Origin of the sequence: Burkholderia sp. Bp9090, from assembly GCF_003857985.1 — a bacterium.
GTDB lineage: Bacteria > Pseudomonadota > Gammaproteobacteria > Burkholderiales > Burkholderiaceae > Burkholderia.
Window position 1 is genome coordinate 1 of record NZ_QTPV01000010.1, and the last position, 113,749, is coordinate 113,749.

Genomic DNA, 113,749 nt, shown 5'->3' on the forward strand with positions numbered 1-113,749 from the left:
CGGGGGTCGCGGGTTCGAGTCCCGTCCGCTCCGCCAGAAAATGAAAAAGCCCGCCTCGTGCGGGCTTTTTCATTTGCATCGCCGATCCGGCGCCACTACGAGAAATTCGCGATTGCATCCACCCGCGACTGCGCTATCGTGGCGGAATGCGTTTTTGACCCCTGCGCGATGCTCGATCCGACCGACCTGCGATTGTTGTATCAGCTCCGGCCCGCGGAGCCTGGCGATTTTCCGTTTGCCGAGGCGCTGACGCACGGCAACATGGGCGGCTATTACAAGCGCCATGGGCTCGTCTGGCGCAGCGACCTGTTCTATGCGAGCTGGCGCGAATCCGAAAACTTCATCCTGGAAGCCGACGGCGAACGTATCGGCGTGCTGCGCGTGACCGAGGAGGGCGATTCGCTGCACATCCGCGACGTGCAGATCGCGGCCGGCCATCGCGGACAGGGCGCCGGCACCTACATGCTCGACATGTCGCATCGCTGGGCGCGCGCCCGCGGGCTGCACGAACTGCAGTTGCGTGTGTTCGTCGACAATCCGGCCGCGCGCCTCTACCTGCGTATGGGCTACCGCGTCACCGGGCCGAGGCTGGCCCAGCTCGGCTCGATTCGCCACATGGTGCGTCCGGTTTGAGCGCGTAACGGTTACCCACGCGGGGGGCCACGCGGCGACGGTCAGCGGGCGGCGTCGATCGCGTCGTCGTCGATTGCGATGCCGTCTTCCGCGCCGCGATGCTCGTAGCCGCGCAGCATGAACGCGCGCGGGCTTTCGCCGAACGCGCGCCGGAACATCGCCGAAAACGCGCTCTGGCTCTGGTAGCCGAGTTCGCGGGCGATATGCGACAGCGGGCGCCCCTGGTTCAACAGCGGAATCGCGCGCGCGAGCAGCGCCTGCTGCCGCCACTGCGAAAAACTCACGCCCAGTTCCTGCCTGAACAGCCGCGAGATCGTGCGCGTGCTCGCACCCACCTCGCTCGCCCAGTGTTCGAGCGATTCCGCATGCGCCGGTTGCGCGAGCACCGCCTCGCACAGCATGCGCAGCCGCTTCTCGTCGGGCATCGGCACCGCGAGCGGCAGCGGTTCGGCGCGGCTCAGCTCGTCGAGCACGAGCCCGCACAGCAGCCGTTCGCGGGTGCCGCTCAGGTCGCGCGCGTCGAGCGCGACGATCAGTTCGCGCAGCAAGCCCGTCACCTCGACCACCCGGCATGCGTCGAGCCCGTCCGGCACGACCGACTCGTCGATGTACAGCGTGCGCAAGTACGCTTCCTCGACGATCACGACCTCGTGCGTGACGTGCGGCGGCACCCAGATCGCGCGGGAAGGCGGCACCATCCATGTCGTCCCGGTCGTCGCGACGCGCAGCACGCCGCGCGATGCATACGCGAGTTGCGCCCACGCGTGCGTGTGCAGCGGGATCCGGCGTCCGGCGTCGACCTGCCGTGCCCGGACACGCATCGGGTGGACGCGGGTCGGCGCGAACTCGGGCGGGATGTCGATGACGTCGTACGGGTTCGATGCGTCGGCTTGGGCTGGCGGGTTCATGGACGATTCGGTCGGCGCGGCGGCGATGCCGTCATTTTAGAAGGCGCCGCGCAGGCGCATGCGGCGGTTTTTCGGCCGATAATGCACGGTTCAAATGAACTTTGTATGGGGCAGCACGTGTGCCGGCCGGCGCAAGCCCTGGCCAGCGTGATGCGTCGCGCCGAAAAGAACCATCGTGCCGCCGGCGCGGTCTATCGATGCGGGCGCGTGTTCGCACAAGCAGCGCCCCAACGACGCCGGCGCCCGCGGCACGGCCGCGACGGCCCGGCACGGCAACACCTGAATCGAAGAGGAGGACCACGATGCGCCATGTATTCGTCTACGGCACGTTGAGAGCGGGAGAAGCCAACGACATCGGCCAGGCGGCCGCGCGGAACGGGATCGCCGCGCCGACGCTGCTCGGGGCGGCCGCACTGCCGGGCGAACTGTACGATTTCGGCACGTATCCGGGCATGGTGCCCGGGCCGGCCGGCCGGTCGCTCGTGTGGGGCGACGTCTACGAGATCGACGAGCGACTGGTGCCCGTGCTCGACGAGATCGAGCGCGTCTATCCGGGCGTCGACACGCTGTTCCGGCAGGAGCCGGTGACCGTCGAACTCGGCGGTCGTGCCTATGCGTGCGTCTACTATCCGGTCGCCGCGCATGCGGCAGCCGACCGTCCGCGCATCGTGTCGGGCGACTGGGTCCAGCACCGGCGCGAGCGGGAAGCCGCCGCCGCATCCGCATAGAGAACCCGCTGCCCAGCAAAGGAAAAGCGCCCCGCGGGGCGCTTTTTTCATGCCGCCGTGTTGCGCGACCGGCGGCGGGCAGGACCGGGCGACCCGGCCCGCGTCGTCAGATTTCCTCGTACAGCGGCAGCGTCAGGAATTCGGTGAAGCCTTCCGACGTCGACATCTGTTCGAAGATCGCCGCGGCACGCTCGTACGGTTGCGTGTTGCCGCCGACCGACCGCTTCACGTTGTCGAGCTCGGCCTTCGCGAATTCGCGCACGAGCTCGGCGGTGACCTTGCGGCCGTCGTCGAGCACGCCCTTCGGCGAGCGGATCCACTGCCACACCTGCGAGCGGGAGATCTCGGCGGTCGCCGCGTCTTCCATCAGATTGTGGATCGGCACGCAGCCGTTGCCGTCGAGCCAGGCGCCGAGATAGTGGATGCCGACGTTGATGTTGTTGCGCAGGCCGGCTTCGGTGATCGGCGCTTCAGGCTGGAAGTCGAGCAGGTTCTTGCCTTCGATCTGCACGTCGTCGCGTTGCTTCGCGATCTGGTTCGGCTTGTCGCCGAGCACCTTGACGAATTCCTCCATCGCGATCGGCACGAGGCCCGGGTGCGCGACCCAGCCGCCGTCGTAGCCGTCGGTCGCGTCGCGCTGCTTGTCCGAGCGCACGCCGCCCATCGCCTTGTCGTTCGCTTCCGGATCGTTCTTGATCGGGATCAGCGCGCTCATTCCGCCGATCGCCGGCGCATTGCGCTTGTGACAGGTCTTCAGCAGCAGCAGCGCGTACGCGCGCATGAACGGCACCGTCATCGTGATCTTCGAGCGATCGGCCAGGCAGAAGTCGCGGTCGTTCTTGAACTTCTTGATCGCCGAGAAGATGTAGTCCCAGCGGCCGGCGTTCAGGCCCGAGCTGTGTTCGCGCAGTTCGTACAGGATCTCGTCCATCTCGAACGCGGCGAGGATCGTCTCGATCAGCACCGTCGCGCGGATCGTGCCGCGCGGCACGCCGACTGCCTCCTGTGCCGCGACGAAGATGTCGTTCCACAGGCGCGCTTCGAGATGGCTTTCCATCTTCGGGAGGTAGAAGTACGGGCCCGAGCCGCGCGCGATCAGTTCCTTCGCGTTGTGGAACAGGAACAGCGCGAAATCGAAGATGCCGCCGGACACGCGCTGGCCGTCGACCGTCACGTGCTTCTCGTCGAGATGCCAGCCGCGCGGACGCACGATCAGCGTCGCGACCTTGTCGTTCAGCTGGTACGACTTGCCGTTCTGCTCGAGCGAGATCGTGCGGCGCACCGCGTCCTTCAGGTTGATCTGGCCGTCGATCTGGTTCGTCCAGCTCGGCGCGTTCGAATCCTCGAAGTCCGTCATGTACGAATCGGCGCCCGAGTTCAGCGCGTTGATGATCATCTTGCGCTCGACGGGGCCGGTGATCTCGACGCGGCGGCATTGCAGGTCGGCCGGCAGCGGCGCGACCTTCCAGTCGCCCTCGCGGATCGCCTTCGTGTCGGCCAGGAAATCGGGGCGCTCGCCGGCGTCGAGGCGCTTGGTGCGTTCGACGCGGGCCTGCAGCAGCGCCTGGCGGCGCGGCTCGAACGCGCGGTGCAGCGCCGCGACGAGTGCGAGTGCTTCAGGCGTCAGGATCGCTTCGTAACCCGGCTTGATTTCGCCGGTGATCGCCATGCCTTGCGGCAGCGTGATCGGGGTGCTCATGAGTCTCATCTCCTTGGTCGGTCAGTTGCGGTTTCGGTGAAGGGGGAAGGCGGCAGCGCAGCGAACGTCATGCGCCCGGGCCGGGGCGCGCGCGGTTCGCGGGTCTGCCGGACGGGGCCGGGGTGGCGAGGAATGCGAGCAGGTCGGCCATGCCGCTGCCGGTGCCGTCGGGCGGCGCGCCGAGTTCCTCGGCAGGCGCACCCGTGCGGTTGAGCCAGAACGTCGTGTAGCCGAACCAGGCGGCCCCCGCGACGTCCCAGGCGTTCGACGACACGAACACGATGTCGCGCGGGTTCGCGCCGAACGCGGCGGTGCCGAGCGCGTACGCGGCCGGGCTCGGCTTGTACGCGCGTACCGCGTCGGCCGACAGCACGCGATCGAACAGGCCGGTCATGCCGGCGCTCTTGATCGCGATGTCGAGCATCTCCGGGTTGCCGTTCGACAGGATCGCGAGCGGCGGGCGCGGGTCGAGCGCGCGCAGCTTGCGCAGCGCGGGCACCGTGTCGGGATAGGTGGACAGGCACGCGTATTCGTCCATCAGCCGCTTCTCGGCCGCGCTGTTCAGCGCGAGCCCGAGCCTGCGCGCGGCGAACCGCAACGCGTCGAGCGTGATGTCGCGGAACGGGCGATAGCGGGCGCCGGAGGGATCGGCGAGCGTGCGCAACTGCGAGTATTCGATTTGCTTGCGTCGCCACAGCCGCGACAACCGGTCCCCGTGACCGGGAAACATCTGCTCTGCCGCGGCCACGACCGCATGCACGTCGAACAACGTGCCGAATGCATCGAAGAGGATTGCGTCGGGAGAGGAGAGTGTCGTTGTGGCCGACATAGCCTTGCGCTCCAGTTTCAGAGGTCGGAAACGATTTTATTCGTGCTCGTCAGTGCTAAAAAAGACGCTAAACATCACTTGATCTTTTACTTTCATATACCTAATCTTGACGGCTCAAGCTATTTGAAGGGCGGGAGCGCCGCCCTGCGAGTCATGGACCGGTTCAAACAGATCGAAACGTTCGCCGCGGTCGCGGCGAAGGGCAGCCTGTCGGCGGCCGCGCATGCGGAAGGCGTCGCGCCGGCGATCATCGGCCGCCGCCTCGACGCGCTCGAGGAGCGGCTCGGCGTGAAGCTGCTGGTGCGGACTACGCGCAAGCTCACGCTGACCTTCGAGGGGTCGGCCTTCCTCGAGGATTGCCAGCGGATCATCAACGACATGCAGAACGCGGAGGCGAGCGTGTCCGCCGGCGGCGTGAAGGCGAGCGGCCACCTGCGCATTTCCGCGCCGGCCGGCTTCGGGCGGCGCCACGTCGCGCCGCTCGTGCCCGAATTCAGCGGCGCGCATCCGGACGTGTCGGTCACGCTCGACCTGTCCGACCGGATGGTCGACCTCGTCAACGAAGGGTTCGATTGCGCGGTGCGGCTCGGCGAGCTGCCCGATTCGTCGCTGGTGTCGCTGAAGCTCGGCGAGAACCGGCGGGTGTGCGTCGCGTCCCCCGCGTATCTCGCGCGGCGCGGCACGCCGGCCACGCTTGCGGAACTCGCGCGCCACAACTGCCTCGCGCTTGCCGCGAATGCGAACCAGCAGCGCGGCTGGGCGTTCCAGGAGGGCGACAAGGTGGTGTCGATCCGCGTGAACGGCACGATGGAATGCTCGGACGGCGCGGTGCTGCACGAATGGTGCCTCGCCGGCTACGGCCTGGCATGGCGATCGTGGTGGGAGGTCGGCGACGACATCGCGGCCGGCCGCCTCGTCACCGTGCTCGACGCGTTCGCGGCACCACCGATCGGCATCCACGCGGTGTTTCCGCAGCGCCGTCACCTGCCGCTGCGCGTGCGGCTGTTTCTCGATTACCTGAAACATACGTACGAACGGCCGGGGTATTGGGGCGAGTAGGGCGGGGCGAGCAGGGCGCACCGGCCCGCGCGTTTCCGATATGAGGGCGAACCCGCTGCCGGCGCCGGTCGCCCGGTTTCGCGCACTACAATCGAAACTGGCATGCGCGACGCGCCGGAGCCGGCCCGCATGGGTTCGCGGTGCGCGCGGTGCGTCTGACGCAGGAGGGCGCGATGTTCCGGCACATCCTCGTTCCAACCGACGGTTCCGAACTGTCGCAGAAGGCGATCGACGGCGCGATCGACCTGGCGCGCGCGGTCGGCGCGCGGGTCACGGCCTATGCGTGCCTGCCGCAGTATCCGTACTCGCCGTTTTCCGAAGTGATCATCGAGCCGCCCGCCGATTTCCGGGCGCGCAGCGAGCGCGAGGCGCGCGCGCACCTGGACGACGTGCAGGCAGCCGCGAAGGCGGCCGGCGTCGATTGCGACAGCTGGACGAGCGTGCATCCGTCGCCGTACCTCGGCATCATCGAGGCGGCCGAACGTGGCGGCTGCGACGTGATCTTCATGGCGTCCCACGGACGCCGCGGGCTCGGCAGCCTGCTGATCGGCAGCGAAACGCAGCGCGTGCTGACCCATACGAAAATTCCGGTGATCGTCTATCGGTAGACGCGGCGCCCGTCGTTCGTAGCCGCCCGGGCGACAGCACGGCGGCGCCGCTGAAAAAAGGGCGCGCCGGACGAAGCCGGCGCGCGTCGTTGCTGGCGGCCACTGGCCGCGCGCGACCGGTCGCGCGACGTCGATCGCGCGCCAGCCGTCTCCTCCCTGATTGTTGTCCGGTGCCGCCGATGCCGCGCCGTCGCGTGACGGGCCGGCATCGGCGTGACGCTTGCGCGCGTTACGCGACCTTCTTGCCGTCGAAGAACTGTTCGTCTTCGGTCGAGCCGTGCAGCGCGGTCGTCGAGGCTTCCCGCTCGACCGTCTGCGTGACCGCGTCGAAGTAGCCGGTGCCGACTTCGCGCTGGTGCTTGACGGCCGTGAAGCCCTTGTCGGCCGCCGCGAACTCCGCCTGCTGCAGTTCGACGAACGCGCTCATCTGCGTGCGGGCATAGCCGTGCGCGAGGTTGAACATCGAGTAGTTCAGCGCATGGAAGCCGGCCAGCGTGATGAACTGGAACTTGTAGCCCATCGCGCCGAGTTCCTTCTGGAACTTCGCGATCGTCGCGTCGTCGAGGTTCTTCTTCCAGTTGAACGACGGCGAGCAGTTGTACGACAGCATCTTGCCGGGGAACTGCTTTTGGATCGCTTCCGCGAATTTCTTCGCGTACTCGAGATCCGGCTTGCCCGTCTCACACCAGACGAGGTCGGCGTACGGCGCATACGCGAGGCCGCGCGAGATCGCCTGCCCGATGCCCGGCTTCGTGCGGAAGAAGCCTTCGACCGTGCGCTCGCCCGTCAGGAACGGCTTGTCGTTGTCGTCGATGTCGGACGTGATCAGGTCCGCCGCTTCCGCGTCGGTCCGCGCGACCAGCACGGTCGGCGTGCCCATTACGTCGGCCGCGAGACGCGCCGCCGACAGCTTCGCGACCGCTTCGCGGGTCGGCACCAGCACCTTGCCGCCCATGTGGCCGCACTTCTTTACCGACGCGAGCTGATCCTCGAAGTGCACGCCCGAGGCGCCGGCCTCGATCATCGCTTTCATCAGTTCGAACGCGTTCAGCACGCCGCCGAAGCCGGCTTCCGCGTCCGCGACGATCGGCGCGAAGAAATCGACGTAGCCTTCGTCGCCCGGATTCTTGCCTTCCGACCACTGGATCTGGTCGGCGCGCGTCAGCGTGTTGTTGATGCGCTTGACGACGAGCGGCACCGAGTTCGCCGGGTACAGCGACTGGTCCGGGTACATTTCGCCCGCGACGTTCGCGTCGCCGGCCACTTGCCAGCCCGACAGGTAGATCGCCTTCAGGCCGGCCTTCACCTGCTGCATCGCCTGGTTGCCGGTCAGCGCACCGAGTGCGTTGACGAACGGCTCTTCGTTGATGAGGTGCCACAGCTTTTCCGCGCCGCGCTTGGCCAGCGTGTGCTCGACGGCGATCGAGCCGCGCAGGCGCACCACGTCCTCAGCCGTGTAGCTGCGCTTGATGCCCTTCCAGCGCGGATCGGTTTCCCATTGCTTTTGCAGTTCCTGTGCCTGTTGCTGTCGCGACATGATGAGCTCCTTGATGCGGTGTGTTGCCAGATCGGTCGAATCGGACGGTGCTGATGCTGTTCTCGAAGCGGGGCGCGGTGCGTGCCGCTTTGAGAAGTCTTGTATAAGAGTCTAGGCAAACCGATCCGAGTGAAACAGGGGCTATACCAGGAAGTTTGAAACTTTTTAATCGTTTTTAATCAACAACTTGTGTTTTGTGTTTCGCAATGAGAAACGATTTTTCCCATCTCGCAATTGTAAGGTTGTGCCGCGCAGCATGATTTTTTACGACGCAAAAAAATTTTCCGCATCGTGAAATTTGGCGCGGGACGAAAAAAAACCGGCGCGGGTGCGCCGGTTTGCCGGATGGGCGGGCGGCCACGGGGGCCGCCGGGGCGTGCTTACGACGCCGAATTGCTGCGACGCGGGCCGCCGCTGCGCTGGCCGTCGCGACGCGGGCCGCCGTCACGGCTGCCGCCCGGCTTGCCGCTCCAGCCGCCGCCATTGCCGCCGCCGTAGCTGCGGCCGTTGCCGCCATGACCGCCGCCCGGCTTGCCGCCGAAACGACGACCGCCGTTACCGCCGCCCGGACGGCCGCGGCCGCCGGTGCCGCGATCGTTGCGCGGGGGTGCCTTGCGGGGCTCGAAGCCTTCGATCACGTTGACCGGCAGCGGCGAGCGCACGAAGCGCTCGATGCGCTTGAGCGCGCCTTGCTCGGCGTGGTGCACGAGGCTCACCGCGGTGCCCGAACGGCCGGCACGGCCCGTACGGCCGATACGGTGCACGTAGTCTTCCGCGAACTTCGGCAGGTCGTAGTTGAACACGTGCGTGATGCCCGGGATGTCGATGCCGCGGGCTGCGACGTCGGTCGCGACCAGCACGCGCACGCGGCGCTCGCGCAGCGCACGGATCGTGCGGTTGCGCGCGCCCTGCGGCAGGTCACCGTGCAGCGCGGCCGATTCGAAGCCGGCGTCGGCGAGACGGCCGGCGAGCTGGTCGGCATCGATCTTGGTCGCCGTGAAGATGATCGCCTGGTCGAGCGCGTCGTCGCGCAGCAGGTGATCGAGCAGGCGGTCCTTGTGGTCGCGATCGTCGACGTAATGGACGGTCTGTGCGATGTTCGCGCGCGATTCGAGGCGCTGCTGGATCTCGATGCGTTCCGGATCCTTCAGCAGGCGGCTCGTCAGCGAACCGATCTTGCCGTCGAGCGTGGCCGAGAACAGCATCGTCTGGCGCGACTCGGGCGTCGCGGCGACGATCGTCTCGATGTCTTCGATGAAGCCCATGTCGAGCATGCGGTCGGCTTCGTCGAGCACGAGCATCTTCAGTTCGGACAGGTCGATGCGGCCGCGCTCGAGGTGATCGAGCAGACGGCCCGGCGTGGCGACCAGGATCTCGGGGTTCTTCGCGAGCAGCATCAGCTGCTGGCCGTAGGCGACGCCGCCGAGGATGCTGACCGTGCGCAGGCGCTTCAGGTGCTTGCCGTAGGTCGACGCGGCCGTGGTGACCTGCATCGCGAGCTCACGGGTCGGCGTCAGCACGAGCAGGCCCGGGCGGGCGACGGGCTGCGGGCGGCGCGCACGGCGGTCGCCCTGATTCGGTTCGCGCGGCGCACGCGGTTGCTGCGCCTGCGCCTTCTGGAGCTGCGCGAAACGTTCGATCGCGGGCAGCATGAATGCGGCCGTCTTGCCCGAACCGGTCGGGCTCGACACCAGCAGGTCCCGACCGGCGATGCCGGCCGGAATCGCGCGCTGCTGGACCGGCGTCGGCTTGGCGTAGCCGGCGGCCTGCAGCGCGGAGACGATCTCCGGCGACAACCCGAGCGACGCGAAAGTCGGCTCGTCCGACGCCGGTTCGACCGCGGCCGGTGCGGCGGCGTTCTCGAGACCGAGCGCCTGGTCGGCGATCGCGTTGAGCGGGCTGGAGTTGATGCTCGAAGTCATAACAATCCTTGAAACACAGTGGGTGAAACGTCGGCGCCAATCGCGCATACCCAAGTCGTCGGATTCAGCGAGCAAATCGGGAAACGGGTGCAATCCGCCGAACCGTCGGCGGATGAGGCATTAGAAGCTGTTTTGGGTGCGGCGCGCTTCTGGAGCGGGGGCCGCCAGCCTAGTTGACGACCGCGAGGGTCGAAGCAGGAGGGGACAGGTTCTAAACCGGATTGGAGCTTAACGCTACGAGGCGTCGGGCCGGAACGGCTTGCGAGCCGAGCGCGGGAGGTGACGCAGCCAGCATTATAGAGATATTTGCTGCGCTGCGCCACTGATTTGATTGCCTATTGATTGACTGTCGCGGCAGGCGGGACAGATCAGGACGCCGTGCCGTTCTTCAGCGATTCGACGAGTTCGATGTATTGCTGCTTCGCCGCATCCTGGGTCGTGCCTTTCAGCGCTTCCCACGCGTCGTACTTGTACTTGCCGACGATGTCGGTGAAGCCCGGCTTGTCGCCGTGCGCGTCGCCGTCGGTCGCCTGCTTGAAGAGCGCATACAGGCGCAGCAGCGTCAGGTTGCCCGGTCGCTCTGTCAGTTGCTTGACGTCGACCTGGGCCTGGTCGAATTGGGCGGTGAGTTCGCTCATCGTGTGTCTCCGTAAGGGTTTCAGGTCGGGCGATCTTAACAAGCGCCGCGCCGCGCGGGGTCGAGCGATCCTTCCAAACCGCCAGCCGCGCGGCGCGCGCATCGCGATCGGGTCCGACCGCCCGTGGGAGCGGGGCGCCGCATTACAATGTCGGCCATGACGCAAACAGTGCTCCTCGCCATCGATACGTCGACCGAATACTGCTCGGTCGCGCTGCTGCGCTCGGCTTTCGCCGATGACGCCGTTTCCACCACGCAAACCTGGGTCCGCCACGAGCTGACGGGCGCCGTGTCGAGCACGCGCGTGCTGCCGGCCATCCAGGAACTCTTCGCCGAATCGGGCCTCACGTTCGCCGATTGCGACGCGATCGCGTTCGGCGCGGGCCCCGGCTCGTTCACCGGGCTGCGCACCGCGACCGGCATTACCCAGGGGCTCGCGTTCGGGCGCGGGCTGCCGGTCGTGCCGGTCAGCACGCTGCTCGCGTGCGCCGAACACGCGCGGCTGCGCGCACCCGGCACGACGCGCGTGCTGGCCGCGCTCGACGCGCGGATGGACGAAGCGTACTGGGCCGACTTCGCATGGGACGAGCAGGCGGGCGACTGGCGCACGCTGCATCCGGCGTCGCTCGATGCACCGGGCGCCGTCGGCGTGCCCGACGCGCCGTTCACGCTCGCGGGCAACGCGGCCGCCGCGTTCGGCGCGCAACTGCCGGCCGCGGCGGCCGCGGCCGTGATCGACGGCGACGCGCTGCCGCATGCGCTGGCGGTCGCGCATGCCGCGCTGCGGGCATTCCGCGCCGGCCGGACGGTGCCGGCCGACCAGGCCGCACCCGAATACGTGCGCGACAAGGTCGCGCAGACCACCGCCGAGCGCATGGCCGCGCGTGCCGCGCAGACGGACGGAGCAAAACGATGACGGGCGTCCTGTTGAGCGACCGCTATCTGTCGCCGATGACCGACACCGATCTTGACGAGGTCGTCGCGATCGAGCAGGTCGCGTACGAATTCCCGTGGAGCCGCGGCAATTTCCAGGATTCGTTGCGCAACGGCTATTTCGGCGTGTGCCTGCGGCACGTGACGGGCGCGCTCGTCGGCTATTGCGTGCTGATGCCGGTGATCGACGAAATGCACCTGCTGAACCTGTGCGTCGCGCCGGCCGCCCAGCAGTCGGGCGCGGGCCTCGCGCTGCTGCGCGAAGCCGTGCGCATCTCGCGCGCGGAGGGGCTCGACGGCGTGCTGCTCGAGGTGCGGCCGTCCAATCCGCGGGCGATCCATCTGTACGAGCGCTTCGGCTTCGTGACGATCGGCCGGCGCAAGAACTACTATCCGGCGCGGCATCGCAGCCGGGAGGACGCGATCGTGATGCGTCTGACGCTGAACAAGGACGAAGGGGACGCGCATGGCGTGGGCTGAAGCAGCGCTCGAGGAAATGGGGCTCGCGCAGATCTGGGTGCGGCGCGGGTCGCGCGCGGAAGGCGCCGAAGCGGGTGGGGCGGGGGCCGGGCCGGTTGGCGTGCCGGGCGCGGCCGACGATGCGTCCGCCGTTGCGGCCGCAACCGTCGCGCCCGCGTCGCGGCCGACGTCGGAGCAGCCGCGTGACACGCAGGCGGCTGCACGCGTGTTCCCGCGCGGCGATATGCCGCTGGCGGATACGCCGCCCGCTGGGGGCGCCGCGCGCTCCGCGGCACCGGCTGCGGAAACGGGCAGCGGCGCGCGTGCCGCGATCGACGAAGAGCGCGCATCCGCCGGGCCGGCATCGTCCCCGGCCGCCGCCGCCGCCGCGGACGACCTGCCGCCGCTCACCGAAGACGATTTCGCGTGGTTCGACGCGGCGCCGCCTGGCGATCCGCTGCCGCCGGCCGAAGCGCGTCCTGCTGCAACGCCGGTCGCGATGCTCGACTGGGATGCGCTCGCCGCACGCGTCGCCGGCTGCACGAGCTGCCGCCTCTGCGAGAAGCGCACCAATACCGTGTTCGGTGTCGGCGATCGGGAAGCGGACTGGATGCTGATCGGCGAAGCGCCGGGCGAGAACGAGGACAGGCAGGGCGAGCCGTTCGTCGGCCAGGCCGGCAAGCTGCTCGACAACATGCTGCAGTCGCTCGCGCTCAAGCGCGGCGACAACGTCTACATCGCGAACGTGATCAAGTGCCGCCCGCCCGGCAACCGCAACCCGGAACCGGACGAGGTCGCGCGCTGCGAGCCGTACCTGCAGCGCCAGGTCGCGCTCGTGAAACCGAAGCTGATCGTCGCGCTCGGCCGCTTCGCCGCGCAGACGCTGCTGAAGACGGACGCGAGCATCGCATCGCTGCGCGGCCGCGTGCACACGTACGAAGGCGTGCCGGTGATCGTCACCTACCACCCGGCGTACCTGCTGCGCAGCCTGCAGGACAAGTCGAAGGCGTGGGCCGACCTGTGCCTGGCGCGCGATACGTTCCAGCGGGCGGAGGGCGCCGCCGCGCACGGGCCGGCCGGACAATGACGCGCGGCGCGGCGGTCGCGTTCGTCGATACGCTGCACGATGCCGCGGTCCGCGATCTGGGCTGGCTCCTCGCGAGCCCGAGCCTGCTCACTGCCGCGCCCGGGGCGCCGCTCGCGCATCCGTGGGCGGATGCGGTCGAGCGGGTGGCCGTCGAAGCGTGGCTCGTCGCGCTCGATGCCGCGCCCGAGCCGCTGCACCGCGCGCTCGACGGGCTGCGGCCCGTGCGACTCGGCCGCTATGCCGAATGCCTGCTCGAGTATTTCCTCACGCACGGGCCGTCGCTGCGGCTCGTCGCCGCCAACCTGCCGCTGCGCAGCAACGGCAAGACGCTCGGCGAGGTCGATTTCCTCGTCGATGCGCCGGGCGGGCTGCGCCTGCACTGGGAACTCGCGGTCAAGTGCTATCTATGCGCGCCGGTCGACGGCGACGCGTCGCTCGCGGATTTCGTCGGGCCGAATCTCGTCGACCGCCTCGACCGCAAGCGCAGCCGGCTGCTCGAGCATCAGCTGCGGCTGAGCGATCGCCACGGGTTCGCGCTGCTGGGCTACGGCGCGCCGTCCGATGCGCAGATGTTCATCAAGGGCTGGCTGTTCTATCCGCACGGCGTGCCGCTGCCGCCGGTGGCCGCGGAAATCGCGGCCGATCATCCGCGCGGGTTCTGGCTCACGCACGCGCAGTGGCCGGCGTGGGCATCCGCACAGCCCGACGGTGCGGCATGGAACGTGCTGCCGCGGCTCGCATGGCTCGCGCCGCGGCGGGTGGCGGCCGACGCCGCGCCCGAACCGCTGGCGTATTCGCTCGAATTGCCGTCCGCCTTGACGGCGCGCCAGGCGCCCGCGCTGATCGGCGTCCATCGACTGGACGGCAACGGCGTATGGCGGGAGACGGCGCGCGGTTTCATCGTGCCGGACGACTGGCCCGCGCGTGCGCAGGCGTTCGCTGCCCAGGACCACTGACGCCGCATCAGCCGGCGCTTACCACCAGCGATGGAAGTGATGGACGGGGCCGACGCCGTGGCCGACGTCGAGCTGGCCGCTCGCGGCGATCGCGCCGGTCAGGTAGGCCTTCGCTTCGCGCACCGCGCTGTCGAGATCGGGCCGCTGCGGCAGCAGCGCGGCGATCGCCGACGACAGCGTGCAGCCCGTGCCGTGCGTGTTGCTGACCGGCACGCGCGTGCCGTCGAACCGCACCGCATGCGCCGCATCGACGAGCCAGTCGGGGCTCGCGGCCGCGTCGGGCAGGTGGCCGCCCTTCATCAGCACGGCGCGCGCGCCGGTCTTCAGCAGCGCCTGGCCTTGCCGGACCATGTCGTCTTCGGTCATCGCGGGCGTGTCGCCGAGCAGGGCGGCCGCTTCGGGCAGGTTCGGCGTGACGACGGTCGCGAGCGGCAGCAGCGCGTCGCGCAATGCGTCGACCGCATCGGGCGCGAGCAGCGCGTGCGAACTCTTCGAAATCATCACCGTATCGAGCACGACGAAACGCGGCGCATGGCGCCGCAGCGCGTCGGCGACCGCGTGCACGATCGCCGCGTTCGCGAGCATGCCGATCTTGACCGCGTCGATGCGGATGTCGTCGAACACCGCGTCGAGCTGCGCGGTCACGAACGCGGCGTCCGGAGCGTGCACGCCGGTCACGCCGCGCGTGTTCTGCGCGGTCAGCGCGGTGATCACGCTCGCGCCGTACGCGCCGAGCGCGGAGAAGGTCTTGAGGTCGGCCTGGATGCCCGCGCCGCCGCCCGAGTCGGAGCCGGCGATCGTCAGGACGTTGGGTATCGGGTGCGTCATGATGGCAAGGCGCCGGTTCGAAGACCGGCACCGACGGACGGAAACAGGAAGTGTAGCGTCAGTGCCGCGATTCACCGATCAGCGCGACCGAGTCGAACTGACGCTGGTTCGCCTGGTGGCGGCGCATCACGAGCCACATCGTCAGGCACACGAACGTGCCGAACAGCACGATCACGACGCCGACCGGCACGTCGAGCCAGACCAGCACCGCATACAGGCACAGCATCACGAGCACCGACAGGTTCTCGTTGAAGTTCTGCACCGCGATCGAATGGCCGGCCGACAGCAGCACGTGGCCGCGATGCTGCAGCAGCGCGTTCATCGGAACCACGAAGTAGCCGGACAGCGCGCCGACGCAGATCAGGAAGATGTACGCGACGATCAGGTACACCGGCAGGCGCAGGTGGCCGAAATGCACGGCCCAGTGCGCCGGGAACAGGTCGCGCGTGTAGAACGCCATCAGCATGACCGCGATGCCCATGATGATGCCGACCGGCAGCACGCTGAGCGACTTCTTCAGCGGGATCCGCGCGGCGGCGGCGATCGCACCGCCCGCGACGCCGACCGCGACCACCGCCTGCAGGATCGCGCCTTCGGACAGCGACATGTTGAGCGACACTTCGGCCCACTTCAGCACGATGAACTGCAGCGTCGCGCCCGCGCCCCAGAACAGCGTCGTGACCGCGAGCGAGATCTGGCCGAGCTTGTCGCGCCAGAGCACCATGAAGCAGTCGGCGAAGTCGGTGAGGAGCTTGACCGGGCCGCGCTCCTGCTTCGGGTAGCGCGCGCCGGTATCGGGGATCCGCAGATTGAAGATGGCGGCGATCACGTAGATCGCCATGATGATCACCATCGCCGCTTCGGCGGGCGTGGCGATCCAGGCTGGCGTGTGCGCGATCACGTGCGACGCGATGTGCGGGCTGATCAGCGCGCCGCCGAGCACGGTGCCGAGGATGATCGAGCTGACGGTCGTGCCTTCGATCCAGCCGTTCGCGGCGACGAGCCGGTCGGCCGGCAGCAGCTCGGTCAGAATGCCGTACTTCGCGGGCGAGTAGGCCGCGGCGCCGAACCCGACGATGCCGTATGCGATCAGCGGATGGGCGCCGAGCAGCATGATCAGGCAGCCGACCACCTTGATCGAATTGGTGATGAACATCACGCGCCCCTTCGGACGCGAATCGGCGAACGCACCGACATAGGCCGCCAGCACCACATACGACAACACGAAGAACAGCTTGAGCAGCGGTGTCATCCAGTTGGGGGCGTGGAGGTCTTTCAGCAGGGCGATGGCGGCGATGAGAAGCGCATTGTCGGCCAGCGACGAGAAAAACTGCGCGGCCATGATGGTGTAAAAACCTTTTTTCATCTGATGCGATGCTTTCGTCGCTGCGGCAGGGCCGCGTAGGCCGCCTGGTATGCGATCGGCTTATTCCGTTCGAAATGGGTTGTGCGCACGGCTTTATAACACGAAAATACGGCAATTCGGACTAGCAAGATTCCCCGATCGTTCCGCAAATTGTCGGCTTCGGTGCTCAAAAGGCGCGGTAAGCTGATGATTCGCAAGCGTCTTTACGTAAATTTCCCATGCCGCGCCCGATCTCCGCCACCATCCACACCGCCGCCCTCGCGAACAATCTCTCCGTCGTCCGCCGCTTTGCCGGCCCGTCCAAGGTCTGGGCGGTCGTCAAGGCCAACGCGTACGGCCACGGTCTCGCGCGCGTGTTTCCCGGCCTGCGCGGCACCGACGGCTTCGGCCTGCTCGACCTCGACGAGGCCGTGAAGCTGCGCGAGCTCGGCTGGGCCGGCCCCATCCTGCTGCTCGAAGGGTTCTTCCGGTCGACCGACATCGACGTGATCGACCGCTACAGCCTCACGACCACCGTCCACAACGACGAGCAGATGCGGATGCTGGAGACGGCGCGGCTGTCGAAGCCCGTCAACGTGCAGCTCAAGATGAACAGCGGGATGAACCGGCTCGGCTACGTGCCGGAGAAGTACCGCGCCGCGTGGGAGCGCGCCCGTGCGTGCCCCGGCATCGGCCAGATCACGTTGATGACCCATTTTTCGGACGCCGACAACGAGCGCGGCGTCGCCGAGCAGCTCGCGACGTTCGAGCGCGGCGCGGCAAGCATCGCGGGCGCGCGCAGCCTCGCGAATTCGGCGGCCGTGCTGTGGCATCCGGATACGCACTTCGACTGGGTGCGGCCGGGGATCGTGCTGTACGGCGCATCGCCGTCGGGGCTGTCGTCCGACATCGCCGATACGGGCCTGAAGCCTGCGATGACGCTCGCCTCCGAGCTGATCGCCGTGCAGACGATCGCGAAGGGGCAGGCGATCGGCTATGGCTCGACGTTCTCCGCGCAAGCGCAGATGCGCATCGGCGTCGTCGCGTGCGGCTATGCGGACGGCTATCCGCGCGTCGCACCCGAAGGCACGCCCGTGATCGTCGACGGCATCCGCACGCGGATCGTCGGCCGCGTGTCGATGGACATGATTACCGTCGACCTGACGCCGTGCCCGCAGGCCGGCGTCGGCGCGCGGGTCGAGCTGTGGGGCAACGCGCTGCCGATCGACGACGTCGCGCGCCATTGCGGGACCATCGGCTATGAACTGATGTGCGCGGTCGCCGCCCGCGTACCGGTGCGCGCGGAATAAGGGCAGCACGCGTGGCCAAACAGAAAACCGTCTACGTCTGCAGCGAGTGCGGCGGACAAACCCCGAAGTGGCAGGGGCAATGCCCGTCGTGCCAGGCCTGGAACACGCTCGTCGAATCGGTCGCCGAGTCGCCGGCCGCCCATCGCTTCCAGTCGCTCGCGAAACGCGCGCCCGTGCAGCGCCTCGTCGACATCGAGGCGGCCGACGTGCCGCGGTTCTCCACCGGCATCGGCGAATTCGATCGCGTGCTGGGCGGCGGGCTGGTCCCTGGCGGCGTCGTGCTGATCGGCGGCGATCCCGGCATCGGCAAGTCGACGCTGTTGCTGCAGTCGCTCGCGGACATCGCGAGCGAGCGGCGCGCACTCTATATCAGCGGCGAGGAATCGGCCGCGCAGATCGCGTTGCGCGCGCAACGGCTCGCACTGCTCGACGGCGGCGCGCCGGCGGCCGAGCTGAAGCTGCTCGCCGAGATCCAGCTCGAGAAGATCCAGGCCGCGATCGACGCGGAACGGCCGGACGTCGCCGTCATCGACTCGATCCAGACCGTCTATTCCGAAGCGCTGACATCGGCGCCCGGCTCGGTCGCGCAGGTGCGCGAGTGCGCGGCGCAGCTCACGCGCATCGCGAAGCAGTCCGGCACCGCGATCATCATGGTCGGGCACGTGACGAAGGAGGGCAACCTCGCGGGCCCGCGCGTGCTCGAGCATATCGTCGACACGGTGCTGTACTTCGAGGGCGACACCCATTCGTCGTTCCGGCTCGTGCGCGCGTTCAAGAACCGCTTCGGCGCGGTCAACGAGCTCGGCGTGTTCGCGATGACCGAGCGCGGGCTGCGTGGCGTCGCGAACCCGTCCGCGCTATTCCTGTCGCAGCACGAGCAGGTCGTGCCGGGTTCCTGCGTGCTCGTCACGCAGGAGGGAACGCGCCCGCTGCTCGTCGAGATCCAGGCGCTCGTCGATACGGCCCACGTGCCGAACCCGCGCCGGCTCGCGGTCGGCCTCGAGCAGAACCGGCTCGCGATGCTGCTCGCGGTGCTGCACCGGCACGCGGGCATCGCGTGTTTCGACCAGGACGTGTTCCTGAACGCGGTGGGCGGCGTGAAGATCACCGAGCCGGCCGCCGACCTCGCGGTGCTGCTCGCGATCCATTCGTCGATGCGCAACAAGGCGCTGCCGAAGGGCCTGATCGTGTTCGGCGAAGTGGGGCTGGCGGGCGAGATCCGGCCATCCCCACGCGGCCAGGAACGCCTGCGCGAGGCGGCGAAGCTCGGTTTCACCGCCGCGCTGATCCCGAAGGCGAATGCACCGAAACAGCCGATCGAAGGACTGAACGTGATGGCCGTCGAGCGGATCGAGCAGGCGATCGACCGTGTGCGCGATCTCGAATAGCCGTGGCTGGCCAGCGCCGCCGTGCATTGGCCACGGTGATCTGTCGCGTAATTGAATGTAATGAATATGTAGGCTGATGTAACCCGCCGGACATCGCTTTTCCCTATCCTTTGCCGGATTGTCGAACCGCGCAATGCGAAGGGAACCTATGTTTAAACAGTATGGGGAAGCGCCGAGCGGACGCAGTTACAACCTGCGCGGCTGCCGTGTGTCGGAGCCGATCGTTCAGCCGTGGGGCGGCGGATGCCGGATCGTCGAATGGATCGACGACGAAGGGCGCCTGGCGCGCCGGGTCGTGTCCGAGGACGTGACGGAAGCGGAGGTCGCCGCGGCGATCCGCCGGCCGACCGAAGGGCGGCGTCACCTGATGGGCGATGACGAGCAGATGCCGCGCGATACGTTGCCGCGGCGTTGAGCGGATGGCGCGGCCGGCGGACGGCGGACGCGATCACGTCGAACGCAACAATGACAAAGAGGCCGGGCCCGGGCGCCCGGCCTTGTCGTTTCCGCGCCCGGTGCGGCCGGGCGGGTTCGCCGGTCGTGGATCGTGCCTAGGCGTGCGGCCGCCGCTGAAACGACCGGCTGACGGCGCGCCGGGCGCGTTCAGCCGATCTGCTCGAGTTCTTCCTGCACGGCGAGCCAGTCCGCCTCGACCGTTTCGAGCCGGGCATTGACCTCGCCCAGCTTGCGGATCGCTTCGGTCAGTTCCGTCTTGCGCGCGGCTTCGTAGCTCGCCGGATCGGCGACGAACGCGTCGAGGCGCGCCTTCTCCGCGTGCAGCGTTTCCATTTCCCTTTCGAGCTTCGTGATGCGGTTCTGCAGCGGTTTCTTCAGCTGCGACAGCCGCTGGCGCTCCTCGGCCGCCTGACGCTTCTGATCCTTGCGGTTGACGCCCGGATCCGCGCCCGCTGCCGCCGCGCTGTCGGCCTTCGCGGCCGCGCGTTGTTCGGCCGCATGCTGCAGCAGCCAGTCGCGGTAATCGTCGAGGTCGCCGTCGAACGGCTGCAGCCGGTGCTTCGCGACGAGCATGAACTGGTCGGTGGTCGCGCGCAGCAGGTGGCGGTCGTGCGAGACGAGGATCAGCGTGCCTTCGAACTGCGCGAGCGCCATCGTCAGCGCGTGACGCGTCTCGAGGTCGAGGTGGTTGGTCGGCTCGTCGAGCAGCAGCAGGTTCGGTTTCTGCCAGATGATCAGCGCAAGCGCGAGCCGCGCCTTCTCGCCGCCCGAGAACGGGCCGACCGGGCTCGTCGCCATGTCGCCGGAGAAATTGAAGCCGCCGAGGAAGTCGCGCAGTTCCTGCTCGCGCGTATCGGGGGCGAGCCGTGCGAGATGCGCGAGCGGCGAATCGTCCTCGCGCAAGGTTTCGAGCTGGTGCTGCGCGAAATAGCCGATCGTCAGCCCCTTGCCGTCGCGCACGTGGCCCGACAGCGGCGCGAGCGTGCCGGCCAGCGTCTTTATCAGCGTCGACTTGCCCTGGCCGTTCGCGCCGAGCAGGCCGATGCGCTGGCCGTTCTGGATCGACAGCGCCACGCGTTCGACGATCGGGATGTCCGTGCCGTCCTCGGCGTGGTAGCCGCAGCGGACGTCTTCCATCACCATCATCGGGTTCGGCGCGGCGTCGGGCGTGCGGAATTCGAACGTGAACGGCGACGCGATGTGCGCGGGCGCGATCAGCTCCATCTTCTCGAGCGCCTTCATCCGGCTTTGCGCCTGCTTGGCCTTGGTCGCCTTGGCCTTGAAGCGGTCGACGAAGCTCTGCAGGTGCTCGATCGTCTTCTGCTGCTTTTCGTACGCGCTTTGCTGCAGCGCCAGCTGCTGCGCCCGCAGCACTTCGAACTGCGAGTAATTGCCGCCGTAGCGCTTCACCTGGCGATTTTCCAGATGCAGCGTGACGTTGCAGATCGAGTCGAGGAATTCGCGGTCGTGCGAGATCACGACGAGCGTGCCGGCGTAGCGGTGCAGCCAGTCTTCGAGCCAGACGATCGCGTCGAGGTCGAGGTGGTTGGTCGGTTCGTCGAGCAGCAGCAGGTCGGAGCGGCACATCAGCGCCTGCGCGAGGTTCAGCCGCATGCGCCAGCCGCCGGAGAAGCTGGCGACCGATTCGCGCGTCTGCGCGAGCGTGAAGCCGAGGCCGAGCAGCAGCGCTTCGGCGCGCGCGGGGGCCGTATAGCCGTCGGCGTCGGCGAACGCCGCGTGCGCGTCGGCTTCGGCCGCGCCGTCGTGCGCGGCCGAGGCGGCGGCGATACGCGCCTCGATCTCGCGCAGCGCGGTGTCGCCGTCGAGCGTGTAGTCGAGCGCGGAGCGGTCGACGGCGGGCGTTTCCTGCGACACGTGGGCGATCCGCCACGACGGCGGCATCGCGAAATCGCCGCCGTCGGAATGCAGCTCGCCGCGCAGGACCGAGAAGAGCGTCGATTTGCCGGCGCCGTTCGCGCCGATCAGGCCGGCTTTCTCGCCGGGATTGAGCACGAACGAGGCCGACTCGAACAGCGGCTTGGTGCCGCGCGCAAGGCTGAACTGATTGAAACGGATCACGGCGGGAATGACTGACCAAAACCGCTATTCTAGACTGCGCGCGCGTCGCCCCGGATATCGGCCGTTCGGCAGGTGCCGCAACGGCGCGATTTCGCCTAGACTCCACGTCGATACGGTTTCGTAAAAGGAGTGCCCGATGTCCACCCTGTATTCGTTCAGCGCAGAGACGCTCGCCGGTGCGCCGGCGTCGCTCGACGCGTATCGCGGCAAGGTGCTGCTGATCGTCAATACCGCGAGCGAGTGCGGTTTCACGCCGCAGTATGCGGGCCTGCAGAAGCTGTATGACCAGTACGCGGCCCGCGGTTTCTTCGTGCTCGGTTTCCCGTGCAACCAGTTCGGCAAGCAGGAGCCGGGCGACGCCACGCAGATCGGCGCGTTCTGCGAGCGCAACTACGGCGTCACGTTCCCGATGTTCGCGAAGATCGACGTGAAGGGCGACCACGCGCATCCGCTGTACCGCTACCTGACCGACGAGGCGCCCGGCATCCTCGGCCTCAAGGCGATCAAGTGGAATTTCACGAAATTCCTGATCGACCGCGACGGGCGGATCGTCAAGCGCTACGCGCCGTCGACGAAGCCCGAGGAAATCGCCGCGGATATCGACAAGCTGCTTTGACGGTTCGATGCGGCGAGCGGGCGGTTCGGATCGAGCCTGCCTGGGTCGCGGCGCCGGGGCATGCCGTGCGAAAGCATGCGCCGCCGGGCGGCGGCGCGGGGCCGGCGCTCGCGCAACCGCTACAGGATCGGCGCGAACAGGCGCGCGACGTGCATTGCGATACGCCGCCACGCGGGCGAGTGCCGATACTCGTTCGCATCGACTTCGTAGGCCAGCGCGAAATCGGCGTCGAGCATCGCTTCGACTTCGGCGGCGAACGCGCGGTCGACGGTCAGCACCATGATTTCGAAGTTCAGCCGGAACGAGCGGTTGTCGAGATTCGCGCTGCCGATGGCGGCCGCGACGCGGTCGATCAGCAGCACTTTCTGATGCAGGAAGCCGGGCCGGTAGCGAAACACCTTGACGCCAGCGTCGACGAGATCGCGCGCATAGAGCTTCGACGCTTCGAACACCACGTAGTGATCGCGCCGGCTCGGAATCAGGATGCGCACGTCGACGCCGCGCATCACCGCAAGCTTCAGCGCGGCGATCACCGCTTCGTCGGGCACGAGATACGGCGTCGTGATCCAGATCCGCTCGCGCGCGGCGTTGATCGCCTCGACGAAGAACAGCGAGCCGGTTTCCTGCTTGTCGGCCGGTCCCATCGGCACGGCGAGGCAATGCATCGCGTCGTCGGGTAGCGCCTCCGGCGGCGCGGCGAGCGGCGGCAGCGTCTGCGTGGCCCAGTGCCAGTCTTCGGCGAACACGTACTGGATGCTGGCCACCACCGGGCCGCGAATCTCGATATGGGTGTCGCGCCACGGCGACAGGCGCCGGTTCGCACCGAGATATTCGATACCGACGTTGAGGCCGCCGACGAACGCGCGATTGCCGTCGACGACGACGATCTTGCGATGGTTGCGGAAGTTGAGCTGGAAGCGGTTGACGAACTTGCGGTGGGTCGCGAACGGATGGACCTCGACGCCGCCGCGGCGCAGCGTGTCGACGTAGCCGCGCGGCAGGTCGAAGCTGCCGATGCTGTCGTACAGCAGGTAGCAGCGCACGCCGGCCGCCGTGCGGGCGAGCAGCGCGTCGCGCAGCATCTGGCCGAGCGCGTCGTCGCGCACGATGAAGAACTGGACGATCACGTAGTCGCGCGCGGCGTCGATCGCCGACAGGATCGCCGAGAAGGTTGCGTCGCCGTTCACGAGCGTGCGCACCGCATTGCCGCCGACGAACGGCATTCCGCCCAGCCGCGTGAGCGCGAGCACGGCGGCCCGGCCGATCGCGTCGGCGGCCTGCCCGTCGGTTGCGTCCGCAGCGAGCCATGGCGCGCGCGGTGCGTGCGTGCGCAGCGCTTCCATCTCGTGGCGTCGTGCATCGACGTAGCCGGAGAACTTGCTGCGGCCGAGGAACAGGTACGGGATGAGCGTCAGGTACGGCATCGCGGCGAGCGACACGGCCCATGCGATCGCGCCTTGCGACGTGCGGGTATTCATGAGCGCATGACACGCCGCGATGATCCCGAGCACATGGATGGCCAGGACCAGGGTGCCGAGATGTAGCCAGTCGAGGGTCATGGGCGCGTGACGGACTCCTGAAGTCGTGCGGCGCGACGGCCGCGTACGCGCATCTTACCCAACCGTGCGGGACAGCGGTGTGCCGTACCGCACGGTTGGGTCGCGGCGCGCCGTCAGGCCTTGCGCGGCAGGTCCGACGCCTGGATCAGGAACACGGCGTCGTCGCCCGCGCTGGTGGGCAGCCACGTGAGCTCGAGGCCGCCGAACGCGGCTTCGACGTGCTCGCGCTCGTTGCCGATCTCGACGACGAGCACGCCGTCGTCGTGCAGCCAGTTGTGCGCTTGCCCGATGATGCGCCGCACGATGTCCATCCCGTCGTCGCCGCCCGCGAGCGCCATTTCCGGCTCGTGCCGGTACTCGGGCGGGAGGGCCGCCATCGACGTCGCGTTCACGTACGGCGGGTTCGTCAGGATCACGTCGTAGCGCGTGTCGGGTTCGGCGCGGAACGCGGGCAGCGGCGTATAGAGGTCGCCGCGATGCAGCGTGATGCGATCGTCGAGGCCGTAGTCGCGCACGTTGATCTCGGCGACTTCGAGCGCCTTCTCGGACAGGTCGACCGCGTCGATCTCGGCATTCGGGAACGCGCTGGCCGCGAGGATCGCGAGGCAGCCGGAGCCGGTGCACAGCTCGAGCACCGCGCCGACCTGCTCGGGATCGGCGACATACGGCTGCAGCCCGTCGTCGAGCAGTTCGCCGATGAACGAGCGCGGCACGATCACGCGCTCGTCGACGTAGAAGCGGTGGCCGTGCATCCACGCTTCATGCGTGAGATACGCGGCCGGCACGCGGTCGGTCGCGCGTCGCTCGATCACCGCGAGCACGGCCGCGATTTCGTCGGGCAGCAGGCGGGCATCGAGGAACGGCTCGAGCGTGTCGAGCGGCAGGTCGAGCGTGTGAAGTACGAGGTAGGCGGCTTCGTCGTATGCGTTGTCCGAGCCGTGGCCGAACGCGAGCTTCGCCTTCGAGAAGCGCGTGACCGCATAGCGCAGCAGGTCGCGAACAGTTGCAAAAGGTGTCGTCATGCGAGGCTCCGTCAGGCGATCAGTTGTTCGAGCACGCGGCGGTACACGTTCTTCAGCGGGTCGACGAAGCGCACGTCGATGTGCTCGTCGATCTTGTGGATGCTGCCGTTCGGCGGACCGAACTCGATCACCTGCGGGCAGATGCGCGCGATGAAGCGCCCGTCGGACGTGCCGCCCGTCGTCGACAGCTCGGTCGTGAGGCCGGTCTCGGCGCGGATCGCGTTCTCCAGCGCGTTCGACAGGTCGCCGCGCGGCGTGAGGAACGGCAGGCCGCTCACCGACCACTTCAGCGAATATTCGAGGCCGTGCTTGTCGAGGATCGCATGCACGCGCGCCTGCAGGCCCTCGACGGTGCTCGCCGTCGAAAAGCGGAAATTGAACATCAGGTCCGCGTGGCCGGGGATCACGTTGGTCGCACCGGTGCCGGCGTGCAGGTTCGACACCTGCCAGGTGGTCGGCGGGAAGTATTCGTTGCCTTCGTCCCACTGTTCGGCGGCGAGCTCGGCGAGCGCCGGCGCGAGCAGGTGGATCGGGTTCTTCGCGAGGTGAGGGTAGGCGATGTGGCCCTGCACGCCCTTGACGATCAGTTCGCCCGACATCGAGCCGCGGCGGCCGTTCTTCACGACGTCGCCGAGTTCGGTGGTCGACGTCGGCTCGCCGACGATGCAGTAGTCGAGACGTTCGCCGCGCGCTTTGAGCAGCTCGACGACTTTCACGGTGCCGTCGGTGGCCGGGCCTTCCTCGTCGCTCGTGATCAGGAACGCGATCGCGCCGCGGTGGCCGGGGTGGGCCGCGACGAATTCCTCGGACGCGACGACGAACGCCGCGAGCGACGTCTTCATGTCGGCCGCGCCGCGGCCGTACAGCTTGCCGTCACGATGCGCGGGAATGAACGGCGGCGAGGTCCACTGCTCGAGCGGGCCGGTCGGCACGACGTCGGTGTGGCCCGCGAACGCGAGCAGCTTGCCGTCGCGGCCGTCGGCGCCGCGCTTGACGGCCCACAGGTTGGTCACGCCGTGCGACGCGATGGTTTCGCATTCGAAGCCGAGCGCGGCGAGGCGCTCGGTCATGATCTGCTGGCAATGCTGGTCGTCGGGCGTGACGGACGCGCGGGCGATCAGCTGTTCGGTAAGGGCTAGGGTGGCGGACATGGTTCGGACCACTTTCGATAAAAAATGCCGGCGCGGTGGCCGGCAGCGATGAGGCGTCGTGTGCAGCGCGGGCGCCGCGCGGGCCGCCCTAGGCGGCAAACAGCGCCGCGTACTGATCGGCCACGAAGCCGAGCGATTTCACGCGGCCGTTGACGACGAGCACGGGGCGCTTGATGACCGACGGCTTGTGGATCATCAGCGCAACCGCGCCGGACTTCGTTTCCGCGGCCGCCTTCATGGCGTCGTCCAGGCCGCGCCACGTCGTGCCGCGCTTGTTCACGAGCGCGTCGAGCGATACGTCCTTCAGCCAGTCTTCGACCAGCGGTGCGCTGACGCCGAGCTTCTTGAAGTCGTGGAACTCGAACGCGACGCCGTGATCGTCGAGCCACACGCGGGCCTTCTTCACGGTGTCGCAGTTCGGAATGCCGTAGACGACCACGGTGCGCGGCTTCGCCATCAGTCGCCTCGCAGCAGCTCGTTCAGACCGACCTTCGCGCGGGTCTTCGCGTCGACCTTCTTCACGATCACCGCGCAGTACAGGCTGTGCGAGCCGTCCTTCGACGGCAGGTTGCCGGCGACGACGACCGAGCCGGCCGGGATGCGGCCGTAGCTGACTTCGCCCGTTTCGCGATCGTAGATCTTGGTGCTCTGGCCGAGGTACACGCCCATCGAGATCACCGAGTTCTCCTCGACGATCACGCCTTCGACGACTTCCGAGCGCGCGCCGATGAAGCAGTTGTCTTCGATGATGACCGGGTTGGCCTGCAGCGGCTCGAGCACGCCGCCGATGCCGACGCCGCCCGACAGGTGCACGTTCTTGCCGATCTGCGCGCACGAGCCGACCGTCGCCCACGTGTCGACCATCGTGCCTTCGTCGACGTACGCGCCGATGTTGGTGTACGACGGCATCAGCACGACGTTCTTCGCGATGAACGAGCCGCGGCGCGCGATGGCCGGCGGCACGACGCGGAAGCCGCCCGCGGCGAAGTCTTCGGCCGTGTAGTTCGCGAACTTCGACGGCACCTTGTCGTAGAACTGCGAGTAGCCGCCCGCCGGCATCGGTGCGTTGTCCTCCAGGCGGAACGACAGCAGCACGGCCTTCTTCAGCCACTGATGGACGGTCCAGTTGCCGTCGATCTTCTCGGCGACGCGCAGTGCACCCTTGTCGAGCTGCTCGATCGCGTGCGCGACGGCTTCGCGGACGTCGGCGGGCGCGGCCTTCGGCGACAGCTCGGCGCGGTTTTCCCAGGCGGTATCGATGATTTGCTGAAGTTGTTGCGACATGTTCGTTTTCGCAGGAGATGAATGGAATTGATCGGGATGGACGTCTTACCGCGCGAGAGCCCGGCAGAAATCGACGATGCGTTGCGCGCCCTCGACGCATTCGGGGGTGCCCGCGACGAGCGCGATCCGGATGAAATCGCGGCCCGGATTCGTGCCGTGCGCATCGCGCGCGAGGTACGAGCCGGGCAGAACCGTCACATTATAGTCGGCGTACAGGCGGCGGGCGAACTCGGTGTCCGACAGGCCGGTGCGCGCGACGTTGGCCCACAGGTAGAACGCGGCGTCGGGCAGCTTCACGTCGATCACGTCGGCCAGCATCGGCGTGACCGTGCTGAACTTCTGCAGGTACAGCGCGCGGTTCTCGTGCACGTGCGCTTCGTCGTTCCACGCGGCGATGCTCGCGTGCTGCCAGACCGGCGACAGCGCGGCGCCGTGGTACGTGCGGTACAGCAGGAATTTTTTCAGCAGCGCGGCGTCGCCGGCGACGAAGCCCGAGCGCATGCCCGGCACGTTCGAGCGCTTCGACAGGCTCGACAGCATCACGAGCCGCTCGAAGCCGCGGCCGAGGCGGTGCGCGGCCTCGAGGCCGCCGAGCGGCGGCGCCGCTTCGTCGAAATAGATCTCCGAATAGCACTCGTCGGACGCGATCACGAAACCGTGGCGGTCGGACAGCGCGAACAGCTCGCGCCAGTCGTCGAGCGTCAGCACGGCGCCCGTCGGGTTGCCCGGCGAGCACACGTACAGCAGCTGGGTGCGCGCCCACACTTCATCGGGCACGGCCGCGTAGTCGCACGCGAAGTTGCGGGCCGGGTCGCTGTTCGCGAAATAGGGTTCGGCACCGGCCAGCAGCGCCGCGCCTTCGTAAATTTGATAGAACGGATTCGGACAGAGTACGATCGCCTTCTTGCCATCCGCGCGCGGGCGCGCGTCGATCACCGTCTGCGCGAGCGAGAACAGCGCCTCGCGCGACCCCGACACCGGCAGCACCTGCGTGGCCGGGTCGATTGCCGGCAGCCCGTAGCGGCGTTCGAGCCAGTGTGCGATCGACGTGCGCAGCGCATCCGAGCCGGCCGTGGCCGGGTACGACGCGAGACCGTCGAGCGCGGCCACCACGGCGTCGCGGATCAGCGCCGGCGTCGGGTGCTTGGGCTCGCCGATGCCGAAGCTGATCGGTTTCAGGTCGCTGGAAGGCGTCACGTCCTTGAACAGGGCGCGCAGCTTTTCGAAGGGATAGGGCTGGAGCGAGTCGAGTCGAGGGTTCACGGGCGAAGCGGCCATCGCGGCCGGTTGGAGCGAAAGGGGCGGCGCGGGTGCCGCACGGCTGCGAGCGGGCGCCGACGGCGCGCGGCTCGCAGCGGACGATTATAACGTGACGCAATGCGGTCGCGGCCCGCCGGAACGGCGGCCGGGCCGCTCGAATAAAGGGTAGCGAATCAAATGAATAACGCGGTACGTGGCAGCCTGCCGACGCTGGCCATCCTGATCGGCGCGTCGGTATGGGGCCTGATCTGGTATCCGCTGCGGATTCTCGCGTCGCTCGGGCTCACCGGCACGCTGGCGAGCGCGCTGACGAGCGTGGTCGCGTTCCTGTTCGTGGTCGTCGTGCGGCACCGCACGATCGCCACGCTGCGCTGGCACTGGGTGCTGCCGGGCATCGCGATCACGGCGGGCGTGACCAACCTCGGTTTCGTGTGGGGCACGATCCACGGCGAAGTGCTGCGCGTGATGCTGTTGTTCTACCTGACCCCGGCATGGACCGCGATCTACGCGCATTTCCTGCTGCGCGAGCGGCTGACCTGGGCCGGCGCGGCGCTCGCGGCGCTGTCGATCGGCGGCGCGATGCTGATGCTGTGGTCGCCGCAGCTCGGCGTGCCGCTGCCGGCCAACCCGGCCGAATGGGCGGGGCTCGCGGCCGGCCTGAGTTTCGCGATGAGCAACGTGCTCGTGATCAAGGCGAGCCGCGAGCTGCCGGAGATGCGCGCCGAGATGCGCACGGCGACGCTGTTCGGCGGCGCGGCGGTGTTCGGCGCGGTCGCGTCGCTGTTCGAGGGGCTGCCGGCCGCGCCGGCGGGAAGTCAGCTCGGCGTCGCGGCAGCGATCATCGCCGCGATCGGCGTGACGATGGCCGCCAACAACCTGCTCGTGCAATACGGGCTCGCGCGCGTGCCGGCGAACCGCGCGTCGATCATCATGCTGTTCGAGATCGTGATCACCGCGCTGTCGGCGTGGGTGTTCGCGAGCGAACTGCCGAGCGCGCGAGAGTGGGCGGGCGGCGCGTGCATCGTGCTGGCGACGCTGCTGTCGAGCCGGGTCCATCGTGCCGCGCCGGCATCGGGCAAACCCGGCGACGGGCGGGACGGCGCACGCGCGATGGTATGATGGAAGCCGTTTGCGGGGCCCAACGCTTGAGATGCGCGCGGCCCCGCTTTTGAATTCCGGGGCGCATCGCGCGCACGGGCCGTCCGGCCCCGCGCGTCGCGGCCCCGTCCGTTTCACCTCTTCTTCACATCCGATACCGCCGTGCGTCTGAGCTCGATCAAACTCGCTGGCTTCAAATCCTTTGTCGATCCCACGCATTTCCAGGTTCCGGGCCAGCTTGTCGGCGTGGTGGGCCCGAACGGGTGCGGCAAGTCCAACATCATCGATGCCGTGCGCTGGGTGCTCGGCGAGTCGCGCGCGTCCGAGCTGCGCGGCGAGTCGATGCAGGACGTGATCTTCAACGGCTCGACCGCCCGCAAGCCCGGCAGCCGGGCCAGCGTCGAACTGATCTTCGACAACTCCGACGGCCGCGCGGCCGGGCAGTGGGGCCAGTACGGCGAGATTGCCGTGAAGCGCGTGCTGACGCGCGACGGCACGTCGAGCTACTACATCAACAACCTGCCGGCGCGCCGCCGCGACATCCAGGACATCTTCCTCGGCACGGGCCTCGGGCCCCGCGCGTACGCGATCATCGGGCAGGGCATGATCGCGCGGATCATCGAGGCGAAGCCGGAAGAGCTGCGCGTGTTCCTCGAGGAAGCCGCGGGCGTGTCGAAGTACAAGGAGCGCCGCCGCGAGACCGAGAACCGCCTGCACGACACGCGCGAGAACCTGACGCGCGTCGAGGACATCGTCCGCGAGCTCGGCGCGAACCTCGAGAAGCTCGAGGCGCAGGCCGTCGTCGCGACCAAGTACAAGGAACTCGTCGCCGACGGCGAGGAGAAGCAGCGCCTGTTGTGGCTGCTGCGCAAGAACGAGGCCGCCGGCGAGCAGCAGAAGCAGCAGCGCGCGATCGAACAGGCGCAGATCGACCTCGAGGCGCAGACGGCGAAACTGCGCGAGGTCGAATCGCAGCTCGAGACGCTGCGGGTCGCGCATTACTCGGCGAGCGACGCGATGCAGGGCGCGCAGGGCGCGCTCTACGAGGCCAACGCCGAAGTGAGCCGCCTCGAGGCCGAGATCAAGTTCATCGTCGAATCGCGCAACCGCGTGCAGGCGCAGATCGCCGCGCTGAACGCGCAGCGCGAGCAATGGCGCGCGCAGGCCGAGAAGGCGCAGGACGAACTCGAGGAAGCCGAAGAGGCGCGCGCGATGGCCGACGAAAAGGCCGCGCTCGCCGAAGACAACGCGGCCGCGAAACACGACGCGCTGCCGGCGCTCGAGGCGAAATGGCGCGATGCGCAGGCGCAGCTCAACGACGAGCGCGCGCGGATCGCGCAGACCGAACAGTCGCTGAAGCTCGAGGCCGCGCACCAGCGCAATGCCGACCAGCAGCTCCAGCAGCTTCAACAGCGCCACGAGCGCCTGAAGTCCGAGGCGGGCGGGCTCGACGCGCCCGACGAAGCGCAGCTCGAGGAACTGCGCATGCAGCTCGCCGAGCAGGAAGAAATCCTCGCCGAAGCCCAGGCGCGCCTCGCCGATGCGCAGGAAACGGTACCGCGCCTCGACGGCGAGCGCCGCGCGGCCCAGGAGCGCGTGCAGGCCGAAAGCGCGCAGATCCACCAGCTCGAGGCGCGGCTCGCCGCGCTCAAGCAGCTGCAGGAGAACGTGCAGACCGAAGGCAAGATCCAGCCGTGGCTCGACAAGCACGAGCTCGGCGCGCTGCCGCGTCTCTGGAAGAAGCTGCACGTCGAGGCCGGCTGGGAAGCAGCGCTCGAGGCCGTGCTGCGCGAGCGGCTGGCCGCGCTCGAAGTGTCGAATCTCGACTGGGTGAAGGCGTTCGCGACCGATGCGCCGCCCGCGAAGCTCGCGTTCTACGCGCCGCCCGTGGCCGGCGAGCCGCCGGCCGCCGCGGCCGGGCTGCGCCCGGTGCTGTCGCTCGTGCGCATCGACGATGCAGGCATCCGCGCGGTGCTGAACGACTGGCTCGGCAACGTGTACGTCGCCGACGACGTCGCGCAGGCACTCGCGACGCGCGCGCAACTGCCGGCCGGCGGCGCGTTCGTCGTGAAGGCCGGCCACATCGTCACGCGTGTCGGCGTGCAGCTGTACGCGGCCGATTCGGAGCAGGCCGGGATGCTGGCCCGCCAGCAGGAGATCGAAAACCTGACGCGCCAGGTGCGCGCGCAGGCGCTGCTGGCCGACGAGGCCCGCACGGCGGCGGTGCGCGCGGAAGCCGCACACACGCAAGCCACGCAGGCGCTCGGCGACGTGCGCGCGCAGGCCGAACGCGCGACCCAGCGCGTGCATGCATTGCAGATGGACGTGCTGAAGCTCGCCCAGGCGCATGAACGCTACACGCAGCGCAGCACGCAGATCCGCGAGGAACTCGAGGAGATCGGCGCGCAGATCGACGAGCAGCGCGCATTGCGCGCGGAATCGGAAGCGAACTTCGAGCGCTTCGACGGCGAACTCGCGGAACTGCAGGCGCGCTTCGAGGACAACCAGCTCGCGTTCGAGGCGCTCGACGAATCGCTGACGCAGGCGCGCCAGGAAGCGCGCGACCTCGAGCGCGGCGCGAACGACGCGCGCTTCGCCGCGCGCAACGCGGTCACGCGCATCGACGAACTGAAGCGCAGCATCCAGGTCGCGCACGAGCAGAGCGAGCGCGTCGCCGCGTCGCTGGAAGACGCGCGCGCCGAACTCGAAACGATCAACGAGCAGACCGCGCACACGGGCCTGCAGGACGCGCTCGAAATTCGCGCGGTGAAGGAAGAGGCGCTGCAGGCGGCACGGATCGAACTCGACGACCTGACCGCGAAGCTGCGCGCGTCGGACGAGCAGCGTCTCGTCGCCGAGCGCTCGCTGCAGCCGCTGCGCGACCGCATCACCGAGCTGCAGCTGAAGGAGCAGGCCGCGCGCCTGTCCGTCGAGCAGTTTGCCGAGCAGCTCGCGGCGGCCGAGGTCGACGAGGAAGCGCTGCGCGAGAAGCTGACGCCGGACCTGAAACCGTCGTACCTGCAGGGCGAGGTCACGCGCCTGAACAACGCGATCAACGCGCTGGGTCCGGTCAACATGGCCGCGCTCGACGAGCTGAAGGCCGCGAGCGAGCGCAAGGTGTTCCTCGATGCGCAGTCGGCCGACCTGACCGACGCGATCACGACGCTCGAGGATGCGATCCACAAGATCGACCAGGAAACCCGCACGCTGCTGCAGGGTACGTTCGACGAGGTCAACCGTCACTTCAGCGACCTGTTCCCGCGCCTGTTCGGCGGCGGCCAGGCGAAGCTGATCATGACGGGCGACGAAATCCTCGATGCGGGCGTGCAGGTGATGGCGCAGCCGCCGGGCAAGAAGAACGCGACCATCCACCTGCTGTCGGGCGGCGAAAAGGCGCTGACCGCCACCGCACTGGTGTTCGCGATGTTCCAGTTGAACCCGGCGCCGTTCTGTCTGCTAGACGAGGTCGACGCGCCGCTCGACGACGCGAACACCGAGCGTTTCGCGAATCTCGTGCGCGCGATGTCCGACAAGACGCAGTTCCTCTTCATCTCGCACAACAAGATCGCGATGGAGATGGCGCAGCAACTGATCGGCGTGACGATGCAGGAGCAGGGCGTGTCGCGGATCGTCGCGGTGGACATGGAAACCGCCGCGGGTTTTGCCCAGAATTGACGTTTGAAGAAACCGGACCGCGTTCGCGCGGCGCATGGGCGCCCGTTCGCGGTTCCGACGAACAAGAATTGCTGATGGAGCGTGCATGGACGAGTTGACACTCGGTTTGATCGGCGCGGGCGCCGTCGTGGTGGGCGGCGTCGTGGTCTACAACGCGTGGCAGGGCGCGAAGGTGCGGCGCAGGATGCCGCGCCCGATGCCGGAAGAGGCGGTCGAGGCGATGAATCGCCCCGAGCGCGACGAAGAGCTGCCGTTCATCGAGCCGGTGCGCCAGCCCGCACGCCGCGAGCCCGCGGCGCCGGCACCGGCCGCCGCCGCCGCGAGCGCGCCGGTCGAAGCCGCGCGCGTCGAGCCGACCTTCGGCGGCGTGGCGCCTGCCGACACGCCGGCCGACCTGCAGGCCGAAGCCACCGGAGGCGACGCGCCGTCGGGGTCGACCGAGTCGGCCGAGCAGGCCGTCGACGATGCAGCCGCCGCGCAGGAAGCGCCGGCCGCCGCCGCATCGCACGAACCGGCCGAACCCGTGCTGCCGGCCGCCACGACGATTTCGTCGGCGCCGCCCGCGATCGTCGACCGCCGGATCGACTGCATCGTGCCGATTCGCCTCGGCGCGCCGCTGCCGGGCGACAAGATCCTGCCGGCCGCGCAGCGGCTGCGCCGCGCGGGCAGCAAGCCCGTGCATATCGAAGGCAAGCCGGAGGGCGGCCAATGGGAGCTGCTGCAGAACGGCGTGCGCTATGAAGAGCTGCGCGCGGCCGCGCAGCTCGCGAACCGCAGCGGCGCGCTGAACGAGCTCGAATTCTCCGAGTTCGTGACGGGCGTCCAGCAGTTCGCCGACACGATCGACGGCGCACCGGAATTCCCCGACATGATGGAGACGGTCGCGATGGCGCGCGAACTCGACGGCTTTGCCGCGCAGTGCGACGCGCAGTTGTCGATCAACGTGATGTCGGACGGCGCGCCGTGGTCGGCGAACTACGTGCAGGCCGTCGCGTCCCAGGACGGGTTGCTGCTGTCGCGCGACGGCACGCGGTTCGTGAAGCTCGACGCGAAGCAGAACCCCGTGTTCATGCTGCAGTTCGGTGACACGAACTTCCTGCGCGACGACCTGACCTACAAGGGCGGCAACATGATCACGCTGGTGCTCGACGTGCCGGTCGCCGAAGAGGACATCCTGCCGTTCCGGCTGATGTGCGATTACGCGAAGTCGCTGTCCGAGCGGATCGGCGCGCGGGTCGTCGACGATTCGCGCCGGCCGCTGCCGGAATCGACGCTCGTCGCGATCGACCAGCAACTGATGAAGCTGTACGCGAAGCTCGAGGAAGCGGGCATCCCGGCCGGTTCGCCGGTCACGCGCCGTCTCTTCAGCCAGTAACGCGTTGCACGGGTGGCGGCCTGACGTGCCGTCGCCCGTCGGTCGTTGCTGCTGCAGTGCACACACACACCGCCTGGGTGCACTGCAGCGGGCTTGCGCGGCACGCATCGCGCGCCCCCGTCGCGGCGTCAAACTGAGATAATCGAACATCCGATTTTTCAGAACGAATCTGCCGCCAGCATGGCCCGAACCCAAGCCGAACCGCCAGCCAGCCAGCCCGACGCGCGTGCCGCGTGGCTGCGCGACCAACTCGAGCGGGCGAATTACGCCTATTACGTGCTCGACCAGCCGGACCTGCCCGACGCCGAATACGATCGGCTGTTCGGCGAGCTGCAGCAACTCGAAACCGATCATCCCGAACTCGTGACGCCCGATTCGCCGACGCAGCGCGTCGGCGGCGAAGTGGCGGGCGGTTTCACGCCGGTCGTCCACGACGCGCCGATGCTGTCGCTGAACAACGGTTTCGCCGACGAGGACATCGTCGCATTCGACAAGCGCGTCGCCGATGCGCTCGACAAGACGACCGATCTCGCCGGCTCGGTGACGGACCCGGTCGAATACGCGTGCGAGCTGAAGTTCGACGGGCTCGCGATCTCGCTGCGCTACGAGCAGGGCGTGTTCGTGCAGGCGTCGACGCGCGGCGACGGCACGACCGGCGAGGACGTGACCGAGAACGTCCGCACGATCCGCTCGATCCCGCTGAAGCTGAAGGGCAAGCACGTGCCGGCCGTGCTCGACGTGCGCGGCGAGGTGCTGATGTTCAAGCGTGATTTCGCACGCCTGAACGAACGCCAGCGCGCGGCCGAGCAGCGCGAATTCGCGAACCCGCGCAATGCGGCGGCCGGCAGCCTGCGCCAGCTCGACCCGAAGATCACCGCGCAGCGCCCGCTGTCGTTCTTCGCGTACGGGGTCGGCAGGCTCGACGGGATGCCGATGCCGGACACGCACAGCGCGCTGCTCGACTGGTACGAGACGCTCGGCCTGCCGGTGAACCGCGAACGCGCGGTCGTGCAGGGCGCCGACGGCCTGCTCGGCTTCTTCCGCAAGGTCGGCGAGAAGCGCGAGTCGCTGCCGTACGACATCGACGGCGTCGTCTACAAGGTGAACCGGCGCGACGAGCAGGACCGCCTCGGCTTCGTGTCGCGCGCGCCGCGCTTCGCGCTCGCGCACAAGTTCCCGGCGCAGGAAGCGCTGACGAAGCTCGTCGCGATCGACGTGCAGGTCGGCCGCACGGGTGCGATCACGCCGGTCGCGCGGCTCGAACCCGTGTTCGTCGGCGGCGCGACGGTGACCAACGCGACGCTGCACAACGAGGACGAAGTGCGCCGCAAGGACATCCGGATCGGCGATACCGTGATCGTGCGGCGTGCGGGCGACGTGATCCCCGAGGTCGTCGGTGCGTTGCTCGAGCGCCGGCCGGATGACGCGGCCGAGTTCGTGATGCCGACCGAGTGCCCGGTGTGCGGCTCGAAGATCGAGCGCCTGCCGGACGAGGCGATCGCGCGCTGCACGGGCGGGCTGTTCTGTCCGGCGCAGCGCAAGCAGGCGCTGTGGCACTTCGCGCAGCGCCGCGCGCTCGACATCGACGGGCTCGGCGAGAAGATCATCGATCAGCTCGTCGAACTGAATCTCGTGCGCACGCCGGCCGACCTGTTCAATCTCGGTTTCGCGACGCTCGCTGAACTCGACCGGTTCGCCGAGAAGTCCGCGCAGAATCTGCTCGACTCGCTCGAGAAGGCGAAGCACACGACGCTCGCGCGCTTCATCTACGGGCTCGGGATCCGCCATGTCGGCGAATCGACCGCGAAGGATCTCGCGAAGCATTTCGGGTCGCTGACCCCGATCATGGACGCGTCGATCGAGGAACTGCTCGAAGTGAACGACGTCGGGCCGATCGTGGCCGAGTCGATTCACCAGTTCTTCGCGGAAGAGCACAACCGCACGGTGATCGAGCAATTGCGCGCGCCCGGCAAGGTCACGTGGCCCGAAGGCCCGCCCGCGCCGAAGGCGCCGCAGGGCGTGCTGGCCGGCAAGACGGTCGTGCTGACGGGCACGCTGCCGAACCTCACGCGCGACGCGGCGAAGGAGATGCTCGAAGCGGCCGGCGCGAAAGTCGCTGGCTCGGTATCGAAGAAGACGGATTATGTGGTCGCGGGCGCCGACGCCGGCAGCAAGCTCGCGAAGGCCGAGGAACTCGGCATCCCCGTGCTGGACGAAGACGGACTGCACCAACTCCTGGAGGGCAACACGCCATGATTCGCGAGATCCTGAAGATGGGCGATCCGCGCCTGCTCGAAGTCGCCAAGCCGGTCGAGCGGTTCGACACCCCCGAGCTGCACGAGATCGTCGCGGACATGTTCGAGACGATGCATCACGCGAACGGCGCGGGGCTTGCCGCGCCGCAGATCGGCGTCGGGCTGCAGATCATCATCTTCGGCTTCGGCAGCAACAACCGTTATCCGGACGCACCGCCGGTGCCCGAGACCGTGCTGATCAACCCGAAGCTCGAGTACATGCCGCCGGACATGGAAGAGGGCTGGGAAGGCTGCCTGTCGGTGCCGGGCATGCGCGGCGTCGTCAGCCGCTACGCGAAGGTGCGTTACAGCGGCTTCGACCAGTTCGGCGCGAAGCTCGACCGTGTCGCGGAAGGCTTCCATGCGCGGGTCGTCCAGCACGAATACGATCACCTGATCGGCAAGCTGTATCCGATGCGGATCACCGACTTCACGCGCTTCGGCTTCACCGAGGTGCTGTTCCCGGGGCTCGATCCGGCAGCAGACGACTGACCTTGATGCGGCTGCGCGCGCCGTGTTGCGCGTGGTTTCGTACCGGACACGAAAAAGCCCGCTTGCGCGGGCTTGTTTCATGGTGCGGCACGCAGCGCGTGCCCGCTGTCAGAACGACTCGTCGGCCGACAGGTAGCGCCATTGCCCCTGCGGCAGCGCGCCGAGCATCACGCGGCCCATCCGCACGCGCTTCAGGCCGATCACTTCGAGACCGACCAGTTCGCACATGCGGCGGATCTGGCGCTTCTTGCCTTCACGCAGCACGAAACGCAGCTGTTCGCCATTCTGCCAACTCACCATCGCCGGCTTCAGCGGGACGCCGTCGAGTTCGAGGCCGTGGCGCAGCTTCGCGAGCGATTCCGCGGGGAAGTGCTGGTCGATGTCGATCAGCCGTTCGCCGAAGCGCACGCGCACCAGATACTCCTTGTCGATGTCCGACTGCTCGCCGATCAGCTGCTTCGCGATCACGCCATTCTGCGTCAGTACGAGCAGGCCGGTGGAGTCGATGTCGAGCCGGCCGGCCGGCGCGAGCGCGTGCAGGTGCTGCGGCGAGAAGCGCAGCGGCGAGCGGTCGCCGCTCCACTGGTTGGCGCGCGTGATCAGCACCGATGCCGGCTCATAGCCGTCTTCCGCCTGACCCGACACATAGCCGACCGGCTTGTGCAGCAGGATCGTCACCTGCGCGGCCTGCGCGGCGCTCGCGCGCTCGTCGATCTCGATCTTCTGGTCCGGGCGGACCTTGGTGCCGAGCGTGTCGATGCGTTCGCCGTCGACGAGCACCCAGCCCTTTTCGATCCATTCGTCGGCTTCGCGGCGCGAGCACAGGCCGAGTTCGGACATGCGCTTCGACAGGCGCATCAGGCCGGTTTCGTCGCCGTGGTCGACGTCGGCCGCCGCGCGCTTGACCGGTTGCGCGGTCTTGACCGCACCGAACGAGCGGCGTTCGCCGTCGCGTGCGGGGCGCGTCGGGCGTTCGCCGAAGCTGCGCTTCGCGCCTTCGCCGGATGCCTTGTCGCGATAGGACGGGCGTTTGCCTTCATCGGCGCCTGCGCGGCGCGGGCGGGCGTCGTCATCACGACGCGGCGGGCGATCGGACGACGTGCGACGGTCGCCGAAGCTGCGTTTTGCGCCTTCGCTGGATGCGTTGTCGCGATAGGGCGCACGTGCGCCGCCTTCGCCACCCGCGCGACGCGGACGTGCATCGTCGTCGCGACGCGGCGGGCGATCCGACGACGTGCGACGGTCGCCGAAACTGCGTTTTGCGCCTTCGCCGGATGCGTTGTCGCGATACGGCGCACGTGCGCCGCCTTCGCCACCCGCGCGACGCGGACGTGCATCGTCGTCACGACGGGGCGGGCGATCCGACGACGTGCGACGGTCGCCGAAACTGCGCTTCGCCCCTTCGCCGGATGCGTTGTCGCGATACGGCGCACGCGGGCCACCTTCGCCACCCGCGCGACGCGGACGTGCATCGTCATCACGGCGCGGCGGACGATCCGACGACGTGCGACGGTCGCCGAAACTGCGCTTTGCGCCTTCGCCGGATGCGTTGTCGCGATAGGGCGCACGCGGGCCGCCTTCGCCACCCGCGCGACGCGGACGTGCATCGTCGTCACGACGGGGCGGACGATCGGACGACGTGCGACGGTCGCCGAAACTGCGCTTTGCGCCTTCGCCGGATGCGTTGTCGCGATACGGCGCGCGCGTGCCGCGTTCGGCACCGCCCTCACGCGGCGCACGCTTGGCCGGTGCGCGATCCGCGCCCGGGCGCTCGGCGCCTGCCGCGCCGCGCGGCTTGAACGAGCGTTCGCCGGCGGCGGCCGGCGCGGCCTTCTTCGGGCGCGCCGGCTTGTCGCCTGCGGGTAGCGCGGCGGGGCGCACCGCCTTGCGGGCGACGAGGCTGCCGGAGCGGACAGGGGCGCGGGTCGGCGACGCCGGCTTCGGATTCTTGACGGTTAATTTGGTGCGCATAAACGCTGGGATTCATTCAGACTGCGATCGCGCGCAGCAATTCGGTTTCGAGCTGGATCTGCAGGCGGTTGTCGGACAGGCCGGCACCGTCGAGCAGGAAGATGTCCTCGACGCGTTCGCCGAGCGTATTGATCCGCGCCGCGTGGACGCCGACCTGATGCTCGGCCAGGACGCGCGCGATCGAATAGAGAAGGCCCGGCCGGTCGTTGGCGGACACGGACAGGATGTAGTACTGGCCGCGCTCGTCGGCCCGGAGGTCGACGCGCGGCGTGATCGGAAACGTCCGCGACAACCGCGACAGGCGGCCCTTGGACGGCTCCGGCAGCGACGCGGTTTCGGCCAGGCGCGCCGCGAGTTGCTGTTCGACGAGATTCGCGATGTCGCGGTAGCGCACGTCGCGTTCGGTCTGCGTGACGATGAAGTTGTCGAGCGCATAGCCGTGCCGCGTCGTGCTGACACGTGCATCGAGCACCGACAGCCCGTTGCGGTCGAAGTACGCGCAGATGCCCGCGAACAGGTCGGGGCGATCCTTCACGTACACGAGCACCTGCAGCGCGTCGCCGATCGGCGACGGCCGCGCGCGCACGATCGCGGTTTCGGCGTTCACGTGCCGGTACAGCACGCGCGTCTGCCATGCGATGTCGGCCGCGTCGTGACGCAGGAAGAAGCCGACGTCGAGCTGGTCCCACAGCGCGCGGTGCGCGTCGTCGGGCACGGTCTCTAGGCGCAGCAGCGCGAGCGCCTGCTCCTGCCGCGACTTCAGTTCCGAATGCGCGTCGGGGTTCGCTCCGCCGAGCACCGCGAGCGTGATGCGGTACAGGTCCTCGAGCAGCTTGCCCTTCCAAGTGTTCCACACCTTCGGGCTCGTGCCGCGGATATCGGCGACGGTCAGCAGGTAGAGTGCGGTGAGGTAGCGCTCGTTGCCGACGACTTCGGCGAAGCGCTTGATGACTTCTGGGTCGCTCGTGTCCTGCTTCTGCGCGACCTGGCTCATCGTCAGGTGATGCTGGACGAGCCACACGATCAGCGACGCGTCGTCGCCGGTGATCCCGTGCTCGCGGCAGAAGCGCCGCGCGTCGGCCATCCCGAGCGTCGAGTGGTCGCCGCCGCGGCCTTTCGCGATGTCGTGGAACAGCGCCGCGACGTACAGCACCCACGGGCGCTCGAAGTTGCCGATCAGCTGGCTGCAGAACGGGTACTCGTGCGCATGCTCGGCCACCGCGAAGCGGCGGATGTTGCGCAACACCATCAGGATGTGCTGGTCGACCGTGTACACGTGGTACAGGTCGTGCTGCATCTGGCCGACGATGCGGCGGAAATTCAGCAGGTAGCGGCCGAGCACGCTCGTCTGGTTCATCAGCCGGAACGCATGCGTGATGCCTTCGGGCTGCTGCAGGATCTGCATGAACGTGCGGCGGTTCTGCGGATCGCGCCGCCACGTGTGGTTCATGATCTCGCGCGAGTTGTAGAGCGCGCGCAGCGTGCGGGCGGACAGGCCCTTCACGCCGCGGGTCGCCTCGTACAGCAGGAACGCCTCGAGGATCGCGTCGGGATGGCGTTCGAACACGCCGTCGTCGACGATCTCGAGCATGCCCTGCTTCTCGACGAAGCGATCGGGCGACAGCACGCGCGTGATGCCGCTCGTCGCGGGGAACAGCTGCGCCTCGATGTTCTGGATCAGGATCGTCGCCAGCTGCGTGACTGCTTTCGCGGCCCAGTAGTAGCGGCGCATCAGCTGCTCGCTCGCGCGTTTGGCCTGCGTCGGCCGGTAGCCGAAGCTCTCGGCGGCCTGCGTCTGCAGGTCGAACACGAGCATGTCCTGGCGGCGTCCGGCGATCACGTGCAGCCGCGCGCGCAGCGTCTTCAGGAATCCTTCGTTACGGCGCAGCTCGCGCGCTTCGCGATCGGTGATGAGGCCGCGCGTGTCGAGCTCGCGCCAGCTGCTGCCGAAGCCGGCCGCGCGCGCGATCCAGAGGATCGTCTGCAGGTCGCGCAGCCCGCCGGGGCTCTCCTTCACGTTCGGCTCGAGGCTGTACGGCGTGTCCTGGAACTTCGCGTGGCGCTGACGCATCTCGAGCACCTTCGCGGTGAAGAAGGCGCGCGCGTCGAGCGCCTCGTGATACCGCACGGTGAAGCGCTCGAACAGCGCGGTGCTGCCGACGATGCGGCGCGCTTCGAGCAGCGAGGTCTGCACGGTGACGTCCTGCGACGCCTCCTCGATGCATTGCTCGACCGTGCGCACGCTGCTGCCGATCTCGAGGCCGAGATCCCACGCCATCCCGATGAAGCGCTCGATCCGCGCGTCGAGCGCCGGGTCGTGCGCATCGGGCAGCAGCACCAGGATGTCGACGTCGGAGTGGGGCGCGAGCTCGCCGCGCCCGTAGCCGCCGACGGCGACGAGCGCGAGCGTCGCGGGCAGCCCGCAGTCGTCCCACACGCGCTTGAGCGCATCGTCGGTGAGTCTCGACAGCGCGTGCATCAGCGACGTGACGTTCGTCGCGCTGCGAAAGCGCTCGAGCAGGTCGGCCTTGGCGGCCTTGAATTCGGCGCGCTGCGACAGCGCTGCGGGCGAGGGGGCGGCGTGAGCGCTCATGGGCGGCCGTTCAGGTCAGCAGGTGAGGGGTGGGCGGGGCGGGCGCGACGGCGCTCAGACCGCGGCGGCCGGTTGCGCGAACACCGGGCGTGCCGGCGTGCCGGCGGACACGGTCAGCACCTCGTAGCCGGTTTCGGTGACGAGCACCGTGTGCTCCCATTGCGCGGACAGGCTGCGATCGCGCGTCTTGACCGTCCACTGGTCGGGCATCGTGCGGATGTCGCGCTTGCCGGCGTTGATCATCGGCTCGATCGTGAAGATCATCCCGGCCTTCAGTTCGATGCCGGTGCCCGGGCGCCCGTAGTGGACGACCTGCGGATCCTCGTGGAACACCGTGCCGATGCCGTGGCCGCAGTATTCGCGCACGACGCTGTAGCCCTGCGCTTCGGCGTGCTTCTGGATCGCGTAGCCGATGTCGCCAAGGTGCGCGCCGGGCTTGACCTGGTCGATGCCGAGCCACATGCACTCGTAGGTGGTCTGCACGAGGCGCTTCGCGAGGATCGAGCCTTCGCCGACGATGAACATCCGGCTGGTGTCGCCGAAGTAGCCGTTCTTGATCACGGTGATGTCGATGTTCAGCGCGTCGCCGTTCTTGATCACCTTCTCGCCGGGAATGCCGTGGCAGATCACGTCGTTGACCGAGATGCAGGTGGCCTTCGGGTACGGCGGATAGCCGGGCGGCTGGTAGTTCAGCGGCGCGGGGATCGTGCCCTGCTCGTTGAGCATGAATTCGTGACAGAGCCGGTCGAGTTCGGCGGTCGTGATGCCCGCGACGACGTGCGGCGTGATGAAGTCGAGCACTTCGCTCGCGAGACGGCAGGCGACGCGCATCTCGGCGATGTCGTGTTCGTTTTTGAGCGTAATAGCCATCGAGGTATGCCTGGAATGCGGTGAATTGACGGATTATCGCACCTTATGGCGGGCCTCGCAGCCCCTGCCGGCGGTGCCGGTGCGGGTTTTCGCGGATTGTCCGGCCGGCTGCCCCGCGGCAGGCGAAAGTGGCGGGCGACTTGAGAGCCGACAAATCGGCGTGCTATACTCTTTGGCTAAGTCGACATCCAAATGCCGAACATGCCCCGATGTGGGGTGGTATCGCGACGGCATCAGGATGAAAGGCTTGCGGCACGGGCAGTTTCGCACGTGCCGAATCGCAAGCCGGCGCAACCAGGGTGCCGGCCGCGCGGAACGCGCGGCGGTACGGCAGCCGGCTTAAGACCCAACCCTCGTGGAGAATTTACATGGCAGTCACGATGCGCCAAATGCTGGAAGCGGGTGTCCACTTCGGTCACCAGACGCGCTTCTGGAACCCGAAGATGGCCCCGTTCATTTTCGGTCACCGCAACAAGATTCACATCATCAACCTCGAAAAGACGCTGCCGATGTTCACGGACGCACAGAAGTACGTGCGCCAGCTGGCAGCGAACCGCGGCACGATCCTGTTCGTCGGCACGAAGCGCCAGTCGCGTGACACGATCGCCCAGGAAGCGCAACGTGCGGGCATGCCGTACGTCAACGCGCGCTGGCTCGGCGGCATGATGACCAACTTCAAGACGCTGAAGGTATCGATCAAGCGCCTGAAGGACATGGAAGCGGCAGTCGAGGCAGGCGAGCTCGAGAAGATGAGCAAGAAGGAAGCGCTGCTGTTCGAACGCGAAATCGCCAAGCTGCAGAAGTCGATCGGCGGCGTGAAGGACATGGGCGGCATTCCGGACGCAATCTTCGTCGTCGACGTCGGCTACCACAAGATCGCCGTCACGGAAGCGAACAAGCTGGGCGTGCCGGTCATCGCCGTGGTCGACACGAACCACTCGCCGGAAGGTGTGGACTACGTGATCCCGGGCAACGACGACTCGAGCAAGGCAGTCGCGCTGTACGCTGAAGGCGTGGCCGACGCGATCCTGGAAGGCCGTGCGAACGCGGTCAACGAAGTGGTCCAGGCAGCGCGTGGCGACGACGAGTACGTCGAGGAAAACGCGTAACTGGCCCCGAGCCGGCGCAAAAAGGGGGCTCTCAACAGGCCCCCTTTTTTTAAGCTTGTGCGCCGGACCTGATCGCGCCGAATCGGCGCGGGTCCGGAAACGATTTTCGGCCGTTCGCGTCCAAGCGGGCGGCGTTGTGAATACAGACTCAAGGAGCGAATGATGGCGGCAATTACCGCAAGCATGGTGGCAGAACTGCGCGCAAAGACCGACGCACCGATGATGGAGTGCAAGAAGGCGCTGACGGAAGCCGACGGCGACCTGGCCAAGGCTGAAGAGCTGCTGCGCGTCAAGCTCGGCAACAAGGCGAGCAAGGCGGCATCGCGCGTGACGGCAGAAGGCGTCGTCGCATCGTTCGTCGGCGGCAACGCAGGCGCGCTGGTCGAGCTGAACTGCGAAACCGACTTCGTCGCGAAGAACGACGACTTCCTCGCATTCTCGAAGACGGTTGCAGAACTCGTCGCGACGCAAAACCCGGCCGACGTGGCAGCGCTGTCGGCACTGCCGCTCGACGGTTCGACGGTCGACGCAGTCCGCCTGGCCCTGATCGGCAAGATCGGCGAGAACGTCTCGATCCGCCGTTTCGTCCGTTTCGAAACCGCGAACAAGATCGCAACGTACCTGCACGGCGCGCGCATCGGCGTGATCGTCGAGTACACGGGTGCGGAAGAGCAGGTCGGCAAGGACGTCGCGATGCACATCGCCGCGATGAAGCCGGTCGCCCTGTCGTCGGCCGACGTGCCGGCGGAACTGATCGAGACGGAACGCCGCGTCGCCGAGCAGAAGGCTGCCGAATCGGGCAAGCCGGCTGAAATCGTCGCGAAGATGGTCGACGGCAGCGTCCAGAAGTACCTGAAGGAAGTGTCGCTGCTGAACCAGACGTTCGTGAAGAACGACAAGCAGACGATCGAGCAGATGCTGAAGGCAGCGAATGCGGCCGTGCAGAAGTTCGCGCTGTTCGTCGTCGGCGAAGGCATCGAGAAGCGCCAGGACGACTTCGCCGCCGAAGTGGCCGCGCAAGTCGCAGCAGCAAAGCAGCAGTAAGCAGTCAGGCAGTATCCGCGGCGGGCGTCCGCTCCGCCGCGGCCGGCGGCGCCGCCGGCCGGCCGGGAAACCCGGTCCGGTCGCCGGCGCTTGCCCGAATCAGTATTTCGCCCCTACAGTTCGTGGTTGTCATCCTCTCGTCGCTCGGAAGCCCCTATGTCCAATGCCTATAAACGCGTCCTCCTCAAACTCTCCGGCGAAGCGCTGATGGGCGACGATGCCTTCGGCATCAATCGCGCGACGATCGAACGGATGGTGGCGGATATCGCCGAAGTCGTGGGTCTCGGTACGCAACTCGCGGTCGTGATCGGCGGCGGTAACATTTTCCGCGGTGTCGCGGGCGGTGCGGCCGGCATGGACCGCGCGACGGCCGACTACATGGGGATGCTGGCGACGATGATGAACGCGCTGGCGCTGCAGGACGCGATGCGCCACGCCGGCATCGTCGCGCGCGTGCAGTCCGCGCTGCGCATGGATCAGGTCGTCGAGCCGTACATCCGGCCGCGCGCGATCCGCCAGCTCGAGGAGGGCAAGGTCGTGATCTTCGCGGCCGGCACGGGCAACCCGTTCTTCACGACGGACACGGCCGCCGCGCTGCGCGGTTCGGAAGTGGGCGCCGAGGTCGTTTTGAAGGCGACCAAGGTCGATGGCGTATATTCTGCCGATCCGAAGAAGGATCCGTCGGCCACGCGCTACACGACGATCAGCTTCGACGAGGCGATCAGCCGCAATCTGCAGGTGATGGACGCGACGGCCTTCGCGCTGTGCCGCGACCAGAAGCTGCCGATCCGCGTGTTTTCGATCAACAAGCCGGGCGCGCTCAAGCGCATCGTGCTGGGCGAGGACGAAGGTACGCTCGTCCACGTGTAAACTCCCGCGGATGCGGGCAAGCGGCGCGGGTCGCCGGCCGTGGTGCGTGGCGCACCGGGCGCGGCCCGCGTTCATTGAAGGTTGGAAGGTTCGGAGGTTGAAATGAGTGTCGCTGATGTCAAGAAGGGCGTAGAGCAGAAGATGCAGCGCTCGATCGAAGCGTTCAAGAACGATCTGGCGAAGATCCGTACGGGCCGTGCGCATACCGGTCTGCTCGATCACGTGCAGGTCGACTACTACGGTTCGATGGTGCCGATCTCGCAGGTTGCGAACCTGACGCTCGTCGACGCACGCACGATCGGCGTGCAGCCGTGGGAAAAGAACATGGTCGCGAAGGTCGAGAAGGCCATCCGCGAAGCCGATCTGGGCCTGAACCCGGCCACGGCCGGCGACCTGATCCGCGTGCCGATGCCCGCGCTGACGGAAGAGCGCCGCCGCGAGCTGACCAAGGTGGTCAAGAGCGAAGGCGAAACGGCCAAGGTCGCGATCCGCAACCTGCGCCGCGACGCGAACGAAGCGCTCAAGAAGCTCGTGAAGGACAAGGAAATCTCGGAAGACGACGAGCGCCGTGCGAGCGACGACGTGCAGAAGCTGACCGACAAGCACGTCGCCGAAGTCGACAAGCTCGTGCAGAGCAAGGAAGCCGAGATCATGACGGTCTGACGACCGTCCTCGCGCGCCGCCTTCTTCCCGCAACTGTCTCAACGGCCATGACCTATACCAGCTCTACCGTTCGCGTGCCTGACGTCGGCGCCGTGCCGCGTCATATCGCGATCATCATGGACGGCAACGGCCGTTGGGCGACCGAACGCCGCTTGCCGCGCGTCGCGGGGCACACCCGCGGCGTCGACGCCGTGCGGTCGGTGGTCGAAGGCTGCGCGCGCGCCGGCGTCGAATACCTGACGCTGTTCGCGTTCAGTTCGGAGAACTGGCGCCGGCCGAACGACGAAGTGTCGTTCCTGATGCGGCTGTTCATCACCGCGCTCGAGCGCGAGATCGGCAAGCTGCATGCGAACGGGATCCGCCTGCGCGTCGTGGGCGATCTCGAGCGTTTCGAGCCGCGCATCCGCGAACTGATCCGCCGCGCCGAAACCAAGACGGCGCGCAACACCCGCCTGACCCTGACGATCGCCGCGAACTACGGCGGCCGCTGGGACATCCTGCAGGCGACGAAGAAACTCGTCGAGCAGGCCGTGCGCGAGGGCCGCGAGGTCGAGGTGACCGAAGACGCGTTCGCGCCGCACCTGGCGATGGCCTATGCGCCGGAGCCCGATCTCTTCATCCGCACCGGCGGCGAGCAGCGCGTCAGCAATTTCCTGCTGTGGCAGCTCGCGTACGCCGAATTCTATTTCACCGACAAATACTGGCCGGATTTCGACGGCGCGGCGCTGGCCGACGCGATCGCGTCGTATACCGAGCGCGAGCGCCGTTTCGGGCGCACCAGCGCGCAGCTCGAACCGCAATCGCAGAACGCCGATTCCCTTTCATGCTGAAGACCCGTGTGATCACGGCGGTCGTGATGCTGGCCGTGTTGCTGCCGGTGACGCTGTTCGCGCCGCTCGCGGCCTTCGGCGCGCTGATCGGCGTCGTGCTCGTGTTCGCCGCGTGGGAATGGGCGCGCCTGCTGAAGCTCGGCGCGGTCGGTTCGGTCGTTTATGCGATCGTCGCCGCGCTGGCGCTCGCGGCGACCGCGCCGCTCGGCGTCGAGGCCGCTTCGTCCCGTCCCCTTTTCATGGCGGCCGGCGTGTTCTGGCTGCTGGTCGGCCCGTTCTCGCTGCGGCGCAAGCCGGAACTCGCGGGCGGCGTGTGGCGGCCGTTCCTGCTCGCGGCCGGGCTCGTGGTGTTCGCGGCCTGCTGGCACGCGGTCGTCGCGGCGCGTGCGCAGGGCGTTCCGTTCGTGCTCTCGCTGCTGCTGGTCGTGTGGCTGGCCGATATTGGTGCATATTTCGCGGGCAAGGCCTTCGGAAAGCGTAAACTGGCCGTTACGATCAGTCCCGGGAAGAGCTGGGAAGGCGCGATCGGCGGCTGGCTCGCCGTGATGGTCGTCGCGGGAGCCGCGATGGCCGCGCACTGGTTCGAGCCGACCCTGTTTTCCGCATTCGCGACGCGCTACGGGATGCCCGGCGCGTGGGCCGCGCTGACGCTGCTGGTTGCGTACAGCGTGATCGGCGACCTGTTCGAGTCGCTGCTCAAGCGTCAGGCGGGCGTGAAGGATTCGAGCGGTCTGCTGCCCGGTCACGGCGGCGTGCTCGACCGCGTCGACGCGCTGCTGCCGGTGCTGCCGCTCGCAATGCTGCTGCTTGGTTAAACCACTATTTCTGTTATGCAAAAACGTCTGACACTGCTCGGTTCCACGGGCTCGATCGGAGACAGCACGCTCGACGTGGTCGCCCGCCATCCCGAGCGTTTCTCGGTCTATGCGTTGACCGCGCACCGCAATGGCGACAAGCTCGTCGAGCAGTGCCTGCGCTTCGCACCCGAAGTCGCGGTGGTCGGCGATGCGAACACGGCAGCGCACGTCGAGGCGAAGCTGCGCGCGGCGGGCAACAAGACCACGGTGCTGTACGGGCCGCAGGCGCTCGTCGACGTGTCGAACAGCGACGGCTGCGACACGGTCGTCGCGGCGATCGTCGGCGCGGCCGGCCTCGCGCCGAGCCTGGCGGCTGCGCGCGCCGGCAAGCGCATCCTGCTCGCGAACAAGGAATCGCTCGTGATGTCGGGCGCGATCTTCATGGACGCCGTGCGCGACCATGGCGCGATCCTGCTGCCGGTCGACAGCGAACACAACGCGATCTTCCAGTGCATGCCGCGCGACGCGAACGAGCACGGCGGGATCTCGAAGATCATCCTGACCGCGTCGGGCGGCCCGTTCCGCACGCGCGAGCCGGCCACGCTCGTCGACGTGACGCCGGACGAGGCCTGCAAGCATCCGAACTGGGTGATGGGCCGCAAGATTTCCGTCGATTCCGCGACGATGATGAACAAGGGCCTCGAAGTGATCGAGGCGCACTGGATCTTCGGCCTGCCGGGCGACCGGATCGACGTGCTGATCCACCCGCAGAGCGTGATCCATTCGCTCGTGTCGTACCGCGACGGCTCGGTGCTCGCGCAGCTCGGCAACCCCGACATGCGTACGCCGATCGCGCACGCGCTGGCGTTCCCGGAGCGCGTCGACGCCGGTGTCGAGCAGCTCGACCTCGCGCAGATCGCCCAGCTGTCGTTCGAGAAGCCCGACTACACGCGCTTCCCGTGCCTCGCGCTCGCGCTGAAGGCGCTCGAGGAGGGCGGCATCGCGAGCGCCGCGTTGAACGCGGCGAACGAAATCGCGGTCGAAGCGTTTCTCGAGCGCCGGATCGGCTTCATGGCGATCGCGGCGACGGTCGACGCGGTGCTCAACGCACTGCCGAACCGCAACCCGAACGGGCTCGACGACGTCCTTGCGGCGGATGCCGAGGCACGCCGCCTCGCTGCCGAGATCATTGCGAAAGCGCCTGCGCCACGCGTGGAGCGCACTGTCTGAATGAGGTGCTCATGAACGTGCTGGTCGAACTGATCGCGTTTGCGGTGGCGATCGGGGTGCTGGTCGTCGTGCATGAGTACGGACATTATCGCGTCGCGCGCTGGTGCGGCGTGAAGGTGCTGCGTTTCTCGATCGGCTTCGGCCAGCCCGTCGCGCGCTGGGTCAGCCGCAAGACGGGCACCGAATGGACGCTCTCCGCGCTGCCGCTCGGCGGCTACGTGAAGATGCTCGACGAGCGCGAGCCGGGGGCGGGCGTCAAACCCGAGGAGCTCGGCCAGGCGTTCAACCGGCAATCGGTGTTCAAGCGCATCGCGATCGTCGCCGCCGGCCCGATCGCGAACTTCCTGTTGGCAATCGTCCTGTTTTCCGCCGTATTCGCAACCGGCGTGACCGAGCCGGCCGCGGTGCTCGCGCCGCCGGCCGCCGGCACGGCGGCCGCCCGCGCGGGCTTCGACGGCAGCGAGACGATCGTATCGATCCGCGACGTGCGCGTAGGCGACGCGCAGGGCGGCGACGCCGTGCCGGTGCGCTCGTGGTCGGACCTGCGCTGGAAGCTGCTGGCGGCCGCGTTCGATCATCGCGAGGTCGTGCTCGGCGCGCGCGACGGCGGCGCGGCGACGTTCGACTTCCGCGTCGACCTGCGCAATGTTCCCGAAAGCGCGCTCGACGACGATTTCATGCTGCACCTGGGCTTCGAGACCGGCGGCGGCGCGCTGTCGGTGGCGTCGGTGCAGCCCGGCAGCGCGGCCGAGCAGGCGGGCCTGAAGGCCGGCGACAAGCTGCTCGCGCTCGACGGCAAGCCCATCGGCGGCGCCACGCGCTTCATCGACGCGGTGAAGCACCATGCGGGCCAGGCGGTCGAACTGCAGATCGAGCGCGGCGGTGCCTCCCGGACGGTGTCGATCGTGCCGCAGGCGCAGCGCGACGACGAAACGGGGCAGCAGGTCGGCCGCATCGGCGCGGCGCTGTCGATGCACACGCCGTCGGTCGACGTCCGCTACGGGCCGATCGAGAGTCTGCGCCTCGGCGCGCACCGCACGTGGGACATCGCCGTTTACTCGCTGAGGATGTTCGGGCGGATGATCACGGGCGATGCTTCGCTGAAGAACCTGTCCGGCCCGGTGACGATTGCGGACTACGCGGGCAAGAGCGCGCGGCTCGGTCCGTCGGCCTTCCTGTCGTTCCTCGCCCTTGTCAGCATTAGCCTCGGGGTGCTGAACTTGCTGCCGATTCCCGTTTTGGACGGGGGGCATCTGTTATATTATCTGGTTGAAGCCGCGACCGGGAAAGCCGTATCGGAGCGCTGGCAGCTGATTCTGCAAAGAGCCGGGTTGATCTGCATCGTCGCGTTGTCGGCGATCGCGCTGTTCAACGACCTGGCTCGGTTAATCCATTTCTGAAGCGTCAGGCGGCGGCCAGTCGGCCGCCGCCTGATTTGATGCAGCTAAATATTGGGGATGCACGTTGTTCAAACCTCATCGCTTTGTACCTAAGACAGTTGCAGCGGCCGCGCTCGCCGCGCACGGCCTCGCGGCGCATGCAGCGGCACCGTTCGTGGTGCAAGACATCAAGATCGAGGGGTTGCAGCGCGTCGAAGCCGGTTCGGTGTTCGCCTACCTGCCGATCAAGCAGGGCGATACCTTCACCGACGACAAGGCATCCGAAGCAATCCGCGCGCTGTACGCGACGGGCTTCTTCAACGACGTGCGCATCGCCACCCAGGGCAACGTCGTGATCGTGCAGGTGCAGGAGCGTCCGGCCATCGCGTCGATCGACTTCACCGGCACGAAGGAATTCGACAAGGACAACCTGACGAAGGCGCTGCGCGCGGTGGGTCTGGCCGATGGCCGCTACTACGACAAGGCGCTCGTCGACAAGGCGGAGCAGGAGCTCAAGCGTCAGTACCTGACGCGCGGCTTCTATGCGGCCGAGGTCAAGACGACGATCACGCCGGTCGACGCGAACCGCGTGTCGATCCTGTTCGCGGTCGCCGAAGGCCCGAGCGCGAAGATCCGCCAGATCAACTTCATCGGCAACAAGGCGTTCAGCACCAGCACGCTGCGCGACGAAATGCAGCTGTCGACGCCGAACTGGTTCTCCTGGTACACGAAGAACGACCTGTACTCGAAGGAAAAGCTCACGGGCGACCTCGAGGCCGTGCGCTCGTACTACCTGAACCGCGGCTACCTCGAGTTCAACATCGAATCGACGCAGGTGTCGATCTCGCCCGACAAGAAGGACATGTACCTGACGGTCACGCTGCACGAAGGCGAGCCGTACACGGTGTCGGGCATCAAGCTGTCGGGCAACCTGCTCGATCGCGAAGCCGAACTGAACAAGCTGATCAAGATCAAGCCGGGCGATCGCTTCTCGGCCGAAAAGCTGCAGCAAACGACGAAGTCGATCGTCGACAAGCTCGGTGAATACGGCTACGCATTCGCGACCGTCAACGCGCAGCCGGACATCGACCAGGCGAACCACAAGGTGAACCTGAACCTCGTCGTCGATCCGAGCCGCCGCGTGTACGTGCGCCGCATCAACGTGGTCGGCAACACGCGCACGCGCGACGAAGTCGTGCGCCGCGAAATGCGCCAGCTCGAAAGCTCGTGGTTCGATTCGAACCGCCTCGCGCTGTCGAAGGACCGCGTGAACCGTCTCGGCTATTTCACCAACGTCGACGTGACGACGGTGCCGGTCGAAGGCACGAACGACCAGGTCGACGTGAACGTGAAGGTCGACGAAAAGCCGACCGGCGCGATTACGCTGGGCGCGGGCTTCTCGTCGACGGACAAGGTGGTGCTGTCGGCCGGCGTGTCGCAGGACAACGTGTTCGGCTCGGGCACGAGCCTGTCGGTGAACGTCAACACCGCGAAGAGCTACCGCACGCTGACCGTCACGCAGGTCGACCCGTACTTCACGGTCGACGGCATCAAGCGGATCACCGACGTCTACTACCGCACGTACCAGCCGCTTTACTACTCGACGAGCTCGAGCTTCCGGATCATCAGCGCGGGCGGCAACCTGAAGTTCGGCATTCCGTTCTCGGAAGTCGACACCGTCTACTTCGGCGCGGGCTTCGAGCAGAACCGTCTCGACGTCGACTCGAACACGCCGCAGAGCTACCAGGATTACGTGAACGAGTTCGGCCGCGTGTCGAACACGGTGCCGCTGACGGTGGCATGGTCGCGCGACGCGCGTGACAGCGCGCTGATCCCGAGCCGCGGCTACTTCACGCAGGCGAACGTCGAATACGGCGTGCCGGTCGGCAAGATCCAGTACTACAAGGCCGACCTGCAGGCGCAGTACTACTATTCGTTCTCGCGCGGCTTCATCCTGGGCCTGAACCTGCAAGGCGGCTACGGTAACGGCATCGGCAACCCGTACCCGATCTTCAAGAACTACTACGCGGGCGGTATCGGCTCCGTGCGTGGCTACGAGCCGAGCTCGCTGGGCCCGCGCGACACGAAGACGAACGACCCGATCGGCGGTTCGAAGATGGTGGTCGGCAACATCGAGCTGACGTTCCCGCTGCCGGGCACCGGCTACGACCGCACGCTGCGCGTGTTCACGTTCCTCGACGGCGGTAACGTGTGGGGCAACGCGCCGGGCGGCACGAGTACCGGCGCGAACGGCCTGCGTTACGGCTACGGTGTGGGTCTCGCGTGGATCTCGCCGATCGGCCCGCTGAAGCTGAGCCTCGGCTTCCCGCTGCAGAAGCACGAAGGCGACCAGTACCAGAAATTCCAGTTCCAGATCGGGACGGCGTTCTGATCGAACGCATGACAACAGTAACGAGAGGGTAATTTTGCTAACCGGTAAGTTTTCGAAACGAGTGATGTGTGCGCTGACCGTTGCGCTGGCCTTGGGCACGGCGACGGCGCATGCTCAGGACGTCGCCCGCATCGCGGCGGTCAATTCGGATCGGATCCTGCGCGAGTCGGCGCCCGCCAAGGCGGCGCAGACGAAGCTCGAAGCCGAGTTCGCGAAGCGCGACAAGGATCTGCAGGACCTCGCGGCGCGCCTGAAGTCGATGTCCGATTCGCTGGACAAGAACGGTGCGTCGCTGTCGGCGGCCGATCGCGCGCAGAAGCAGCGCGATCTCGCGCAGCTCGACACCGACTTCCAGCGCAAGCAGCGCGAGTTTCGCGAAGACCTGAACCAGCGCCGCAACGAGGAGCTCGCGGCCGTGCTGGAGCGTGCGAACAAGGTCATCAAGCAGATCGCCGAGCAGCAGAATTACGACCTGATCGTGCAGGAAGCCGTGTACGTCAGCCCGCGCATCGACATCACCGACAAGGTGCTCAAGGCGCTCGCGTCCGGCTCGACGAACTGAACGGAGCAGACGACGAATGGCATTGACGCTTGAGGCACTCGTAACGCGGTTCGGCGGCGAGATCGCCGGCGACGCCCAGTGCAAGGTGGGCGGCCTCGCGCCGCTCGACCAGGCAGGCCCTCAGCAACTCGCGTTTCTCGCGAACCCGAAGTACCTGTCGCAGGTCGAGACGACCCGCGCCGGCGCGGTGCTGATCGCGCCGAAGGATCTCGAAAAGCTGGGCGCGGCCGCGAGCGGCCGCAACTTCATCGTGACGCCGAATCCGTACGCGTACTTCGCGCGCGTCGCGCAGATGTTCATCGATCTCGCCACGCCGCCGCGCGCGGCCGGCGTGCATCCGAGCGCGACGATCGATCCGGCCGCGCAGGTCGCCGCGACCGCGGTGATCGGCCCGCACGTGACGGTCGAGGCCGGCGCGGTGATCGAAGACGACGTGCAACTCGACGCGAACGTGTTCGTCGGCCGCGGCACGACGATCGGCGCCGGCTCGCACCTGTATCCGAACGCGTCGGTGTACCACGGCTGCCAGATCGGCCCGCGCGCGATCATCCACGCGGGTGCCGTGATCGGTTCCGACGGCTTCGGCTTCGCGCCGGATTTCGTCGGCGACGGCGACGCGCGCACCGGCAGCTGGGTCAAGATCCCGCAGGTCGGCGGCGTGTCGATCGGCCCGGACGTCGAGATCGGCGCGAACACGACGATCGACCGCGGCGCGATGGCGGACACCGTCATCGAAGAATGCGTGAAGATCGACAACCAGGTGCAGATCGCCCACAACTGCCGGATCGGCGCCTACACGGTGATCGCCGGCAAGGCGGGCATCGCGGGCAGCACGACGATCGGCCGCCACTGCATGATCGGCGGCGCGGCGGGGATCGCCGGCCACGTGACGCTCGGCGACTATGTCATCGTCACGGCGAATTCGGGCGTGTCGAAGTCGCTGCCGAAGGCCGGCATCTACACGAGTGCGTTCCCGGCCGTCGACCACGGCGAATGGAACCGGAGCGCCGCGCTCGTGCGTAACCTCGACAAGCTGCGCGACCGCATCAAGGCGCTCGAAACCGCGCTGGCCGCCCAGGGCGGCACGCACGCCTGACCGACACCATGCGAGACCACGAACCGGGCACGGCCAGCGCATCCGGCCCGGTTTGCCAGACTGGGCCGCACGGCGGCCCGCTTCAGCCTTTGCATCACCACCGCGCAGCCTCTGCGTGAGACGAACCATCATGAGCACTGAAAAAATCAATCTCGACATCCACAAGATCCTCACGCTGCTGCCGCATCGCTATCCGATTCTGCTCGTCGATCGCGTGCTCGAACTCGAGCCGCACAAGGGGATCAAAGCGCTGAAGAACGTGTCGATCAACGAGCCGTTCTTCCAGGGGCACTTCCCGAAGCGGCCGGTGATGCCGGGAGTGCTGATCCTCGAGGCGCTCGCTCAGGCGGCCGCGCTGCTGACGTTCTCGGAAGAGCAGCCGAAGGATCCGGAAAACACGCTGTACTACTTCGTCGGGATCGACGGCGCGCGCTTCAAGCGCGTGGTCGAACCGGGCGACCAGCTGATTCTGAACGTGACGTTCGAACGTTACATCCGCGGCATCTGGAAGTTCAAGGCAGTGGCGGAAGTGGACGGCAAGGTGGCGGCGGAAGCCGAACTGATGTGCACGGTCAAGACGGCCGACGCGGCGCCCTGAGCGACGCGGCACGCATGGGTAACGTAACGCGGGCAACGCGACACATCACATCGAGAGGCAACGGCGCATGACCAGGATTCATCCTACCGCGATCGTCGAACCGGGCGCACAGATCGACGAGTCCGTCGAGATCGGGCCGTACGCGATCGTCGGGCCGCACGTCACGATCGGCGCGCGCACGACGATCGGCTCGCACAGCGTGATCGAAGGTCACACGACGCTCGGCGAGGACAACCGCATCGGCCATTACGCGTCGGTGGGCGGCCGTCCGCAGGACATGAAGTACAAGGACGAGCCGACGAAGCTCGTGATCGGCAACCGCAACACGATCCGCGAATTCACGACGATCCACACCGGCACCGTGCAGGACGTCGGCGTGACGACGCTCGGCGACGACAACTGGATCATGGCCTATGTGCACATCGGCCATGACTGCCGCGTCGGCAACAACGTGATCCTGTCGAGCAACGCGCAGATGGCCGGTCACGTCGAGATCGGCGACTTTGCGATCGTCGGCGGGATGTCCGGTGTGCACCAGTTCGTGCGCATCGGCGCGCACTCGATGCTGGGCGGCGCCTCGGCGCTCGTGCAGGACGTGCCGCCGTTCGTGATCGCGGCCGGCAACAAGGCCGAGCCGCACGGCATCAACGTCGAAGGCCTGCGCCGGCGCGGTTTCTCGCCCGACGCGATCTCGGCGCTGCGCAGCGCGTACCGCCTGCTGTACAAGAACGGCCTGTCGCTCGAGGAAGCGAAGGTGCAGTTGCGCGAGCTGGCGGCCGCGGGCGGCGAAGGCGACGCAGCGGTCACCGCGCTCGTCGAGTTCATCGACGCGTCCCAACGCGGCATCATCCGCTAAGCGATGTCGCTCCCGACCAATCAGCTCCGGCTCGCGATGGTGGCCGGCGAGCCGTCGGGCGACCTGCTCGCGGCGTCGCTGCTCGGCGGGCTTCAGGCGCGGCTGCCCGCATCGACCCGCTACTACGGGATCGGCGGGCAGCGGATGCTCGCGCACGGCTTCGACTCGCACTGGCAGATGGACAAGCTGACGGTGCGCGGCTACGTCGAGGCGCTGGGCCAGATTCCCGAGATCCTGCGGATTCGCGGCGAGCTGAAGCGCCAGCTGCTCGCGGAGCGGCCCGACGCCTTCATCGGCGTCGACGCGCCCGATTTCAACTTCAGCGTGGAGCAGGCCGCGCGCGACGCGGGCATCCCGTCGATCCACTTCGTGTGCCCGTCGATCTGGGCGTGGCGCGGCGGCCGGATCAAGAAGATCGCGAAGTCCGTCGACCACATGCTGTGCCTGTTCCCGTTCGAACCGGCGATCCTCGACAAGGCAGGCGTCGCGTCGACGTATGTCGGCCACCCGCTGGCCGACGAGATTCCGCTCGAGCCCGACACGCACGGCGCGCGCATCGCGCTCGGCCTGCCGGCCGAGGGCCCCGTGATCGCGGTGCTGCCGGGCAGCCGGCGCTCGGAGATCGGGCTGATCGGCCCGACGTTCTTCGCCGCGATGGCGCTGATGCAGCAGCGCGAGCCCGGCGTGCGGTTCGTGATGCCGGCGGCGACGCCCGCGCTGCGCGAACTGCTGCAGCCGCTCGTCGACGCCCATCCGCAACTCGCGCTGACGATCACCGACGGCCGCTCGCAGGTCGCGATGACGGCCGCCGACGCGATCCTCGTGAAGAGCGGCACCGTCACGCTGGAAGCCGCGCTGCTGAAAAAGCCGATGGTGATCTCGTACAAGGTGCCCTGGCTGACCGGACAGATCATGCGCCGGCAGGGCTATCTGCCGTACGTCGGCTTGCCGAACATCCTGGCGGGGCGCTTCGTCGTGCCCGAGCTGCTGCAGCATTTCGCGACGCCCGAGGCGCTCGCCGATGCGACGCTCACGCAGCTGCGCGACGACGCGAACCGCCGCACGCTGACCGAAGTGTTTACCGAAATGCATCTCTCGCTGCGGCAGAACACGGCCGCGAAGGCGGCCGAAGCGGTCGTGCGCGTACTCGAGCAACGCAAGGGGCGCGCATGACGGCAGCTCGTGCACCACGCCGCCGCGCGTCGACCGACGTGCAGGGCGGCTTCGACTTCAGCCGGCCCGACGAGATCGTCTGCGGCGTCGACGAAGCGGGCCGCGGCCCGCTCGCGGGGCCGGTGGTCGCCGCCGCGGTGATCCTCGATCCCGCGCAGCCGATCGACGGGCTCGACGATTCGAAGGCGCTGTCCGCGAAAAAGCGCGACGCGCTGTACGACCTGATCGTCGCGCGCTCGCGTGCGTATTGCGTCGCGTCGGCCAGCGTCGACGAGATCGACACGCTCAACATCCTGCACGCGACGATGCTCGCGATGAAGCGGGCCGTCGAAGGCCTGTCGGTGCTGCCGACGCTCGCGCAGATCGACGGCAACCGCTGCCCGACGCTGATGGTGCGTGCCGAGGCGATCGTCAGCGGCGACGCGCTCGTGCCGAGCATCTCGGCCGCGTCGATCCTCGCGAAGGTCGCGCGTGACCGCATGCTCGTCGAGCTGCACGAACGCTTCCCGGTGTACGGGTTCAACGTGCATGCGGGCTACGGCACCGAGAAACATCTCGCCGCGCTGCGCGAGCACGGCCCGTGCGAAGCGCATCGGCGCTCGTTCGCACCCGTGCGCGCGGCACTCGACCTGATTCGATGAAAAGCATTACTTCCCGCGACAACCCGCTGTACAAGCGCCTGAAGGCGCTTGCGGGTTCGACGTCCCAGCAGCGCCGCGGCGGCCAGGCGCTGCTCGAAGGTTTTCACCTCGCCAGCGCGTATCTCGATACGGGCGCGATACCCGAGCTGTGCGTCGCCACCGAAGGCGCGCTCGCGCACGACGAAGCGCAGGCGATCATCGCGCGCGTCGACGTGCAGCGGGTCGTCACGCTGCCCGATGCGCTGTTCGGACAACTGTCGAACGTGGTGAGCGGCGTCGGTTTCCTGCTGCTCGTCGATCGTCCCGCGCAGCCGCTGCCGGAGCGTGTCACGCACACGTCGGTCGTGCTCGACGGCGTGCAGGACGCCGGCAACGTCGGCTCGATCCTGCGCAGCGCGGCCGCGGCCGGTGTGCGGCACGTGTTCTGCGCGCCGGGCACCGCCTATGCGTGGTCGTCGAAGGTGCTGCGCTCGGGAATGGGCGCGCACTTCCTGCTGTCGATCCACGAGGATGTCGAGGCCGGCGCGCTCGCCGAACGCCTCGACGTGCCGGTCGCGCTGACCGATTCGCACGGCGCGCAGGCGATCTACGACTGCGACCTGGCCGGTCCCGTCGCATGGGTGTTCGGCAACGAGGGCGCCGGCGTGTCGGCGTTCTGGCGCGACGTGGCCACGCATCGCGTGACGATCCCGCAGCCGGGCGGCATGGAGTCGCTGAATGTGGCGGCTGCGGCGGCGGTGTGCCTGTTCGAGCAGGTGCGGCAGCAGCGGCACGCATGACGTCACGACGTGACGCACGGCGTTGCCCGCGCGTCGTATCCCGCACATGAAAAAAGGCCGCGTTCGCGGCCTTTCTGCTTCTGGCGGCGGCCTGACGGCCGCGCCGGCGGGCAAATCGTCAGTACGACTGCCGGTCGAGGCGGATTTCCTGCAGGATCGTCGTCGCGATCTCCTCGATCGACTTGTGCGTCGACGACAGCCACTTGATCCCTTCGCGGCGCATCATCGCCTCGGCCTCGTTGATCTCGTAGCGGCAATTCTCGGGCGCCGCGTACTTGCTGCCGGGGCGGCGCTCGTTGCGGATCTCCGACAGGCGCTGCGGATCGATCGACAGCCCGAACAGCTTGTCGCGATGCGGCGACAGCGCCGACGGCAGCTTGCCGCGCTCGAAGTCTTCCGGAATCAGCGGATAGTTGGCGGCCTTCACGCCGTACTGCATCGCGAGATACAGGCTCGTCGGCGTCTTGCCGCTGCGCGACACGCCGACCAGGATCACGTCGGCTTCCGACAGGTTGCGGTTCGACTGGCCGTCGTCGTGCGCGAGCGAGAAGTTGATCGCCTCGATCCGCGTCTTGTATTCCTCGGTGTCGGCGTTCTGGTGGCCGCGGCCCATCGCGTGGCTCGACTTCAGCTCCAGTTCCTGCTCGAGCGGCTCGACGAAGCGCTGGAACATGTCCAGCACGAGCGCGTTCGAGCGCTTGACGATGTCGTTCGACTCGCTGTCGACGAGCGTCGTGAACACGATCGCGCGGCGGCCGTCGTGCACCGCGGCTTCGTTGATCTTCTCGACGGTCGAAAAGGCCTTGTCGAGCGAGTCGACGAACGGCACGCGCACGAGCCGGAATTTCTGGTCGAACTGGGAGAGGATCGAGTGCGCGAAGGTTTCGGCAGTGATCCCGGTGCCGTCGGAGACGATGAAAACGGTAGGCAGCATGAATCTGGGCGTCGAGCGTGAAGGGCGGTTGCGCGGGCGGCTGGAGGTCCGCCTCCAGGCACAGTGACAAGGTCGCGCCACATCCGGCAGCCGGCACGGTAGAATAGCGGCAACCTGTTGGATAAGCAATTGCGGGGGCGGGGTGCGAACGGCACGCCAGACTTGCCGCGAACGTTCCAGAACTCCCGGCAAGTTCGGCGATTCGTCTGAATATATCGCCCTTCTGCCGGGATTTTTGCAAATCGGGTCGGAAGATTTCCCGCCTGCGATTGTTTCTCCAACAGGTTGCGCAAGACGCGCCGCGCCTTTTTGCAAGCGCCCGCGTCCGAGCCCACTTGCGCAATCGAGCATTTTTTTCACACTTAGGGGCTTGTATGACTAACGCAGCAAACGTCGCAAAGGACCAGGCGTATGTAATCCCGTTCGAGCAGTTGCGGATGACCGATGTGGAGATCGTGGGCGGCAAGAATGCGTCGCTCGGCGAGATGATCAGCCAGCTTTCCGAAGCAGGCGTTCGCGTACCCACCGGTTTCGCCACGACCGCGCTCGCATTCCGCGATTTCCTCAAGCACAACGATCTGACCGATCGCATCGCCAAGCGTCTCGAGTCGCTCGACATCGACGACGTGAAGGCGCTCGCCGAAGCCGGTGCCGAAATCCGCAAGTGGATCGTCGACGCGCCGCTGCAGGCACGTCTCGAGGAGGAAATCCGCGCACAGTTCGAAATCCTGAAGAACGGCTCGCCGGGCGAGCTGTCGTTCGCCGTGCGTTCGTCCGCGACCGCGGAAGACCTGCCCGACGCGTCGTTCGCCGGCCAGCAGGAGTCGTACCTGAACGTCGTCGGCATCGACGACGTGCTCGACCGCATGAAGCACGTGTTCGCGTCGCTGTACAACGACCGCGCGATCTCGTATCGCGTGCACAAGGGTTTCACGCACGCTGAAGTCGCGCTGTCGGCCGGTGTGCAGCGCATGGTCCGCTCGGACGTCGGCGCGGCCGGCGTGATGTTCACGATCGACACCGAATCGGGCTTCAAGGACGCCGTGTTCATCACGTCGAGCTACGGCCTGGGCGAAACCGTCGTGCAGGGCGCCGTGAACCCGGACGAGTTCTACGTGTTCAAGACGACGCTCGCACAGGACAAGTACCCGATCATCCGCCGCTCGATCGGCTCGAAGCTGATCAAGATGGAATTCACGCAGCCGGGCGAGCCGGGCCGCGTGAAGACGGTCGACGTGCCGCACGAGCAGCGCAACCGCTACTCGATCACCGACGAAGACGTGATCGAACTCGCGAAGTACGCGGTCATCATCGAGAAGCACTACCAGCGTCCGATGGACATCGAGTGGGGCAAGGACGGCCGCGACGGCAAGATCTTCATCCTGCAGGCGCGTCCGGAAACGGTGAAGAGCCAGGCGAGCGGCAAGGCCGAGCAGCGCTTCAAGCTGAAGGGCCAGTCGCAGGTGCTGGCAACGGGCCGCGCGATCGGCCAGAAGATCGGCGCGGGCCCCGTGCGCGTGATCCAGGACCCGTCGGAAATGGAACGCGTGCAGCCGGGCGACGTGCTGGTGGCGGACATGACCGACCCGAACTGGGAGCCGGTGATGAAGCGTGCGGCGGCGATCGTCACGAACCGTGGCGGCCGCACCTGCCACGCGGCGATCATCGCGCGTGAGCTCGGCGTGCCGGCAGTCGTCGGCTGCGGCGACGCGACCGACGTGCTGAAGGACGGCGCGCTCGTCACGGTGTCGTGCGCGGAAGGCGACGAAGGCAAGATCTACGACGGGCTGCTCGAGACGGAAGTCACGGAAGTGCAGCGCGGCGAACTGCCGGAAATCCCGGTCAAGATCATGATGAACGTCGGCAACCCGCAGCTCGCGTTCGACTTCTCGCAACTGCCGAACGGTGGTGTTGGCCTCGCGCGTCTCGAGTTCATCATCAACAACAACATCGGCGTGCACCCGAAGGCGATCCTCGAGTACCCGAACATCGACCAGGACCTGAAGAAGGCGGTCGAGAGCGTCGCGCGCGGTCACGCGTCGCCGCGCCAGTTCTACGTCGACAAGCTGACGGAAGGCGTCGCGACGATCGCCGCGGCGTTCTATCCGAAGCCCGTGATCGTGCGTCTGTCCGACTTCAAGTCGAACGAGTACAAGAAGCTGATCGGCGGTTCGCGCTACGAGCCGGACGAGGAAAACCCGATGCTGGGCTTCCGCGGCGCGTCGCGTTACATCGCCGAAGACTTCGCGCAGGCGTTCGAGATGGAATGCCGTGCACTGAAGCGCGTGCGCGACGAGATGGGCCTGACCAACGTCGAGATCATGGTGCCGTTCGTGCGTACCGTGAAGCAGGCGGAGCGTGTCGTCGGCCTGCTCGAGAAGTTCGGCCTGAAGCGCGGCGAGAACGGCCTGCGCCTCGTGATGATGTGCGAAGTCCCGACTAACGCGATCCTCGCCGAAGAGTTCCTCGAGCACTTCGACGGTTTCTCGATCGGTTCGAACGACCTCACGCAGCTCACGCTCGGCCTCGACCGTGACTCGGGCATGGAACTGCTGGCCGTCGACTTCGACGAACGCGACCCGGCCGTCAAGTTCCTGCTCAAGCGCGCGATCGATACCTGCCGCAAGATGGGCAAGTACGTCGGTATCTGCGGCCAGGGCCCGTCCGATCACCCGGACTTCGCGCAATGGCTGACCGACGAAGGCATCGTGTCGATCTCGCTGAACCCGGACACGATCATCGATACGTGGCAGGCGCTCGCCAACCGGAAGTAACGGTCGGTAACGCTTATTCGGCGCAAGCGCGGTACGCCGCGCTTGCGTTGAAGGCAAAATGCAAGGTTCGTGTTATAAACACCCCGGTAAGCGCCGGGGTGTTTTTTTTCGTCGGTACGCGCCGCGTTGCGTCATGCGTGTCGACCGCGACCCACGGGCGGGCGCGCAGCGAATATAGTGAGCAGCGGGGACGTTTTTCGGGAGACCACAATGATGTCGGGACATCTGTTCTGGTGGGTCGGAGTCGGCGTGCTGGTCGTCGCCGAATTGCTGACCGGCACGTTCTATCTGCTGATGATCGCGCTCGGCTTTCTCGCGGGCGCGCTGCTGCAGCTCGCCGGTTTCGCGCCGCACGTGCAGTTCGGTGCGGCCGCCGTGGTCGCGATCGTCGCGATGATCGTGCTGCGCCGCTCGGGGCTCGGGCGCAAGCAGAAGCGCGACACGTCGACGAATCCGGACGTCAATCTCGATATCGGCGCGACCGTCACGGTCGACGCGTGGCACGACCGCCGCGCGCGTGTGCAGTATCGCGGCGCCGACTGGGACGTCGAACTCGCGGCCGGCGAGCGCGACGATGCACGCGTGTATCAGGTGCGTGCCGTGCGCGGCAACAGTCTCGTCGTCATCGCGAAACCCGCGGGCTGATCGTCCACTGATACAACAAGGAGGGAATATTTCATGGATTCGCTGATCATCTGGGTCGTCCTGCTCGTCATCGCCATCGTGATCGTGTCGAAGACGGTGAAGATCGTGCCGCAGCAGCATGCGTGGGTGCTCGAACGCTTCGGGCGCTATCACGCGACGCTGTCGCCCGGTCTCAATATCGTGCTGCCGTTCGTCGACCGCATCGCCTACCGGCACGTGCTGAAGGAAATTCCGCTCGACGTGCCGAGCCAGGTCTGCATCACGCGCGACAACACGCAGCTGCAGGTCGACGGCGTGCTGTACTTCCAGGTGACCGATCCGATGAAGGCGTCGTACGGGTCGAGCAACTTCGTGCTCGCGATCACGCAGCTCGCGCAGACGACGCTGCGCTCGGTGGTCGGCAAGCTCGAACTCGACAAGACCTTCGAGGAGCGCGACTTCATCAACCACAACATCGTGTCGGCGCTCGACCAGGCCGCCGCGAACTGGGGGGTGAAGGTGCTGCGCTACGAGATCAAGGACCTGACGCCGCCGAAGGAGATCCTCCATGCGATGCAGGCGCAGATCACCGCGGAGCGGGAAAAGCGCGCGCTGATCGCTGCTTCCGAAGGCCGCAAGCAGGAGCAGATCAACCTCGCGTCGGGCGCGCGCGAAGCGGCGATCCAGAAGTCGGAAGGCGAGCGGCAGGCCGCGATCAACCAGGCGCAGGGCGAGGCGGCCGCGATTCTCGCGGTGGCCGAGGCGAACGCGCAGGCGATCCAGAAGATCGCGAACGCGATCCAGTCGCAGGGCGGGATGGATGCCGTGAACCTGAAGGTCGCCGAGCAGTACGTCGGCGCGTTCTCGAACCTCGCGAAACAGGGCAATACGCTGATCGTGCCGGCGAACTTGTCGGATCTCGGCACCGCGATCGCGTCGGCGCTGACGATCGTCAAGAACGCGGCACCGGCGGCGAGCGGGCGGGGCTGAGCGGCACGCGCGGGTTACGCGTGCCGGCGATCGCCGCGAGCGTCGCCGGGTGTGCGCCGCTCGTGCGCCCGTCGTGTGCCCGGCATGTGCCCGTCGTGTGCCGGGCATGCGCCCGGTATGTGCCGGTCATGTGCCGGTCATGTGCCCGGCATGCGGCGAATCGTCGCGCGACCGCGGGCGCGATCGCGCCCGCATGTCAGCAGCGCAGGCTGCGCAGCGGTTCGTCCCGGAACGCGAGCGGCGGTCCGGCCATGCGCTTCGCATCGCACACAGCAACACGGCCCGCTTCGAGCGGGCCGTGTTGTTTGCGAGGCTGGCTTTCCCGAGCGTCAGGTGCCGGCGCGCATGATGCGCGCCTTTTCGCGTTCCCAGTCGCGCTTCTTCTCGGTTTCGCGCTTGTCGTGCAGCTTCTTGCCCTTCGCGAGCGCGATGTCGCATTTCACGCGACCGCCCTTGTAGTGGAAGTTCAGCGGCACGAGCGTGTAGCCACGCTGCTCGACCTTGCCGATCAGTTTCTTGATTTCGTCACGGTGCAGCAGCAGCTTGCGCGTGCGGACCGGATCGGGCTTGATGTGCGTCGAGGCTTCGGGCAGCGGGCTGATGTGGGTACCGATCAGGAAGATCTCGGCGTTCTTCACCACGACGTAGCCTTCCTTGATCTGGCCGCGCCCGGCGCGCAGCGCCTTGACTTCCCAGCCCTCGAGCACGAGCCCCGCCTCGTAGCGTTCCTCGATGTGATAATCGAAGTGCGCTTTCCTGTTGTCGATGATGCTCATGAAAGGATCGGGCCAACTCGTTTAAAATCACGATTTTAGCAAAGCAGGGCGGGAATCGCCCGGCTTGCGTTCTCACCTTGAGCGATGCCGCGCGATTTATGGCAGATGTCCAGAAAACCGTATTGATCCGTCATTCGGCGGAACAGATGTTCGACCTCGTCACCGACGTGGCCGATTACCCCAATTTCCTGCCCTGGTGCGGTGGCGTCGAGATTCGCCGTCAGGACGACAGCGGTATGGAAGCGCGCATCGACATCAACTTCAAGGGCATCAAGCAGCATTTCGCGACGCGCAACACGCAGCAGCGCCCGACGCGGATCGACATGGAGTTCGCGGACGGCCCGTTCCGGAAGTTCACGGGCTCGTGGCGCTTCATCCCGCTGCGCGCCGATGCATGCAAGATCGAATTCGCGCTGCACTACGAGTTCTCGAGCATCCTGCTCGAGAAGATCATCGGGCCGGTGTTCAGCCATATCGCGAACACGTTCGTCGATTCGTTCGTCAAGCGCGCCGACCAGCGCTACGGGAAGGGGTGACGCGATGCTGTCGATCGAAGTCTGCTACGCGCTGCCGGATCGCCAGACGCTGATTCCGGTGTCGCTGCCCGAAGGCGCGACCGTGCGCGCGGCGATCGACGCGAGCGGCGTGCTCGCGCTGCACCCGGAAATCGACCTCGCGCACACGAAAACCGGCATATTCGGCAAGCTCGCGCCGCTCGACGCGCCGCTCGCCGACCACGACCGCGTCGAGATCTACCGCCCGTTGATCGTCGATCCGAAGCTCGCGCGTCAGCGGCGCGTCGACAAGACCCGCCGCGAGGGCTCCGTCGAGGGCCGCAAGTGGATGCACAAGGACGCGCGCTGACGCGTCGCGTCGGCGTTGCTGCATCTTCTCCGTTCCGATTCGTCAGACCAGGCGCGGCGGCGCTCAGTGCGCCGTGACGTTCGCGTTCACGGCCGCGCTGCCGGGCGTGTTGCCGCCCGCATGCGTGTCGTTGTGCCGGCGCACCGACCCGTAGACGCCCGCCAGCAGCAGGGCGAGCGCCACGATCTCGAGTACGCGCGGCATCCGCTGATCGTAGACGAACGCATAGAGCATCGCGAACACGGTTTCGAACACGATCAGCTGGCCGGACAGCGTGAGCGGCAGCCGCTTCGACGCCGCGTTCCACAGTCCGTTGCCGAGCCACGACGCGCCGATCGCAAGCACGAGGTTCAGCAGCCAGAACAGGTGCCAGCGCGATGCCGGAACGGCGGCCTGCACCGTGCCGGCCGGCAGCGCGAGGATCGCGAGCCAGCAGAGGCCGCCGATCAGCCCCGTCACGACACCCCACAGCACCGACCACTCGTTGCCGCCGAAATGAGGGTGGCGCTGCAGGTAGCGCGTGTTCGCGACCGCGTACCAGGTCCAGCTCGCGAGTGCGCCGCTTGCGCACGCGATGCCCGCGAGCTTCTGGCCGAGCGTCGTCGCCTGCGCGGCTTCCGACGTGAAGAGGTCGACGTTGATGCAGACGATGCCCGCGATCACCAGCGCGAGCGGGGCGGCGAGGCGCCGCAGCGGCATCGCGCCGTGGTCGCCGACGCCCGCGAGCGTGACGGTCACGGGCAGCACGCCGACGATCAGCGAACTGGGTGCGATGCCGATCAGGTGCACGGCACCGGACAGCAGCATGTAGTACGCAACGTTGCCGATCAGCGCGAGCTTCGCGAGCGCGACGAGGTCCTCGCGGGTCAGCCGGGCGAGCAGCGAGCGGGCGGCCGGCAGGGCCGCCGCCAGCGACACGAGGCCGTACATCGCATAGCGGCCCGCGCTCAGCAGCAGCGGCGAGAAGTCGGTCATCAGCCGCGGCACGAGAAAGACCATGCCCCACAACGCGCCCGCGAGGACGCCATACACCACACCGCGCTGCATCGACTACTCCGAACGAAAGACTGACGAGCGCGCATCTTAACGACGGCGGCGCGACCGCGTCTTGTTCATTCCTGCACTCGGGAGCGGGACGTGGGAAGGATCGGCTGCAAGCGCCGCCGCGACCCGGTCCTGTTTGACCGGGGGCTGCGGTGGGTCGCGTTGCCCTTCGACGATCAACCGATCAGCGCTCGACCGGCTCGGCCGCCGCAGCACTGTCGCCCGCCGCGGCTGCACGCGCGGGGCGGCGCACGGTGCGCAGCTTGCCGCTGTTGCCGCCGCCGCAGTAGAAGAGGTCGCGGCCGTCGGACTCCAGCCCCGACACGCCGACGCCGGGCGGCATGTCGACCTGTTCGAGCACTTGCCCGGTGCGCGGGTCGATCCGCCGCAACGCGCTCTCGTCCGCTTCCCAGGTGCCGTGCCACAGCTCGCCGTCGACCCACGTCACGCCGGTGACGAAGCGGTTCGATTCGATCGTGCGCAGCACGGCGCCCGATTGCGGATCCACCTGATGAATCTTGCGTTCGCGGTACTGGCCGACCCACAGCGTGCCTTCCGCCCAGGCCAGCCCCGAATCGGCGCCGCCGCCGGGCGCGGGGATCGTCGCGAGCACGCGGCCGGAGTCGGGATCGATCTTCTCGATACGGTCCTCGACGATCTGGAACAGGTGGCGCCCGTCGAACGCGGTGCCTGCGTGCGCGGCGACGTCGAGTGCGCGCACGGTCGTGCCGCGTTCCGGGTCGAGCGCGTTCAGCTTGTCGCCGGACGCGAACCACACGTGCCGCCCGTCGAACGTGACGCCGTGTACGCCGTCGACGCCCGGAAACGGGCCGTATTCGCGGAGGATGTCTGCGGTGGAGCGTTTCATGTTTGTCACCTCGTCGTTGGTATCCCCATCCTAGTCGCCCGGCAGCGGCGCGGGGAGTAACAAGGTCGTCGCGAATCCGGGCAGCGGCGGCGTCATCCAGCGGCGCGCGCGACCGCGGCCGACCGCCTGCACCTTGTCCGCTTCGGCGAGCGCATCGAGCGCGCGCTGCACGGTGCGCGGGTTCACGCCGAGTGCGAGCGCCAGCGCGGAGCTCGACCACGCCTCGCCGTCCGCGAGCAGCGCGAGCACGGCCGCGTGGCGGTCGTCGACCGGACGCGCGAGCACGACGGCCTCGTGCGGGCCGAGCGGTTCGAGCGCGAAGCCGCTCGGCGTCGCAGTGATGTTCGCGAGCGGCCGCAGCACCGCGCGCAAGCGGCCGATCTCGACGCGCAGGCGGGCGCGATGCGATTCGTCCGCATGTCTCGCGCGAAACGCCGCGGCGACGAGCGTGTTTCTCGACACGTCGCCGGGCCACGCCTCGCCCAGTGCGCGGGCGAGCACGAACAGCACCGGGCGGCGTGCGAGCGACACGGTCGTGCGCGCGTCGCGCACCGCGTGGCGGCATGCATCGACGACCAGCGCGTTCGATGCCAGCAGCGCCTCGACCTCGTCGAGCAGCACGAGCCGCGACGCACCGCGCGCGATGAGTCGCGCGGCCGGCGTATCGAGCATGCGGGCGGCCGTGTCGACTTCGGCCGTCAGCGCGGCGATGCCGGCGTCCCGTGCGGCCGCGCGCGCACGGGCGAGCGCCAGGCGCGCCGCGTGCGGGCGGATGCGGCGCATCGCGATGCCGGCCGCGATCAGTTCATGAGCTGCGCGCGATGCGGCGGGCAGCGGTGCGGGATCGAGGCTCGCGAGCCGCTGTTCGGCATCCCCGACGTGCCCGATCAGCAGCAGCCGGCGCACGCCGAGATAGCGCGCATGCGCGGCGTTCGTGCGGTCGCCGTGTGCGTCGAGCGTCGCGCAGGCGGCGTCGAGGGCGCGCGACGGCCAGCCGAGGTCGCGTGACGCCAGCGCGATCTCGGCCTCCGCGACGACGCAGCGCGCCCGCGCGACGGCTTCCTTCGCGCCGAACGCGCGAGCCGCGCTGCGCACGAGCGCGCGTGCGCGCTCGAAATCGCCGAGCTGGGCCATCGCGATGCCGCGCAACGCGAGCGCCGGCGCGTCGTCGCGCAACGCGACGCGGTTCAGCGCGCCGAGCGGGTCGCCCGCCGCGAGCGCCCGCGCGGCGGCCGTGATCAGCGAATCCATCCGAATCCCGACACAGTTGTCACTCCCTCCGGTTCGACGCCCGGTCCTAATCTAGCACCACGCACACGGCAGATGTGCCGTGCCCGGATATCCATCGAAAGGAGGAACCCGTAATGACGAACCATCTCACCGGAACGCGCGACGAATGGCTGGCTGCGCGCCGCGCGCTGCTCGATGCGGAAAAGGCGCTGACCCGGCAGGGCGACGAACTCGCGCGGCGGCGCCAGGCGCTGCCGTGGGTGCGCGTCGACAAGGCCTACCGGTTCGACACCGAACGCGGCCCGGCGACGCTCGACGATCTGTTCGGCGGCCGCTCGCAACTGCTCGTCTATCACTTCATGTTCGGCCCCGACTACAAGGCCGGCTGCCCGTCGTGCTCGGCGCTCGCCGACGGCTTCGACGGTTTCGCGGTCCACCTCGCGAACCACGACGTGACGCTCGCGGCGGTGTCGCGCGCGCCGCTTGCGAAGCTGCTGGCATACCGGCAGCGGATGGGCTGGCACTTTCCGTGGGCGTCGTCGGACGGCGGCGAGTTCAACTTCGACTTCAACGTGTCGTTCACCGAAGCGCAGCAGCGCGCCGGCGACGTCGAATACAACTATGCGCGCGCCGCCCACGCGATGGACATGGACCCGCCGCCCGCCGCGCTCGCCCAGTTCGCGGCGACGTGCGGCACCGACGCCGCGACGTACGCGCGCGACCGGCCGGGGATGAGCGCGTTCGTACGCGAGGACGGCATCGTCTATCACACGTATTCGACGTACGCGCGCGGGCTCGACGGGCTGTGGGGGATGTACCAGTGGCTCGATCGCGCGCCGCTCGGGCGCAACGAGACGGGCGTGTGGTGGCGCCGTCATGACGAGTACGCACGCGGTTGAGCACGGCCCGGCGAGCCGCGGGAGCGGGCGATGAGCACGGCGACGAAACGGGCTGTTGCTGCTGACGCGGGCGGCGGCCGGCGGGTGTTCGGCGCCGCGCTCGTCGCGGTATGGGCCGCCGCGATCTGGGCGACGCTCGCGCAGCACGCATCGATGGACGCGATGGGCGGCATGCCGATGGCCGGCGGCTGGACGCTGTCGGCCGGGTGGCTCAGGCCGTGCGGATGGCAGGCTGGGCGCGCGTTCGCCGCATTCGCCGGGATGTGGGGCGCGATGACGGTGACGATGATGCTGCCGGTGCTGGCGCCGGTGCTCTGGCGATGTCGGCAACGTCTCGGCGCGGCGGACGACGCGCGTGCGGCATGGTTCGTCGCGGTCGCGGGCACCGCGTATTTCTCCGTGTGGATGGCGCTCGGCGCGCTCGTGTTTCCGGTCGGCACTGCATGGGCGGCGGCCGCCGCGCGGCTGCCCGCGCTCGCCGCCACGGTGCCGTTCGCGGCTGGCGCGATCGTGCTCGGCGCGGGCGTGCTGCAGTTTTCCGGCTGGAAGGCGCGCCGGCTCGCTTGCTGCCGGCATGCGCCGGACGACGCATGCGCGCCGCGGGCGGCAGCCCGGGCTGCGGTCGCGTGGCGGTACGGCGTGCGTACCGCGCTACGGTGCGGTGCCTGCTGCGGGAACCTGACGGCCGTCGCACTGGCGGCCGGCATGATGGACCTGCGCGTGATGGCCGTCGTGACCGTGGCGGTCGCCGCCGAGCGGCTGGCGCCGGCTGGCGTTCGCGTCGCGCGGCTCGTCGGCGGCGTGGCGATCGGCGCCGGCGCGGCGATGATCGCGTGGGCGGCGGCCGGACTGGCCTAGCGGCGCCCCGGGGGGCGGCGCGCGTCGAACGGGGCCGGCGCAGGCGCCGTCGGCAGGTCCGGCGTCGTGCGGCAACGGCGGGCGATCGGCCCGATTCCGGCCGGCTGCGCGAATGGGCCGATGCGGGGGTGAAACGAAAGGCGATCGAAAACGAACCGAACGGCGATCCGAACGATTCGGCCCCCGGGCGCCTGAAGGCGGCTAACCCGTTGTTCGTGTTGTGAAAATTCGCAGCGCTTCGCGTATAATTCGCTTTTGCGCCCATAGGATTTGCCATGCGTCTGATCCAAAAAGCACTCACTTTCGATGATGTGCTCCTCGTTCCCGCCTTTTCCGACGTTCTCCCGCGCGACACCAGCCTGAAGACCAAGCTGACCCGCAACATCTCCCTGAACATGCCGCTCGTGTCCGCCGCGATGGACACGGTCACCGAAGGTCGCCTCGCGATCGCGATGGCGCAGCAGGGTGGTGTGGGCATCGTCCACAAGAACCTCACGCCGGCCGAGCAGGCTCGCGAAGTCGCGAAGGTCAAGCGTTTCGAATCGGGCGTCGTGCGCGACCCGATCACGGTTCCGCCGCAGATGAAGGTGCGCGACGTGATCGCGCTGTCGCGTCAGCATGGCATCTCGGGCTTCCCGGTCGTCGAAGGCCCGCAGCTCGTCGGTATCGTCACGAACCGGGACCTGCGTTTCGAAACGCGCCTCGACGAGCCGATCAAGTCGATCATGACGCCGCGCGAGCGCCTCGTCACGGTCAAGGAAGGCACGCCGCTCGCCGAAGCGAAGGCGCTAATGCACAGCCACCGCCTCGAGCGCGTGCTGGTCGTCAACGACGCGTTCGAACTGCGCGGCCTGATGACCGTCAAGGACATCACGAAGCAGACCGAGCACCCGGACGCGTGCAAGGACGAGCACGGCAAGCTGCGCGCAGGCGCGGCGGTCGGCGTCGGCCCGGACAACGAAGAGCGCGTCGAGCTGCTGGTGCAGGCCGGCGTCGACGTGATCGTCGTCGATACCGCGCACGGTCACAGCAAGGGCGTGCTCGAGCGCGTGCGCTGGGTCAAGCAGAACTTCCCGCACGTCGAGGTGATCGGCGGCAACATCGCGACGGCTGCCGCCGCGAAGGCGCTGGTCGAATACGGTGCGGACGCGGTCAAGGTCGGTATCGGCCCGGGCTCGATCTGCACGACGCGGATCGTCGCCGGTGTCGGCGTGCCGCAGATCAGCGCGATCGCGAACGTCGCGGAAGCGCTGAAGGGCACCGGCGTGCCGTGCATCGCCGACGGCGGCGTGCGCTTCTCGGGCGACGTGTCGAAAGCTCTCGCGGCCGGCGCGAACGCGGTGATGATGGGCAGCATGTTCGCAGGCACCGAAGAGGCGCCGGGTGACGTGTTCCTGTATCAGGGCCGCCAGTACAAGTCGTACCGCGGCATGGGCTCGGTCGGCGCGATGAAGGACGGCGCGGCAGACCGCTACTTCCAGGACAACTCGGCGAACATCGACAAGCTCGTGCCGGAAGGCATCGAAGGCCGTGTCGCGTACAAGGGTTCGGTCAACGCGATCCTGTTCCAGCTGGTCGGCGGCGTGCGCGCGAGCATGGGCTACTGCGGCTGCCGCACGATCGACGAGCTGCACGACAAGGCCGAATTCGTCCAGATCACCGCGGCGGGCATGCGCGAGTCGCACGTGCACGACGTGCAGATCACGAAGGAAGCACCGAACTACCACGTGGACTGATCGCCGATGAAACCGCTGCTGCGAGCCGTGCTGATCGTCGATGCCGTGCTGCTGCTGGCGTTCGGCGTGCTGTTCGTGCTGACGCCCTGGCAGGCGCTGTTCAACGCGCTGCAGCTGGCGAACATCCAGCCGGCGATGCTCGGCCAGGCGTTCGGCATCGCGCTGCTCGGCCTCGCGTGGCTCGCGTTTCATGCGGCGCTCAACGGTGACCTCACGGCGCCCGTCGCACGTGCGGTCGGCCATGTGAACTGGCTGATCGGCGTGCTGGCGGTCGTGTGGTCGTTCGGCACCGGCAACGGTCCCGCACTCGCGGCCGCTGGCCGCGTGTTGTCGGCGATGGCCGGGGTCGCGCTGATCTTGCTGGGCCTCGGCGGCGTGCGGCTGGCATCGACCGTGCGGCGGCGCGAGAAGGCGGAAAGGGTGGAACGGGCGCAGGCGCCCGACGCTCGGGACGCGAAGCGCCCGGCCGAACCAGCGGTGGCCTCCGCGCCGCGGCAGCGGGTCGAACCGGTCGTCAGCCGTCCGGCGGCGCCCTCGGCGCCGGCCGCGGCCACCACGTCGGCCGCATCCGACCGCGCGTCAGGCAGCGTCGCATTCGACGCCCGCCCGCCGTTGCAGGATTGACCGGCGATGCGTCGCGCGAGCCGCCTGCCGCCCGACGCCGCTGTCCATGCTTTTGACGCAGCGCTTCGTGCGCTGCTTTTCTTATTCTCTTCATCCCGTCCGCAGCCATGCACGACAAAATCCTGATTCTCGACTTCGGTTCGCAAGTCACCCAACTGATCGCGCGCCGCGTGCGCGAAGCGCACGTCTACTGCGAAATCCACCCGAACGACGTGTCCGACGACTTCGTCCGCGAGTTCGCGCCGAAGGCGGTGATCCTGTCGGGCAGCCACGCGAGCACGTACGAAGACCACCAGCTGCGCGCGCCGCAGGCCGTGTGGGATCTCGGCGTGCCGGTGCTCGGCATTTGCTACGGCATGCAGACGATGGCCGTGCAGCTCGGCGGCAAGGTCGAGTGGAGCGACCATCGCGAATTCGGCTATGCGGAAATGCGCGCGCACGGCCATACGCGCCTGCTCGACGGCATCGAGGATTTCAAGACGGACGAAGGCCACGGGATGCTGAAGGTCTGGATGAGCCACGGCGACAAGGTTGCCGAGCTGCCGCCGGGCTTCGCGCTGATGGCGTCGACGCCGAGCTGCCCGATCGCCGGCATGGCCGACGAGGCGCGCGGCTACTACGCGGTGCAGTTCCACCCGGAAGTCACGCACACGGTGAAGGGCCGCCAGATCATCGAACGCTTCGTGCTGCAGATCGCCGGCGCGAAGCCCGACTGGATCATGAAGAACCACATCGAGGAAGCCGTCGCGAAGATTCGCGAGCAGGTCGGTGACGAGGAAGTGATTCTCGGCCTGTCGGGCGGCGTCGATTCGAGCGTCGCGGCCGCGCTGATCCACCGCGCGATCGGCGACCAGCTGACCTGCGTGTTCGTCGACCACGGCCTGCTGCGCCTGAACGAAGGCAAGATGGTGCTCGACATGTTCGAGGGCCGCCTGCATGCGAAGGTCGTGCACGTCGACGCATCCGAGCAGTTCCTCGGCCACCTGGCCGGCGTGACCGATCCGGAAGCGAAGCGCAAGATCATCGGCCGCGAGTTCGTCGAGGTGTTCCAGGCCGAGGCGAAGAAGCTGTCGAAGGCGAAGTGGCTCGCGCAGGGCACGATCTATCCGGACGTGGTCGAATCGGGCGGCACGAAGACGAAGAAGGCGACGACGATCAAGAGCCACCACAACGTCGGCGGCCTGCCGGAAACGCTCGGCCTGAAGCTGCTCGAGCCGCTGCGCGACCTGTTCAAGGACGAAGTGCGCGAACTCGGCGTCGCGCTCGGCCTGTCGCCGGAGATGGTGTACCGCCATCCGTTCCCGGGCCCGGGCCTCGGCGTGCGGATTCTCGGCGAAGTGAAGCGCGAATACGCGGACCTGCTGCGTCGCGCGGATGCGATCTTCATCGAGGAGTTGCGCGGCACGACCGCCACCGCGCAGGACGCGGCAGCGGGCCTGTGCGGCGAGGCCGACGTCGGCAAGACCTGGTACGACCTGACGAGCCAGGCGTTCGCGGTGTTCCTGCCGGTGAAGTCGGTCGGCGTGATGGGCGATGGCCGCACGTACGACTACGTGACGTCGCTGCGCGCGGTGCAGACCACCGACTTCATGACCGCGCACTGGGCGCACCTGCCGTACGCGCTGCTCGGCCGTGCGTCGAACCGGATCATCAACGAGGTGCGCGGGATCAACCGCGTGGTGTACGACATCTCGGGCAAGCCGCCGGCGACGATCGAGTGGGAGTGAGCGTCGGCGTCGAGGCGTGCCTCGATGACCGATAGCGGCATCGGATGATGCGCAACGCCCGGCAGGGGAACCTGCCGGGCGTTGTCGTTTGTGCGGTTGGCGGCCGTGATTCGATGGTCGCCGGCGCGCAGTGTTTTCCTTGCCTGCATGCCGGGTCCGGGCACCGAGGTGCGGGACAGCCCGGCCACTACAAGCGACGCGTCTGCATGTCGCGCACTAGGGCAGCCGACGACCGCCGGCATCGATCATCCTGATCGAGCCCGAAGTCTGCCCCTGTCCTTGTCGAATGCTGAATTCGATGATGTCCTCGTAGAGTTCCCGTTGTCCGGCGGGCAGGACCGGCAGCAACGTCTCGCGCCGCTTGTCCGCATCGAACATCGATTCCACGAGCCATCCCGTCAGATAGAGCGCCGCCACGCAGCCGCCCGCCGTCGCAACATTGCCGTGGCACACGAGCGGCTGGTCCGGCACATGCAGCCCGCGATCCGTCAGCCCGTGTCGCGCGTCGGGGTGCGTCGTTGCGCGACGGTCCGGCAAAAGCCCGAGCCGCTCCAGGACGAAGGCGCCCGCGCAGATCGATCCGATGTATTGGCGCGCCGGATCGAGATCGAACGACGGCAGGAAATCCGGGCTCGCGAGCGCGGCCGGGATGCCCAGCCTGCCGCTCGAGAACAGCACGGCGTCGGCGCAATTGGCTTCCTCGAGCGGGCCGTGCACGGGGATGGCCAGACCATGCGCGGAACGCAACAGCGGCTGCGCGCCGAGAATCCGGACACGCCAGTCCGTGGTATTGCGGCCGAGGATGTCCCACATCAGGAACAGGTCGATGTCGGTGAACTGGTCGAATGCGACGAGAGCGATGTCTTTCAACGTGAACTCCGTGAGTCGTGGCGCCTTGCAGGAAGCGGTGGCGGCCGTGATAGAGTTCGCAGCCTATCTGCCCATGCCGCGCCATACACAGCCTGTATGGCGATACCGATGCGCACACTGACTCGAAACGACTGGATCGCCGCGGGCTTCGACGCCCTCGACGGGGAAGGGTATGCGGGGATTTCGGCCGAGCGTCTCGCACGACGGCTGAACGTGACCCGCGGCTCGTTCCATCACCACTTCCGGAATCGGGAGGACTTCGTCAGGACGTTGCTGACCGCGTGGGAGGACGATTACACCGCACGCATGCTCGCCTACGCGGCGGACGGCCGCGGCGCGGCCGACACGCTGACGCGTTACCTGCGCATCGCGGCGGAGAAGCGACCGGGGCGCGAAGTGGCGATCCGCGCCTGGGCATTGCAGGACGCGCTGGTCGCGGAATTCCAGCAGCGCGTCGATGCCACGCGTCTCGCATTCGCGCTCGAGACGTCCCGTCGGTGGGTACCCATGCCGGGCGAAGCCGAGATCGTCGGGCAGATCGCGCACCTGTGTCTGATCGGCGGCCAGCAGGCCGGACTGCGGCGCGATGCGGAGCGGTTCAACCACTTCATGCAGCGTGCGTTCGCGGTCGCCGAGCGCATGCTGCCACGCTGACGCGCGTAGCGGTGCGATGCCCGTGCTGCACGGATGGCTCGCGTATCGCAGAGCAGAAGGCGGGCGGGTGCTCCGTTGTAGCGTCGGTGGAAAGCGCGGTTTTCGATGCAGCGCAAGGCGACGTCACGCGCTGTCCCGATCCTGCTCAGTCTGGCTTGCCGCCGCGATAACGAAGGTGAATCAGCGGATAAGGCCGCCCTTGTCCATCGCGCGCCGATCGTCCGCAGCGCTCGAATCCGAGCCGTTCGTAGAATCCCGCCGCCGCTTCGTTCTGCTCGTTGACGTCTGTCGACAGGTCGGGATGGCGTCCGAGGGCCGCTTCGACCAGCCGCCGCCCGACACCCGCGCCGTGGTGCGCGGGATCGACGAACAGCGCTTCCATGTGACTGCCGTCGAGCAGCATGAAGCCGACCGGACGATCGTGCTCGTCGACGGCCAGATCGAGCTTCGCCGACGGTCAGTTCGCGGGATGGCCGGATGCGGGCACGTCGTGCGCTGCGGCGCCCGCATCCGTCTCGTCTGCGCCGAGTTCCGCCAGAAACGGCCACGGATAGATGCCGCGCGCGTGACCGTCGCCGAACAGCAGGCGGATGCCGTAACCGGCCGCTTCCACGCCGTCCAGCGTCAGGTCGGGTGGCGCGTCGACCTGCCCGCCATCGAGTCGGATCTTCCGGCATGCGGCGCATGGGCAAGCGCTGCGCAGGCGCGCATAGCCGATGTGCTGCGTGTCGGCGTCCGGCCAGCACAGCGTCAATGCGCGGGCCGCATGATCGAGCAGGATCTCGGTCGGCGGCGTCATCGTGCATCTTCCCCGATCTGCGCGATCGCGATCCGCACGGCCTTGCGTACTTCGGGATCGCGATCGTCGAGCGCGTCGTGCAGCGCGGGCAGCGTCGCAGGATCGCGCAGTTCGCCGAGCGCGAGCGCGGCCTCCTTGCGCAGGTTGCTGATCGCGTGCGACAGCAGCGCGGCGACGGCCTGCGCCGCGGCGGCGTCGCGCAATTGCCCGAGTGCGCGCACCGCACGCAAGCGCACCTGCCAGTAATCGTCGTCGAGCGCGGCGACGAGCGGTGCGCGCGCGGCCGCGACACGCAGCTTGCCGAGCGTCGCGGCCGCTTCCTCGCGGACCTGCCATTCGGCGTCGCGCAGCGCCGCCAGCAAGGCGGTGACGACGGCCGTGTCGGCGGACGCGGCGAATCCGACCGCGCCGACCGCGATACGCCGTACGTCCGCATGCGTGTCGGTCGTGGCGATGCGCGCGAGCGGCGCCAGCGCGCGGGCGTCCTTGAGCCAGCCGAGCACGGCGACGGCCTCGGCGCGCACGGCCGACGCCGGCGCGTCGAGTGCGCGCAGCGCCGGCGCGAACGCGTCGGGGTCGCGCAGTTCACGCAGCGCGCGCAGCACGGCGCCGCGCACGAACGGTTCGGCGTGCTCGACCCAGCGGCACAGCGCGGCGCCGGATGCGACGTCCTTCAGTTCGGACAGGCTGTGTGCGGCGGTCGCGCGCACGTCGTCGTCCGGATCGAGCAGTGCGCGGCACAGCGCGTCGACGACGTCGGGCTGCTCCCAGGCGGCGAGCACACGCGCGGCTTCGCCGCGCACGTCGGCGGACGGATCGTCGCGCAGCGCGGCTACGAAGATCGGCACGAGATCGGGATCCTCGAGATCGGCGAGTTCGAGCAGCGCGATCCGGCGCACCGATGCATCGGGTGCGGCAACGCGCGCGACGAGCGCGGCATGGTCGGAAGCAGGTTTCATGTGTCGTGAGTCCGGTAGTGGGGAAGCGGCGCGCCAGGTCAGCGCAGCAGGTACGGGATGTCGACCTTGACCGCACCGGTCGGGCAGTCGCGTTCGCACGGCATGCAGTACCAGCATTCGTCGAACTGCATGTAGGCCTTGCCCTTGGTCACGTCGATCGCGAGCAGGTCGAGCGGGCACACGTCGACGCAGACGGTGCAGCCCTTGTCGGCGATGCAGCGGTCCTCGTCGATCGTCACGGGCGCGCTGCTGCGCAGGAAGATGTCGTGCGGGGTATGGGGCACGGTAAGGCTCCTCGGAGTCAGAGGGCGGCCGCGTGTGCGGCCGGTTCGCGGATGCGCAGGTGCGCGTAGGCGCTGCGTTCGTCGTCGGCGAGCGGCACGACGTAGGGTTCGACCGGTCGTTTCTCGCTGCGCATCGTGCCGTCGGCACCCTTGCGCAGCCACGTGTGGCAGAACCACTCGGCATCGTTGCGATGCGGAAAGTCGACGCGATGGTGGTACAGCCCCCAGCGGCTCTCGGTGCGGAACAGCGACGCGCGCGCGGCCATTTCGGCGCAGTCGCGGATCGCGCGCACTTCGGCCGCGCGCATCAGTTCATGCGGGTGGCCCGCCTTGATTTCTTCGATATCCTCAGTAATGCCGTCAAAACGTTGCAGCCCGATCTCCATCTTGCGCGTCGCCTTCGGCGGCTGCAGGTAATCGTTCACCATGCGGCGCAGCTTGTATTCGACCTGCGCCGGCGCGAGGCCGCGCTCGCGCGTGAGCGGCGCAAGCACGCGGGCGCGTTCGGCGGCGACCTGTTCGTCGTCCACCGGCGCGTGAGCGCGGCCGGCCACGTAGTCGGCCGCGTTCTGTCCGGCGAACCAGCCGTAGGTGAATGCGCCGAGCATGTAGTTGTGCGGGACCGCCGCCATGTCGCCGGCCGCGTAGAGCCCCGGCACGGTCGTTTCCGCGCGGGCGTTTACGTAGACGCCGGATGCGCTGTGGCCGCTGCAGAAGCCGATCTCGGAGATGTGCATCTCGACCATCTGGCGCCGGTAGTCGGTGCCGCGCCCCGCGTGAAAGCGGCCGCGGCTCGGCCGCTCGTTGGTGTGCAGGATCTGCTCGATGGTCTGGATCGTTTCCTCCGCGAGGTGGTCGAGCTTCAGGAACACCGGGCCGTTGCCGCTTTGCAGTTCCTGGTAGAACTCCCACATCATCTGGCCGCTCCAGTAGTCGCACTCGATGAAGCGCTCGCCCTTGCCGTTCGCGGTGAAGCCGCCGAGCGGGCCCGTCACGTATGCGCAGGCCGGGCCGTTGTAGTCCTTGATCAGCGGATTGATCTGGAAGCACTCGAGGTTCGCGAGCGCCGCGCCCGCGTGGTACGCCATCGCGTAGCCGTCGCCCGCATTGGTCGGGTTCTCGTAGGTGCCCATCAGGTAGCCGGACGCCGGCAGGCCGAGCCGGCCGGCCGCGCCGCAGCACAGGATCACGGCCTTCGCGCGGATCACGTGGAACTCGGCCGTGCGGCAGTCGAAGCCGAGCACGCCGCTCGCGCGGCCCTGCGCGTCGGTCAGCACGCGCGTCGCGACGGTCCGGTTCGTGATCGCGATGCGCGCGCGCTTCAGCTGCCGGTACAGCACCTTCTTGATGTCGTGGCCTTCCGGCATCGGCAGCACGTACGAACCCATGTGGTGGACCTTCTTCACCGCGTAGTCACCGGTGCCGTCCTTCTCGAACTTCACGCCCCAGCGGTCGAGCTGCTCGATCGTCGCAAAGCTGTGCGTCGCATACGCGTACACGGCTTCCTGATCGACGATCCCGTCGTTGGCGATCGTGATCTCGCGCGTGTACTGCTCGGGTGTCGCGTGGCCCGGGATCACCGCGTTGTTCAGCCCGTCCATCCCCATCGAGATCGCGCCGCTGCGCTTCACGTTGGCCTTCTCCAGCAGCAGCACGCGCAGCGACGGGTCGCGCTCCTTCGCCTTGATCGCCGCCATCGGGCCGGCCGTGCCGCCGCCGACCACGACGATGTCGTATTCGAGTACATGGGTATTCATTGAGGATTCCTTGCAGGTTGGCGGGTCTTCTGCCGGTCGATGCGCAGCCGGTACTGGAAGGCGTCGCCGCGGAAGTACAGGTGTTCGTAGTCGATCGGCGTGCCCGACGCGTCGTGCGTCAGGCGCTCGATCCGCAGCACGGGGCTGCTTTCCTCGACGCGCAGCGCGTCGACGATTTCATCGTCGGCGAGGATCGCGTCGATCGACACGTCGGCGTGGCCGAGCGACACGCCGCAGTCGTTCTCGAGGATCAGGAAGATGTCGCGGGTCGCGAGATCGGCGCCGGCGAGCCGCTGGCCGAGCGCCTCGGGCACCCACGTCTGCTCGAGCGACACCGGCTCGCGGTTCAGCAGCCGCACGCGGTGGATCTCGACGAGCGGCGCGCCTTCGGGCACGTTCAGCTTCGTCGCGAGGTGCCGATCGGCCTTCACGGTGCGAAAGCTGCGCAGCTCGTTGACGATCTCGTAACCCATCGACGACATCGCCTCGGCGAAGCCCTGCAGCGACGTCACGTTCTGGAACGCCTTCGGCTTCGACACGAACGTGCCCTTGCCGTGCAGCTTGAACAGCAGGCCTTCCTTCTGCAGGTCGCCGAGTGCCTGGCGCACCGTGATGCGACTCACGTCGAACATCGCGCAGAGTTCGTGCTCGGACGGCATCCGGCTGTGTGGTGCATAGGTGCCGTCGAGGATGCGCGTGCGCAGCGTGTCCTTGATCTGCACGTAGAGCGGCGCCGCCGACAGCGGCACGACGTTGGGTGGGGTCATCGGTCAACTTGTTATGACAAGATGGCTCGAGTGTAGTGAGCGCGCTCGCGCGTCCCAACCAACTATTTCTGATTTCGACTTTCCGATTCCGGAAAAGCGGGGCGGCGGCGACCCGCGCGAAAATAAAAAAACAGGGCGCGACACGGCCCGCGCAAACGGCGCCGAATCCGCGCGGAGCCTGCTGCGGCGCAGCACAGCGGCAAGTCGCGGCGATCGGCACGCATGCGCGCCGATTCGGCCCCTAAAAAACACAATATCGAGCATGCGTTCGAAGGGCCTGTCATACGCACGTCACCCTGCTAGAATTCGGCTGCCGCATTTGTTCCGATTGACTGATGAGATTGCTTGACGCACTGGTCGAACAACGCATTGCCGCCGCCGCCGCGCGGGGCGAGTTCGACGATTTGCCGGGTACCGGCGCGCCGCAGGCGCTGGATGACGACCTGCTCGTACCCGAGGAGGTGCGGGTGGCCAACCGTATCCTGAAGAATGCGGGCTTCGTGCCGCCGGCCGTCGAGCAACTGCGCGCGCTGCGCAACCTGCAGGACGAACTGCAGGCGGTCAGCGACCGCGCCGCGCGCTGCCGGCTGCAGGCGAAGATCCTCGCCCTCGACATGGCGCTCGAATCGCTGCGCGGCGGCCCGATGGTGATGCCGCGCGACTATTGCCGGCGCATCGCGGAACGTCTGTGCGAGCGCGGGCTCGACGACGCGCCCGCCGAAGCGGGGCCGATGTGAGCGCCGACGCGCTGCCCGACGCGGCAGCCGGACCGGCTGTCGTTCCCGATGCTCCCGTTCCCGAAGCCGCGCCGGTGTCGGCGCGCGACCTGCATTTCATGCGGCTCGCGCAGGCTGCCGCCGAAGAGGCGCGCGCGGCCGGCGAAGTGCCGGTCGGCGCGGTGCTCGTGCGCGGCGACGAAGTGATCGCACGCGGCTTCAACCATCCGATCGGCGGGCACGATCCGTCGGCCCACGCGGAAATGGCCGCGCTGCGCATGGCCGCGCAGCATCTGCAGAATTACCGAATGCCCGGCTGCGAGCTGTACGTGACGCTCGAGCCGTGCCTGATGTGCGCGGGCGCGATCATGCACGCGCGCATCGCGCGGGTCGTCTACGGCGCCGCCGACCCGAAGACGGGCGCGTGCGGCAGCGTGATCGACGCGTTCGCGAATCCGCAGCTCAATCACCATACCGACGTGACCGGCGGCGTGCTCGCCGACGAGTGCGGCGCCGCGCTGAAATCGTTCTTCGCGGAGCGCCGTCGCGCGCTGCGGGAAGCACGACTCGCCCGCGACGCCGCATCCGGCGCGTCATAGCGCGCCCGCCGTGCCCGTCGCCCGGAGCGGGCGGGCCGCGCAGTTCCGTGAACCGGAGACGGTTCGGACCCTCTAAGCAGGTTTGACGATCCCGATATCTTTCGCCATGTCCTTCCAGCCCGCCGCGTCCTACACCATCCGCCTGCTGGCGCCGTCCGGTTATCCGCACGACCCCGATGCGATCAACCGCGCGCTCGAGCGCTTGAGCGGCGCGCAGCAGCGCATCGAGAACATCGAGGCGACGCAGCGTCGCTTTCAGCGCTTCGGCGGCACCGACGGCGAGCGGGCCGGCGACCTGAACCGTCTCGCGGATCCGGAGCGCGCGCTGCCGGATATCGCGCTCGCGGTGCGCGGCGGCTACGGCGCCGCGCGCATCCTGCACGGGCTCGACTATCGCGGGCTCGAGCGTCGGCTGCGCGACCAGCCGATCGCGCTCGTCGGCCACAGCGACTTCACCGCGATCCAGCTCGCGCTGTACGCGAAGGCGCGCATCAAGACCTTCGGCGGCCCGATGCTGTCGGCCGACTTCGGCGCGGAAACGCCGAGCGATTTCACGATGCAGCACTTCTGGCGGACGCTGTCGCAGCCGACCACGACGATCGTCACCGAGGCGCCGCAAGTGCAGACCGTGAACGTGACGGGCACGCTGTGGGGCGGCAACCTCGCGATCCTCACGTCGCTCGTCGGCACGCCGTACATGCCCGACATCGAGGGCGGCATCCTGTTCATCGAGGACGTGAACGAGCAGCCGTTCCGGATCGAACGGATGATCTACCAGCTGCACCTGTCGGGGCTGCTCGCGCGCCAGCAGGCGCTCGTGCTCGGCCAGTTCACGGGCGCGCGGCCGTTCGAGTACGACAACGGCTACGACATGCAGGCGATGATCGACCAGATGCGCGCGGTGATCGGCATTCCGGTCGTCACTGGGCTGCAGTTCGGTCACGTGCCCGACCTGCTGACGCTGCCGTTCGGCGCGCAGGCGCAGCTCGTCGCGAATGCGCACGGTTTCCGGCTCACGCTGTCGGACTATCCGCATCTCGGCTGAGGCCGGCAGGGACCATCGAAAGGCGGGGTTTCCCGCCTTTTTCTTTAAGTAAATGTGCAACTAACGGTCGGAAATTTTCATCGCCGCCGATCGGGTTGGTGTCGTGGCGCGCACCATTTTTGTCAACAAAATGGCCGGGAGGGTATACACCGTGAGCCGCCATGGGCAAACGCGAGCGGCTTGTCGTGCCTGGATATCGGGCACAGCGCACCGCTCTGGCACAGGCCGATGCACACCGATTGTGCGCATTCTCTGAAAAGAATTGTTGACAATCTTTATGTCCGTCCTAGGATGAGGACCATCACACGATGCAGAACATGAACGACTCCGCTACCCATCCGTCCGGCGCCGCCGGTCCCGAAGCGATCGCCGAGCGGATCCGCACCGCGATCCTCGAGCATCGGCTCGCGCCCGGCGCGAAGCTGACGGAGGCGCAGCTCTGCGACGTGTTCGGCGTGAAGCGTGGGACGATCCGCCAGGCACTTTCGCAGCTCGCCGCCGACAAGCTGGTCGATCTCGAGCCGAACCGCGGTGCGTTCGTCGCGAGCCCGACGCTGCAGGATGTGCACGAGGTGTTCGAGATGCGCCGGATCATCGAGCTGGCCGTCGTCGAGCGGCTCGCGACGGGGCCGGGCGCGAAGCGGTTGAAGGGCGTCGCCGCGCTGATCGACAAGGAACGCAAGGCGTTCGAGCGGCACGACTTCGCGGCGTGGATCCGCCTGTCGGGCGAATTCCATACGGCGCTCGCGGCGCTGACGGGCAACGCGACGCTCTGCGAGTGCCTCGACGGGCTCGTCGCACGCTCGACGCTGATGTCGGCGCTGTACGAATCGCACGGGCGCAGCCCGTGCTCGTGCGACGACCATGACGAGATCCTGACCGCGCTGGAAGCGGGCGATTCGAAGCGGGCGGTGACGCTGATGGCGCACCACCTGCAGCATGTCGAACTGAAGATGCTGGACCGGCCCGCGCAAGGGCAGGTCGATTTGCGCGAAGTGTTCGGCGGCGCCTGAGCGGCGACGCGAACCCGGCCGCGCGCCACACGACGAGAGCAATGCAGGCCGGCGGTTCGCGCCGCCGGCCGCCAGTCCGACTCCGGACGACGATCCGGAGCGATATCGATGACGGTGGAGCGGCTGCCAGGCCGCGTCAAGGAGAAGTCATGGCTCAGTTCAGTGTGGCGCACGACAGTGCGTATCCGGCGGAAGAAGGCGGCGAGGGCGGCGGCCCCGTGTTGCCGGACGGTTACAGCGAACGTTTGTACAACGAAGATTTGGCACCACTAAAGAATCAGACGTGGGGCTCATATAACATCTTCGCGTTCTGGATGTCGGACGTGCACAGCGTCGGCGGCTACGTGTTCGCGGGCAGCCTGTTCGCGCTCGGGCTGACGAGCTGGCAGGTGCTGATCGCGCTGATCGTCGGCATCACGATCGTGAACCGGCTGTGCAACCTGATCGCGCGGCCGAGCCAGCAGATCGGCGTGCCGTATCCGGTCGCGTGCCGCGCGACCTTCGGCGTGCTCGGCGCGAACGTGCCGGCCGTGATCCGCGGGCTGATCGCGATCGCGTGGTACGGCATCCAGACCTATCTCGCGTCCAGCGCACTCGTGATCGTCGTGCTGAAGTTCTTTCCGCAATGGCTGCCGTACGCGGACGTCCACCGCTACGGCTTCCTCGGGCTGTCGGCGGTCGGCTGGGCCGGCTTCATGCTGCTGTGGGTGCTGCAGGCGCTCGTGTTCTGGAACGGGATGGAGACGATCAAGAAGTTCATCGACTTCGCGGGCCCGGCCGTCTACGTCGTGATGTTCATTCTGGCCGGCTACATGGTGTGGCGCGCGGGCTGGCGCAACATCGGCCTCAACCTCGGCGGCGTCAAGTATCACGGCGCGGAAGTGATTCCGGTGATGATCACGGCCGTGTCGCTCGTCGTGTCGTACTTCTCCGGGCCGATGCTCAATTTCGGCGACTTCTCGCGCTATTGCCGCTCGTTCGGCGACGTGAAGCGCGGCAACTTCTGGGGGCTGCCGGTCAACTTCCTCGCGTTCTCGCTCGTCACGGTGATCACCACCGCCGCGACGCTGCCGGTGTTCGGCGAACTGATCACCGATCCCGTCGAGACGGTCGGCCGCATCGACCATCCGACCGCGGTGATCCTCGGCGCGCTGACCTTCACGATCGCGACGATCGGCATCAACATCGTCGCGAACTTCGTGTCGCCCGCGTTCGACTTCTCGAACGTCGCGCCGCGGCTGATCAGCTGGCGCGCGGGCGGGATGCTCGCGGCCGTCGCGTCGATCTTCATCACGCCGTGGAACCTGTTCAACAACCCGGCCGTGATCCACTACACGCTCGACGTGCTCGGCGCGTTCATCGGCCCGCTGTACGGCGTGCTGATCGCCGACTTCTACCTCGTCAAGCGCGGCCGGCTCGTGCGCGACGACCTGTACACGATGTCGGAGCGCGGCACCTACTGGTACACCGGCGGCGTGAACCGCCGCGCGCTCGCCGCGCTGCTGCCGGCCGCGGTGATCGCCGTCGTCTGCGTGATGGTGCCGGGCTGGCAGGCCGCCGCGAACTTCTCGTGGTTCATCGGCGCGGGGCTCGGCTTCGTGTTCTACCGGCTGCTCGCGAGCACGAAGGCCTGAGGAGCGCGCGATGAAGATCAAGCTGATCAATCCGAACACGACGCAGCGGATGACCGACGCGATGGGCCGCTGCGCGCGCGAAGTCGCGGCGGCAGGCACCGAGATCGTCGCGGTGAGCCCGCCGATGGGGCCGCCGTCGATCGAAGGCTATTACGACGAAGCGCTCGCGACGCCCGGGCTGCTCGCCGAGATCGCGCAGGGCGAGCGTGACGGCTGCGATGCGTACGTGATCGCGTGTTTCGGCGATCCGGGCCTGTATGCGGCGCGCGAACTCGCGCGCGGGCCGGTGATCGGGATCGCCGAGGCGGCGATGCACGCGGCGAGCGTGCTCGCGCCGGGCTTCTCGGTCGTCACGACGCTCGCGCGCACTTGCGGGATGGCATGGCATCTCGCCGAGCGCTACGGGATGAAGCGGTTCTGCCGCAACGTGCGGGCGACCGACGTCGCGGTGCTCGAGCTCGACCGGCCCGGTTCGGCCGCGCGGCGGATCATCGTCGACGAATGCCGGCGCGCGCTCGACGAGGACGGTGCCGACGCGATCGTCCTCGGCTGTGCCGGGATGGCCGAATTCGCGCACGAGATCGAGCAGCAGATCGGCGCGCCGGTCGTGGAAGGTGTCACGGCAGCCGTCAAGTGGGCCGAGGCGCTCGTCGCGCTGCGCCTCGCGACCGCGAAGCGCGGCGACTATGCGCGGCCGCTGCCGAAGCGCTACGACGGCGAATTCGCGCATTTCAGCCCGCCGGAGGGCGCCTCGTCGGCCACGCCGGCCGCCGCCGGGGCGCGCAGCGGAAGCGCCGCACCGGAACCGGTCCCGACTTTGCCGCAACCGCACATACACGCCGTCTGACCTGCACTATCTGCGCCGCTGTATGGGCGCGTATGAACCTTTTCGCTACACTGGGCCGTCATCGCATCGGCCCGTGCGGCCGGCCTCCGGCACCCGCGCGGGTCGATGCGGACCCATTATTTCAGCACGCTTTCGCGGCACTTCGAACCCATGTCACTCGATCCCAACTATCCTCGCGACCTGATCGGCTACGGCCGCCATCCCGTGCAGGCGAACTGGCCCGGGCGCGCCCGCGTCGCCGTGCAATTCGTCCTGAACTACGAGGAGGGCGGCGAGAATTGCGTGCTGCACGGCGATCCGGGCTCCGAGCAGTTCCTGTCCGAAATCGTCGGCGCGGCCGCCTATCCGGACCGCCACATGAGCATGGAGTCGATCTACGAGTACGGTTCGCGTGCGGGCGTGTGGCGCATTCTGCGCGAATTCGAGAAGCGCGGGCTGCCGCTGACGGTGTTCGGCGTCGGCATGGCGATCGAGCGTCATCCGGAACTCGCGCGTGCCTTCGTCGAGCTCGGCCATGAGATCGCGTGCCACGGTTGGCGCTGGATCCACTACCAGAGCATGACGCCCGAGCTCGAGGCCGAGCACATGCGCCTCGGGATGGAAGCGATCGAGCGCGTGACGGGCGAGCGTCCGCTCGGCTGGTACACCGGCCGCGACAGCCCGAACACGCACCGCCTCGTCGCGGAATACGGTGGCTTCCTGTACGACTCCGACAACTACGGCGACGACCTGCCGTTCTGGATGGATGTCGAGGTGTCGGGCGGCAGCACGTCGCCGCAGCTGATCGTTCCGTACACGCTCGATACGAACGACATGCGCTTCGCGACGCCGCAGGGCTTCAACACCGGCGACCACTTCTTCGAGTACCTGCGTGACGCGTTCGACGTGCTGTACGCGGAGGGCGACGACGCGCCGAAGATGCTGTCGATCGGCATGCACTGCCGGCTGCTCGGCCGGCCGGGGCGTTTCCGCGGGCTGCAGCGTTTCCTCGATCACATCGAGAAGCACGATCGCGTATGGGTGACGCGGCGTGTCGATATCGCGCGTCATTGGCGCGAACATCATCCGTACCAGCCCAGTCATCGAAACGAAGGGAAAGCATGAAGGCGATGCGTTACACGTTGGAGCAACTGAACACGATGGCGCCGAGCGCATTCGTCGCGGCGCTGTCGGGGATCTTCGAACATTCGCCGTGGGTGGCCGAGCTCGCGGCGGGCAAGCGGCCGTTCGCGAGCATCGACGCGCTGCACGAGACGATGTCGAACGCGGTGGAGACGGGCGGCGAAGTCCGCCAGCTCGCACTGATCAATGCCCACCCGGAGCTGGCCGGCAAGGCTGCCGTGCGCGGCGAGCTGACGGCCGAGTCGACGCGCGAGCAGAGCGGCGCGGGTCTCGACCAGTGCACGCAGGAAGAGTTCGACAAGCTGCTGACGCTGAACCGCACGTATCGCGAGAAGTTCGGTTTCCCGTTCATCCTCGCGGTGCGCGGCTATGACCGGCACGGCATCATCGCGAACTTCGAGTCGCGCGTGAATCATTCGCGCACCGAGGAACTGCGCGCGAGCCTCGACCAGATCTACCGGATCGCGCGTTTCCGCCTCGACGACCTGATCGACGCCTGACACCTCACGACGGCCTGCTGCGTCGCAGCGGCCTGATCGCATCACTGAAACAAGGAAACATCATGGCTGTTCCGCTTCTCGATCCCGACGCACCCGACTTCACGCGGCGCTACGTGAACCTCGCCGACCCGCGTCTCGGTGCGCAGGCGCTCGAGGCCAGCGACGACTTCTTCGCGCCGAAGGAGCGGATGCTGAACCCCGAGCCGGCCGTTTTCATTCCCGGCAAGTACGACGACCACGGCAAGTGGATGGACGGCTGGGAGACGCGCCGCAAGCGCACGACGGGCTACGACTGGTGCATCGTCAAGCTCGCGCGTCCGGGCGTGATCAAGGGCTTCGACATCGACACGAGCCACTTCACCGGCAACTTCCCGCCGGCCGCGTCGATCGAGGCCGCGTACGTGGCCGACGGCGCGCCGACGCACGCGACCGAATGGGTCGAGATCGTGCCGTCGACGACGCTGCAAGGCAACAGCCACCACTACGTCGCGGCGAGCGACGCGCGCGCGTTCACGCACCTGCGCGTGAACATCTATCCGGACGGCGGCATCGCGCGCCTGCGCGTGTACGGCCAGCCGCAGCTCGACTGGGCCGGCGCCAGCGCGACCGAGCAGTTCGACCTCGCGGCGATGGAGAACGGCGGCTACGTGGTGGCGGCGAACAACCAGCACTTCGGCGTCGCGTCGAACCTGCTGCTGCCGGGCCGCGGCGTGAACATGGGCGACGGCTGGGAAACCCGCCGTCGCCGCGAGCCGGGCAACGACTGGGCGATCATCGCGCTCGCGCAGCCGGGCGTGATCCGCAAGATCGAAGTCGACACCGCGTTCTTCAAGGGCAACTATCCGGATCGCTGCTCGATCCAGGCCGCATACGTGTCGGGCGGCACCGACAGCTCGCTGATCACGCAGTCGATGTTCTGGCCGGTGCTGCTCGGCGAACAGAAGCTGCAGATGGACAAGCAGCACTATTTCGAACCCGAGATCGCATCGCTGGGCCCGGTGACCCACGTGCGCCTGAACATCATTCCGGACGGCGGCGTATCGCGCCTGCGTCTGTGGGGGACGCTCGACAAATGAAGACGCTCGCAATCGAACCGCTGACCAAGGAAGCCTTCGCGGCGTTCGGCGACGTGATCGAAACCGAAGGCGCGAAGCAGATTCCGATCAATCTCGGCACGACGATCCGCTTTCACGATCTTGCGAAGGTCGACGTGAGCGACGAAGAAGGCCGCACGCTCGTCAACCTGTTCCGCGGCCAGCCGCGCACGCTGCCGTTCGAGGTGAAGATGCTCGAGCGCCATCCGCTCGGCAGCCAGGCGTTCGTGCCGTTGAACGACCAGCCGTATCTCGTCGTCGTCGCGCCGGCCGGCGATCTCGATCCGGCGAAGATCCGCGCGTTCGTGACGAGCGGCTGGCAGGGCGTCAATTATGCGAAGGGCGTGTGGCATCACCCGCTGATCGCGCTGGGCGGCGTCAGCGACTTCATCGTCGTCGATCGCGGCGGCGACGGGCTGAACCTGAACGAGCAGGACCTGCTGGAATCGCTGTGGCTCACCGAGGACGCGCTGGACGCAGTGACGGCCTGAGCGGCAGTTCGGCCCCGCCTGTCGAAGCAACCCGCGCGACCTGCGCGGGTTTTTTTATGCGCGCCGCGCGCGTCATGGCGCGACGAGCCGTGCGTGCTCGTACGCACGATGCGGCAGCGCGACGAACGGCGTCGCATCGGGGCGTGTCGCCGAGCCGAGCCGTGCCGTGCCGTGCATCGTCGCGTCGCGCGGCCCGGCTCGCGGACGACGTCGCGCTGACGCGGACGTGACGTTGCAGGGGCGTCGAGGCGGCCGGTCGCGTGCTATCGTGCCCGCATCGCCACCGCCCGACGTCCGGTTCCGGACGCGTTCCCCCGATGAGCCAACCTGAAAACGACCTCACGATACTGCTGCGCACGCTGCAGCCCGAACTGCATCGCGGTGCGTTCGCATTCGTCGAACTGCCGGCCGCTACGGAAATATCGTTATCCGAAACGATCGCGACCTTTCGCGAAGCGGAAGGCGTTACGGTCGTGGTCGACGAGGCGACGGCCGCGCGTCGCGGCTGGCCCGTGCTGTTCCGCGCCGCATGGATCACGCTGACCGTGCATTCGGATCTCGCCGCGGTCGGCCTGACGGCCGCGTTCGCGCGGGCATTGGGTGAGGCCGGCATCAGCTGCAACGTGATGGCCGCCGCGTATCACGATCACATCTTCGTGCCGTTCGACGACGGCCCGCGCGCGCTCGATGCGCTCGTCGCGCTGCAGCGCGACGCGATGCGCGGCTAGCGTACGACGCGCATTCCGCGCACGCAAAAAAACGGGCCCGTTTCCGGGCCCGCGAACGGAGAGGATCGCGCCGGCAGTTGATAGCCGACGCACCGCGGCTTACTTGGCCGCACCACCCTCGAACCAGGCGGCGAGCTTCACGCGCTCGTCGTCGGTCATGTGCGTGACGTTGCCGATCGGCATCGCCTTCAGGCGCACGGCCTGTTCGTAGATGCGCTGCGCGTTCTTCGACACTTCGTCCGGCGTGTCGAACATCACGCCGGCGGGTGCGCTGCCCATCAGCGTCGGCTTGGCCGAGTGGCACTCGACGCAGCGCTGCTGCAGGATCGGCATGATGTCGTTGATCACGATCTTCGGTGCGTTCGCCGCTTGTGCTTCCGGTGCGACCGGCTTCGGCATCGTCCACACCAGCGCGCCCGACAGCAGCGCGACGCCGCCGATCGGCAGGTACCACAGCTGCTTGCCGCGGTGACGCATCACGAAGAACTGACGGATCAGCGCGCCGGCCAGCATGATGAGCACGAGCACGATCCAGTTGAACTTGTTCGTGTACGTCATCGCATAGTGGTTCGACAGCATCGCGAACACGACCGGCAGCGTGAAGTACGTGTTGTGCACCGAGCGCTGCTTGCCGCGCTTGCCGTAGATCGGGTTCGGCTCCTCGCCCTTGAGCATCTTGTCGACCATCTTGCGCTGGCCGGGGATGATCACGAAGAACACGTTCGCCGACATGATCGTCGCGAGCATCGCGCCGACGATCAGGTACGCCGCACGGCCCGAGAAGATGTGGCACGCGAGGTACGCGGCGACGACGACGTAGAGGCCGACGCAGATGCCCAGCACGCGATCGTTGGTGCCGAGGATGCGGCACAGCGTGTCGTAGACGATCCAGCCGGCCGCGAGGAAGCCGAGCGCGGACGCGACGGCGACCACCGGGCCCATGTCGAGCACGCTCTTGTCGATCAGGTAGGTGTTCGGCGCGAGCAGGTACAGCACGAAGAACAGCGAGAAGCCCGACAGCCAGGTCGTGTACGACGGCCACTTCGACCAGTGCAGGTCATCCGGCATTTCGGGCGGGGCGACCGTGTACTTCTGCATGTTGTAGAAACCGCCGCCGTGGACGTGCCACAGTTCGCCGAACACGCCGCGCTTGCGCTGGTTCGCGTCGGTCGGCGGTTTCAGGCTGTTGTCGAGCGCGACGAAATAGAAGGACTCGCCGATCCACGCAATGGCGACGATGACGTGCAGCCATCGCAGCGCGAGGTTCAGCCAGTCGGTGATGAAGCCTTCCATGAAACTCCTCCAGACTCAGATCGTTGTCTTTGATGCGGGCGCCGATGCGTGTGTCAGCTGCCGCGATAGGTGCTGTACGACCACGGCGACACGAGCAGCGGCACGTGGTAGTGCGATGCGGTGTCGGCGATGCCGAAGCGCAGCACGACGCGGTCGACGAAGCGCGGTTCGGGCACCTTCACGCCGAGCGACGCGAAGTAGTCGCCGGCATGGAACACGAGTTCGTATTCGCCGGCGGCGAGCGCGGCACCTTCGAGCAGGGGTTCGTCGCAGCGGCCGTCGCTATTGGTCAGCACAGTCTTGATCGCGCGGCGCGATTCGCCGTCCAGCGCGTAGAGGTCCACCTTGATGGCGGCGCCGGGACGGCCGTGCGCCGTATCGAGTACGTGGGTAGTGAGCTTTCCCATTCGCAATTGTCCTTGTGTGAATGCGAGGTTCGGCGGCGACTCGATCCATGACTGTGCGGCGGATCGAGGCTCCACGTCACGTGGCTACATACCCGTCGGCGAGATTGAAGCGAGCGCCGTGCAGGCATTGTAAAAAGGTTCCCCGCGCAAATACGGGCGCGATATCAAAGATAATGCGCCGCGCATGAACCGCTGTCGACGACGGGAAAAAACCCGCCCCGCCGCGCGCGGCGGGTCGCTGCACGGCCCGCGCGCGTACCATATCGAAACCGTGAAGCGCAGTATTCGGCGTCGCGCATTGTGCGGCGCGCGCGCATCGGCGATCCTCCCGCCGTGCGCGTCGGCCCGGCGGCCGGGGCGCACCCCGAAGACGGCGAGCACGCCGGGTAACCGGGCCAGGGCGTTCGAACGGACGCGGGCACCGGGGCGTGCCGCGAATCAGCGTTCGAACGGCTTTGCGACCGCCCGAAAGGGCTGACCGACGCGGAGAACGCATGAATCCCGAGCAGCACCCCGGCGCGCACGCACGCGCGCCGCACCCATCCTCATCCCGCCCGACGACCCTGCTGGTCAAGCACGCCGACGTGCTCGTGACCATGGACGACACGCGCCGCGAACTGCGCGACGCGGGGCTCTATATCGAAGACAACCGGATCGTCGCGGTCGGCCCGAGCGCCGAGTTGCCCGATACTGCGGACGAAGTGCTCGACCTGCGCGGCCACCTCGTGATCCCGGGGCTCGTGAACACGCACCATCACATGTACCAGAGCCTCACGCGCGCGGTGCCGGCCGCGCAGAACGCGGAGCTGTTCGGCTGGCTCACGAACCTGTACCGGATCTGGGCGCACCTGACGCCCGAGATGATCGAGGTGTCGACGCTGACCGCGATGGCCGAGCTGCTGCAGTCAGGCTGCACGACGTCGAGCGACCATCTGTACATCTATCCGAACGGCAGCCGGCTCGACGACAGCATCGGCGCCGCGCAGCGGATCGGCATGCGCTTTCACGCGAGCCGCGGCGCGATGAGCGTCGGCCAGCGCGACGGCGGGCTGCCGCCCGATTCGGTCGTCGAGCGCGAGCCCGACATCCTGCGCGATGCGCAGCGCCTGATCGAGACCTATCACGACGACGGCCGCTACGCGATGCTGCGGGTGGTCGTCGCGCCGTGCTCGCCGTTCTCGGTGAGCCGCGGCCTGATGCGCGACGCGGCCGTGCTGGCGCGCGACTACGGCGTGTCGCTCCACACGCACCTGGCCGAGAACGTCAACGACATCGCGTACAGCCGCGAGAAGTTCGGGATGACGCCTGCCGAATACGCGGAAGATCTCGGCTGGGTCGGCCACGACGTGTGGCACGCGCACTGCGTGCAGCTCGACGATGCGGGGATCGGCCTGTTCGCGCGCACCGGCACCGGCGTCGCGCACTGTCCGTGCTCGAACATGCGGCTCGCGTCGGGCATCGCGCCGGTGCGGAAGATGCGTCTGGCGGGCGTGCCGGTCGGCCTCGGCGTCGACGGTTCCGCGTCGAACGACGGCGCGCAGATGGTCGCGGAAGTGCGGCAGGCGCTGCTGCTGCAGCGGGTCGGTTTCGGGCCCGATGCGATGACCGCGCGCGAAGCGCTCGAGATCGCGACGCTGGGCGGCGCGAAGGTGCTGAACCGCGACGACATCGGCGCGCTGAAGCCCGGCATGGCCGCGGACTTCGCCGCGTTCGACCTGCGCCAGCCGCTGTTCGCGGGCGCGCTGCACGATCCGGTCGCGGCGCTCGTGTTCTGCGCGCCGTCGCAGACGGCGTACACGGTGGTGAACGGGAAGGTGGTGGTGCGGGAAGGGCGGCTCGCGACGCTCGACCTGCCGCCCGTCATCGAGCGCCACAACGCGCTGGCGCAGGCACTCGTGGAGGCGTCGCGCTGACCGCGTCGACGTGAGGTGAAGGCCGCGCCCGCACGCCGCGGATCGGGCGCGCGGCCGTGGCTACGGCTGAGGCTGAAGCCGCCAAGCGCCGCGCCGCGCGTCACCCCGGCCCGCAACGGCGTGGCCGGCGCGCGCGTCGCATGCGCTTACGCCTCGATCAGCGTGCGGGTCGCTTCGGCGACGAGGCTGCGCAGCCAGCGCACTTCGTCGGAGTAGTGGCAGCGTTCGTGCCACAGCTGGTAATACTGCATCGGCGGGAAGTCGAGCGGTGCCGGCACGACCGACAGCGGCAGGAACTTCGCGTAATGATCGGCGAACAGGCGCGTCGTCGTGAAGATCAGGTCGGACTTCACCAGCACGTACGGTGCGAGGTTGAAGTACGGCAGCGTGACGACCACGTGACGCTTGAGCCGTTCGCGTGCGAGATGCACGTCGATCGCGCCGCGCTGGCCGACCGAGTACGGCGTCGGCGCGAGATGCGGCGCGTTCAGGTACTGGTCGAGCGTGAGCCCGCCGCGCTTCGCGAACGGGTGCGTGTTGCTCATCAGGCAGACGATTTCGTCGACGAACAGGTTCGACAGGTGCAGCTGCTCGGGCGGCTCGGGCCAGTTGCCGACGACGATGTCGAGCTTGCCGTCTTCCAGCGCGAGCTCGTAATCGAACGCGGGGCCGAGCGAGTGGAACTCGAGCGTCGCGTTCGGCGCCGCCTGGCGGAAGCGTTCGACGACGGTCGGCACGAACAGCACGTTCAGGTAGTCGGGGCAGCCGATCCGGTAGCAGCGGATCGACGTGGCCGGGTCGAAATTGTGCTGCTGGAACTTGATGCGCTCGATTTCACGCAGTGCGTTCTGCACCGGCTCGAGCAGGCGCAGCCCGTATTCGGTCGGGACCATGCCGGACTTGCCGCGCACCAGCAGCGGGTCGCCGGTGATGTCGCGCAGGCGCCGCAGCGCGGCGCTGATCGCCGGTTGCGACTGGTTCAGTTTGACGGCCGCGCGCGTGACGCTGCGCTCCATCAACAAGGTGTGCAAGACGCGCAAGAGGTACGTGTCGATCGCCTCGCGTTGCTGACTCATGATTTCTCCGGTTTATATGGCTGGGCTGATCGATGGGGGAGGTGGGTATATGGTTTTTAATATGAACGAAAGTCAGCGTCAAGAGATGGATACCCGCAGACACCCGTCGCCGGGCCTCGCCAAGCGGACTGAAGAGGGCCGAACGGGGAACGGGTGAAGGGGCGGAATGCGGGCGTGCGCGGTACCGCGCGGACGCGCATTGCACGCATCCGGTGGTCAGGGCACCGCGCGTGACACGCGGGCGTCAGTCGTCGATGCGCATGCCGACTTTCAGCGTGACCTGCCAGTGGATGACCTGGTCGCCTTCGATGTGGCCGCGCGTTTCGGTCACCTGGAACCAGTGCAGGTTGTGCAGCGTCTTGCCGGCTTTCGAGATCGCGTTGCGGATGGCGTCGTCGCACGATTGCCGCGACGAACCGGTCAGTTCGATCAGCTTGTAGACGTGGTCGCTCATGATGCGCTCCCTGGGATGTCGGTGTGTGTGCGGCCGGCGCAAGCGGCGGGCCCGAAGCGGCGCCGCGCGTGTCCGGCTTCTTGAGTGATAGGTATGATGGGCGGCAAGTGCAACCTCAATTGGAGACGAGGAAGATCGTGGAAGTCGGATTTTGCGGACCGGGATTGATGGGCGCGCCGATGATTCGGCATTTGCTGGCGGCAGGCCACCGGGTCAGCGTATGGAACCGCACGCGCGGCAAGGCCGAGGCGCTTGAAAAGGACGGTGCGCAGGTGGTCGACACGCCGCGCGAACTGGCCGAGCGCGTCGACACGGTGTTCGTGTGCGTGCTCGACGGCCGTGCGGTCGGCGACGTCGCGTTCGGCGAGCACGGGCTGTTTGCCGGCGATGCGCATGCACGCCGCCTGAAGCGCATCGTCGATCACTCGAGCATTCCGCCTGCCGCGACGCGCGACTACGCAGCGCGTGCCGCCGCGCTCGGCGTCGGCTGGATCGATGCGCCGGTGTCGGGCGGCGTGCCCGGCGCGCAGGCCGGCACGCTTGCGGTGATGGCGGGCGGCGGCGCCGCCGACCTTGCTGCGGTGCGACCGCTGATCGACACCTACGCGTCGCGCGTCACGCACATGGGCGACGCAGGCGCGGGCCAGACCGCGAAGCTGTGCAACCAGGCGATCGTCACCGCGACGGTGACCGCGATCGCGGAAGCCGTCGGCCTGGCCCAGGCGAGCGGCATCGACGCCGCGCGTCTGGCCGACGCGCTGGCGGGCGGCTGGGCCGATTCGGTGCTGCTGCAGACCTTCGTGCCGCGCATGACGTCAGGCGGTCACGCGCCGATCGGCGCGCTCAGCACGTTCCAGAAGGATGTCGATGCGATCGCCGACGCCGCGCGCGACACGGGCGCGGTGATGCCCGTATCGGCCACGGTGCAGCAGGTGCTGCGCCTGGGCGCCGCGCAGGGGCTTGCCGGCGCCGATTTCGCCGCGTTCATCGACATCGTCCGGCCCGGCAACGGGCGCGGGACGGCGCAGTGAGCGCGCCGCGACGCTGAAGCGGGAAGCCTGAATGGCCGATGGGCCACCCGGAGGCGGCCCATCGTGTCGGTGTCGGTTCAGCCGAGGGAGCGCGGTGTCGTGTCGCCGGCGTTCTGGCGTCCGAGCCCGCCACGCAGGCTCGCTTTCGTGCCTGCACCAAATTCGGGCAGGATACGCGCGCGGGCGCGGCTCGCGAACACGAGGAAGCCGAAGCCGTTCGCCTCGTACCAGTACCCGCCGTTCTCGAGGCCGTCGAGCGGCTGTTCGAGTGCGTTGGCGATCGATTCGAGGCAGCGCTTGCGCAGTTCGGCGATGGCCGGATAGGGCGGCTGTGCGCCGCGCACGCTGCACAGAAGCACGTCGAGGCCGGGTAGCACGTGCGCATAGAGGACGGGTTCGTCCTGCGCACGGGCGCGGGCAATCTTGGTGTCGAGCTGCGCGAACGGTTTCGAATGGCGCAATACCGCGAGGAAGGACTCCTGGCCATCCTGTTGCGCACGTCGACGTTTTTTCGGGAAGGACATAAACACTCGCCTGAAAAACAATTGCAAGAAATGCGGCACTTTCATGCGACCCACTCCCGGCTATGTACGCCGCATGTCGATCCTTTATAGCACACGAAAATGCTGCACTCCGCACTCGTGCGGTACGACGATCAATGTCTCCCGTCGACCCGCATGCCACGATGATCGACACAGCCAGCGTCTTGGCGCCCGTACTGTCGTTTAGTCTCCATCATAGACCTGCTTTTCCCGCGCGTGCATTCGCGCGTCACAAAAAAGTGAGATAGGCGCTCGCACGACGGTGCACGATGCGTGCCCATGAAAAAGGCCCGCACATGGCGGGCCCGGCAGTCGCAGCGTGGCGCGGTGCTCAGCGTTGCTTGAGCGAATCGCGGATCTCGCGCAGCAGCACGATGTCTTCCGGCGTCGCGGCCGGCGCCGCTTCTTCCGGCTTGCGCAGCTTGTTGATGAATTTCACCATCAGGAAGATGATGAACGCGAGGATCACGAAGTTGATCGCCACGGTGATGAACGAGCCGTAGCCGAATGCGGCGACGCCCGCGGCCTGCAGGTCCTTGAACGAATCGGGATTACCCTTGAACGTCGGGGGGATGGTGCCGAGCAGAACGAACTTGTTCGAGAAATCCAGACCGCCCGTCAGCACGCCGATGACCGGCATGATGAGGTCTTTCACGACCGAGTCGACGATCTTCGAGAACGCGCCGCCGATGATCACGCCGACGGCGAGATCCATCACGTTGCCTTTGACGGCGAACTCCTTGAATTCCTTGATTATGCTCATGAGCGGCTTTCTCCTGGTTGGGCGAGAGGAGGCGTGCCGCGACGCGCAGGGCTGCGAAGCGTCTGATGGGTCGGATCGGGGGCACGCCGATGGCCGCATGATAGCGAACGTGCCCCATTGCCGGTAGCCCATCTTGAAATGATTAACAAATCACCGGGCCGGCGCGAGTGGAAATGAAAGAAAGCGCGGGGGCGGGCGCGGCGCGATGCGTCGACGCCCGCGCGAGCCATGCTCAGGTGTTGTCGTCGGTCCAGCCGTCGTCGTTGCTGCCGAGATCGACGCCGCCGCCGCCATTGCCGTCGCTCCAGTTCGAATCGTCGCCGCGGCCGAGGTCGAAGCCCGGATCGTTGTTCTCCTGGCGCCGGCGCTGGTCGTCGACGATCACGTCGCGTTCGACTACGCGTTCGCGGCCGCCGGACATCGCTTCGCCGAGCAGCACGCCGGTCAGCAGCCCGCCCATTCCGCTGCCGAAACCGCCGCCTTGCTGAACCACGACGGGTGGCTGCTGTTGCGGATACGGTTGCGGCGGATACGGCTGTTGCGGGTACGGTTGCTGCTGATACGGCTGCCCTTGCATGCCGGTCACGCGATCGGCTTCCTGCGCATACACGGAGCCGCTGCCGTTCGCGGGCGCAGCGGGCGGCGCGCTCGGATCGGGGCGGCCTTCGACGCGCGCCTTCACGCTCGCATGCCGCTGTTCGAGTTCGTCGATGCGATACGGCGGCACCGGGTTCTTGCCGTTCGACAGCGCTTCGACGAGCGCGCGTGCATCGGTCTCGATGCCTTCGAGTTCGCTGGTGAGCGCGGCGGCCCCAGGCGCCGTCGACAGTTTCGCGTCGAGTTTCAGCGGACGGATGTCGTTCAGCACGTCGGTCGCGCGTTTCAACTGCGCGCGGCGTTCGTCGCCGGCACGGCTGTCGTCGGCCGAGCGTGCGCGCCGCAACGTCCAGCGCAGCACCAGCGCGATGACCGCGACGAGCAGCCCGAGGCCGATCCACATGCCGGTCGACGGACCGTGTTTCGCAACCGGCGCGGCAGGTGCGAGCGACGACTGCAACGAACCGGCCTGCGTGGCCGACGGTGCGTTGCCGCTCGCGCCGCTCACGCGCGCGGCGTCGGCGCGAATGCGCGATTCGGTCTGCGCGAAATGCGACGCGTCGGTGAAGCGCAGTTGCGGATCGAGCGACTTCGCCCGCTGCAGTTGCGCGAGCGCGTCGGACGCGCGGCTTTCGCGGTCCAGCACCTGTGCGTACAGATAGCGCGCATGCGCATTGTTCGGATGGGCGTCGATGACTTGCGACAGCTGCGTGTCGGCGCGCTGCCAGTCACGTTGCGCGATCGACTGCTCGACTTGCTGCAGCGACGGAACCGCAAAGGCGGCGGACGACAGCAGCATCAGCGAGAAGCCGAGAGCGGCGAGAGATTTCTTCATGGTCGAACCGGGCGCGGGCGCCCGTCTCCTGACGATCGGTGCGCGCCGCGCGCCCGGCGGGCCGCGGCGCGGTTGCCTGCCGTTACTGCGCGGGCGTGTCGAGCTGCTTCTTCAGCGCGGCGAGGCGGTCCTCGACCGACGGGCCCTTGTTCAGCGCGGCGAGCTTGTCGTCGAGCGCCTTGCCGCTCGACGTGTCGGCCGAATTCAGGCGGGCGTCCGAACGCGCATTCTGCAGCGCGACCTTGTCCTCGAGCTTCTGGAAGTCCTCGGACAGGTTCTTGCCGCCGATGCCGCCCAACGCGCTTGCCGCGACATCCTTCGCCTGCGCGATTTCCTGCTTGGCCTGCAGGATGTTCGAGCGTGCGTTCAGGTCGTTGCGGCGCTGACGCATGTCGGCGATCTGCCCCTTCAGCTTGTCGACCGACGGCTCGAGCGTCGTCAGCTCGGCCGCGAGCGCATCGCGCTCGGCTTCGGCGTTCGACTGCGCGGCGAGCGCCTCGCGTGCGAGCGCTTCGTCGCCCGCCTGCAGCGCGCGCTTCGCGCCGTCCTCGTACTTCTTCACCTTGTCGTCGGCCGCATCGCGCTTGCTGCGCTGGGTCGCGACTTGTGCCTCGATCTCGATCAGCGAATTCTCGGCACGGCCGATGCTGTCGTCGAGCTCCCGCACGATCTGCCGTGCGTCGCGCGACGGATCCTGTACCGAGTCGGCCGCATCGTTCAGCAGGCCTTTGATCGTGCGCGAAACAGAGTCGAAAAGCGACATGAAATCCTCCGTGGTTGAAAGGTGCCGCGTCGGCGGCAATGCCCGTCGCGAATCGGTTCCGACCCGCGTGAGCCGGCGGATATTACACCGCCGGCCCCTTAAATACGGCTTAAGCGCCGGAGTTCAAGCGCCGTGCGTGTGCAGGTTTCCACCTTTCGCATCTGAAAGAAACGCCGCGGCACGCACCGGGTCGCGAGTCCATGATAGGCGGAGCATGGCGCCAATACGTTCCGCAATTCATGCTTGTGCGGGAATTTTTACAAAAAATCGCGAAGCCGATCGGTCGATTTCATTAAAATGCGCTGTCACGTCGCGGGAACGGATCGCCGCGCGGCGGGGTCTGTCGACGTGACAGTTGCCACGATGCACCCACTCTGATTCATCCGCTTGCATTTTCCGCATGCGTCCGAGGGCGCCACGCCGCCCGCCATTCCGACATGCCAATCATCAAACGACCGTCTTCTCCTTCCGACCGGAACGAACCTCACTACACGTTGCGCCGTTCGCCGTCGGGGGCCTATTACCCCGATGACGACGAGCGCGGCGACGACCGGCGCGCGCAGCGCCGCGGCGGCGGGGACGGCGCGCGCCGCTCGTTCGGCTCGCGCGTCGCGCTGTGGTTCGTCGGCCTGATCGCGACGCTCGCGATCGTCGGTGCGCTGATCGTCGGCTACGCGCTCGTCGTGATGGCGCCGCAACTGCCGTCGCTCGATGCGCTGACCAACTACCAGCCGAAGGTGCCGCTGCGCGTGTTCAGCGCCGATCACGTGCTGATCGGCGAGTTCGGCGAGGAGCGCCGCAGCCTCGTGCGCTTCCAGGACATTCCCGACGTGATGAAGAAGGCGGTGCTCGCGATCGAGGACTACCGCTTCTACGAACACGGCGGCGTAGACTTCCTCGGCATCCTGCGCGCCGGCGTGGCCGACCTGATGCACGGTGGCGCGCGCCAGGGCGCGAGCACGATCACGATGCAGGTCGCGCGCAACTTCTTCCTGTCGAGCGAGAAGACGTATACGCGCAAGATCTACGAGATGCTGCTCGCGTACAAGATCGAGAAGGCGCTGACGAAGGACCAGATCCTCGAGCTGTACATGAACCAGATCTACCTGGGCCAGCGCTCGTACGGTTTCGCGGCCGCCGCGCGCGTGTATTTCGGCAAGGACCTGAAGGACATCACGCTCGCCGAGGCGGCGATGCTCGCGGGGCTGCCGAAGGCGCCGTCCGCGTACAACCCGGTCGTCAATCCGAAGCGCGCGAAGGTGCGCCAGGAGTACATCCTGAAGCGCATGCTCGAGATCGGCTACATCACGCAGCCGCAGTACGACCAGGCGGTGAAGGAAGAGATCCGCGTGCGCACGCCGGGCAACCAGTACGCGGTGCACGGCGAATACGTCGCCGAGATGGTGCGGCAGATGATGTACCAGCAGTACAAGGACGAAACCTATACGCGCGGGCTGACCGTCACGACGACGATCAACTCGGCCGACCAGGAAGCCGCGTACCAGGCCGTGCGCCGCGGCATTCTCGATTACGAGCGCCGCCACGGCTATCGCGGTCCGGAAGGCTCGATCAACCTGCCGGCGGCCGGCGACGATCGCGACGAGGCGATCGACGACGCGCTCGCCGATCACCCGGACAACGGCGACCTGCAGTCGGCGGTGGTGTTGTCGGCGTCGCCGAACGCGGTCGAGGTGCAGTTCGTCGGCGGCGCCACGACGACGATCGGCCCGGCCGGCCTGCGCTTCGTGTCGGCCGCGCTGAGCCCGCGCGCGAACGCGACGCTGCACATCAAGCCGGGCTCGATCGTGCGCGTGCTGAAGGACGGCAAGACGGGCTGGCAGATCGTGCAGCTGCCGCAGGTCGAAGGCGCGCTCGTCGCGATCGCGCCGCAGGACGGTGCGATCCGTTCGCTCGTCGGCGGCTTCGACTTCAACAAGAGCAAGTTCAACCACGTGACGCAGGCGTGGCGTCAGCCGGGTTCGTCGTTCAAGCCGTTCATTTATTCGGCGTCGCTCGACAAGGGCCTCGGGCCGGCGACGATCATCAACGATGCGCCGCTGTACTTCCCGCCGAGCGTGCCGGGCGGCACCGCGTGGGAACCGAAGGACGACGACCAGCCCGACGGCCCGATGTCGATGCGCACCGGCCTGCAGCGTTCGAAGAACCTCGTGTCGATCCGGATCCTCGCGTCGATCGGCACGCAGTACGCGCAGGAGTACGTGACGCAGCGCTTCGGCTTCGATCCGGCGAAGACGCCGCCGTACCTGCCGATGGCGCTCGGCGCCGGCCTCGTGACGCCGCTGCAGCTCGCGACCGGCTATGCGGTCTTCGCGAACGGCGGCTACAAGGTCGATCCGTACCTGATCGCCGAAGTCGACGACGCGCGCGGCCAGCCGCTGCAGAAATCGCAGCCGGTGATCGCCGGCGGCACCGCGCCGCGCACGATCGAAGGCCGCAACGCATACGTGATGAACAGCCTGCTGCACACGGTCGCGACGGCCGGTACGGGCGCGGGTACCAACGCGCTCGGCCGCAGCGACCTGCAGGGCAAGACGGGCACGACGAACGACGCGAAGGACGGCTGGTTCGCCGGCTACCAGCAGTCGCTCGTCGCGGTCGCGTGGATGGGCTTCGACCAGCCGAAGAGCCTCGGTAGCCGCGAATTCGGCGCGCAGCTCGCGTTGCCGATCTGGGTGAACTACATGCGCACCGCGCTGAACGGCGTGCCCGAGCAGCAGATGCCGATGCCGGACGGCCTGACCTCGATCGACGGCGAGCTGTACTACGCCGATCGCACGCCGGGCAACGGCTTCGTCGGCAGCGTGGACATCAACCCGGCCGCGAATGCGATCAGCGCGAACGACGCGCTCGGCTCGGCCGGCTCGGAGGGGCTCGCGCCGCCGCCCGTCACGCAGCAGGAGAAGCAGCAGATCATGGACATGTTCGAGAACAAGTAAGCGATATGCGGATGTGTCGCATGCGGCGGGCGCCTTCGGGCGCCCGTTTTCTTATGTGTCATCGCGTTCGCGCGTCAGCCGGGAAGGACGAATCAGAACGACGCGCAGGCCGGTACGAGCGTGATGCCGACCGAGTCCTGCCGGAAGCGCTCGCGGTACGCGTGCCGAATCGCCGCGAGCCGCGCGTGCGTATCAGCGGTGTCGTCGGCGACGATACGGACCACGAAACTCGCTTCGCCGATGATCCGGCCGGTGGCGCGGTCGCGCCATTGGCCGCGGGTGTCCCAGACCGTGAAACCGTCCGGAAAGCGCGGCGTGACGACGTCGGCGAGGAAGGCCGCGCGTTCCGTTTCGGTGACGGGGCCGCGTCCCGCGATATCGCGCCCGAACAGCAGGTCGGCCTGCAGCATCCGGTGCATGTCCGGCCGCAGGCAGCCAACGGAAGCGTCGACGACGGGCGAGGGCGGGGCCGCGCAACCGGCAAGCAGCGCGACGGCTGCCGCGCCGATCATCTGCCGCGTACGACGTTGCCACGCCGCGGGCCATGCGTTCGACGGCGCCATCTGCCTATTTCGCGTCCGGCGCGCTTTGCGCGCGTAAAACGCTGCGCGCTCAACCACTTGCGTGCTTGTCCGGCGGGTTATCAACAGGGCTGTCAACATAAACTGGGGATAACCCTGAGTATCGTGCGCGGGTTCAGTGCTGCAGTTTTGCGTGCGCGAGATGCATGCCGAGCGTCGCGGGATCGGTGTTCGTGCCCGACAGCAGCACGCCGACCCGCTTGCCCTGCAGCGTTTCGCGCAGCGGGCCGAGCAGCGCCGCGAGCGCTGCCGCGCACGCCGGTTCGACCGACAGCTTCAGTTGCGAGAACAGGAACAACATCGCCGCGCGCAGCGCGTCGTCGGACACCGTGACGATGCGGTCGACGTGGCGCCGGCACAGCTGGTAGCTGTACTCCTCGGTGTGCGGCGCCATCAGCGAGTCGGCGATGGTCTGCATCGCGCTCATCTGGATCGTGTGATTCGCCGCGAAGCTGCGGCTCATCGCGTCGGCGCCTTCCGGCTCGACGCCGTACACGTGCACGCGCGGATTCGCGAGCCGCAGCGCGGTCGCCATGCCGGCCGCGAGCCCGCCGCCGCCGATCGGCACGATCACCGCGTCGAGATCGGGCGTCTGCGTCGCCCATTCGTAGCCGAGCGTCGCGGTGCCGAGAATCGTGTGATAGCCATTGAACGGATGGATGAAGAAGCGACCTTCCTCGGCCTCGATCCGCCGCACGACGTCGAATGCCTGCGACGCGCTGCCGGCGAGCACGACTTCCGCGCGGTACTGCTTGCACTGCGCGATGCGCGCCGGGCTCGCGGTATGGAACATCACGACCTTCGCGCTGCTGCCGAGCCGCATCGCCGCATACGCGACGGCCGCCGCGTGATTGCCGGCCGACACGCACGTGACGCCGGCGTTCTTTCGCGCTTCGTCGAGGGCCAGCAGGTTCGTGAACGCACCGCGCGCCTTGAAGCTGCCGCTCACCTGCAGCAGCTCGAACTTGAAGTTGACGTGCGTGCCCTCGAGGGACGGTAGGTCGGCACGCTCGAACACGGGCGTGCGCGCGACCCACGGCGACAACGCGAAATGCTGCGCGGCGATTTCGTCGAGCGTCGGAATCGGTTCGCCGTCGATCGTCGTATGGGCAGTGCGCTGTTGGTCAGTCGACATGACGTGGCGGGTGGCGGGAGGGGGCCGGCCCGCACACGCAGGCCGGCGTGGCGGGGGCAGTCAGTGTGCGTCGACCGACATGCTGCGGATGAACTTGCGCAGGAACTGCTCGCAGGCGGCGAGCTGCGCGAGCTCGACATACTCGTTCGGCTTGTGCGCCTGTTCGATGTTGCCGGGCCCGCAGACGATGCTCGGGATGCCCGCGCGCTCGAACAGGCCGGCTTCCGTGCCGTAGGCGACCTTGCGCTTGTCCTGGTCGGCCGTCAGCGCGCGCACCAGCTGCGTGATCGCGGCCTGTTCGGTCGCGTCGAGCCCGGGCGCCGCGGCGATCTTCGAGAACTCGATCGCCGCGTTCGGATGCTCGCGAAGCATCTGCGGCAGCAGCGTTTCCCGCGCATACGCTTCGATGCGCGCGAAGATCTGTTCGGGATCGAGCGTCGGCAGGTTGCGGAACTCGAAGTCGAACCGGCATTCGGCCGGGACCGTGTTGATCGCGTTGCCGCCCTGGATCGTGCTCGTCTGCGCGGTCGTGAACGGCACGTCGTACAGCGCGTCGAACGGGCCTTCGGCGCGAAAGCGCTCGGCGATGTCGCGGATGTGGCAGATGAGGCGTGCCGCATATTCGATCGCGTTCAGGCCCTTCGGCGTCAGCGACGAGTGCGCCGCGTGGCCGCGCACGCAGCAGCGGTACGCGTTGATGCCCTTGTGCGCGATGATCGGCCGCATGCTGGTCGGCTCGCCGACGATGCAGCCGGACGGCTTCACGCCGCGCTCGACAAGATCGGCGATCAGCAGCGGGGCGCCCGCGCAGCCGATTTCCTCGTCGTAGGAGAGCGCGAAATGGATCGGCTTCGCGAGCTTCGTCGCCTGCATCTCCGGCAGCAGCGCGAGCGCCGCGCCGATGAAACCCTTCATGTCGCACGTGCCGCGGCCGTACAGGCGGCCGTCGCGCAACTCCGGCTCGAACGGGTTGCTGTCCCACTGCTGGCCGTCGACCGGCACGACGTCGGTGTGCCCCGACAGCACGATGCCGCCGTCGGTCGAGCCGTCGTGCGCGGGCACGGTCGCGAACAGGTTGGCCCAGCCTTCGCGCGGATCGTGCGTGAGCGTCGACTGGATGCCCTTCGCGGCGAGCGCGTCGCGCACCGTTTCGATCAGGCCGAGGTTCGGCACGCGGCTCGTCGTGTCCATCGACACCAGCTGCTTGATCCAGGGCAGGCTGACGAGCGAGGCGTCGCCTTGGGTTGCGGCGGACGGCGCCGGCGCGTCGAGAGTGGACATGGCAAAACTCCGTCTGAGGAATGGGAAAATCATACTCAAAAACGCGCCGGCCCGCCTTCGCCGGCCGCGATGCGGTGCAGCATCGCGGCCGTGCCGTCAGCGTGCCGCGCTCGCCGCGTCGGCGCGCGGGGCGAGCGCGCGCAGCGTTTCCTTGATCGTCGACACGCGGATCGCGAGATCGGGCGAGCGCGTCTCGATGCGCAGCTTGTCCTGGCCCGCGAGCTTGATGTGCCGGTGCTTCTGCACCATCTCGATGATCCGCATCGGATCGATCGGCGGGTTCGGCTCGAACTGCAGCCCGATCGCGGCCTCGCTCGCGTCGATCTTGACGATGCCGAGCGGCTTCGCGGCGAGCCGCAGCCGGTGCGTCTCGACGAGCGCGTGCGCCTGCGGCGGCAGCTTGCCGAAGCGGTCGATCAGCTCTTCCTGGATGCCGTCGATCGCGTCGCCGTGCTCGCAGTTCGCGAGCCGCTTGTACAGCGACAGCCGCTCCTGCACGTCCACGCAGTAGTCGGCCGGCAGGATCGCGGGCGCATGCAGGTTGATTTCCGTCGTCGCGGCGAGCGGGGCCGTGAGGTCGGGCTCCTTGCCGTTCTTCAGCGCCTTCACGGCGTCGTTCAGCATGTCGGTATACAGCTGGAAGCCGATCTCGTGGATCTCGCCCGACTGCTTGTCGCCGAGCACCTCGCCGGTGCCGCGGATCTCGAGGTCGTGCATCGCGAGATAGAAGCCCGAACCGAGTTCCTCCATCTGCTGGATCGCCTCGAGGCGGCGTTGCGCCTGCTTGGTCAGCGACTGCGGGTCGTGGACCAGCAGGTATGCGTACGCCTGGTGGTGCGAACGGCCGACGCGGCCGCGCAGCTGGTGAAGCTGCGCGAGGCCGAACTTGTCGGCGCGGTGCATGATGATCGTGTTCGCGCTCGGCACGTCGATGCCGGTCTCGATGATCGTCGTGCACAGCAGCACGTTCGCGCGCTGCGCGACGAAATCGCGCATCACGCGTTCGAGCTCGCGCTCGTGCATCTGGCCGTGCGCGATCACGATCCGCGCTTCGGGCACGAGCTCCTCGAGCATCGCCTTGCGGTTCTCGATCGTCTCGACCTCGTTGTGCAGGAAATACACCTGGCCGCCGCGCTTCAGCTCGCGCAGCATCGCCTCGCGGATCACGCTTTCCTCCTCGCGGCGCACGAAGGTCTTGATCGCGAGCCGCTTCTGCGGCGCGGTCGCGATCACCGAGAAGTCGCGCAAGCCCTCGAGCGCCATCCCGAGCGTGCGCGGGATCGGCGTCGCGGTCAGCGTCAGCACGTCGACTTCCGCGCGCAGCGCCTTCAGCGCTTCCTTCTGGCGCACGCCGAAGCGGTGTTCCTCGTCGATGATCACGAGGCCGAGGCGCTTGAACTGCACGTCCGACGACAGCAGCTTGTGCGTGCCGATCACGATGTCGACGCTGCCTTCGTTGATCTGCGCGATCGCCGCGTTCACTTCCTTCGCGGTCTTGAAGCGCGACAGCTCGACGATGCGCACCGGCCAGTCGGCGAAGCGATCGGCGAAGGTCTGCGTGTGCTGCTCGGCGAGCAGCGTGGTCGGCGACAGCAGCGCGACCTGCTTGCCGCCCATCACCGCGATGAATGCGGCGCGCAGCGCGACCTCGGTCTTGCCGAAGCCGACGTCGCCGCACACGAGGCGGTCCATCGGCTTGCCGCTCGTCATGTCGCCGATCACGGCCGCGATCGCCGCGGCCTGGTCGGGCGTTTCCTCGAAGCCGAAGCTTTCCGCGAACTTCACGTAGTCGCGCGGCTCGAGCGCGAACGCATGGCCTTCGCGGGCCGCGCGGCGCGCGTACAGGTTCAGCAGCTCGGCCGCCGTATCGCGGATCTGCTGCGCGGCCTTGCGCTTCGCGCGCTCCCACTGGCCCGAACCGAGCGCGTGCAGCGGCGCGCTGTCGGGATCGGCGCCGCTGTAGCGCGAGATCACGTGCAGCTGCGCGACCGGCACGTAGAGCTTGCTGTCGCCCGCGTATTCGAGATGCAGGAATTCGGTCTCGCCTTCGCCGAGATCCATCGACACGAGGCCCATGTAGCGGCCGATGCCGTGCTGCGCATGCACGACCGGATCGCCGACCTTCAGCTCCGACAGGTCGCGCACCATCGCGTCGACGTTGCTCGCCTGTTCCTGGCGGCGGCGCCCGGCGCGGCGGCCGAGCGCGCCGTACAGCTCGGTTTCGGTGACGATCGCGTAGCCTTCGCCCGGCACCGCGAAGCCGCTCGCGAGCGGCGCGACGCCGAGCGCGAAGGGCGCGTCGCTTTCGAGCCAGCCCGCGAAGTGGTCGTTCGACGCCGGACGCAGGCGATGCTCGGCGAGCAGTTGCAGGATCGTCTCGCGGCGGCCGGCCGATTCGACCGTCAGCAGCACGCGCTTGCCCGACGCTTCGACGAAGGTGCGCAGCGCGGCGAGCGGATCGTCCGCGTGGCGATCGACGGTGAGCTCGGGCAAGGCCGTCGCCCAGCCGCCGGCCGGCTGCGCGGGCAGCACGACGCGCGCGAACGGCTTCGCGAACGCGAAGAAATCCTCGTCGGACAGGAACAGCCGCTGCGGCTCCAGGATCGGCCGCTCGCGGTCGTGCGCGAGGAACGCATGACGCTGCTTCGTATCGGCCGTGAAGCGGCGGATCGACGCTTCGAGGTCGCCGGCGAACACGAGGTGCGCATCCTGCGGCAGGTAGTGAAACAGCGTGGCCGTCTCGTCGAAGAACAGCGGCAGGTAGTACTCGATGCCGGCCGACGGCACGCCGTTGCCGATGTCCTTGTAGATCGGCGCGCGGCTCGGGTCGCCTTCGAAGGTCTCGCGCCAGCGGCTGCGGAAGGCCGTGCGCGCCGCTTCGTCGAACGGAAACTCGCGGCCGGGCAGGAGGCGCACGTCGCGCACCGGATAGAGGCTGCGCTGCGTATCGGGATCGAACGCGCGGATCGAGTCGACCTGGTCGTCGAACAGGTCGATCCGGTACGGCAGCGGCGAGCCCATCGGGTACAGGTCGATCAGCGAGCCGCGCACGCAGTATTCGCCGGGCCGCACGACCTGGCTCACGTGCTCGTAGCCGGCCAGCGTGAGCTGCGCCTTCAGCTTCGCCTCGTCGAGCCGCTCGCCCTGCGCGAACGCGAACGTGTACGCGGCCATGAACGACGCGGGCGGCATCCGGTACAGCGCGGTGGTCGCGGGCACCAGCAGGATGTCGCAGCGGCCCTCGCCGAGGTCGTGCAGCGTCGCGAGCCGCTCGGAGACGAGATCCTGGTGCGGCGAGAACGTGTCGTACGGCAGCGTTTCCCAGTCCGGCAGCAGGCGCACGCGCGCCTCCGGCGAGAAGTAGCGGAGTTCCTGCGACAGCCGCTGCGCGTCGACCGCGTTCGCGCAGATCACCGCAAGGAGCGGGACCGCGTCGCGGTTGTCGGCGAGATAGCGGGCGATGGCGAGTGCGTCGGCGGAGCCGTGCGCGCCGTCGAAGGCGAACCGCTGGCCCGGCTTGACGCGGGCGACGGGCGAGGCGAACGGGGTGGAAGCGTTGTCTGGCATAGGGACGGCAGGGGTGGCGGGCACGGGCGCGACGCGGCGCGCCGGTCGAGACGAAAGACCTATTATAAAATCCGCTTCTCGATTTCATCTTTCCGGCGTTTCCCCTTCGTGACTCCCCGACTTTTCGCCCTGATTCCTTGCGCCGGCACGGGCAGCCGTTCCGGCTCGGCCGTGCCGAAGCAATACCGCACGCTGGCCGGCCGCGCGCTCCTGCATTACACGCTCGCCGCGTTCGACGCGTGCAGCGAATTCGCGCAGACGCTCGTCGTCCTCGCGCCCGACGACACGCACTTCGATGCGCGCCGCTTCGCGGGCCTGCGCTTCGCGGTGCGCCGCTGCGGCGGCGGCTCGCGGCAGGCGTCGGTGCTCAACGGGCTGCTCGAGCTGGCCGAATTCGGCGCGACCGAGCAGGACTGGGTGCTCGTGCACGACGCCGCGCGCCCTGGCATCACGCCGGCGCTGATCCGCACGCTGGTCGCGACGCTGAAGGACGACCCGGTCGGCGGCATCGTCGCGCTGCCGGTGGCCGATACGCTCAAGCGCGTGCCGGCCGGCGGCGACGCGATCGCGCGCACCGAGTCGCGCGACGCGCTGTGGCAGGCGCAGACGCCGCAGATGTTCCGCATCGGCATGCTGCGCGACGCGATCCTGCGCGCGCAGCGCGAAGGGCACGACCTGACCGACGAGGCTAGCGCGATCGAATGGGCCGGCCATACGCCGCGCGTCGTGCAGGGCAGCCTGCGCAACTTCAAGGTCACGTACCCGGAAGATTTCGCGCTCGCGGAAGCGATCCTCGCGCGCCCCGCGAACGCTTCCTGACTTTCACCTCATCTCAAACCGGATTACGCATGGACTTCAGAATCGGACAAGGCTACGACGTGCACCAGCTCGTCCCGGGGCGCCCCCTCATCATCGGCGGCGTGACGATTCCGTACGAGCGCGGCCTGCTCGGCCATTCGGACGCGGACGTGCTGCTGCACGCGATCACCGACGCGCTGTTCGGCGCGGCGGCGCTCGGCGACATCGGCCGCCATTTCTCCGACACCGACGCGGCGTTCAAGGGCGCGGACAGCCGCGTGCTGCTGCGCGAATGCGTCGCCCGCGTGAAGGCGGCCGGCTTCACGATCCAGAACGTCGACAGCACGGTGATCGCGCAGGCGCCGAAGCTCGCGCCGCACATCGACGGGATGCGCGCGAACCTCGCGGCCGATCTCGGCCTGCCGCTCGAGCGCGTGAACGTGAAGGCGAAGACCAACGAGAAGCTCGGCTACCTCGGCCGCGGCGAGGGCATCGAGGCGCAGGCCGCCGCGCTGCTGGTGAAGCAGGGCTCGTGAGCGCCCGACGCCGGTCCGAAGCGGCGCGCAGGTTGCGCCGCCGGAATGAAAAATGCCACGCGCTTGCGTGGCATTTTCGTTTTGCGGCGCGATCCGGCGCGCTTGACCGCCGTATCGCGCTGCCGTTCGCGTGGCTGCTTATTCGCCTTCGGCGGCGATCACCTGCGCGGCGGCGTTGATCACCGACGCGATGCGGCCGACGTCGCGCAGCTGCGTCGTCGACATCCCTTGCTCGTTCTTCAGCAGCGCGTAGTGCGACTTCACGCAGAAGTGGCACTTGCCGACGATCGACGCGGCGAGCGCGTACATCTCGAAGCGGCGCTTGTCGACGCCGCCGTGCGACGCATACGCGCCCATCCGCAGCTCGGCGCGCTGCGTCTTCAGGTCGGCATCGTCGGCCATCTCGACATACGGATACCAGGTGTTGTTCATCCCCATCAGCGCGGCCGCCGTCAGCACGGCGTTCGTCTCTTCGGGCGACAGCACGCCGGCTTCGCGGATCGTCTTCACGAGCACGGTGCTCTTCGCCGCGACCGCCGCCGCCAGCGCGACGCCGACTGCATCGGTGCCTTCGAGCGACGAGCGCGAGATCGTGCCGTCGAGGTTCAGGCGAATGTCCTTCGCGTAGTCGGGGATACGTGCCTTAATCGAATCGATGAATTCCATTGATATCTCCTATGGGTTGGCCGTTAAAAAAGCCCGCAGGCAGGACGTGCGCCGCGGGCTTCGTGCATCGATGCGCTTACAGCGTTGCGCCGCCGACTGCACGGTTGCACGGGCACAGTTCGTCCGTTTGCAGGCCGTCCAAAATGCGCAGGACTTCTTCCGGGCTACGGCCGACGTTCAGGTTGTTCACCGAAACGTGCTGGATCGTGTTGTCCGGATCGACGATGAACGTTGCACGCAGGGCCACGCCGGCTTCCTTGTCGCGCACGCCGAGCTGGTCGATCAGCTCGCCCTTGACGTCGCCGAACGAGTAGTGGTTCAGCTTGTCGAGGTCCTTGTGCTCACGGCGCCAGGCGAGCTTCACGAATTCGTTGTCCGAGCTGCCGCCGAGCAGGACGGCATCGCGCTCTTCGAACTGCTTCGTCAGCTTCGCGAACTCGACGATTTCCGTCGGGCACACGAACGTGAAATCCTTCGGATAGAAGTAGATGATCTTCCACTTGCCCGGGAACGACGCTTCGGTGACGGTCTCGAACGCCGACTGGCCGTTTTCCTCGTGATTGTTGAAGCCCGGCTTCGCGGCTACGACGGTGAATGCTTCGAGTTTATCGCCCACGGTTTTCATGCGGATACTCCTGTGTGAGTTGGGAAGAAGACTGAGTCAAGCTACCTCGGTGCTGCAACGTTGATGTGACAGCATGGGCACGACTATAACACTATTAATAAGTCGCTTCAATAGTTTTTGGCTAACGATTCCCATAGTTTTTTTCAACCGCGCCGATAGTGTGACGCGCAAGAAGCGTGCGCGAACGCGTCACGCCGTCGCACGCGCCTTGCCGGCGCCGGGGAATTCGAGCGTGACTTCGAGGCCCGCTTCGGGGCTGCGGTTGCGCAGGCGCAGCGCGCCGCGATAGCGGCCGACGAGGCGCAGCACGATCGCCATGCCGAGCCCCGTGCCGTCCGCCTTGGTGCGCGCCGTGTCGACGCGGTAGAACGGCCGCATCACGAGCGGCAGCTGGTCCTCGGGGATGCCCGGGCCCTCGTCGCTCACCGACAGCTCGACGCGCGCGTGCGTCACGCGCGTCTCGAGCGTGATGCGCGACACGCCGTCGTCGCGGCTCTGGCCGTATTTGCGCGCGTTCTCGACGAGGTTGCCGATCACGCGGCGCATGTCGGTCTCGTCGGCTTCGATCACGGCGGTCGGCGCGAGCCGCGTGCGGATCTCGACGCCGTCCTCGCCCGACACGCGCGCGGCGACTTCGTGCGCGATCGACGACAGGTCGACCGGCTCCGGCTTGCGCTGGGTCGGACGCGCGTAGTCGATGAAGGCCGCGATGATGCGGTCCATCTGCTCGATGTCGTCGACCATCGCGTCCTTGGTCGCCTGGTCGGACGGGCTCATCTCGGTCTCGAGCCGCAGCCGCGCGAGCGGCGTGCGCAGGTCGTGCGAGATGCCCGCGAGCATCAGCGCGCGGTCGGCCTCGAGCTGTTCGAGGTCGCGCACCATCTGGTTGAAGCTGCGGTTGGTGTCGGCCGCGACGCCCATCCCGCGCTCGGGCAGCAGCTCGGGCGTCTGGCCCGAGCCGATCTGCCGCGCGGCGAGCGCGAGCCGCGAGAACGGCCGGTTCACGAGGCTCGTGATGAACGCCGAGCCGAACAGCGACAGCGCGAGCGCGAACAGGCCCCAGCCGGCCCACTGCAGGCCCGTGACGCTGTCGAGCTGGTCGCGGTCGAGCGCGACCCAGTAATCGTCGTCGTCGATCTTGAAGCTGATCCACACGCCCGGGATGTCGTTGACCGACTGCGCGATCACGGTATCGTCGCCGAGCCGGCTGCGGATGTCGTGTTCGATCAGGCGGTTCAGCGATTCGTCGGGCTGCAGCTTGAACTTGTCGGTCTTTTCGCGCGGGTACACGCGCACGCCCTCGTTGCTCTCGAGATCCTGCAGCAGCGCGCGCCGCAGATCGGGATCGGAATAGAGCAGGGCGGTGCGCGTGAGCTTCACGATCGCGACGAGCTGGAGCGCGACGCGCTGCGCGCGCGGCTC

General features: G+C 67.8%; 104 protein-coding genes and 1 pseudogene (1 of these 105 cut by a window edge). 60 read left to right on the forward strand and 45 right to left on the reverse strand.

Annotated elements, in window-relative coordinates; genetic code table 11:
- Positions 1–168 precede the first annotated feature (168 nt).
- Complete coding sequence (locus DIE16_RS11975) at positions 169–633, forward strand: GNAT family N-acetyltransferase (protein ID WP_014896698.1); 465 nt, start codon at positions 169–171, stop codon at positions 631–633.
- A 41-nt stretch (positions 634–674) separates the two neighbouring features.
- On the opposite strand, the gene DIE16_RS11980 is transcribed toward DIE16_RS11975, so the two are convergent.
- Positions 675–1,541, reverse strand: a complete 867-nt coding sequence (locus DIE16_RS11980) for a helix-turn-helix domain-containing protein (protein WP_124519979.1) — start codon at positions 1,539–1,541, stop codon at positions 675–677.
- Between the two features lie 302 nt (positions 1,542–1,843).
- Here DIE16_RS11980 and DIE16_RS11985 point away from each other — a divergent pair, with 302 nt between their 5' ends.
- The gene (locus DIE16_RS11985; protein ID WP_124486168.1) at positions 1,844–2,269 is read left to right on the forward strand and encodes a gamma-glutamylcyclotransferase; all 426 of its coding nucleotides are present in this window, start codon (positions 1,844–1,846) and stop codon (positions 2,267–2,269) included.
- Between the two features lie 106 nt (positions 2,270–2,375).
- On the opposite strand, the gene aceB is transcribed toward DIE16_RS11985, so the two are convergent.
- A complete protein-coding gene (gene aceB / locus DIE16_RS11990; RefSeq protein WP_124486169.1) occupies positions 2,376–3,968 on the reverse strand; it encodes a malate synthase A in 1,593 nt (530 codons plus the stop codon).
- Positions 3,969–4,035: 67 nt separating this feature from the next.
- Entirely contained in the window at positions 4,036–4,797 is a 762-nt protein-coding gene (locus tag DIE16_RS11995) for a haloacid dehalogenase type II (protein WP_124570248.1), read from the reverse strand.
- A 153-nt stretch (positions 4,798–4,950) separates the two neighbouring features.
- Here DIE16_RS11995 and DIE16_RS12000 point away from each other — a divergent pair, with 153 nt between their 5' ends.
- Positions 4,951–5,856, forward strand: coding sequence for a LysR family transcriptional regulator (locus tag DIE16_RS12000; protein WP_044847957.1), 906 nt, complete (start codon positions 4,951–4,953; stop codon positions 5,854–5,856).
- A 173-nt stretch (positions 5,857–6,029) separates the two neighbouring features.
- The gene (locus DIE16_RS12005) at positions 6,030–6,464 is read left to right on the forward strand and encodes a universal stress protein (RefSeq protein WP_044848000.1); all 435 of its coding nucleotides are present in this window, start codon (positions 6,030–6,032) and stop codon (positions 6,462–6,464) included.
- A gap of 229 nt (positions 6,465–6,693) precedes the next feature.
- Here DIE16_RS12005 and aceA read toward each other — a convergent pair whose 3' ends face one another.
- The 3 genes from aceA to DIE16_RS12020 form a co-directional block, all read right to left on the reverse strand.
- Positions 6,694–8,001: an isocitrate lyase gene (gene aceA, locus DIE16_RS12010; RefSeq protein WP_124486171.1), complete on the reverse strand. Its 1,308-nt coding sequence runs from the start codon at positions 7,999–8,001 to the stop codon at positions 6,694–6,696.
- Between the two features lie 380 nt (positions 8,002–8,381).
- Positions 8,382–9,923: a DEAD/DEAH box helicase gene (locus DIE16_RS12015; RefSeq protein ID WP_044847955.1), complete on the reverse strand. Its 1,542-nt coding sequence runs from the start codon at positions 9,921–9,923 to the stop codon at positions 8,382–8,384.
- Positions 9,924–10,291: 368 nt separating this feature from the next.
- Positions 10,292–10,561 (reverse strand): acyl-CoA-binding protein, encoded by a 270-nt coding sequence (locus DIE16_RS12020; RefSeq protein ID WP_044847954.1) that lies wholly within the window; start codon positions 10,559–10,561, stop codon positions 10,292–10,294.
- A 147-nt stretch (positions 10,562–10,708) separates the two neighbouring features.
- Here DIE16_RS12020 and tsaB point away from each other — a divergent pair, with 147 nt between their 5' ends.
- The 4 genes from tsaB to DIE16_RS12040 are packed head-to-tail and all read left to right on the forward strand — an operon-like array spanning position 10,709 to position 13,995.
- Complete coding sequence (gene tsaB / locus DIE16_RS12025; protein ID WP_124486172.1) at positions 10,709–11,476, forward strand: tRNA (adenosine(37)-N6)-threonylcarbamoyltransferase complex dimerization subunit type 1 TsaB; 768 nt, start codon at positions 10,709–10,711, stop codon at positions 11,474–11,476.
- Positions 11,473–11,973 (forward strand): ribosomal protein S18-alanine N-acetyltransferase, encoded by a 501-nt coding sequence (rimI, locus tag DIE16_RS12030; RefSeq protein ID WP_044847952.1) that lies wholly within the window; start codon positions 11,473–11,475, stop codon positions 11,971–11,973. The genes tsaB and rimI overlap by 4 nt, the downstream gene beginning before the upstream one ends.
- Entirely contained in the window at positions 11,960–13,039 is a 1,080-nt protein-coding gene (locus DIE16_RS12035) for a uracil-DNA glycosylase family protein (protein WP_124519986.1), read from the forward strand. Before rimI ends, DIE16_RS12035 begins: the two co-directional genes overlap by 14 nt.
- Positions 13,036–13,995, forward strand: coding sequence for a DUF1853 family protein (locus DIE16_RS12040; protein WP_124892332.1), 960 nt, complete (start codon positions 13,036–13,038; stop codon positions 13,993–13,995). The genes DIE16_RS12035 and DIE16_RS12040 overlap by 4 nt, the downstream gene beginning before the upstream one ends.
- Before the next feature lie 18 nt (positions 13,996–14,013).
- Here the strand turns inward: DIE16_RS12040 and thiD are convergent, their stop codons facing one another.
- Together thiD and lplT are read right to left on the reverse strand one after the other, a co-directional pair.
- Entirely contained in the window at positions 14,014–14,823 is an 810-nt protein-coding gene (gene thiD, locus DIE16_RS12045; protein WP_124486176.1) for a bifunctional hydroxymethylpyrimidine kinase/phosphomethylpyrimidine kinase, read from the reverse strand.
- A 58-nt stretch (positions 14,824–14,881) separates the two neighbouring features.
- Positions 14,882–16,189, reverse strand: coding sequence for a lysophospholipid transporter LplT (lplT, locus tag DIE16_RS12050; protein ID WP_044847948.1), 1,308 nt, complete (start codon positions 16,187–16,189; stop codon positions 14,882–14,884).
- A 218-nt stretch (positions 16,190–16,407) separates the two neighbouring features.
- Here lplT and alr point away from each other — a divergent pair, with 218 nt between their 5' ends.
- The 3 genes from alr (at position 16,408) to DIE16_RS12065 (ending at position 19,281) form a co-directional block, all read left to right on the forward strand.
- On the forward strand, positions 16,408–17,478 hold the full coding sequence (gene alr / locus DIE16_RS12055; protein WP_044847947.1) for an alanine racemase: 1,071 nt from the start codon (positions 16,408–16,410) through the stop codon (positions 17,476–17,478).
- Between the two features lie 11 nt (positions 17,479–17,489).
- Complete coding sequence (gene radA, locus DIE16_RS12060) at positions 17,490–18,866, forward strand: DNA repair protein RadA (protein ID WP_044847946.1); 1,377 nt, start codon at positions 17,490–17,492, stop codon at positions 18,864–18,866.
- 148 nt (positions 18,867–19,014) lie between these two features.
- A complete protein-coding gene (locus DIE16_RS12065) occupies positions 19,015–19,281 on the forward strand; it encodes a DUF2866 domain-containing protein (RefSeq protein ID WP_044847945.1) in 267 nt (88 codons plus the stop codon).
- Between the two features lie 188 nt (positions 19,282–19,469).
- On the opposite strand, the gene DIE16_RS12070 is transcribed toward DIE16_RS12065, so the two are convergent.
- Positions 19,470–21,401: an ATP-binding cassette domain-containing protein gene (locus DIE16_RS12070; protein ID WP_044847944.1), complete on the reverse strand. Its 1,932-nt coding sequence runs from the start codon at positions 21,399–21,401 to the stop codon at positions 19,470–19,472.
- 136 nt (positions 21,402–21,537) lie between these two features.
- Here DIE16_RS12070 and DIE16_RS12075 point away from each other — a divergent pair, with 136 nt between their 5' ends.
- Positions 21,538–22,017: a glutathione peroxidase gene (locus DIE16_RS12075; RefSeq protein ID WP_069745053.1), complete on the forward strand. Its 480-nt coding sequence runs from the start codon at positions 21,538–21,540 to the stop codon at positions 22,015–22,017.
- Positions 22,018–22,136: 119 nt separating this feature from the next.
- On the opposite strand, the gene cls is transcribed toward DIE16_RS12075, so the two are convergent.
- The 6 genes from cls to dapC form a co-directional block, all read right to left on the reverse strand.
- A complete protein-coding gene (cls, locus tag DIE16_RS12080) occupies positions 22,137–23,576 on the reverse strand; it encodes a cardiolipin synthase (protein WP_124486178.1) in 1,440 nt (479 codons plus the stop codon).
- A gap of 113 nt (positions 23,577–23,689) precedes the next feature.
- Complete coding sequence (prmB, locus tag DIE16_RS12085) at positions 23,690–24,598, reverse strand: 50S ribosomal protein L3 N(5)-glutamine methyltransferase (protein WP_124519992.1); 909 nt, start codon at positions 24,596–24,598, stop codon at positions 23,690–23,692.
- A gap of 11 nt (positions 24,599–24,609) precedes the next feature.
- Positions 24,610–25,749, reverse strand: a complete 1,140-nt coding sequence (gene dapE, locus DIE16_RS12090) for a succinyl-diaminopimelate desuccinylase (RefSeq protein WP_124892333.1) — start codon at positions 25,747–25,749, stop codon at positions 24,610–24,612.
- Between the two features lie 88 nt (positions 25,750–25,837).
- Positions 25,838–26,206 carry an ArsC family reductase gene (locus DIE16_RS12095; protein WP_124486181.1) on the reverse strand — a complete coding sequence of 123 codons (369 nt, stop codon included), beginning with the start codon at positions 26,204–26,206 and terminating at the stop codon, positions 25,838–25,840.
- The gene (gene dapD / locus DIE16_RS12100; RefSeq protein ID WP_006478479.1) at positions 26,206–27,033 is read right to left on the reverse strand and encodes a 2,3,4,5-tetrahydropyridine-2,6-dicarboxylate N-succinyltransferase; all 828 of its coding nucleotides are present in this window, start codon (positions 27,031–27,033) and stop codon (positions 26,206–26,208) included. The genes DIE16_RS12095 and dapD overlap by 1 nt, the downstream gene beginning before the upstream one ends.
- Positions 27,034–27,078: 45 nt before the next feature.
- Positions 27,079–28,311, reverse strand: coding sequence for a succinyldiaminopimelate transaminase (gene dapC / locus DIE16_RS12105; RefSeq protein ID WP_124892334.1), 1,233 nt, complete (start codon positions 28,309–28,311; stop codon positions 27,079–27,081).
- 159 nt (positions 28,312–28,470) lie between these two features.
- On the opposite strand from dapC, the gene DIE16_RS12110 reads away from it, so the two are divergent.
- From DIE16_RS12110 to def, 5 genes are all read left to right on the forward strand, one after another.
- Positions 28,471–29,412 carry a DMT family transporter gene (locus tag DIE16_RS12110; RefSeq protein WP_044847937.1) on the forward strand — a complete coding sequence of 314 codons (942 nt, stop codon included), beginning with the start codon at positions 28,471–28,473 and terminating at the stop codon, positions 29,410–29,412.
- Positions 29,413–29,553: 141 nt separating this feature from the next.
- On the forward strand, positions 29,554–33,066 hold the full coding sequence (gene smc / locus DIE16_RS12115; protein ID WP_044847936.1) for a chromosome segregation protein SMC: 3,513 nt from the start codon (positions 29,554–29,556) through the stop codon (positions 33,064–33,066).
- A gap of 85 nt (positions 33,067–33,151) precedes the next feature.
- Positions 33,152–34,441 carry a cell division protein ZipA C-terminal FtsZ-binding domain-containing protein gene (locus DIE16_RS12120; RefSeq protein WP_124892335.1) on the forward strand — a complete coding sequence of 430 codons (1,290 nt, stop codon included), beginning with the start codon at positions 33,152–33,154 and terminating at the stop codon, positions 34,439–34,441.
- A gap of 180 nt (positions 34,442–34,621) precedes the next feature.
- Positions 34,622–36,697 (forward strand): NAD-dependent DNA ligase LigA, encoded by a 2,076-nt coding sequence (ligA, locus tag DIE16_RS12125; protein WP_124570237.1) that lies wholly within the window; start codon positions 34,622–34,624, stop codon positions 36,695–36,697.
- The gene (gene def / locus DIE16_RS12130) at positions 36,694–37,227 is read left to right on the forward strand and encodes a peptide deformylase (protein ID WP_044847933.1); all 534 of its coding nucleotides are present in this window, start codon (positions 36,694–36,696) and stop codon (positions 37,225–37,227) included. Before ligA ends, def begins: the two co-directional genes overlap by 4 nt.
- Positions 37,228–37,335: 108 nt before the next feature.
- Here def and DIE16_RS12135 read toward each other — a convergent pair whose 3' ends face one another.
- From DIE16_RS12135 to map, 3 genes are read right to left on the reverse strand one after another with little or no spacing between them, the layout of a single operon-like run.
- Positions 37,336–39,198, reverse strand: coding sequence for a pseudouridine synthase (locus DIE16_RS12135; protein ID WP_124892336.1), 1,863 nt, complete (start codon positions 39,196–39,198; stop codon positions 37,336–37,338).
- Between the two features lie 16 nt (positions 39,199–39,214).
- Positions 39,215–41,791: a [protein-PII] uridylyltransferase gene (locus tag DIE16_RS12140; protein WP_124892337.1), complete on the reverse strand. Its 2,577-nt coding sequence runs from the start codon at positions 41,789–41,791 to the stop codon at positions 39,215–39,217.
- Positions 41,792–41,845: 54 nt separating this feature from the next.
- The gene (gene map / locus DIE16_RS12145; RefSeq protein WP_021159103.1) at positions 41,846–42,661 is read right to left on the reverse strand and encodes a type I methionyl aminopeptidase; all 816 of its coding nucleotides are present in this window, start codon (positions 42,659–42,661) and stop codon (positions 41,846–41,848) included.
- 368 nt (positions 42,662–43,029) lie between these two features.
- Between map and rpsB the strand changes: the two genes are divergently transcribed.
- The 16 genes from rpsB (at position 43,030) to DIE16_RS12230 (ending at position 58,680) form a co-directional block, all read left to right on the forward strand.
- Positions 43,030–43,770 carry a 30S ribosomal protein S2 gene (gene rpsB, locus DIE16_RS12155; protein WP_006483818.1) on the forward strand — a complete coding sequence of 247 codons (741 nt, stop codon included), beginning with the start codon at positions 43,030–43,032 and terminating at the stop codon, positions 43,768–43,770.
- 162 nt (positions 43,771–43,932) lie between these two features.
- On the forward strand, positions 43,933–44,814 hold the full coding sequence (gene tsf, locus DIE16_RS12160; protein ID WP_034188848.1) for a translation elongation factor Ts: 882 nt from the start codon (positions 43,933–43,935) through the stop codon (positions 44,812–44,814).
- A gap of 156 nt (positions 44,815–44,970) precedes the next feature.
- Positions 44,971–45,684, forward strand: coding sequence for a UMP kinase (pyrH, locus tag DIE16_RS12165; RefSeq protein ID WP_011885142.1), 714 nt, complete (start codon positions 44,971–44,973; stop codon positions 45,682–45,684).
- Positions 45,685–45,786: 102 nt separating this feature from the next.
- The gene (gene frr, locus DIE16_RS12170) at positions 45,787–46,347 is read left to right on the forward strand and encodes a ribosome recycling factor (protein WP_006752152.1); all 561 of its coding nucleotides are present in this window, start codon (positions 45,787–45,789) and stop codon (positions 46,345–46,347) included.
- A gap of 47 nt (positions 46,348–46,394) precedes the next feature.
- Positions 46,395–47,177 (forward strand): polyprenyl diphosphate synthase, encoded by a 783-nt coding sequence (uppS, locus tag DIE16_RS12175; RefSeq protein ID WP_044843774.1) that lies wholly within the window; start codon positions 46,395–46,397, stop codon positions 47,175–47,177.
- Positions 47,171–47,992: a phosphatidate cytidylyltransferase gene (locus DIE16_RS12180; protein WP_124666408.1), complete on the forward strand. Its 822-nt coding sequence runs from the start codon at positions 47,171–47,173 to the stop codon at positions 47,990–47,992. Before uppS ends, DIE16_RS12180 begins: the two co-directional genes overlap by 7 nt.
- 15 nt (positions 47,993–48,007) lie before the next feature.
- Positions 48,008–49,204: a 1-deoxy-D-xylulose-5-phosphate reductoisomerase gene (locus tag DIE16_RS12185; protein ID WP_044843772.1), complete on the forward strand. Its 1,197-nt coding sequence runs from the start codon at positions 48,008–48,010 to the stop codon at positions 49,202–49,204.
- Positions 49,205–49,215: 11 nt separating this feature from the next.
- Complete coding sequence (gene rseP / locus DIE16_RS12190) at positions 49,216–50,604, forward strand: RIP metalloprotease RseP (RefSeq protein ID WP_124486188.1); 1,389 nt, start codon at positions 49,216–49,218, stop codon at positions 50,602–50,604.
- 64 nt (positions 50,605–50,668) lie between these two features.
- A complete protein-coding gene (bamA, locus tag DIE16_RS12195) occupies positions 50,669–52,975 on the forward strand; it encodes an outer membrane protein assembly factor BamA (RefSeq protein WP_044843770.1) in 2,307 nt (768 codons plus the stop codon).
- A 64-nt stretch (positions 52,976–53,039) separates the two neighbouring features.
- Positions 53,040–53,537, forward strand: a complete 498-nt coding sequence (locus tag DIE16_RS12200; protein WP_185641305.1) for an OmpH family outer membrane protein — start codon at positions 53,040–53,042, stop codon at positions 53,535–53,537.
- A gap of 16 nt (positions 53,538–53,553) precedes the next feature.
- Positions 53,554–54,633: a UDP-3-O-(3-hydroxymyristoyl)glucosamine N-acyltransferase gene (gene lpxD / locus DIE16_RS12205; protein WP_124892338.1), complete on the forward strand. Its 1,080-nt coding sequence runs from the start codon at positions 53,554–53,556 to the stop codon at positions 54,631–54,633.
- A gap of 130 nt (positions 54,634–54,763) precedes the next feature.
- A complete protein-coding gene (gene fabZ / locus DIE16_RS12210) occupies positions 54,764–55,231 on the forward strand; it encodes a 3-hydroxyacyl-ACP dehydratase FabZ (protein WP_006402657.1) in 468 nt (155 codons plus the stop codon).
- A gap of 67 nt (positions 55,232–55,298) precedes the next feature.
- Entirely contained in the window at positions 55,299–56,087 is a 789-nt protein-coding gene (lpxA, locus tag DIE16_RS12215) for an acyl-ACP--UDP-N-acetylglucosamine O-acyltransferase (protein ID WP_044843768.1), read from the forward strand.
- A 3-nt stretch (positions 56,088–56,090) separates the two neighbouring features.
- Positions 56,091–57,260 carry a lipid-A-disaccharide synthase gene (lpxB, locus tag DIE16_RS12220; RefSeq protein ID WP_124486191.1) on the forward strand — a complete coding sequence of 390 codons (1,170 nt, stop codon included), beginning with the start codon at positions 56,091–56,093 and terminating at the stop codon, positions 57,258–57,260.
- A complete protein-coding gene (gene rnhB / locus DIE16_RS12225) occupies positions 57,257–57,901 on the forward strand; it encodes a ribonuclease HII (protein ID WP_044843766.1) in 645 nt (214 codons plus the stop codon). The genes lpxB and rnhB overlap by 4 nt, the downstream gene beginning before the upstream one ends.
- The gene (locus DIE16_RS12230; protein ID WP_124520010.1) at positions 57,898–58,680 is read left to right on the forward strand and encodes an RNA methyltransferase; all 783 of its coding nucleotides are present in this window, start codon (positions 57,898–57,900) and stop codon (positions 58,678–58,680) included. The genes rnhB and DIE16_RS12230 overlap by 4 nt, the downstream gene beginning before the upstream one ends.
- Positions 58,681–58,798: 118 nt before the next feature.
- Here the strand turns inward: DIE16_RS12230 and DIE16_RS12235 are convergent, their stop codons facing one another.
- Positions 58,799–59,614 carry a pyruvate, water dikinase regulatory protein gene (locus tag DIE16_RS12235; protein WP_044843764.1) on the reverse strand — a complete coding sequence of 272 codons (816 nt, stop codon included), beginning with the start codon at positions 59,612–59,614 and terminating at the stop codon, positions 58,799–58,801.
- A gap of 374 nt (positions 59,615–59,988) precedes the next feature.
- On the opposite strand from DIE16_RS12235, the gene ppsA reads away from it, so the two are divergent.
- From ppsA to DIE16_RS12250, 3 genes are all read left to right on the forward strand, one after another.
- Positions 59,989–62,388 carry a phosphoenolpyruvate synthase gene (gene ppsA / locus DIE16_RS12240; RefSeq protein ID WP_124486193.1) on the forward strand — a complete coding sequence of 800 codons (2,400 nt, stop codon included), beginning with the start codon at positions 59,989–59,991 and terminating at the stop codon, positions 62,386–62,388.
- 210 nt (positions 62,389–62,598) lie between these two features.
- Positions 62,599–63,033: an NfeD family protein gene (locus tag DIE16_RS12245; RefSeq protein ID WP_044843762.1), complete on the forward strand. Its 435-nt coding sequence runs from the start codon at positions 62,599–62,601 to the stop codon at positions 63,031–63,033.
- Positions 63,034–63,066: 33 nt separating this feature from the next.
- Positions 63,067–64,002, forward strand: a complete 936-nt coding sequence (locus DIE16_RS12250) for an SPFH domain-containing protein (RefSeq protein ID WP_044843761.1) — start codon at positions 63,067–63,069, stop codon at positions 64,000–64,002.
- A gap of 329 nt (positions 64,003–64,331) precedes the next feature.
- Here the strand turns inward: DIE16_RS12250 and smpB are convergent, their stop codons facing one another.
- The gene (smpB, locus tag DIE16_RS12255; RefSeq protein ID WP_050012888.1) at positions 64,332–64,778 is read right to left on the reverse strand and encodes an SsrA-binding protein SmpB; all 447 of its coding nucleotides are present in this window, start codon (positions 64,776–64,778) and stop codon (positions 64,332–64,334) included.
- A gap of 98 nt (positions 64,779–64,876) precedes the next feature.
- Between smpB and DIE16_RS12260 the strand changes: the two genes are divergently transcribed.
- Together DIE16_RS12260 and DIE16_RS12265 are read left to right on the forward strand one after the other, a co-directional pair.
- Positions 64,877–65,314, forward strand: coding sequence for a type II toxin-antitoxin system RatA family toxin (locus tag DIE16_RS12260; RefSeq protein ID WP_044843759.1), 438 nt, complete (start codon positions 64,877–64,879; stop codon positions 65,312–65,314).
- A 4-nt stretch (positions 65,315–65,318) separates the two neighbouring features.
- The gene (locus DIE16_RS12265; protein ID WP_124520012.1) at positions 65,319–65,642 is read left to right on the forward strand and encodes an RnfH family protein; all 324 of its coding nucleotides are present in this window, start codon (positions 65,319–65,321) and stop codon (positions 65,640–65,642) included.
- 63 nt (positions 65,643–65,705) lie between these two features.
- Here the strand turns inward: DIE16_RS12265 and DIE16_RS12270 are convergent, their stop codons facing one another.
- From DIE16_RS12270 to DIE16_RS12280, 3 genes are all read right to left on the reverse strand, one after another.
- Positions 65,706–66,689 (reverse strand): DMT family transporter, encoded by a 984-nt coding sequence (locus tag DIE16_RS12270; RefSeq protein ID WP_124892339.1) that lies wholly within the window; start codon positions 66,687–66,689, stop codon positions 65,706–65,708.
- A 181-nt stretch (positions 66,690–66,870) separates the two neighbouring features.
- Complete coding sequence (locus tag DIE16_RS12275) at positions 66,871–67,554, reverse strand: glutamine cyclotransferase (RefSeq protein WP_124570231.1); 684 nt, start codon at positions 67,552–67,554, stop codon at positions 66,871–66,873.
- A gap of 30 nt (positions 67,555–67,584) precedes the next feature.
- Entirely contained in the window at positions 67,585–68,805 is a 1,221-nt protein-coding gene (locus tag DIE16_RS12280; RefSeq protein ID WP_124520213.1) for a helix-turn-helix domain-containing protein, read from the reverse strand.
- 113 nt (positions 68,806–68,918) lie between these two features.
- Here DIE16_RS12280 and DIE16_RS12285 point away from each other — a divergent pair, with 113 nt between their 5' ends.
- The 5 genes from DIE16_RS12285 (at position 68,919) to guaA (ending at position 74,628) form a co-directional block, all read left to right on the forward strand.
- The gene (locus tag DIE16_RS12285) at positions 68,919–69,683 is read left to right on the forward strand and encodes a DUF899 domain-containing protein (RefSeq protein ID WP_124570230.1); all 765 of its coding nucleotides are present in this window, start codon (positions 68,919–68,921) and stop codon (positions 69,681–69,683) included.
- A gap of 30 nt (positions 69,684–69,713) precedes the next feature.
- Positions 69,714–70,541 (forward strand): DUF2182 domain-containing protein, encoded by an 828-nt coding sequence (locus DIE16_RS12290; RefSeq protein ID WP_124520020.1) that lies wholly within the window; start codon positions 69,714–69,716, stop codon positions 70,539–70,541.
- Positions 70,542–70,816: 275 nt separating this feature from the next.
- Positions 70,817–72,277, forward strand: a complete 1,461-nt coding sequence (gene guaB, locus DIE16_RS12300; RefSeq protein WP_042977262.1) for an IMP dehydrogenase — start codon at positions 70,817–70,819, stop codon at positions 72,275–72,277.
- 6 nt (positions 72,278–72,283) lie between these two features.
- Positions 72,284–72,901 (forward strand): hypothetical protein, encoded by a 618-nt coding sequence (locus DIE16_RS12305; RefSeq protein WP_044843751.1) that lies wholly within the window; start codon positions 72,284–72,286, stop codon positions 72,899–72,901.
- Between the two features lie 107 nt (positions 72,902–73,008).
- Positions 73,009–74,628, forward strand: coding sequence for a glutamine-hydrolyzing GMP synthase (gene guaA / locus DIE16_RS12310; protein ID WP_124892341.1), 1,620 nt, complete (start codon positions 73,009–73,011; stop codon positions 74,626–74,628).
- Between the two features lie 216 nt (positions 74,629–74,844).
- Here guaA and DIE16_RS12315 read toward each other — a convergent pair whose 3' ends face one another.
- Complete coding sequence (locus DIE16_RS12315) at positions 74,845–75,498, reverse strand: DJ-1/PfpI family protein (protein ID WP_124892342.1); 654 nt, start codon at positions 75,496–75,498, stop codon at positions 74,845–74,847.
- A 108-nt stretch (positions 75,499–75,606) separates the two neighbouring features.
- Between DIE16_RS12315 and DIE16_RS12320 the strand changes: the two genes are divergently transcribed.
- The gene (locus DIE16_RS12320; RefSeq protein WP_124892343.1) at positions 75,607–76,152 is read left to right on the forward strand and encodes a TetR/AcrR family transcriptional regulator; all 546 of its coding nucleotides are present in this window, start codon (positions 75,607–75,609) and stop codon (positions 76,150–76,152) included.
- Positions 76,153–76,297: 145 nt separating this feature from the next.
- Here DIE16_RS12320 and DIE16_RS12325 read toward each other — a convergent pair.
- The 6 genes and pseudogenes from DIE16_RS12325 to DIE16_RS12350 form a co-directional block, all read right to left on the reverse strand.
- Positions 76,298–76,609, reverse strand: a pseudogene (locus DIE16_RS12325) (acetyltransferase); the annotation flags it as partial.
- Positions 76,610–76,951 (reverse strand): gamma-butyrobetaine hydroxylase-like domain-containing protein, encoded by a 342-nt coding sequence (locus DIE16_RS12330; protein ID WP_124486204.1) that lies wholly within the window; start codon positions 76,949–76,951, stop codon positions 76,610–76,612. It abuts the pseudogene before it with no gap.
- Positions 76,948–77,910, reverse strand: a complete 963-nt coding sequence (locus DIE16_RS12335) for a HEAT repeat domain-containing protein (protein ID WP_124666425.1) — start codon at positions 77,908–77,910, stop codon at positions 76,948–76,950. Before DIE16_RS12335 ends, DIE16_RS12330 begins: the two co-directional genes overlap by 4 nt.
- A 38-nt stretch (positions 77,911–77,948) precedes the next feature.
- Positions 77,949–78,194 carry a ferredoxin family protein gene (locus DIE16_RS12340; protein ID WP_006755644.1) on the reverse strand — a complete coding sequence of 82 codons (246 nt, stop codon included), beginning with the start codon at positions 78,192–78,194 and terminating at the stop codon, positions 77,949–77,951.
- Positions 78,195–78,211: 17 nt separating this feature from the next.
- The gene (locus DIE16_RS12345; RefSeq protein WP_124892344.1) at positions 78,212–79,951 is read right to left on the reverse strand and encodes a fumarate reductase/succinate dehydrogenase flavoprotein subunit; all 1,740 of its coding nucleotides are present in this window, start codon (positions 79,949–79,951) and stop codon (positions 78,212–78,214) included.
- Positions 79,948–80,718: a GntR family transcriptional regulator gene (locus tag DIE16_RS12350; protein WP_124892345.1), complete on the reverse strand. Its 771-nt coding sequence runs from the start codon at positions 80,716–80,718 to the stop codon at positions 79,948–79,950. The genes DIE16_RS12345 and DIE16_RS12350 overlap by 4 nt, the downstream gene beginning before the upstream one ends.
- 335 nt (positions 80,719–81,053) lie before the next feature.
- Here DIE16_RS12350 and DIE16_RS12355 point away from each other — a divergent pair, with 335 nt between their 5' ends.
- The 11 genes from DIE16_RS12355 (at position 81,054) to DIE16_RS12405 (ending at position 90,507) form a co-directional block, all read left to right on the forward strand.
- Positions 81,054–81,455, forward strand: a complete 402-nt coding sequence (locus DIE16_RS12355; protein ID WP_044843744.1) for a DnaJ family domain-containing protein — start codon at positions 81,054–81,056, stop codon at positions 81,453–81,455.
- On the forward strand, positions 81,452–82,033 hold the full coding sequence (tadA, locus tag DIE16_RS12360) for a tRNA adenosine(34) deaminase TadA (protein WP_052664610.1): 582 nt from the start codon (positions 81,452–81,454) through the stop codon (positions 82,031–82,033). The genes DIE16_RS12355 and tadA overlap by 4 nt, the downstream gene beginning before the upstream one ends.
- Positions 82,034–82,139: 106 nt before the next feature.
- Positions 82,140–83,078 carry a muramoyltetrapeptide carboxypeptidase gene (gene ldcA, locus DIE16_RS12365; RefSeq protein ID WP_124486208.1) on the forward strand — a complete coding sequence of 313 codons (939 nt, stop codon included), beginning with the start codon at positions 82,140–82,142 and terminating at the stop codon, positions 83,076–83,078.
- A 308-nt stretch (positions 83,079–83,386) separates the two neighbouring features.
- Entirely contained in the window at positions 83,387–84,091 is a 705-nt protein-coding gene (locus tag DIE16_RS12370; protein WP_044843742.1) for a GntR family transcriptional regulator, read from the forward strand.
- A 149-nt stretch (positions 84,092–84,240) separates the two neighbouring features.
- Positions 84,241–85,725, forward strand: coding sequence for an NCS1 family nucleobase:cation symporter-1 (locus DIE16_RS12375; RefSeq protein WP_124486209.1), 1,485 nt, complete (start codon positions 84,241–84,243; stop codon positions 85,723–85,725).
- 10 nt (positions 85,726–85,735) lie between these two features.
- The gene (locus DIE16_RS12380; RefSeq protein ID WP_124486210.1) at positions 85,736–86,572 is read left to right on the forward strand and encodes an aspartate/glutamate racemase family protein; all 837 of its coding nucleotides are present in this window, start codon (positions 85,736–85,738) and stop codon (positions 86,570–86,572) included.
- Between the two features lie 150 nt (positions 86,573–86,722).
- The gene (gene puuE, locus DIE16_RS12385; RefSeq protein WP_124520036.1) at positions 86,723–87,676 is read left to right on the forward strand and encodes an allantoinase PuuE; all 954 of its coding nucleotides are present in this window, start codon (positions 86,723–86,725) and stop codon (positions 87,674–87,676) included.
- Positions 87,673–88,194: a 2-oxo-4-hydroxy-4-carboxy-5-ureidoimidazoline decarboxylase gene (uraD, locus tag DIE16_RS12390; protein WP_124570222.1), complete on the forward strand. Its 522-nt coding sequence runs from the start codon at positions 87,673–87,675 to the stop codon at positions 88,192–88,194. The genes puuE and uraD overlap by 4 nt, the downstream gene beginning before the upstream one ends.
- Before the next feature lie 62 nt (positions 88,195–88,256).
- The gene (gene alc / locus DIE16_RS12395; RefSeq protein WP_124486212.1) at positions 88,257–89,270 is read left to right on the forward strand and encodes an allantoicase; all 1,014 of its coding nucleotides are present in this window, start codon (positions 88,257–88,259) and stop codon (positions 89,268–89,270) included.
- Positions 89,267–89,779, forward strand: a complete 513-nt coding sequence (locus DIE16_RS12400; protein WP_124570220.1) for an ureidoglycolate lyase — start codon at positions 89,267–89,269, stop codon at positions 89,777–89,779. Before alc ends, DIE16_RS12400 begins: the two co-directional genes overlap by 4 nt.
- A gap of 317 nt (positions 89,780–90,096) precedes the next feature.
- Positions 90,097–90,507, forward strand: a complete 411-nt coding sequence (locus tag DIE16_RS12405) for an ACT domain-containing protein (protein ID WP_124892346.1) — start codon at positions 90,097–90,099, stop codon at positions 90,505–90,507.
- 99 nt (positions 90,508–90,606) lie between these two features.
- Here the strand turns inward: DIE16_RS12405 and DIE16_RS12410 are convergent, their stop codons facing one another.
- Together DIE16_RS12410 and uraH are read right to left on the reverse strand one after the other, a co-directional pair.
- A complete protein-coding gene (locus tag DIE16_RS12410) occupies positions 90,607–91,800 on the reverse strand; it encodes a urate hydroxylase PuuD (protein ID WP_124892347.1) in 1,194 nt (397 codons plus the stop codon).
- A 53-nt stretch (positions 91,801–91,853) separates the two neighbouring features.
- The gene (gene uraH / locus DIE16_RS12415; RefSeq protein ID WP_011657188.1) at positions 91,854–92,207 is read right to left on the reverse strand and encodes a hydroxyisourate hydrolase; all 354 of its coding nucleotides are present in this window, start codon (positions 92,205–92,207) and stop codon (positions 91,854–91,856) included.
- 494 nt (positions 92,208–92,701) lie between these two features.
- Between uraH and DIE16_RS12425 the strand changes: the two genes are divergently transcribed.
- Entirely contained in the window at positions 92,702–94,120 is a 1,419-nt protein-coding gene (locus DIE16_RS12425) for an 8-oxoguanine deaminase (protein ID WP_124486216.1), read from the forward strand.
- A gap of 146 nt (positions 94,121–94,266) precedes the next feature.
- On the opposite strand, the gene DIE16_RS12430 is transcribed toward DIE16_RS12425, so the two are convergent.
- Positions 94,267–95,196 carry a LysR substrate-binding domain-containing protein gene (locus DIE16_RS12430; RefSeq protein WP_006762467.1) on the reverse strand — a complete coding sequence of 310 codons (930 nt, stop codon included), beginning with the start codon at positions 95,194–95,196 and terminating at the stop codon, positions 94,267–94,269.
- Between the two features lie 244 nt (positions 95,197–95,440).
- A complete protein-coding gene (locus DIE16_RS12435) occupies positions 95,441–95,650 on the reverse strand; it encodes a dodecin (RefSeq protein WP_006755984.1) in 210 nt (69 codons plus the stop codon).
- 137 nt (positions 95,651–95,787) lie between these two features.
- Between DIE16_RS12435 and DIE16_RS12440 the strand changes: the two genes are divergently transcribed.
- Positions 95,788–96,681, forward strand: coding sequence for an NAD(P)-dependent oxidoreductase (locus tag DIE16_RS12440; protein ID WP_044843795.1), 894 nt, complete (start codon positions 95,788–95,790; stop codon positions 96,679–96,681).
- A 77-nt stretch (positions 96,682–96,758) separates the two neighbouring features.
- Here the strand turns inward: DIE16_RS12440 and DIE16_RS12445 are convergent, their stop codons facing one another.
- The 4 genes from DIE16_RS12445 to DIE16_RS12460 form a co-directional block, all read right to left on the reverse strand.
- Positions 96,759–97,205: a hypothetical protein gene (locus DIE16_RS12445; RefSeq protein ID WP_185500383.1), complete on the reverse strand. Its 447-nt coding sequence runs from the start codon at positions 97,203–97,205 to the stop codon at positions 96,759–96,761.
- 349 nt (positions 97,206–97,554) lie between these two features.
- Positions 97,555–97,986, reverse strand: coding sequence for a large conductance mechanosensitive channel protein MscL (mscL, locus tag DIE16_RS12450; protein WP_006760677.1), 432 nt, complete (start codon positions 97,984–97,986; stop codon positions 97,555–97,557).
- 232 nt (positions 97,987–98,218) lie between these two features.
- A complete protein-coding gene (locus DIE16_RS12455) occupies positions 98,219–99,418 on the reverse strand; it encodes a tetratricopeptide repeat protein (protein WP_124892349.1) in 1,200 nt (399 codons plus the stop codon).
- An 82-nt stretch (positions 99,419–99,500) separates the two neighbouring features.
- Positions 99,501–100,181, reverse strand: coding sequence for a PspA/IM30 family protein (locus DIE16_RS12460; protein ID WP_044843730.1), 681 nt, complete (start codon positions 100,179–100,181; stop codon positions 99,501–99,503).
- Positions 100,182–100,618: 437 nt separating this feature from the next.
- On the opposite strand from DIE16_RS12460, the gene DIE16_RS12465 reads away from it, so the two are divergent.
- Positions 100,619–103,138 (forward strand): penicillin-binding protein 1A, encoded by a 2,520-nt coding sequence (locus DIE16_RS12465; RefSeq protein WP_124486218.1) that lies wholly within the window; start codon positions 100,619–100,621, stop codon positions 103,136–103,138.
- A 92-nt stretch (positions 103,139–103,230) separates the two neighbouring features.
- Here DIE16_RS12465 and DIE16_RS12470 read toward each other — a convergent pair whose 3' ends face one another.
- From DIE16_RS12470 to mfd, 4 genes are all read right to left on the reverse strand, one after another.
- Positions 103,231–103,701: a DUF3574 domain-containing protein gene (locus DIE16_RS12470; protein ID WP_260434376.1), complete on the reverse strand. Its 471-nt coding sequence runs from the start codon at positions 103,699–103,701 to the stop codon at positions 103,231–103,233.
- A gap of 133 nt (positions 103,702–103,834) precedes the next feature.
- Positions 103,835–104,854 carry a threonine/serine dehydratase gene (locus DIE16_RS12475; RefSeq protein ID WP_044843727.1) on the reverse strand — a complete coding sequence of 340 codons (1,020 nt, stop codon included), beginning with the start codon at positions 104,852–104,854 and terminating at the stop codon, positions 103,835–103,837.
- 60 nt (positions 104,855–104,914) lie between these two features.
- Positions 104,915–106,135: an acetylornithine deacetylase gene (gene argE / locus DIE16_RS12480; protein ID WP_124570214.1), complete on the reverse strand. Its 1,221-nt coding sequence runs from the start codon at positions 106,133–106,135 to the stop codon at positions 104,915–104,917.
- A 96-nt stretch (positions 106,136–106,231) separates the two neighbouring features.
- Positions 106,232–109,702 carry a transcription-repair coupling factor gene (gene mfd, locus DIE16_RS12485; RefSeq protein WP_124486220.1) on the reverse strand — a complete coding sequence of 1,157 codons (3,471 nt, stop codon included), beginning with the start codon at positions 109,700–109,702 and terminating at the stop codon, positions 106,232–106,234.
- A 108-nt stretch (positions 109,703–109,810) separates the two neighbouring features.
- Here mfd and ispD point away from each other — a divergent pair, with 108 nt between their 5' ends.
- Complete coding sequence (ispD, locus tag DIE16_RS12490) at positions 109,811–110,521, forward strand: 2-C-methyl-D-erythritol 4-phosphate cytidylyltransferase (protein WP_124486221.1); 711 nt, start codon at positions 109,811–109,813, stop codon at positions 110,519–110,521.
- A gap of 29 nt (positions 110,522–110,550) precedes the next feature.
- Positions 110,551–111,036 carry a 2-C-methyl-D-erythritol 2,4-cyclodiphosphate synthase gene (gene ispF, locus DIE16_RS12495; RefSeq protein WP_124892350.1) on the forward strand — a complete coding sequence of 162 codons (486 nt, stop codon included), beginning with the start codon at positions 110,551–110,553 and terminating at the stop codon, positions 111,034–111,036.
- A 138-nt stretch (positions 111,037–111,174) separates the two neighbouring features.
- On the opposite strand, the gene DIE16_RS12500 is transcribed toward ispF, so the two are convergent.
- The 3 genes from DIE16_RS12500 to DIE16_RS12510 all read right to left on the reverse strand — a co-directional run.
- A complete protein-coding gene (locus DIE16_RS12500; RefSeq protein ID WP_124520047.1) occupies positions 111,175–111,702 on the reverse strand; it encodes a carboxymuconolactone decarboxylase family protein in 528 nt (175 codons plus the stop codon).
- 76 nt (positions 111,703–111,778) lie between these two features.
- Positions 111,779–112,327 (reverse strand): peroxiredoxin, encoded by a 549-nt coding sequence (locus DIE16_RS12505; protein ID WP_006478563.1) that lies wholly within the window; start codon positions 112,325–112,327, stop codon positions 111,779–111,781.
- Positions 112,328–112,516: 189 nt separating this feature from the next.
- Positions 112,517–113,749, reverse strand: partial view of an ATP-binding protein gene (locus DIE16_RS12510; RefSeq protein ID WP_044843721.1) — the 3' portion only. Its footprint extends 129 nt past the window's final position; 1,233 of the gene's 1,362 nt are visible here — the last part of the coding sequence; its start codon lies off the right edge, out of view; the stop codon is at positions 112,517–112,519.

Coding starts and splice junctions, on each gene's coding strand:
- DIE16_RS11975 (WP_014896698.1), top strand. CDS start 169: ATGCTCGATCCGACCGACCTGCGATTGTTGTATCAGCTCCGGCCCGCG.
- DIE16_RS11980 (WP_124519979.1), bottom strand. CDS start 1,541: ATGAACCCGCCAGCCCAAGCCGACGCATCGAACCCGTACGACGTCATC.
- DIE16_RS11985 (WP_124486168.1), top strand. CDS start 1,844: ATGCGCCATGTATTCGTCTACGGCACGTTGAGAGCGGGAGAAGCCAAC.
- aceB (WP_124486169.1), bottom strand. CDS start 3,968: ATGAGCACCCCGATCACGCTGCCGCAAGGCATGGCGATCACCGGCGAA.
- DIE16_RS11995 (WP_124570248.1), bottom strand. CDS start 4,797: ATGTCGGCCACAACGACACTCTCCTCTCCCGACGCAATCCTCTTCGAT.
- DIE16_RS12000 (WP_044847957.1), top strand. CDS start 4,951: ATGGACCGGTTCAAACAGATCGAAACGTTCGCCGCGGTCGCGGCGAAG.
- DIE16_RS12005 (WP_044848000.1), top strand. CDS start 6,030: ATGTTCCGGCACATCCTCGTTCCAACCGACGGTTCCGAACTGTCGCAG.
- aceA (WP_124486171.1), bottom strand. CDS start 8,001: ATGTCGCGACAGCAACAGGCACAGGAACTGCAAAAGCAATGGGAAACC.
- DIE16_RS12015 (WP_044847955.1), bottom strand. CDS start 9,923: ATGACTTCGAGCATCAACTCCAGCCCGCTCAACGCGATCGCCGACCAG.
- DIE16_RS12020 (WP_044847954.1), bottom strand. CDS start 10,561: ATGAGCGAACTCACCGCCCAATTCGACCAGGCCCAGGTCGACGTCAAG.
- tsaB (WP_124486172.1), top strand. CDS start 10,709: ATGTCGGCCATGACGCAAACAGTGCTCCTCGCCATCGATACGTCGACC.
- rimI (WP_044847952.1), top strand. CDS start 11,473: ATGACGGGCGTCCTGTTGAGCGACCGCTATCTGTCGCCGATGACCGAC.
- DIE16_RS12035 (WP_124519986.1), top strand. CDS start 11,960: ATGGCGTGGGCTGAAGCAGCGCTCGAGGAAATGGGGCTCGCGCAGATC.
- DIE16_RS12040 (WP_124892332.1), top strand. CDS start 13,036: ATGACGCGCGGCGCGGCGGTCGCGTTCGTCGATACGCTGCACGATGCC.
- thiD (WP_124486176.1), bottom strand. CDS start 14,823: ATGACGCACCCGATACCCAACGTCCTGACGATCGCCGGCTCCGACTCG.
- lplT (WP_044847948.1), bottom strand. CDS start 16,189: ATGAAAAAAGGTTTTTACACCATCATGGCCGCGCAGTTTTTCTCGTCG.
- alr (WP_044847947.1), top strand. CDS start 16,408: ATGCCGCGCCCGATCTCCGCCACCATCCACACCGCCGCCCTCGCGAAC.
- DIE16_RS12065 (WP_044847945.1), top strand. CDS start 19,015: ATGTTTAAACAGTATGGGGAAGCGCCGAGCGGACGCAGTTACAACCTG.
- DIE16_RS12075 (WP_069745053.1), top strand. CDS start 21,538: ATGTCCACCCTGTATTCGTTCAGCGCAGAGACGCTCGCCGGTGCGCCG.
- cls (WP_124486178.1), bottom strand. CDS start 23,576: ATGACCCTCGACTGGCTACATCTCGGCACCCTGGTCCTGGCCATCCAT.
- prmB (WP_124519992.1), bottom strand. CDS start 24,598: ATGACGACACCTTTTGCAACTGTTCGCGACCTGCTGCGCTATGCGGTC.
- dapE (WP_124892333.1), bottom strand. CDS start 25,749: ATGTCCGCCACCCTAGCCCTTACCGAACAGCTGATCGCCCGCGCGTCC.
- DIE16_RS12095 (WP_124486181.1), bottom strand. CDS start 26,206: ATGGCGAAGCCGCGCACCGTGGTCGTCTACGGCATTCCGAACTGCGAC.
- dapD (WP_006478479.1), bottom strand. CDS start 27,033: ATGTCGCAACAACTTCAGCAAATCATCGATACCGCCTGGGAAAACCGC.
- dapC (WP_124892334.1), bottom strand. CDS start 28,311: ATGGCCGCTTCGCCCGTGAACCCTCGACTCGACTCGCTCCAGCCCTAT.
- DIE16_RS12110 (WP_044847937.1), top strand. CDS start 28,471: ATGAATAACGCGGTACGTGGCAGCCTGCCGACGCTGGCCATCCTGATC.
- DIE16_RS12120 (WP_124892335.1), top strand. CDS start 33,152: ATGGACGAGTTGACACTCGGTTTGATCGGCGCGGGCGCCGTCGTGGTG.
- ligA (WP_124570237.1), top strand. CDS start 34,622: ATGGCCCGAACCCAAGCCGAACCGCCAGCCAGCCAGCCCGACGCGCGT.
- def (WP_044847933.1), top strand. CDS start 36,694: ATGATTCGCGAGATCCTGAAGATGGGCGATCCGCGCCTGCTCGAAGTC.
- DIE16_RS12135 (WP_124892336.1), bottom strand. CDS start 39,198: ATGCGCACCAAATTAACCGTCAAGAATCCGAAGCCGGCGTCGCCGACC.
- DIE16_RS12140 (WP_124892337.1), bottom strand. CDS start 41,791: ATGAGCGCTCACGCCGCCCCCTCGCCCGCAGCGCTGTCGCAGCGCGCC.
- map (WP_021159103.1), bottom strand. CDS start 42,661: ATGGCTATTACGCTCAAAAACGAACACGACATCGCCGAGATGCGCGTC.
- rpsB (WP_006483818.1), top strand. CDS start 43,030: ATGGCAGTCACGATGCGCCAAATGCTGGAAGCGGGTGTCCACTTCGGT.
- tsf (WP_034188848.1), top strand. CDS start 43,933: ATGGCGGCAATTACCGCAAGCATGGTGGCAGAACTGCGCGCAAAGACC.
- pyrH (WP_011885142.1), top strand. CDS start 44,971: ATGTCCAATGCCTATAAACGCGTCCTCCTCAAACTCTCCGGCGAAGCG.
- frr (WP_006752152.1), top strand. CDS start 45,787: ATGAGTGTCGCTGATGTCAAGAAGGGCGTAGAGCAGAAGATGCAGCGC.
- uppS (WP_044843774.1), top strand. CDS start 46,395: ATGACCTATACCAGCTCTACCGTTCGCGTGCCTGACGTCGGCGCCGTG.
- DIE16_RS12180 (WP_124666408.1), top strand. CDS start 47,171: ATGCTGAAGACCCGTGTGATCACGGCGGTCGTGATGCTGGCCGTGTTG.
- DIE16_RS12185 (WP_044843772.1), top strand. CDS start 48,008: ATGCAAAAACGTCTGACACTGCTCGGTTCCACGGGCTCGATCGGAGAC.
- rseP (WP_124486188.1), top strand. CDS start 49,216: ATGAACGTGCTGGTCGAACTGATCGCGTTTGCGGTGGCGATCGGGGTG.
- DIE16_RS12200 (WP_185641305.1), top strand. CDS start 53,040: ATGTGTGCGCTGACCGTTGCGCTGGCCTTGGGCACGGCGACGGCGCAT.
- lpxD (WP_124892338.1), top strand. CDS start 53,554: ATGGCATTGACGCTTGAGGCACTCGTAACGCGGTTCGGCGGCGAGATC.
- fabZ (WP_006402657.1), top strand. CDS start 54,764: ATGAGCACTGAAAAAATCAATCTCGACATCCACAAGATCCTCACGCTG.
- lpxA (WP_044843768.1), top strand. CDS start 55,299: ATGACCAGGATTCATCCTACCGCGATCGTCGAACCGGGCGCACAGATC.
- lpxB (WP_124486191.1), top strand. CDS start 56,091: ATGTCGCTCCCGACCAATCAGCTCCGGCTCGCGATGGTGGCCGGCGAG.
- rnhB (WP_044843766.1), top strand. CDS start 57,257: ATGACGGCAGCTCGTGCACCACGCCGCCGCGCGTCGACCGACGTGCAG.
- DIE16_RS12230 (WP_124520010.1), top strand. CDS start 57,898: ATGAAAAGCATTACTTCCCGCGACAACCCGCTGTACAAGCGCCTGAAG.
- DIE16_RS12235 (WP_044843764.1), bottom strand. CDS start 59,614: ATGCTGCCTACCGTTTTCATCGTCTCCGACGGCACCGGGATCACTGCC.
- ppsA (WP_124486193.1), top strand. CDS start 59,989: ATGACTAACGCAGCAAACGTCGCAAAGGACCAGGCGTATGTAATCCCG.
- DIE16_RS12245 (WP_044843762.1), top strand. CDS start 62,599: ATGATGTCGGGACATCTGTTCTGGTGGGTCGGAGTCGGCGTGCTGGTC.
- DIE16_RS12250 (WP_044843761.1), top strand. CDS start 63,067: ATGGATTCGCTGATCATCTGGGTCGTCCTGCTCGTCATCGCCATCGTG.
- smpB (WP_050012888.1), bottom strand. CDS start 64,778: ATGAGCATCATCGACAACAGGAAAGCGCACTTCGATTATCACATCGAG.
- DIE16_RS12260 (WP_044843759.1), top strand. CDS start 64,877: ATGGCAGATGTCCAGAAAACCGTATTGATCCGTCATTCGGCGGAACAG.
- DIE16_RS12265 (WP_124520012.1), top strand. CDS start 65,319: ATGCTGTCGATCGAAGTCTGCTACGCGCTGCCGGATCGCCAGACGCTG.
- DIE16_RS12270 (WP_124892339.1), bottom strand. CDS start 66,689: ATGCAGCGCGGTGTGGTGTATGGCGTCCTCGCGGGCGCGTTGTGGGGC.
- DIE16_RS12275 (WP_124570231.1), bottom strand. CDS start 67,554: ATGAAACGCTCCACCGCAGACATCCTCCGCGAATACGGCCCGTTTCCG.
- DIE16_RS12280 (WP_124520213.1), bottom strand. CDS start 68,805: ATGGATTCGCTGATCACGGCCGCCGCGCGGGCGCTCGCGGCGGGCGAC.
- DIE16_RS12285 (WP_124570230.1), top strand. CDS start 68,919: ATGACGAACCATCTCACCGGAACGCGCGACGAATGGCTGGCTGCGCGC.
- DIE16_RS12290 (WP_124520020.1), top strand. CDS start 69,714: ATGAGCACGGCGACGAAACGGGCTGTTGCTGCTGACGCGGGCGGCGGC.
- guaB (WP_042977262.1), top strand. CDS start 70,817: ATGCGTCTGATCCAAAAAGCACTCACTTTCGATGATGTGCTCCTCGTT.
- DIE16_RS12305 (WP_044843751.1), top strand. CDS start 72,284: ATGAAACCGCTGCTGCGAGCCGTGCTGATCGTCGATGCCGTGCTGCTG.
- guaA (WP_124892341.1), top strand. CDS start 73,009: ATGCACGACAAAATCCTGATTCTCGACTTCGGTTCGCAAGTCACCCAA.
- DIE16_RS12320 (WP_124892343.1), top strand. CDS start 75,607: ATGCGCACACTGACTCGAAACGACTGGATCGCCGCGGGCTTCGACGCC.
- DIE16_RS12330 (WP_124486204.1), bottom strand. CDS start 76,951: ATGACGCCGCCGACCGAGATCCTGCTCGATCATGCGGCCCGCGCATTG.
- DIE16_RS12335 (WP_124666425.1), bottom strand. CDS start 77,910: ATGAAACCTGCTTCCGACCATGCCGCGCTCGTCGCGCGCGTTGCCGCA.
- DIE16_RS12345 (WP_124892344.1), bottom strand. CDS start 79,951: ATGAATACCCATGTACTCGAATACGACATCGTCGTGGTCGGCGGCGGC.
- DIE16_RS12350 (WP_124892345.1), bottom strand. CDS start 80,718: ATGACCCCACCCAACGTCGTGCCGCTGTCGGCGGCGCCGCTCTACGTG.
- DIE16_RS12355 (WP_044843744.1), top strand. CDS start 81,054: ATGAGATTGCTTGACGCACTGGTCGAACAACGCATTGCCGCCGCCGCC.
- ldcA (WP_124486208.1), top strand. CDS start 82,140: ATGTCCTTCCAGCCCGCCGCGTCCTACACCATCCGCCTGCTGGCGCCG.
- DIE16_RS12370 (WP_044843742.1), top strand. CDS start 83,387: ATGCAGAACATGAACGACTCCGCTACCCATCCGTCCGGCGCCGCCGGT.
- DIE16_RS12375 (WP_124486209.1), top strand. CDS start 84,241: ATGGCTCAGTTCAGTGTGGCGCACGACAGTGCGTATCCGGCGGAAGAA.
- DIE16_RS12380 (WP_124486210.1), top strand. CDS start 85,736: ATGAAGATCAAGCTGATCAATCCGAACACGACGCAGCGGATGACCGAC.
- puuE (WP_124520036.1), top strand. CDS start 86,723: ATGTCACTCGATCCCAACTATCCTCGCGACCTGATCGGCTACGGCCGC.
- uraD (WP_124570222.1), top strand. CDS start 87,673: ATGAAGGCGATGCGTTACACGTTGGAGCAACTGAACACGATGGCGCCG.
- alc (WP_124486212.1), top strand. CDS start 88,257: ATGGCTGTTCCGCTTCTCGATCCCGACGCACCCGACTTCACGCGGCGC.
- DIE16_RS12400 (WP_124570220.1), top strand. CDS start 89,267: ATGAAGACGCTCGCAATCGAACCGCTGACCAAGGAAGCCTTCGCGGCG.
- DIE16_RS12405 (WP_124892346.1), top strand. CDS start 90,097: ATGAGCCAACCTGAAAACGACCTCACGATACTGCTGCGCACGCTGCAG.
- DIE16_RS12410 (WP_124892347.1), bottom strand. CDS start 91,800: ATGGAAGGCTTCATCACCGACTGGCTGAACCTCGCGCTGCGATGGCTG.
- uraH (WP_011657188.1), bottom strand. CDS start 92,207: ATGGGAAAGCTCACTACCCACGTACTCGATACGGCGCACGGCCGTCCC.
- DIE16_RS12425 (WP_124486216.1), top strand. CDS start 92,702: ATGAATCCCGAGCAGCACCCCGGCGCGCACGCACGCGCGCCGCACCCA.
- DIE16_RS12430 (WP_006762467.1), bottom strand. CDS start 95,196: ATGAGTCAGCAACGCGAGGCGATCGACACGTACCTCTTGCGCGTCTTG.
- DIE16_RS12435 (WP_006755984.1), bottom strand. CDS start 95,650: ATGAGCGACCACGTCTACAAGCTGATCGAACTGACCGGTTCGTCGCGG.
- DIE16_RS12445 (WP_185500383.1), bottom strand. CDS start 97,205: ATGTCCTTCCCGAAAAAACGTCGACGTGCGCAACAGGATGGCCAGGAG.
- mscL (WP_006760677.1), bottom strand. CDS start 97,986: ATGAGCATAATCAAGGAATTCAAGGAGTTCGCCGTCAAAGGCAACGTG.
- DIE16_RS12455 (WP_124892349.1), bottom strand. CDS start 99,418: ATGAAGAAATCTCTCGCCGCTCTCGGCTTCTCGCTGATGCTGCTGTCG.
- DIE16_RS12460 (WP_044843730.1), bottom strand. CDS start 100,181: ATGTCGCTTTTCGACTCTGTTTCGCGCACGATCAAAGGCCTGCTGAAC.
- DIE16_RS12465 (WP_124486218.1), top strand. CDS start 100,619: ATGCCAATCATCAAACGACCGTCTTCTCCTTCCGACCGGAACGAACCT.
- DIE16_RS12470 (WP_260434376.1), bottom strand. CDS start 103,701: ATGGCGCCGTCGAACGCATGGCCCGCGGCGTGGCAACGTCGTACGCGG.
- DIE16_RS12475 (WP_044843727.1), bottom strand. CDS start 104,854: ATGTCGACTGACCAACAGCGCACTGCCCATACGACGATCGACGGCGAA.
- argE (WP_124570214.1), bottom strand. CDS start 106,135: ATGTCCACTCTCGACGCGCCGGCGCCGTCCGCCGCAACCCAAGGCGAC.
- mfd (WP_124486220.1), bottom strand. CDS start 109,702: ATGCCAGACAACGCTTCCACCCCGTTCGCCTCGCCCGTCGCCCGCGTC.
- ispF (WP_124892350.1), top strand. CDS start 110,551: ATGGACTTCAGAATCGGACAAGGCTACGACGTGCACCAGCTCGTCCCG.
- DIE16_RS12500 (WP_124520047.1), bottom strand. CDS start 111,702: ATGGAATTCATCGATTCGATTAAGGCACGTATCCCCGACTACGCGAAG.
- DIE16_RS12505 (WP_006478563.1), bottom strand. CDS start 112,327: ATGAAAACCGTGGGCGATAAACTCGAAGCATTCACCGTCGTAGCCGCG.